Origin of the sequence: Allorhizobium sonneratiae, assembly GCF_023700755.1 — a bacterium.
In the GTDB taxonomy this organism is placed as follows: Bacteria; Pseudomonadota; Alphaproteobacteria; order Rhizobiales; family Rhizobiaceae; genus Allorhizobium; species Allorhizobium sonneratiae.
The window spans coordinates 57,672-171,043 of record NZ_JAMKOJ010000007.1; the positions used below are offsets into that span (position 1 = coordinate 57,672).

General features: G+C 58.8%; 107 protein-coding genes and 1 tRNA gene (2 of these 108 cut by a window edge). 40 read left to right on the forward strand and 68 right to left on the reverse strand.

Annotated elements, in window-relative coordinates:
- The 4 genes from NAC44_RS13535 to tesB form a co-directional block, all read right to left on the reverse strand.
- A protein-coding gene (locus NAC44_RS13535; RefSeq protein ID WP_250941574.1) for an FtsK/SpoIIIE family DNA translocase crosses the window boundary here: on the reverse strand, positions 1-929 show its beginning. 1,690 nt of this gene lie to the left of the window's left edge; only the first 929 of its 2,619 coding nucleotides appear in the window; the start codon lies at positions 927-929; its stop codon lies beyond the left edge, outside the window.
- 299 nt (positions 930-1,228) lie between these two features.
- On the reverse strand, positions 1,229-2,599 hold the full coding sequence (locus NAC44_RS13540; RefSeq protein WP_250941576.1) for an ammonium transporter: 1,371 nt from the start codon (positions 2,597-2,599) through the stop codon (positions 1,229-1,231).
- Between the two features lie 29 nt (positions 2,600-2,628).
- The gene (locus NAC44_RS13545; RefSeq protein ID WP_250941579.1) at positions 2,629-2,967 is read right to left on the reverse strand and encodes a P-II family nitrogen regulator; all 339 of its coding nucleotides are present in this window, start codon (positions 2,965-2,967) and stop codon (positions 2,629-2,631) included.
- Positions 2,968-3,196: 229 nt separating this feature from the next.
- A complete protein-coding gene (gene tesB / locus NAC44_RS13550; RefSeq protein ID WP_250941581.1) occupies positions 3,197-4,081 on the reverse strand; it encodes an acyl-CoA thioesterase II in 885 nt (294 codons plus the stop codon).
- Positions 4,082-4,271: 190 nt separating this feature from the next.
- Here tesB and NAC44_RS13555 point away from each other — a divergent pair, with 190 nt between their 5' ends.
- Positions 4,272-5,486 carry a ubiquinone biosynthesis hydroxylase gene (locus NAC44_RS13555; RefSeq protein ID WP_250941583.1) on the forward strand — a complete coding sequence of 405 codons (1,215 nt, stop codon included), beginning with the start codon at positions 4,272-4,274 and terminating at the stop codon, positions 5,484-5,486.
- A 68-nt stretch (positions 5,487-5,554) separates the two neighbouring features.
- Here NAC44_RS13555 and NAC44_RS13560 read toward each other — a convergent pair whose 3' ends face one another.
- The 3 genes from NAC44_RS13560 to trxA all read right to left on the reverse strand — a co-directional run bounded on the left by NAC44_RS13560 (position 5,555) and on the right by trxA (position 7,773).
- Positions 5,555-5,743, reverse strand: coding sequence for a Trm112 family protein (locus NAC44_RS13560; protein WP_250941586.1), 189 nt, complete (start codon positions 5,741-5,743; stop codon positions 5,555-5,557).
- Positions 5,744-5,753: 10 nt separating this feature from the next.
- The gene (locus NAC44_RS13565) at positions 5,754-6,428 is read right to left on the reverse strand and encodes an LON peptidase substrate-binding domain-containing protein (RefSeq protein ID WP_250941587.1); all 675 of its coding nucleotides are present in this window, start codon (positions 6,426-6,428) and stop codon (positions 5,754-5,756) included.
- A gap of 373 nt (positions 6,429-6,801) precedes the next feature.
- Positions 6,802-7,773: a thioredoxin gene (gene trxA / locus NAC44_RS13570; RefSeq protein ID WP_250941588.1), complete on the reverse strand. Its 972-nt coding sequence runs from the start codon at positions 7,771-7,773 to the stop codon at positions 6,802-6,804.
- 62 nt (positions 7,774-7,835) lie between these two features.
- Here trxA and NAC44_RS13575 point away from each other — a divergent pair, with 62 nt between their 5' ends.
- Positions 7,836-8,045: a hypothetical protein gene (locus NAC44_RS13575; protein WP_250941589.1), complete on the forward strand. Its 210-nt coding sequence runs from the start codon at positions 7,836-7,838 to the stop codon at positions 8,043-8,045.
- A gap of 8 nt (positions 8,046-8,053) precedes the next feature.
- Here the strand turns inward: NAC44_RS13575 and NAC44_RS13580 are convergent, their stop codons facing one another.
- On the reverse strand, positions 8,054-8,563 hold the full coding sequence (locus tag NAC44_RS13580; RefSeq protein ID WP_250941590.1) for a prolyl-tRNA synthetase associated domain-containing protein: 510 nt from the start codon (positions 8,561-8,563) through the stop codon (positions 8,054-8,056).
- Between the two features lie 281 nt (positions 8,564-8,844).
- Between NAC44_RS13580 and NAC44_RS13585 the strand changes: the two genes are divergently transcribed.
- Both NAC44_RS13585 and NAC44_RS13590 read left to right on the forward strand, forming a co-directional pair.
- Positions 8,845-8,919 (forward strand) — tRNA-Gly (locus NAC44_RS13585).
- A gap of 116 nt (positions 8,920-9,035) precedes the next feature.
- The gene (locus NAC44_RS13590; RefSeq protein ID WP_250941591.1) at positions 9,036-10,058 is read left to right on the forward strand and encodes a glycosyltransferase family protein; all 1,023 of its coding nucleotides are present in this window, start codon (positions 9,036-9,038) and stop codon (positions 10,056-10,058) included.
- Here NAC44_RS13590 and copD read toward each other — a convergent pair.
- Genes copD through NAC44_RS13605 form a run of 3 tightly spaced genes read right to left on the reverse strand, consistent with a single transcriptional unit; the run spans position 10,049 to position 11,748 of the window.
- Positions 10,049-10,945: a copper homeostasis membrane protein CopD gene (gene copD / locus NAC44_RS13595; protein WP_250941592.1), complete on the reverse strand. Its 897-nt coding sequence runs from the start codon at positions 10,943-10,945 to the stop codon at positions 10,049-10,051. The two genes, NAC44_RS13590 and copD, sit on opposite strands and share 10 nt — an antisense overlap.
- A complete protein-coding gene (gene copC / locus NAC44_RS13600; protein ID WP_250941593.1) occupies positions 10,942-11,313 on the reverse strand; it encodes a copper homeostasis periplasmic binding protein CopC in 372 nt (123 codons plus the stop codon). Before copC ends, copD begins: the two co-directional genes overlap by 4 nt.
- A 39-nt stretch (positions 11,314-11,352) precedes the next feature.
- Entirely contained in the window at positions 11,353-11,748 is a 396-nt protein-coding gene (locus NAC44_RS13605) for a hypothetical protein (RefSeq protein ID WP_250941595.1), read from the reverse strand.
- Between the two features lie 143 nt (positions 11,749-11,891).
- Here NAC44_RS13605 and NAC44_RS13610 point away from each other — a divergent pair, with 143 nt between their 5' ends.
- The 8 genes from NAC44_RS13610 (at position 11,892) to NAC44_RS13645 (ending at position 20,864) form a co-directional block, all read left to right on the forward strand.
- Positions 11,892-14,117 (forward strand): primosomal protein N', encoded by a 2,226-nt coding sequence (locus NAC44_RS13610; RefSeq protein ID WP_250941889.1) that lies wholly within the window; start codon positions 11,892-11,894, stop codon positions 14,115-14,117.
- 84 nt (positions 14,118-14,201) lie between these two features.
- Entirely contained in the window at positions 14,202-14,570 is a 369-nt protein-coding gene (locus tag NAC44_RS13615) for a DUF4345 domain-containing protein (RefSeq protein ID WP_250941597.1), read from the forward strand.
- 262 nt (positions 14,571-14,832) lie between these two features.
- Positions 14,833-15,870: an MBL fold metallo-hydrolase gene (locus NAC44_RS13620; RefSeq protein ID WP_250941599.1), complete on the forward strand. Its 1,038-nt coding sequence runs from the start codon at positions 14,833-14,835 to the stop codon at positions 15,868-15,870.
- Positions 15,871-15,954: 84 nt separating this feature from the next.
- Positions 15,955-16,866, forward strand: coding sequence for a diaminopimelate epimerase (dapF, locus tag NAC44_RS13625; protein ID WP_250941891.1), 912 nt, complete (start codon positions 15,955-15,957; stop codon positions 16,864-16,866).
- Positions 16,863-18,161: a tRNA (N(6)-L-threonylcarbamoyladenosine(37)-C(2))-methylthiotransferase MtaB gene (gene mtaB / locus NAC44_RS13630; RefSeq protein ID WP_420839938.1), complete on the forward strand. Its 1,299-nt coding sequence runs from the start codon at positions 16,863-16,865 to the stop codon at positions 18,159-18,161. Before dapF ends, mtaB begins: the two co-directional genes overlap by 4 nt.
- A 17-nt stretch (positions 18,162-18,178) precedes the next feature.
- The gene (gene ftsY, locus NAC44_RS13635; RefSeq protein WP_250941601.1) at positions 18,179-19,567 is read left to right on the forward strand and encodes a signal recognition particle-docking protein FtsY; all 1,389 of its coding nucleotides are present in this window, start codon (positions 18,179-18,181) and stop codon (positions 19,565-19,567) included.
- A gap of 59 nt (positions 19,568-19,626) precedes the next feature.
- A complete protein-coding gene (locus NAC44_RS13640) occupies positions 19,627-20,277 on the forward strand; it encodes a septation protein A (protein ID WP_250941602.1) in 651 nt (216 codons plus the stop codon).
- A gap of 47 nt (positions 20,278-20,324) precedes the next feature.
- The gene (locus NAC44_RS13645; RefSeq protein WP_274706910.1) at positions 20,325-20,864 is read left to right on the forward strand and encodes a DUF2585 domain-containing protein; all 540 of its coding nucleotides are present in this window, start codon (positions 20,325-20,327) and stop codon (positions 20,862-20,864) included.
- On the opposite strand, the gene NAC44_RS13650 is transcribed toward NAC44_RS13645, so the two are convergent.
- From NAC44_RS13650 to ccmA, 5 genes are all read right to left on the reverse strand, one after another.
- Complete coding sequence (locus NAC44_RS13650) at positions 20,839-21,432, reverse strand: DsbE family thiol:disulfide interchange protein (RefSeq protein WP_250941897.1); 594 nt, start codon at positions 21,430-21,432, stop codon at positions 20,839-20,841. The two genes, NAC44_RS13645 and NAC44_RS13650, sit on opposite strands and share 26 nt — an antisense overlap.
- Positions 21,433-21,467: 35 nt before the next feature.
- On the reverse strand, positions 21,468-21,641 hold the full coding sequence (gene ccmD, locus NAC44_RS13655) for a heme exporter protein CcmD (protein WP_250941603.1): 174 nt from the start codon (positions 21,639-21,641) through the stop codon (positions 21,468-21,470).
- Positions 21,638-22,408: a heme ABC transporter permease gene (locus NAC44_RS13660; protein WP_250941604.1), complete on the reverse strand. Its 771-nt coding sequence runs from the start codon at positions 22,406-22,408 to the stop codon at positions 21,638-21,640. The genes ccmD and NAC44_RS13660 overlap by 4 nt, the downstream gene beginning before the upstream one ends.
- 235 nt (positions 22,409-22,643) lie before the next feature.
- Positions 22,644-23,303: a heme exporter protein CcmB gene (ccmB, locus tag NAC44_RS13665; protein ID WP_250941605.1), complete on the reverse strand. Its 660-nt coding sequence runs from the start codon at positions 23,301-23,303 to the stop codon at positions 22,644-22,646.
- A complete protein-coding gene (ccmA, locus tag NAC44_RS13670) occupies positions 23,300-23,947 on the reverse strand; it encodes a heme ABC exporter ATP-binding protein CcmA (protein ID WP_250941606.1) in 648 nt (215 codons plus the stop codon). Before ccmA ends, ccmB begins: the two co-directional genes overlap by 4 nt.
- 272 nt (positions 23,948-24,219) lie before the next feature.
- Between ccmA and acnA the strand changes: the two genes are divergently transcribed.
- The 4 genes from acnA (at position 24,220) to NAC44_RS13690 (ending at position 29,693) form a co-directional block, all read left to right on the forward strand.
- The gene (acnA, locus tag NAC44_RS13675) at positions 24,220-26,919 is read left to right on the forward strand and encodes an aconitate hydratase AcnA (protein ID WP_250941607.1); all 2,700 of its coding nucleotides are present in this window, start codon (positions 24,220-24,222) and stop codon (positions 26,917-26,919) included.
- A 303-nt stretch (positions 26,920-27,222) separates the two neighbouring features.
- Positions 27,223-28,029: a DUF1223 domain-containing protein gene (locus NAC44_RS13680; protein ID WP_250941608.1), complete on the forward strand. Its 807-nt coding sequence runs from the start codon at positions 27,223-27,225 to the stop codon at positions 28,027-28,029.
- Positions 28,030-28,495: 466 nt separating this feature from the next.
- Positions 28,496-28,897, forward strand: a complete 402-nt coding sequence (locus NAC44_RS13685; RefSeq protein WP_250941609.1) for a DUF2794 domain-containing protein — start codon at positions 28,496-28,498, stop codon at positions 28,895-28,897.
- A 154-nt stretch (positions 28,898-29,051) separates the two neighbouring features.
- On the forward strand, positions 29,052-29,693 hold the full coding sequence (locus NAC44_RS13690; RefSeq protein ID WP_250941610.1) for a LysE family translocator: 642 nt from the start codon (positions 29,052-29,054) through the stop codon (positions 29,691-29,693).
- A gap of 21 nt (positions 29,694-29,714) precedes the next feature.
- Here NAC44_RS13690 and rlmN read toward each other — a convergent pair whose 3' ends face one another.
- From rlmN to NAC44_RS13710, 4 genes are all read right to left on the reverse strand, one after another.
- Positions 29,715-30,932 (reverse strand): dual-specificity RNA methyltransferase RlmN, encoded by a 1,218-nt coding sequence (rlmN, locus tag NAC44_RS13695; protein ID WP_250941899.1) that lies wholly within the window; start codon positions 30,930-30,932, stop codon positions 29,715-29,717.
- 504 nt (positions 30,933-31,436) lie between these two features.
- Positions 31,437-31,946: an invasion associated locus B family protein gene (locus tag NAC44_RS13700; protein ID WP_250941612.1), complete on the reverse strand. Its 510-nt coding sequence runs from the start codon at positions 31,944-31,946 to the stop codon at positions 31,437-31,439.
- A 416-nt stretch (positions 31,947-32,362) separates the two neighbouring features.
- Entirely contained in the window at positions 32,363-32,758 is a 396-nt protein-coding gene (locus NAC44_RS13705; protein WP_250941614.1) for a YkvA family protein, read from the reverse strand.
- 88 nt (positions 32,759-32,846) lie between these two features.
- Positions 32,847-33,146 carry a 4a-hydroxytetrahydrobiopterin dehydratase gene (locus tag NAC44_RS13710; protein ID WP_250941616.1) on the reverse strand — a complete coding sequence of 100 codons (300 nt, stop codon included), beginning with the start codon at positions 33,144-33,146 and terminating at the stop codon, positions 32,847-32,849.
- 33 nt (positions 33,147-33,179) lie between these two features.
- Between NAC44_RS13710 and NAC44_RS13715 the strand changes: the two genes are divergently transcribed.
- A complete protein-coding gene (locus NAC44_RS13715) occupies positions 33,180-33,656 on the forward strand; it encodes a low molecular weight protein-tyrosine-phosphatase (RefSeq protein WP_250941618.1) in 477 nt (158 codons plus the stop codon).
- Here NAC44_RS13715 and thpR read toward each other — a convergent pair.
- Together thpR and NAC44_RS13725 are read right to left on the reverse strand one after the other, a co-directional pair.
- A complete protein-coding gene (gene thpR, locus NAC44_RS13720; RefSeq protein WP_250941620.1) occupies positions 33,602-34,183 on the reverse strand; it encodes an RNA 2',3'-cyclic phosphodiesterase in 582 nt (193 codons plus the stop codon). The two genes, NAC44_RS13715 and thpR, sit on opposite strands and share 55 nt — an antisense overlap.
- A gap of 113 nt (positions 34,184-34,296) precedes the next feature.
- Positions 34,297-35,088 carry an arylesterase gene (locus NAC44_RS13725; protein ID WP_250941622.1) on the reverse strand — a complete coding sequence of 264 codons (792 nt, stop codon included), beginning with the start codon at positions 35,086-35,088 and terminating at the stop codon, positions 34,297-34,299.
- Positions 35,089-35,166: 78 nt separating this feature from the next.
- Here NAC44_RS13725 and NAC44_RS13730 point away from each other — a divergent pair, with 78 nt between their 5' ends.
- From NAC44_RS13730 to NAC44_RS13740, 3 genes are all read left to right on the forward strand, one after another.
- Positions 35,167-35,883 (forward strand): ABC transporter ATP-binding protein, encoded by a 717-nt coding sequence (locus NAC44_RS13730; RefSeq protein WP_250941624.1) that lies wholly within the window; start codon positions 35,167-35,169, stop codon positions 35,881-35,883.
- Positions 35,880-38,429, forward strand: coding sequence for an ABC transporter permease (locus NAC44_RS13735; protein ID WP_250941626.1), 2,550 nt, complete (start codon positions 35,880-35,882; stop codon positions 38,427-38,429). Before NAC44_RS13730 ends, NAC44_RS13735 begins: the two co-directional genes overlap by 4 nt.
- Positions 38,430-38,616: 187 nt before the next feature.
- On the forward strand, positions 38,617-39,351 hold the full coding sequence (locus NAC44_RS13740) for a Bax inhibitor-1/YccA family protein (protein WP_250941628.1): 735 nt from the start codon (positions 38,617-38,619) through the stop codon (positions 39,349-39,351).
- A gap of 103 nt (positions 39,352-39,454) precedes the next feature.
- Here NAC44_RS13740 and NAC44_RS13745 read toward each other — a convergent pair whose 3' ends face one another.
- Complete coding sequence (locus NAC44_RS13745; protein ID WP_250941630.1) at positions 39,455-40,309, reverse strand: SDR family NAD(P)-dependent oxidoreductase; 855 nt, start codon at positions 40,307-40,309, stop codon at positions 39,455-39,457.
- A gap of 251 nt (positions 40,310-40,560) precedes the next feature.
- Between NAC44_RS13745 and NAC44_RS13750 the strand changes: the two genes are divergently transcribed.
- From NAC44_RS13750 to typA, 3 genes are all read left to right on the forward strand, one after another.
- On the forward strand, positions 40,561-41,784 hold the full coding sequence (locus NAC44_RS13750; protein WP_250941632.1) for an argininosuccinate synthase: 1,224 nt from the start codon (positions 40,561-40,563) through the stop codon (positions 41,782-41,784).
- A gap of 288 nt (positions 41,785-42,072) precedes the next feature.
- Positions 42,073-44,139, forward strand: coding sequence for a M3 family metallopeptidase (locus NAC44_RS13755; RefSeq protein WP_250941635.1), 2,067 nt, complete (start codon positions 42,073-42,075; stop codon positions 44,137-44,139).
- Between the two features lie 199 nt (positions 44,140-44,338).
- Entirely contained in the window at positions 44,339-46,165 is a 1,827-nt protein-coding gene (gene typA / locus NAC44_RS13760; RefSeq protein WP_250941637.1) for a translational GTPase TypA, read from the forward strand.
- Between the two features lie 64 nt (positions 46,166-46,229).
- Here the strand turns inward: typA and NAC44_RS13765 are convergent, their stop codons facing one another.
- The 8 genes from NAC44_RS13765 to NAC44_RS13800 form a co-directional block, all read right to left on the reverse strand.
- Positions 46,230-47,279: an aldo/keto reductase gene (locus tag NAC44_RS13765; protein WP_250941639.1), complete on the reverse strand. Its 1,050-nt coding sequence runs from the start codon at positions 47,277-47,279 to the stop codon at positions 46,230-46,232.
- Positions 47,280-47,586: 307 nt separating this feature from the next.
- A complete protein-coding gene (locus NAC44_RS13770; protein WP_250941641.1) occupies positions 47,587-49,335 on the reverse strand; it encodes an OFA family MFS transporter in 1,749 nt (582 codons plus the stop codon).
- 219 nt (positions 49,336-49,554) lie between these two features.
- Entirely contained in the window at positions 49,555-49,809 is a 255-nt protein-coding gene (locus NAC44_RS13775; RefSeq protein WP_250941642.1) for a formate dehydrogenase subunit delta, read from the reverse strand.
- Between the two features lie 17 nt (positions 49,810-49,826).
- On the reverse strand, positions 49,827-50,690 hold the full coding sequence (gene fdhD / locus NAC44_RS13780) for a formate dehydrogenase accessory sulfurtransferase FdhD (protein WP_420839940.1): 864 nt from the start codon (positions 50,688-50,690) through the stop codon (positions 49,827-49,829).
- A gap of 2 nt (positions 50,691-50,692) precedes the next feature.
- On the reverse strand, positions 50,693-53,575 hold the full coding sequence (gene fdhF / locus NAC44_RS13785) for a formate dehydrogenase subunit alpha (RefSeq protein WP_250941643.1): 2,883 nt from the start codon (positions 53,573-53,575) through the stop codon (positions 50,693-50,695).
- A gap of 5 nt (positions 53,576-53,580) precedes the next feature.
- A complete protein-coding gene (locus NAC44_RS13790) occupies positions 53,581-55,137 on the reverse strand; it encodes a formate dehydrogenase beta subunit (protein WP_250941645.1) in 1,557 nt (518 codons plus the stop codon).
- The gene (locus tag NAC44_RS13795) at positions 55,134-55,613 is read right to left on the reverse strand and encodes a formate dehydrogenase subunit gamma (RefSeq protein ID WP_250941647.1); all 480 of its coding nucleotides are present in this window, start codon (positions 55,611-55,613) and stop codon (positions 55,134-55,136) included. Before NAC44_RS13795 ends, NAC44_RS13790 begins: the two co-directional genes overlap by 4 nt.
- A 176-nt stretch (positions 55,614-55,789) precedes the next feature.
- Positions 55,790-56,677, reverse strand: coding sequence for a LysR family transcriptional regulator (locus tag NAC44_RS13800; RefSeq protein ID WP_250941648.1), 888 nt, complete (start codon positions 56,675-56,677; stop codon positions 55,790-55,792).
- Positions 56,678-56,992: 315 nt separating this feature from the next.
- Between NAC44_RS13800 and NAC44_RS13805 the strand changes: the two genes are divergently transcribed.
- The 5 genes from NAC44_RS13805 (at position 56,993) to NAC44_RS13825 (ending at position 61,935) form a co-directional block, all read left to right on the forward strand.
- Complete coding sequence (locus tag NAC44_RS13805) at positions 56,993-57,553, forward strand: F0F1 ATP synthase subunit delta (protein WP_338022089.1); 561 nt, start codon at positions 56,993-56,995, stop codon at positions 57,551-57,553.
- Complete coding sequence (gene atpA, locus NAC44_RS13810) at positions 57,553-59,082, forward strand: F0F1 ATP synthase subunit alpha (RefSeq protein WP_250941650.1); 1,530 nt, start codon at positions 57,553-57,555, stop codon at positions 59,080-59,082. The genes NAC44_RS13805 and atpA overlap by 1 nt, the downstream gene beginning before the upstream one ends.
- 28 nt (positions 59,083-59,110) lie before the next feature.
- Complete coding sequence (locus tag NAC44_RS13815; RefSeq protein ID WP_250941652.1) at positions 59,111-59,995, forward strand: F0F1 ATP synthase subunit gamma; 885 nt, start codon at positions 59,111-59,113, stop codon at positions 59,993-59,995.
- Between the two features lie 20 nt (positions 59,996-60,015).
- Entirely contained in the window at positions 60,016-61,461 is a 1,446-nt protein-coding gene (gene atpD / locus NAC44_RS13820; RefSeq protein ID WP_250941654.1) for a F0F1 ATP synthase subunit beta, read from the forward strand.
- Between the two features lie 66 nt (positions 61,462-61,527).
- A complete protein-coding gene (locus NAC44_RS13825; RefSeq protein WP_250941656.1) occupies positions 61,528-61,935 on the forward strand; it encodes a F0F1 ATP synthase subunit epsilon in 408 nt (135 codons plus the stop codon).
- 172 nt (positions 61,936-62,107) lie between these two features.
- On the opposite strand, the gene NAC44_RS13830 is transcribed toward NAC44_RS13825, so the two are convergent.
- Both NAC44_RS13830 and NAC44_RS13835 read right to left on the reverse strand, forming a co-directional pair.
- Positions 62,108-63,208, reverse strand: coding sequence for a TraB/GumN family protein (locus NAC44_RS13830; RefSeq protein WP_250941658.1), 1,101 nt, complete (start codon positions 63,206-63,208; stop codon positions 62,108-62,110).
- Between the two features lie 260 nt (positions 63,209-63,468).
- A complete protein-coding gene (locus NAC44_RS13835; protein ID WP_274706911.1) occupies positions 63,469-64,404 on the reverse strand; it encodes a tyrosine recombinase XerC in 936 nt (311 codons plus the stop codon).
- A 141-nt stretch (positions 64,405-64,545) separates the two neighbouring features.
- Between NAC44_RS13835 and NAC44_RS13840 the strand changes: the two genes are divergently transcribed.
- Entirely contained in the window at positions 64,546-65,457 is a 912-nt protein-coding gene (locus NAC44_RS13840; protein ID WP_250941662.1) for a GNAT family N-acetyltransferase, read from the forward strand.
- A 49-nt stretch (positions 65,458-65,506) separates the two neighbouring features.
- Here the strand turns inward: NAC44_RS13840 and rplS are convergent, their stop codons facing one another.
- From rplS to sdhC, 21 genes are all read right to left on the reverse strand, one after another.
- The gene (gene rplS / locus NAC44_RS13845; protein ID WP_250941664.1) at positions 65,507-66,025 is read right to left on the reverse strand and encodes a 50S ribosomal protein L19; all 519 of its coding nucleotides are present in this window, start codon (positions 66,023-66,025) and stop codon (positions 65,507-65,509) included.
- 190 nt (positions 66,026-66,215) lie between these two features.
- Positions 66,216-66,905, reverse strand: a complete 690-nt coding sequence (gene trmD, locus NAC44_RS13850; RefSeq protein WP_250941666.1) for a tRNA (guanosine(37)-N1)-methyltransferase TrmD — start codon at positions 66,903-66,905, stop codon at positions 66,216-66,218.
- Entirely contained in the window at positions 66,902-67,510 is a 609-nt protein-coding gene (gene rimM, locus NAC44_RS13855; RefSeq protein WP_250941668.1) for a ribosome maturation factor RimM, read from the reverse strand. The genes trmD and rimM overlap by 4 nt, the downstream gene beginning before the upstream one ends.
- Before the next feature lie 253 nt (positions 67,511-67,763).
- A complete protein-coding gene (gene rpsP, locus NAC44_RS13860; RefSeq protein WP_250941670.1) occupies positions 67,764-68,123 on the reverse strand; it encodes a 30S ribosomal protein S16 in 360 nt (119 codons plus the stop codon).
- 59 nt (positions 68,124-68,182) lie between these two features.
- Positions 68,183-68,503, reverse strand: a complete 321-nt coding sequence (locus tag NAC44_RS13865) for a chorismate mutase (protein WP_250941672.1) — start codon at positions 68,501-68,503, stop codon at positions 68,183-68,185.
- Between the two features lie 12 nt (positions 68,504-68,515).
- Positions 68,516-70,072 (reverse strand): signal recognition particle protein, encoded by a 1,557-nt coding sequence (ffh, locus tag NAC44_RS13870; protein WP_250941673.1) that lies wholly within the window; start codon positions 70,070-70,072, stop codon positions 68,516-68,518.
- A gap of 481 nt (positions 70,073-70,553) precedes the next feature.
- Entirely contained in the window at positions 70,554-71,063 is a 510-nt protein-coding gene (locus NAC44_RS13880; RefSeq protein ID WP_250941674.1) for a cytochrome b, read from the reverse strand.
- A gap of 365 nt (positions 71,064-71,428) precedes the next feature.
- Positions 71,429-72,835 (reverse strand): dihydrolipoyl dehydrogenase, encoded by a 1,407-nt coding sequence (lpdA, locus tag NAC44_RS13885; protein WP_250941675.1) that lies wholly within the window; start codon positions 72,833-72,835, stop codon positions 71,429-71,431.
- Positions 72,836-72,923: 88 nt separating this feature from the next.
- Positions 72,924-73,565 carry a LysE family translocator gene (locus NAC44_RS13890; RefSeq protein WP_250941676.1) on the reverse strand — a complete coding sequence of 214 codons (642 nt, stop codon included), beginning with the start codon at positions 73,563-73,565 and terminating at the stop codon, positions 72,924-72,926.
- Between the two features lie 20 nt (positions 73,566-73,585).
- On the reverse strand, positions 73,586-73,999 hold the full coding sequence (locus NAC44_RS13895) for an MAPEG family protein (RefSeq protein WP_250941677.1): 414 nt from the start codon (positions 73,997-73,999) through the stop codon (positions 73,586-73,588).
- A gap of 68 nt (positions 74,000-74,067) precedes the next feature.
- Complete coding sequence (gene odhB / locus NAC44_RS13900) at positions 74,068-75,288, reverse strand: 2-oxoglutarate dehydrogenase complex dihydrolipoyllysine-residue succinyltransferase (protein ID WP_250941678.1); 1,221 nt, start codon at positions 75,286-75,288, stop codon at positions 74,068-74,070.
- 55 nt (positions 75,289-75,343) lie between these two features.
- Positions 75,344-78,340: a 2-oxoglutarate dehydrogenase E1 component gene (locus NAC44_RS13905; RefSeq protein ID WP_250941679.1), complete on the reverse strand. Its 2,997-nt coding sequence runs from the start codon at positions 78,338-78,340 to the stop codon at positions 75,344-75,346.
- Positions 78,341-78,551: 211 nt separating this feature from the next.
- A complete protein-coding gene (gene sucD / locus NAC44_RS13910) occupies positions 78,552-79,454 on the reverse strand; it encodes a succinate--CoA ligase subunit alpha (RefSeq protein WP_250941680.1) in 903 nt (300 codons plus the stop codon).
- A gap of 18 nt (positions 79,455-79,472) precedes the next feature.
- On the reverse strand, positions 79,473-80,666 hold the full coding sequence (sucC, locus tag NAC44_RS13915) for an ADP-forming succinate--CoA ligase subunit beta (protein WP_250941681.1): 1,194 nt from the start codon (positions 80,664-80,666) through the stop codon (positions 79,473-79,475).
- A gap of 93 nt (positions 80,667-80,759) precedes the next feature.
- Positions 80,760-81,722, reverse strand: coding sequence for a malate dehydrogenase (gene mdh / locus NAC44_RS13920; RefSeq protein WP_250941683.1), 963 nt, complete (start codon positions 81,720-81,722; stop codon positions 80,760-80,762).
- Between the two features lie 187 nt (positions 81,723-81,909).
- Positions 81,910-83,064 carry a cell division protein ZapE gene (gene zapE, locus NAC44_RS13925; protein ID WP_250941685.1) on the reverse strand — a complete coding sequence of 385 codons (1,155 nt, stop codon included), beginning with the start codon at positions 83,062-83,064 and terminating at the stop codon, positions 81,910-81,912.
- A gap of 157 nt (positions 83,065-83,221) precedes the next feature.
- A complete protein-coding gene (locus NAC44_RS13930) occupies positions 83,222-83,743 on the reverse strand; it encodes a protease inhibitor Inh/omp19 family protein (protein ID WP_250941687.1) in 522 nt (173 codons plus the stop codon).
- A 206-nt stretch (positions 83,744-83,949) separates the two neighbouring features.
- On the reverse strand, positions 83,950-84,729 hold the full coding sequence (locus tag NAC44_RS13935; protein ID WP_250941689.1) for a succinate dehydrogenase iron-sulfur subunit: 780 nt from the start codon (positions 84,727-84,729) through the stop codon (positions 83,950-83,952).
- Between the two features lie 15 nt (positions 84,730-84,744).
- A complete protein-coding gene (gene sdhA / locus NAC44_RS13940) occupies positions 84,745-86,601 on the reverse strand; it encodes a succinate dehydrogenase flavoprotein subunit (protein WP_250941691.1) in 1,857 nt (618 codons plus the stop codon).
- Positions 86,602-86,605: 4 nt separating this feature from the next.
- A complete protein-coding gene (gene sdhD, locus NAC44_RS13945) occupies positions 86,606-86,986 on the reverse strand; it encodes a succinate dehydrogenase, hydrophobic membrane anchor protein (protein ID WP_250941693.1) in 381 nt (126 codons plus the stop codon).
- Positions 86,987-86,996: 10 nt separating this feature from the next.
- On the reverse strand, positions 86,997-87,389 hold the full coding sequence (gene sdhC, locus NAC44_RS13950; RefSeq protein ID WP_250941695.1) for a succinate dehydrogenase, cytochrome b556 subunit: 393 nt from the start codon (positions 87,387-87,389) through the stop codon (positions 86,997-86,999).
- A 306-nt stretch (positions 87,390-87,695) separates the two neighbouring features.
- On the opposite strand from sdhC, the gene NAC44_RS13955 reads away from it, so the two are divergent.
- Positions 87,696-88,025, forward strand: a complete 330-nt coding sequence (locus NAC44_RS13955) for a hypothetical protein (RefSeq protein WP_250941697.1) — start codon at positions 87,696-87,698, stop codon at positions 88,023-88,025.
- Positions 88,026-88,037: 12 nt separating this feature from the next.
- On the opposite strand, the gene NAC44_RS13960 is transcribed toward NAC44_RS13955, so the two are convergent.
- From NAC44_RS13960 to tsaD, 5 genes are read right to left on the reverse strand one after another with little or no spacing between them, the layout of a single operon-like run.
- Entirely contained in the window at positions 88,038-88,691 is a 654-nt protein-coding gene (locus NAC44_RS13960) for a class I SAM-dependent methyltransferase (protein ID WP_250941699.1), read from the reverse strand.
- Between the two features lies 1 nt (position 88,692).
- Positions 88,693-89,121, reverse strand: a complete 429-nt coding sequence (locus tag NAC44_RS13965) for an EVE domain-containing protein (protein ID WP_250941700.1) — start codon at positions 89,119-89,121, stop codon at positions 88,693-88,695.
- 6 nt (positions 89,122-89,127) lie between these two features.
- On the reverse strand, positions 89,128-89,421 hold the full coding sequence (locus NAC44_RS13970; protein WP_250941702.1) for a YciI-like protein: 294 nt from the start codon (positions 89,419-89,421) through the stop codon (positions 89,128-89,130).
- Between the two features lie 11 nt (positions 89,422-89,432).
- A complete protein-coding gene (locus NAC44_RS13975) occupies positions 89,433-90,422 on the reverse strand; it encodes an NAD(P)H-dependent glycerol-3-phosphate dehydrogenase (protein ID WP_250941704.1) in 990 nt (329 codons plus the stop codon).
- Positions 90,419-91,516 carry a tRNA (adenosine(37)-N6)-threonylcarbamoyltransferase complex transferase subunit TsaD gene (tsaD, locus tag NAC44_RS13980; RefSeq protein WP_250941706.1) on the reverse strand — a complete coding sequence of 366 codons (1,098 nt, stop codon included), beginning with the start codon at positions 91,514-91,516 and terminating at the stop codon, positions 90,419-90,421. The genes NAC44_RS13975 and tsaD overlap by 4 nt, the downstream gene beginning before the upstream one ends.
- 85 nt (positions 91,517-91,601) lie before the next feature.
- Between tsaD and hemC the strand changes: the two genes are divergently transcribed.
- From hemC to NAC44_RS14010, 6 genes are all read left to right on the forward strand, one after another.
- Positions 91,602-92,528: a hydroxymethylbilane synthase gene (gene hemC / locus NAC44_RS13985; protein ID WP_250941708.1), complete on the forward strand. Its 927-nt coding sequence runs from the start codon at positions 91,602-91,604 to the stop codon at positions 92,526-92,528.
- Positions 92,529-92,546: 18 nt separating this feature from the next.
- The gene (locus NAC44_RS13990) at positions 92,547-93,263 is read left to right on the forward strand and encodes a uroporphyrinogen-III synthase (RefSeq protein WP_250941710.1); all 717 of its coding nucleotides are present in this window, start codon (positions 92,547-92,549) and stop codon (positions 93,261-93,263) included.
- A gap of 293 nt (positions 93,264-93,556) precedes the next feature.
- The gene (locus NAC44_RS13995; protein WP_250941711.1) at positions 93,557-94,906 is read left to right on the forward strand and encodes a mitofilin family membrane protein; all 1,350 of its coding nucleotides are present in this window, start codon (positions 93,557-93,559) and stop codon (positions 94,904-94,906) included.
- Between the two features lie 12 nt (positions 94,907-94,918).
- The gene (locus NAC44_RS14000) at positions 94,919-96,457 is read left to right on the forward strand and encodes a heme biosynthesis protein HemY (protein WP_250941712.1); all 1,539 of its coding nucleotides are present in this window, start codon (positions 94,919-94,921) and stop codon (positions 96,455-96,457) included.
- A gap of 68 nt (positions 96,458-96,525) precedes the next feature.
- Positions 96,526-97,005 (forward strand): tellurite resistance TerB family protein, encoded by a 480-nt coding sequence (locus tag NAC44_RS14005; RefSeq protein ID WP_250941713.1) that lies wholly within the window; start codon positions 96,526-96,528, stop codon positions 97,003-97,005.
- Positions 96,995-97,741 (forward strand): glutamine amidotransferase, encoded by a 747-nt coding sequence (locus NAC44_RS14010; RefSeq protein ID WP_250941714.1) that lies wholly within the window; start codon positions 96,995-96,997, stop codon positions 97,739-97,741. Before NAC44_RS14005 ends, NAC44_RS14010 begins: the two co-directional genes overlap by 11 nt.
- Here NAC44_RS14010 and NAC44_RS14015 read toward each other — a convergent pair.
- Positions 97,723-98,970 carry an MFS transporter gene (locus tag NAC44_RS14015; RefSeq protein WP_250941715.1) on the reverse strand — a complete coding sequence of 416 codons (1,248 nt, stop codon included), beginning with the start codon at positions 98,968-98,970 and terminating at the stop codon, positions 97,723-97,725. The genes NAC44_RS14010 and NAC44_RS14015 overlap by 19 nt on opposite strands.
- A 145-nt stretch (positions 98,971-99,115) precedes the next feature.
- Here NAC44_RS14015 and NAC44_RS14020 point away from each other — a divergent pair, with 145 nt between their 5' ends.
- Positions 99,116-99,409, forward strand: coding sequence for a YggT family protein (locus tag NAC44_RS14020; protein WP_250941716.1), 294 nt, complete (start codon positions 99,116-99,118; stop codon positions 99,407-99,409).
- Entirely contained in the window at positions 99,406-99,714 is a 309-nt protein-coding gene (locus tag NAC44_RS14025; RefSeq protein WP_250941717.1) for a DUF167 domain-containing protein, read from the forward strand. Before NAC44_RS14020 ends, NAC44_RS14025 begins: the two co-directional genes overlap by 4 nt.
- Before the next feature lie 3 nt (positions 99,715-99,717).
- On the opposite strand, the gene ppa is transcribed toward NAC44_RS14025, so the two are convergent.
- The 6 genes from ppa to NAC44_RS14055 form a co-directional block, all read right to left on the reverse strand.
- Positions 99,718-100,248 (reverse strand): inorganic diphosphatase, encoded by a 531-nt coding sequence (ppa, locus tag NAC44_RS14030; RefSeq protein WP_250941718.1) that lies wholly within the window; start codon positions 100,246-100,248, stop codon positions 99,718-99,720.
- Between the two features lie 104 nt (positions 100,249-100,352).
- Positions 100,353-100,859 (reverse strand): GNAT family N-acetyltransferase, encoded by a 507-nt coding sequence (locus NAC44_RS14035; protein ID WP_250941720.1) that lies wholly within the window; start codon positions 100,857-100,859, stop codon positions 100,353-100,355.
- A gap of 316 nt (positions 100,860-101,175) precedes the next feature.
- A complete protein-coding gene (locus NAC44_RS14040; protein ID WP_250941721.1) occupies positions 101,176-101,655 on the reverse strand; it encodes a chemotaxis protein CheW in 480 nt (159 codons plus the stop codon).
- Positions 101,656-101,873: 218 nt separating this feature from the next.
- Positions 101,874-106,061 (reverse strand): translocation/assembly module TamB domain-containing protein, encoded by a 4,188-nt coding sequence (locus NAC44_RS14045; protein WP_250941722.1) that lies wholly within the window; start codon positions 106,059-106,061, stop codon positions 101,874-101,876.
- A 200-nt stretch (positions 106,062-106,261) separates the two neighbouring features.
- Positions 106,262-108,169: an autotransporter assembly complex protein TamA gene (locus tag NAC44_RS14050; protein WP_476726965.1), complete on the reverse strand. Its 1,908-nt coding sequence runs from the start codon at positions 108,167-108,169 to the stop codon at positions 106,262-106,264.
- 72 nt (positions 108,170-108,241) lie between these two features.
- Positions 108,242-108,505, reverse strand: a complete 264-nt coding sequence (locus NAC44_RS14055) for a glycine zipper domain-containing protein (protein WP_250941723.1) — start codon at positions 108,503-108,505, stop codon at positions 108,242-108,244.
- Positions 108,506-109,120: 615 nt separating this feature from the next.
- On the opposite strand from NAC44_RS14055, the gene hemA reads away from it, so the two are divergent.
- Together hemA and NAC44_RS14065 are read left to right on the forward strand one after the other, a co-directional pair.
- A complete protein-coding gene (hemA, locus tag NAC44_RS14060) occupies positions 109,121-110,335 on the forward strand; it encodes a 5-aminolevulinate synthase (RefSeq protein ID WP_250941724.1) in 1,215 nt (404 codons plus the stop codon).
- Between the two features lie 76 nt (positions 110,336-110,411).
- A complete protein-coding gene (locus tag NAC44_RS14065; RefSeq protein ID WP_250941725.1) occupies positions 110,412-111,623 on the forward strand; it encodes a serine hydrolase domain-containing protein in 1,212 nt (403 codons plus the stop codon).
- Here the strand turns inward: NAC44_RS14065 and dxr are convergent, their stop codons facing one another.
- Both dxr and NAC44_RS14075 read right to left on the reverse strand, forming a co-directional pair.
- Positions 111,624-112,811: a 1-deoxy-D-xylulose-5-phosphate reductoisomerase gene (dxr, locus tag NAC44_RS14070; protein ID WP_250941726.1), complete on the reverse strand. Its 1,188-nt coding sequence runs from the start codon at positions 112,809-112,811 to the stop codon at positions 111,624-111,626. It lies immediately after the preceding gene.
- 83 nt (positions 112,812-112,894) lie between these two features.
- On the reverse strand, positions 112,895-113,372 hold the 3' portion of the coding sequence (locus NAC44_RS14075) for a TetR/AcrR family transcriptional regulator (protein ID WP_250941727.1). The gene runs 131 nt beyond the window's last position; 478 of the gene's 609 nt are visible here — the last part of the coding sequence; its start codon lies beyond the right edge, outside the window — the gene reads right to left on this strand; the stop codon is at positions 112,895-112,897.

Below are 113,372 nucleotides of genomic sequence, written 5' to 3' on the forward strand. Positions count from 1 at the left end.
TGTCGCATGCCATTTGCCGATTGTCCCGAGGTTGCTCTGCGTCCGGCGGCAAAATCGGGATCGGCGCGCAGGTCGCTCTGATCGTCATCATAGCCGTCATCGGCCATGCCCTCATTGAAGTCATAAGGTTGATCGGGGGTGTGCTGCTGACGCGGTTTCGGCCGGATGCCAAAGATGCGGCGCATACGTGCCTGGGCGGTATACCAGGCATGAACGCTGCCGCCGGCCATGACGGCGATGAAGCCGGGGCGGTCGGCATCCTCTTCTTCGTTGTCCTCCTGAGGCTGGCGTTTGCCAGCCTTGGCAGATGCTCTGGCGGTTTTCTGCATCAGTGCCTTAAGGTCGTCTTCCGTCTCGCGGCCGATCAGGCCTGCGGCAAACAGCATCAGCCACAACATGGGGATGGACAGCAGCGCCCCCAACACCATAGCAAAGGTGCCGGTTGGATAGGTGCCGATGAAAAGTGCCGGAAAGCGCAGGATCATGTCGCCGATCACCCCGCCAATGCCGCAGGGTAGCGGCCAGGTCCTGGGCGGAGGGAAGCAGCCAAAAACCGCCGAGGCGACGACAGCGCCAACGGCGGCGGCAGCCAGACGCCGGGGCAGGCGGGTAATGGCACGACCGGAGATCAGCGACAGCGACCAGGCCAGCACCGGCAGCAGCGCCGCAACCGATGCCAGTCCCAGAAACTGCATGGAAAGATCGGCATAGGCCGCACCTGAATAGCCGAGAAGGTTTGTCGGCAGACGGCTTGTCGCATAGGAAAAACTCGGATCGTCGACATTCCAGGTCGCAAGTGCTGCAACAGCCGCCATAAGCCCGGCAAACAGGGCAAAACCCACCAGCGTCATCAACTGGCGCAGAATAAATCCGGCGACGATCGCACGGGGCGATCGTTCCTCCATGAATGCTAGGGTGGTTTTACTCATTCCCGTCTCGCTGTCAGCCTTTCATGGCAGGTGAGGAAAGAGTCCGGTTTCATCGGCGCGCGAATCGGACATTGGATATCAGGATAAGCGTGATGAGGTTAATACTCCTTTAACCAATGTTTTTTCACGGTGGCGGATTGCAGGATCGCCGATATCGCAAGGCATGTGATCAACTCCATGATGGCGCATCAGGGACAACATCTCCGCTTGATTGCGGTCTGCCGGGGATGAAAAAAGCCCGGACGCTGGCGTCCGGGCCGGATTGATGGGCGAATGTTTGCCCCAAAGGGCCACAGTGCTCAGGAGTGGTAGGCGGCTTCGCCGTGGGAGGCGAGGTCGAGACCTTCGCGTTCGGCTTCGACGCTGACGCGCAGGCCGACGATGGCATCGACGATCTTGTAGAGGATGGCCGAACCGATGCCGGTCCACAGGATGGTGATGACGACAGCCTGGATCTGCACCATGACCTGACCGCCCATGGTCTGGCCGGCAGCATAGCCGACGCCGCCGAGCGAGGAGCTGGCGAAAATGCCGGTGGCGATGGCGCCGAACATACCGCCGATGCCGTGAACGCCGAAAACGTCTGCGGTATCGTCATAGCCGAACTTGTTCTTCACCACGGAGACGAAGAAGTAGCAGAGAGGCGAGACGATGATGCCGAGCACGATGGCACCCATCGGGCCGACAATACCGGCAGCCGGAGTGACGGCAACCAGACCGGCGACCATGCCGGATGCGGCACCCAGCATCGAGGCTTTGCCACGGGTGAAGGATTCGACCGCGCACCAGGAGAGTGTTGCCGCTGCGGTTGCGACGAAGGTGTTGACGGTGGCCAGCATCGCGCCGCCGGAGGCTTCCAGGTTGGAACCGGCGTTGAAACCGAACCAGCCGACCCACAGCATGGCGGCACCGACAAAGGTCAGCGTCATCGAGTGCGGTGCCATCATGTCCTTGCCGTAACCGGTGCGCTTGCCGATGATGAGTGCACCGACAAGGCCGGCAACACCGGCATTGATGTGGACGACGGTGCCGCCGGCAAAGTCAAGCGCGCCGAGACCGAAGAGATAGCCGTGCGAATCCCAGACCATATGAGCAACCGGGAAATAGACGAAGGTGGCCCAGAGAATGCAGAACAGCACTGAAGCGGAAAACTTGATGCGTTCGGCAAAGGCACCGATGATCAGCGCCGGTGTGATGGCGGCAAAGGTCATCTGGAACAGCATGAAGATCATTTCCGGGATGACAACGCCCTTGGTGAAGGTGTCTGCCGTGGTGTCGGTGGTCACGCCGGCAAGGAACATCTTGGCGAATCCGCCGAAGAAGGGGTTGGAGCCGCCGCCAAAAGCGAAGGAATAGCCGTAAAATACCCAGATGAGCATGACGGCGCAACCGATCACCGTGCACTGCATCAGGATCGACAGCATGTTCTTGGCGCGCATCAGCCCGCCGTAAAACAGCGCCAGACCCGGGACGATCATGAACAGCACGAGAATGGTGGAAATGAACATGAAGGCGGTGTCACCCTTGTTCGGCACAGCCGCAGCTGCGGTGGTGGCCGCTGCAGCAGCTGCAGGTGCCGCATCCTGGGCAAAGGCAATGGCCGGCGCCATCAGGGCCGCAGCGGCAGCCGCAAACCGCAGGGCATGAGACTTGAGGTTGGTGGATGTCATTTTCTGTAAACTCCCCTTGACGGCTCAACTTACAAGGCTTCGGTGTCGGTTTCGCCCGTGCGGATGCGCACGGCCTGATCGATCGAATAGACAAAAATCTTGCCGTCGCCGATCTGGCCGGTCTTGGCGGCGGAAGCGATCGCCTCGACGGCCTTGTCGGCGAGGTCGGAAGGAACGGCCACTTCGATCTTCAATTTCGGCAGGAAGCTGACGGCATATTCCGTCCCGCGATAGATTTCCGTATGTCCCTTCTGCCGCCCGTAGCCCTTGACTTCGGTGACGGTCAGGCCCTGGATACCGACAGCCGTGAGGGCTTCGCGCACCTCGTCCAGCTTGAACGGCTTGATGATGGCCATCACAATCTTCATCTGGTTTCCCATCCTCTGGTTTATCCTCGGCTTTTAGAGCCGCTCTCCGTGCCGAGCGCCAGCATGCGCCAGCTTCGACTGCCTCATGACATTCAAACGGCGTGCCAGATTGGGTTGAGAAATTAACCTATTGAAAATTATAGATGAATCTTTTCTCAATCAAGAAAAAGGCAAATGATTGAGCAAAAGGCACATGATTTTTGCGCAAACGCAATAATATGCCTAATAATTAATCATTTGCCTTTTTCCGGATCAGGCCTTCCTGGGCCACAGAGGCGATAAGCTGACCACTGCGTGTGTAGATTGCGCCACGGGACATGCCGCGCGCACCTGAGGCGCTTGGACTGTCCTGGGTGTAGAGCATCCAGTCGTCAAGCGGGGCGGATCTGTGAAACCACATGGCGTGATCAAGGCTTGCAGCCTGAATGCGCTGATCGAAAATCGACACGCCATGGGCATAAAGCGAGACGTCGAGGAGGGTCATGTCGGAGAGATAGGCAAGAACAGCACATTGCAGCCGCCGGTCATCCGGCATAGGGCCGGTGATGCGCACCCAGAAATCAGCTTTCGGCTCCAGTTTTTCCTTGCTGATGTAATGGCGGAAGGAGGTGGGGCGAAATTCCACCGGGCGGGGTCTGCTCCAGTACTCGCGGACATTGGCGGGAGCGTCGCCAAGGACCATGTCACGAATTTCCTTTTCCCCCATCAGTTGTTCCGGCGGGGTAATGTCGGCCATCGCAAACTGGTGGTCATAGCCCTCTTCCTCATGCTGAAACGACGCCAGCATGGAAAAGATCGCCTTGCCATGCTGAATGGCCAGAACCTGCCGGGTGGCGAAGCTGCCGCCGTCGCGCAGGCGTTCGACCTGATAGATGATCGGCACGGACGGATCGCCGGGACGCATGAAATAAGCATGCAGCGAGTGGACTGGGCGTTCTTCGTCCACTGTGCGCTGGGCGGCAACCAGCGCCTGGGCAATGACCTGTCCGCCGAAAACCCGCTGCCAGCCGACCTGAGGACTCGTGCCGCGAAACAGATTGACTTCCAGTGGCTCCAGGTCGAGCGTTTTCAACAGGAGGTCTACCGGGGTCTCGGTGACAGGGGGCTGCGTCATTTTGCAAGGGCTCCGATGGTAGGAAGACAGACAAAGCTGATCTATATAGACAAACAGAGCGTTACTAAAGCGCGGCGCGTTTTGCTGGATTGGGTTGAACCGCGCTTTAGCGATTATTTTTTCGCATGTCGGTTGTCGTTCCATTGAGGGCAATTTAACGCGACATGCTTGAGCGACAAGGGAGCAACGGATGACGGATATGATTGTGGTTGGTGGAGGCTATGTCGGTCTTGCCGCAGCCCTTGCCGTCAAGACGGCGGCCCCGCATCTTGAGATCACGGTGATCGAAGCTTCGCCGGAGAATGCATGGCAAAAGGATCCGCGCGCCTCCGCCATCATTGCCGCGGCCACGCGGATGCTTGATGTTTTCGGTGTCTGGAACGAGATCGAAACGCAGTCGCAGCCGATCCACAAGATGATCGTCACCGATTCGCGCGCAGCCGATCCGGTGCGTCCGGTTTTTCTCACCTTTGACGGGGCTGTCGAGGAAGGCAGGCCCTTTGCCTACATGGTGCCGAATGTCGCCATGGTCGGGGCGCTTCTGCGTGCCGCCAGAGAGGCGGGCATCGTCATCCGCAACGGGGTGAAGGCCGAAGCGCTTGCCGATCGCGGCGCGTCAGCCGAGGTGACGCTGAATGACGGCACGGTTCTTTCGGCGCGGCTTGTCGTTGCCTGTGACGGGGTGCGCTCGCATATGCGGGATCTGGCAGGGATCAAGACTGTGACCTGGTCCTATGGACAATCTGGGATCGTTGCGACCGTCGAGCATGAAAGGCCGCATCAGGGCGTGGCGGAAGAGCATTTCCTGCCGGCCGGCCCCTTTGCCATTCTGCCGTTGACGGGCAACCGCTCGTCGCTGGTCTGGACAGAGCGTAGCGCCGATGCAGACCGCCTTGTTGCCTCCGACGATCTGGTGTTTGAAACGGAACTGGAACGGCGTTTCGGCCATAAGCTCGGCGCGATCCGCAGTGTTGGCGATCGGCGCGCCTTCCCGCTGGGGCTGACCCTGTCACGCGCCTTCGTCAAGCAAAGGCTGGCACTGGCGGGTGACGCAGCCCATGGCATTCATCCGATTTCGGGCCAGGGCCTCAATCTTGGCTTCAAGGATGTTGCGGCGCTGGCCGAAACCGTGGTCGATGCCGACCGGCTTGGTCTCGATATCGGCGACCTGACGGTACTGGAACGCTATCAGACCTGGCGGCGCTTCGATACCTTCCGTATGGGGGTAACGACTGATGTGCTCAATCGGCTGTTTTCCAACGATATCACCCCGTTGCGCATTGCCCGCGATTTCGGTCTGGGGCTGGTGGATCGTCTGCCGAAGCTGAAGAGCTATTTCATTACGGAAGCGGCAGGAACGGCGATCAAGGATGGGCCGAAGCTTCTCGCCGGTCATGCTTTGTAACTTCAATGGTTACCGGTTGACGCTCTGCAACATCCTGTATTGGATAAAATACAGGATGTTGCAGATGTTCAATCCTCGATCTTGCGGGCTTCAGAGACCAGCATGATCGGTATGCCGTCGCGGATCGGATAGGCGAGCTTTGCCTTTTCCGAGACGAGTTCGTTGCGGTCACGATCCAGCGTCAGGCGGCCATAGGTGAGGGGGCAAACGAGAAGCTCCAGCATCTTGGGGTCTGCCCCATGCATACGATGATCCATGGTATCCCCTTTACTGCAGGGTCCGGTCGGACTCGCCCGATCCGCGCGCCAGATAGATTTCCGTAATGGCTATCAGGGTTTCAGCACGGCTTTTGAGATCCGGGGCTTCCAGAAGCGCTTGTTTTTCCGCTGGTCCGAAGGGGGACATCATCGAGAGCGAATTCACCAAAGTCAGGTTGCTGGCCCGCTGAACACTGTCCCAGTCGGCTTCCAGCGTGTTGGCTTCGAGATAGGCGCGAAAGGTTGCCAGAAGACGGCTGCGATCGACGCTCTCTTCTTCCTGGGCGGCGCTCAGGTCGGTAACAAAGGGCGATATCCTGATCTGCCGGAAAGGATGATGCGAGCGCACCTCGCTGATCACCCTGTACCGGCAAAGACCACTGAGCGAGACGATATAGCGTCCGTCCCCGGTTTCGGCAAAGGAGGTAATCCGGCCAAGGCAGCCAACCGGGGCAAGGGCCGCCTGACCGCCATCGGTTGGCGAAGGCTCTGTCAGAGAGGGTTGAACCATGCCAATCAGCCGGTTGCCACGCAGGGCGAAATCAAACAGTTCAAGATAGCGCGGCTCGAAAATGTTCAGCGGCAATTGTCCTGCCGGAAGCAGCAAAGCACCCGTCAGGGGAAAAACCGGCACGGTTTCGGGCAGATCCTCTGCTGTCAGATAACGGGCATTGCCGACTTGCATCTTATCCTCCACATAGTTTGTCCGGAAAAGTGGGAACCGGTTTTCCGATCAGACAAACGATCTTCTCTTCATCTCTTGTCCGGAAAAGTGGGAACCGGTTTTCCGATCAGACAAACGATCTTCTCTTCATTTCTTGTCCGGAAAAGTGGGAACCGGTTTTCCGACCCGCCACACGCTACCCACTCTATCTGCCTGACGGCAAAAACAGGAAACGCTTCCGACCGCGCACATGATTGTCATCTCCTGTGATCGTCTGGAAACCCGGGCCTTTCAGAGAAAACCTCTGCCGGACCGGTTCAGGCACTCGCTCTGCGGTCATGCCGTTTTACACGGCCGCGATGGCGGTTTGCCCCCTTGCCATCCTGATCGCGGTTCAGGAAAACAGCATGGCGGAAAGTCTGCGGCGTGCCTGTATCGTTGCCGGATCGGTGGGGCCCCAGACTTCAAAAAACTGCAGAAGCTGCCGGCGCGCACCGTCATCGTCATAGGCGCGGTCCTTTTTCATGATCGTCAGAAGATGCTCGGCTGCTTCCTGTCGCTTGCCCTCGACATTGCGGATCTTGGCAAGCTTCATCCGTGCATCATGGTCGTCCGGCGACAGCGTCAGCTGATGTTCAAGCGCCACCGGGTCTCCCAGTTTGCGCGCTTCTTCGATCTGGTCGAGCTTTTTCGTCACTGCCTGAATGTCGGCGGCCTTGGCCAGCGTCTCGGAGAGGCCGGACAGCACCTCGCGTGCCCGGGCAAGATGGTTGAGACCGATCAGGCATTCGACAATGCCGCAGACAGCCTTCGAATTGTCCGGATCGGCCTGATTGATGGCGGCATAAAGCTGGGCTGCCCCTTCATAGTCGCCCTGATCGAGGAGGCCTGCGGCCTCTTCCAGCACCATCTCGATTTCTTCGGCCTGATCGGCGCCGCCTTCCGGGCCGCCCAGACGATCGATGAACTGTTGTACCTGACTTTCCGGCAGGGCGCCCATGAAGCCGTCGGCAGGGCGACCGTTAACAAAGGCAATGACGGCGGGAATGGACTGAATGCCGAGCTGACCGGCAATGGAGGGATGGTCGTCGATATTCATCTTGACCAGCTTCACCCGTCCTTTGGCGCCATTCACAACCTTTTCAAGAACCGGGGTCAGTTGTCGGCAGGGCCCGCACCATGGCGCCCAGAAATCCACGAGCACCGGCTGTCTGCGCGATTCGTCCAGCACATCCTTGGTGAATGTCTGGGTGGTCGTATCCTTGATCAGACCACCGGCGGCCTGGGGTGGGGTGTCTGCGCCAAACTTGACCTGTCCGGTCATCTGCCCCGCAAAGCCACCATAAGGATTGCCTGTATTGCTCATTGCCGTCTCCCGACCCTGTTTTGTTGATGTCCATCCGGTTCTGAGCGAACGGCACGGACATCATGAATCCTGTGTTTCGTCTGTCTTCCGGCGAAAGTGAAAGCCTCGTTTCACTCCGGTCGGATTATGCTCTTCAATCCGGCCCGGCCCAGGCCCGGTTCGAGCAGACATTGGACGATGTGTTGGCTCTTGTCAGCGCATTCTGCGCAAGGATGATCTTCGAACCGGATGGAAACAGTCTCGCGCATACTGCACCATTCCTGATGGTATAAATCGTATGTCAGGACGTTACTTTCAAGACAAGCGGGTGATGTCCCGTCGCCTCAAGAAAATGCATGAGATCCTGGCTGCGGATCGAGGTCGTGGCATCGTTGGACAGGGGGTGGCAGTTGATGATCTCATGGGTCATCAACTCGCTGTCGAGCACGATGGTAACGGCCTTGTCCACATCGTTGATCGCGCCAAAGGCGGTGACAGACCCCGGCACGACGCCCAGAAATTCCATAAGCTGTTCAGGTTTGCCAAAAGAGAATTTGCTGGCTGCCCCAACCACCTGATGAACCGTTTTCAGATCGACTGTGGCGGTTTCCTCCACGACCAGAAGAAAATAGCGGTCTTTGCGGTCCTTGACGAACAGGTTTTTTGTGTGGGCGCCGGCAATTTCATCCCGCAGTGCCACCGCCTCCGCCACGGTAAAAACCGGTGCGTGGGTTTTCGTGGTGTGGAGAATGCCAAGGTTGTCGAGAAAGGCAAAAAGCTGGTCACGGGTCTTCGGGGTGTTGCTTGTCATGCTGGTCCTGCCTGGAACATGTCGCGATGATCGCATTCACGGCGACAGGTTTTCAATGTCGGCTGTCAGTCATAAGGGTTGGTGGCCCGCAAGGCAATCAGCCTGTGTCAGGATTGGAAATTTTCCAGTTTTCGCAATGACTTCACAAGGAGTTGGAAAAAATCTCCGACAAACTGTCATTTCCCTGTTGCATTCGCAAATCAGTTGGGTCATATAGCCCCCGTCGCCGCAAACAAGCGACCTTCGGTTCAGCGAACTACCCCGAACCGATGATCTAGTGAGCGGGTGTAGCTCAGGGGTAGAGCACAACCTTGCCAAGGTTGGGGTCGAGGGTTCGAATCCCTTCGCCCGCTCCAGATCCTCCTTAAACTTGGAGGATATTTATAAGGCATCTCCTTATTTTCTTGTCAGTATCGTTGAATAGATGTATTTCGCGATAAGCTCTCGCGGATTCACAAGGGTCTTTTCATTGATGCGTTTGCTGACGATTGTGTTGCCCAGCCGGCGCAGCCTGCCCGAATGCCGATTTTCGATTGAAACGACGCTGGTCTATGCCGAAAAAACGGATGCTCAGATCATTGTCGCGGATAATTCCGCCGATCCGCTGAAGGCTGACTGGCTCCAGAGTCTGGGCCCCCGGCTTCGGCGAATTGACACGGTTGGTTGCGATGCGATGGCCAATCTCGTCATGGCGCTGGAACAGGTGGAGACGCCGTTTCTGATGCCGATGGCCGATGACGATGCGGTCTTTTTGCTGGATGACATTGTCCCGCTCGATCTGGCCGAACTTGCCGCCGATGTGGTTGCCGTGCGACCGCAGACGCTGACGTGGCAGGACGCGACCGGTATCAGACATATCACTTGTGCTTCAATCGATGGGCAGGGGCCGCATGAGCGGTTCCGCCAATACAGCCATACCAATGGCGGCAACAATGCACTCTATTATAGCATTTATCGCAGTGCGGTGTTTGCCGCTATCGTCAAGCGGTTCGAGCGGCACCATCCGACCCGCGGTGCCTATGGCGACTGGAGCATGATATTTGCCCTTTTGGCCTGCGGCAAGGTGCTGGCCGATCCGGCACGGGTCTATCTCTATGATTTCGAGCAGTGGAGCGATCCTGTCAGGCAGGACGGTGCTGTTAAGCGGCTGATGCAGCAGGCGGGCTTGCCGGAAAATGCGGTAGATTATCTGTTCCTGTTGCAAGGTCTGGATTTGCATGGTCTGCTCGCCTGGGATGGTCTGCCGCTTTCGGCTGCGGTCCGACAGGAAGCATTGCTCGCCAATGCCCAGGAAATGTATTTCTATCACTTCCGTGAATATCTGGCATCGCAACCTGAGCGGTTTCCTGAGGCCGTTCATCGGGCCATGGCGGATTTCGACAAGCATGATCAGCCGGAGCAGGCCGTACTGGCCTGTCTGCCGCTGATCGAAGCGCTGAAACCCGGGTTGGGTGAGGCATATCGCCGGTATTGCAACCTTCCGGCTCAGGCATAAGGCGTTGGATCCATGATGCCGAAAGCCGCCACAAGAGCGATGGCGCCAAGCCCCAGCGCGATGGCCGCCAGCGTGGCCGAACGAATGGTGTGAAGCGCCTTGTCCGGGCTGGTTTTCAGCCGGGGAACGAAGCGATAGCGATTGAGGATGGCAAGGCCGGTCATGACCAGTGCCAGCAGGATTTTCACCGCTAGAAGCCGCTGATAGGGAACGTCCAGCCGCAGCCAGAGTGTGCCGACAATCAGCCAGCTGTTCAACGTTCCGGTGATCAGGGTCACGGCCACGGCGACATGACCCAGTGTCGAGAAGCGGATCAACCCCTCCATGCTCTCATCCCGGTCACGGGGAGAAGACGCCAGCTTTTCCAGCAGCACCACCACAGGCGGCAGAAAGCCGAGCCAGGCGCTGGCGGCCAGAATATGCAAAACCATGCTGGCCGACAGAAGCGTGCCGAGAAGCCCGTCATGCATGGCGGCGTGACCGCTGATGGCCATGCTGGCCAGCAGCAATGCCGCCAACAGGCTGACACTCTGAGGTCTGCGGGCTTTGGAAAGACCATAGGTCACCAGCAGAGCCAGAGTCAGCGCCATCTGTATGCCCAGTTGCAGGCCTGTGCGGGTGTCGAGGAGAATGTCGCGGATCAGGGAAACATGGCCGAGATCGCTCCAGCCATTGCCGATCAGGGCAATGGTGGCGGCCCATTTTCCGGCAAGACCCAGAATGAGCGCGGTGATCGCCAGATCGTAAAGGGGAGCAAGCCGCCTTTCCAGCCGGGCGCTGAGCGGGTCGGTCAGCACGATCCACAGGAAGACATGGCCCCCCCATAACAGGAGGGCCGCGCTGTCAAACGCAAAGCGGCTGACGATGAGGATTTGTTCCGGGCTCACGGCTTGACGGTGAAGCTGGTCATGCCGTGGGTCTTGTGGCCGTCCTCAGACAGGGCGTGCCAGTCAACCATGTAGGCGCCGGGTGCGAGCGTGCCCTCGAGCGGCACGGTCAGGGTTTTCTTGTCCTGGCTCAGGCTTTCCGTTCCGGTTTTGATTTTTTCATTCTTCGGACCCGTCAATTCAATGCCGGAGAATTTCAGGTTCAGCTCTTCGGTGAAGTTCAGGACCAGCTGTTTCGGTGCGGTCGCCACGGTGGCCTTGTCGGCCGGGACGATGGTTTTCAGATGCGCATGGGCAAAGGCCTGGGCCGTCAAGGCAAGGGTGGCGGCAAAGGCAAGGGCGCCAAGGCGAGCAAATGGAGTTTTCATGATGACGATCCTTCTGGATGCTGTTTGACAATGGGGTGTTCAGACAGTCATCAGGGTCGGTGGAGGGCGGGCCAGCGTCAGGAGGGCAAGCTCATGCACCAGAAGCAAAGGCTGCGCGCTCTCAGGAGCATCGATGAAAAACCAGTCCCGCACGGACATCGCCGTTGCGGGCGGGCTCGGCAGCAGGGTCGAAGCGTTGATGCGGCAGGCCGGACAGGGGCGATCCACCAGGTGGTGATGCTGTTTCTCTTGCGCTGTGCCCTCATTGTCCGTCACGCAAAGGCTTGGAAGAGAGCCGTCAGGCAGGCGATAGGCGGCAAGATCGGCAACATTGCCGGCATCGGCCACCATCGTCGGCATCACATGGGCAAAACCAATGGCGGCCAAAGCCAGCACGCAAAGCGCGTGCACAGCCATCCGTCCCATTCGCTTCATGCCGCCCATCTGTTTTCCCGCAACAAACATGGACTGGCTTAACAGGCGTCATGCCGCCATTCAATGCCAAGATCGGTTTTGACCTGTGCCCTGTCGTCGCAGCCGTCTTTTATTTTGGGCCGGAACACGGCATGGTCTTCGGGATGAAACGCGAATCGTCGGATCTGTTCGGCCCGCTGGTGCAAAAGCCGGCTGCGCAAAAAACTGTGTCTGTTCTGGTGCCCTTGCCGACGCCGGGACCCTATAGTTATGCCTTGCCGGAACCGTTGCGGGCTGAACCGGGCGCTGTCGTGCAGGTGCCACTTGGCCCGCGCAAGGTGATCGGCGTGGTCTGGGACGAGGATGGCAAAAACGCAGATGCGGTGATCGACAGCCGCAAGCTTCGCCCCATCGAACAGGTCTTCGATTGTCCGCCGCTCGATCCGACCATGCGCCGGTTTATCGATTGGGTCGCTTCCTACACGCTGTCGCCGCCGGGGCTGGTGGCGCGCATGGCCTTGCGCGCACCGGCAGCGCTCGATCCCGAGCCGATGGTTGAAGGTTTGCGCTTTTGCGGCCATGTACCGGAGCGGATGACACCGGCACGGCAAAAGGCGCTGGAACTGGCCCGCGACGGTTTGAGCTGGACGCGCAGCGGGCTTGCCCATGCTGCGGGTGTCTCGCTCTCGGTGATTGACGGTCTGGTCAAGCAGGGCGTGTTTGAAACGGTGTTCCTGCCGCCGCCGCCCTTGGTTGCCGCTCCTGATCCGGATTATACGCCGCATCGGCTGGCGGGCGTGCAGCAGGAGGCCGCCGAGATACTGATCGAGGATGTGCGCCAGGGCGGTTTTTCCGTCAGTCTCATTGATGGCGTTACGGGCTCCGGCAAAACGGAGGTGTATTTCGAGGCGATTGCCGAGACCCTGAGACAGGGACGTCAGGTGCTGATTCTTTTGCCGGAAATTGCCTTGACGACGGCATTTCTGCAGCGTTTCGAAGACCGGTTCGGCGCCAGACCGGCGGAATGGCATTCCGATCTGGCCACCCGCACCCGCGAAAAGGTCTGGCGGCAGACGGGCAGCGGCGATATCCGTGTCGTGGCAGGCGCGCGCTCGGCCCTGTTTCTGCCCTTTGCCGATCTGGGCCTGATCATCGTCGATGAGGAGCATGACCCGGCCTTCAAGCAGGAGGACCGGGTGTTCTACAATGCCCGGGACATGGCCGTGGTCCGGGCGCGTCTTGCCTCCATCCCCCTTGTGCTGGTCTCTGCAACGCCCTCGGTGGAAAGCCAGGTCAACAGTCTTGCAGGCCGTTACAAGCGCATTCATCTGCCGACCCGTTTTGCCGATGCCGCCATGCCGGACCTGCACCTCATCGATATGCGCCGACATCCGCCTGAACGCGGCGGTTTTCTCTCGCCCGTCATGTTGCGCGCCATTGGCAAGACAATTGCGCAAAAGCAGCAGGCGCTGCTGTTTCTCAATCGCCGCGGTTATGCGCCGCTGACGCTCTGCCGGGTCTGCGGCCATCGGTTTCAGTGTCCACATTGTTCAAGCTGGCTGGTGGAGCATCGGTTTCGCGGGCAAATCCAGTGTCATCAATGCGGCTATGCTGAAACAACCCCGCATGCCTGCCCGGAATGCGGCACGCTGGACCATCTCGTTGCCTGTGGGCCCGGGGTGGAGCGCATTGCCGAGGAGGCGGAAAAGCATTTTCCCGAGGCACGCATTCTGGTGCTGTCATCCGATCTCGGTGGTGTCAAACGTCTGAGGCTGGAACTGGAAGCCATTGCCAAGGGGGAAGCGGATATCGTCATCGGCACACAGCTCGTCGCCAAAGGGCATAACTTTCCGCTGATGACGCTGGTGGGGATTGTCGATGCGGATATTGGCCTCGCGAATGGCGATCCGCGCGCGGCAGAACGGACATTTCAGCTTTTGAGCCAGGTGACAGGCCGGGCCGGGCGAACCGGCCTCAAGAGCCATGGTTTGTTGCAGACCTATCAGCCGCAGCATCCGGTGATGCAGGCGATCGTTTCCGGGGATGCCGAGGCGTTTTACCAGCGTGAGATTGCCGAGCGTGAGCGGGCGCTTTTGCCGCCTTACGGGCGGTTGGTGTCCATCATCGTTTCGGCGGACAATCGGGCCGATGCGGAGGCCCATGCCCGGGCTTTGCGGCAGGCTGCTCCTCCAGCCAAGGGGATTGCCATCCTTGGACCGGCGGAGGCGCCCCTGGCGCTGATCAGAGGGCGTTATCGCTTTCGGCTGCTGATCCATGGGGCAAAATCTAGCGATATGCAGGGTTTTGTCCGCGTGATGCTGGAACAGGCGCCAAAAGAACGCCGCTCCTTGCAGATACAGGTGGATGTCGATCCGCAAAGCTTCTTATAAACCGCCATCGCTTCTGCCTGTTCTCAGGCAGAAAAGAGGACAAGAGATACAGTTGGCGGGCTGCGTACTGAACCGGGAGGTGACATGCAATTTTATTTTCCGACAGATCCTGGCGAGCAACTCGCCTATGCGGGATCGGTACTGTTGTCGCTGATTGGGCTCTTGATGATTGTCACTCCCGGGATGTTCCAGGCTTTCGTTGAAGGGCACCGTCAAGGAAAAGCCGTCTGGCGGCTTACGGGAGGCCTCATGGCAGGGGCGGGTGTCGCTGCTTTGCTGCTGGCCCAGCCGATGGTCTATCTGGCCTTGGGGCTGGCCTTGCTGGGAGGGGGGGGCGGTCTTGTCGTCTCTCTGGTTTTTGATGGTGCAAAGCCAAGGCGATGCCTGTTTCTGATCGGGGTCTTCGTTCTGGCAGCTCTGCCGCTCCTCTATGCCTTCGGTCTTGTGGACTGACCTTGCGTCGTTGAGGAAGGCATACGTTTCCCTGACAAACTCCCATGTCTCACCGACTCTGGTGGACTGAATGGAGTTTGACATTGATGTTCCGTGCATGACGACGCCCGACCAAGATATTGCATGCATTTCTTTGGATATCGGGCCGCAGTCACCACCTCTGCTGCGGCAAGGCCATGCCTGCGCCTGGTCAAGCCTGTCTGTACATAATCAAGATTGTGTGCCCCCCCCTTTTTATGAAGGCGAGTCGGGTTTACATATCATGCTCTATGAATCCTCTGAGACGTTCGGAACAAACGGAAACCGCGTGAAGAACCCTTATTATTCAGGCCCGGTGACAGATCATTTCGACGGAACCCGTTTTTTCAATCCGGGCGGCGTGCCGCCCTTGGGTGCTGCTGATATTCTGCGCTGGAAACTGAGGGGCAAGCCTGCCCGATGGCCACGTCGGGTCAGCCTGCCGGAGGGGCCGGTCAAGGCGCCGCCTCACGTCGCCGGAGCCGATCTCAGGGTCACCATGATCGGCCATGCCTCGATGCTGATCCAGACGGACGGGCTGAATGTGCTGACCGATCCGGTGTGGTCGAGGCGCGCCAGTCCGTTTACGAGCCTTGGGCCGCGCAGGGTGATCGAGCCCGGCATACGCTTTCAGGACCTGCCGCAAATTCATGCCGTTCTGGTCACCCATAATCATTATGACCATCTCGATCTCGAGACGCTGCAGCGTCTTCAGGATGAGTTTCACCCGATCATCATCACTCCTCTGGGCAATGAGACCCTGATCCGTCGGACCCTGTCTGCGGCCAAAATCGTCTCGCTCGACTGGGGTGAAGGTTTTTCCGAATGGGATGGCATCACCATCACCGCTGAACCCTGCCATCACTGGTCGGCGCGCGGTGTCGGAGACCGCTGCATGGCGCTATGGGCGGCCTTTGTCCTGACCACCTCCTCAGGGTCGATCTACCATGTTGGTGACACGGGATTTCACAACGGGATAAACTATCGCGCGGCGGCGGAAAAATATGGCGGATTCCGCCTTGCCATCCTGCCGATCGGCGCTTATCAACCGCGCTGGTTCATGCGCGGACAGCATCAGGACCCGAAGGAAGCGGTGGAAGGTTTTCGTCTCTGCCGGGCCTCTTACGCCATAGGCCACCATTTCGGCACCTTCCGTCTGACCGATGAACCGATGGGCGAGCCGCCGGAACAGTTGCAGCAGGCGCTGATCGCAGCCGACATCGAGCCGGATCGGTTTCGTGCGCTCAACGCGGGCGAGGTTTTCGACGTTCCGCAACCATGATAGGTTAGGCGAAGAAGATTTCGCATCGGTCGAATGCGCAGGCGGACGTCCGGCAAAGACACAGCAAACGGGATCGTGAAACATATGGACAGCAGGGTCGATTTTGCGCGGATGAACGGGCTTGGCAACAAGATCCTCGTCGTCGATATGCGCGGGCGGACCGACAGGGTGACGCCTGAGGCCGCCATTGCTCTTGCGGCCGATCCGGCCACCCGTTTTGACCAGATCATGGCGATCCACGATCCGAGACACCCTGCCACCTTCGCCTATATCGACATCATCAATTGCGATGGCACGCTGGCCCAGGCCTGCGGCAACGGCACACGCTGTGTCGTGCAGGCGCTGGCGGCAGAAACCGGGCAGAAGGCCTTCACCTTTCAGACCATGGCCGGAATTCTCAATGCCATCGAGCATGAGGACGGCACGATTTCCGTCGATATGGGACAGCCAGTCTTCGAGTGGAACCGCATCCCGCTTGCCGAGGAATTTCACGACACAGCCCGTATCGAATTGCAGATCGGGCCGATCGATCAGCCGGTGCTGCATTCACCCTCGACCATGTCCATGGGCAATCCCCATGCCGTCTTCTGGGTCGATCGCGACCCGATGACCTATGATCTCGAACGCTTCGGTCCGCTTCTGGAAAACCATCCGATATTTCCTGAAAAGGCCAATATCACCCTTGCCCAGGTGATCTCGAACACCGAAATGGTGACGCGCACCTGGGAGCGCGGTGCGGGGCTGACGCTGGCCTGTGGTTCTGCCGCCTGCGCCGCTGCCGTTTCCGGTGCGCGCACCGGGCGCACGGGGCGCAAGGTTGCCGTCACCGTCGCCTCCAGCCCGAACCGGCAGGCGCTCACCATCGATTGGCGCGAAAGCGACAACAAGGTGGTCATGACGGGCCCCGCCGAATGGGAATGGGCGGGCCGGCTTGATCCGGCAAGCGGTGCATGGGAGCGGCTCGACGATCCGGCAAACGGAGCAGCGGCCTCGTGACCAGTTCGGATCGGGAGCGGAACGCCATAATCGAGGTCATCACCTTTGGCTGTCGCCTCAACACCTATGAATCGGAAGTGATGAAGGCCGAAGCCGCCAAGGCCGGTCTGGAAAACGCCATTCTGGTCAATACCTGCGCCGTCACCTCCGAGGCGGTGCGCCAGGCACGCCAGGCCATTCGCCGTGCGCGGCGGGAAAATCCGCAAGCGCGCATCATCGTGACCGGCTGCGCCGCCCAGACCGACGCCGCAGGCTTTGCCAACATGGCCGAAGTCGACGCCGTTCTCGGCAATGAGGAAAAGCTCAAGGCAGAACATTACCGGCATCTGCCGGATTTCGGTGTTGCGGCGGAAGAAAAGATCCTCGTCAACGACATCATGAGCGTCACCGAAACCGCGCCACAGATGGTCAGCCATATCGATGGCCATGTGCGCGGCTTTTTGCAGGTGCAGAATGGCTGCGATCATCGCTGCACCTTCTGTATCATCCCCTTCGGGCGTGGCAATTCCCGCTCGGTGCCGATGGGGTCGGTGATCGAACAGGCCCGAAAACTCGCTGAAAGCGGCTACCGCGAAGTGGTGCTGACCGGGGTGGATGCGACGAGTTATGGCGCCGACCTGCCCGGCCAGCCGACGCTGGGGCTTCTGGCCAAGACCCTGCTGAAGCAGGTGCCGGAAATCCTGCGGCTGAGGCTCTCCTCCATCGACAGCATCGAGGCCGACACACATCTTTTCGATCTGATCGCTGAAGAACCGCGCTTCATGCCGCATCTGCATCTGTCGCTGCAACATGGCGACGACATGATCCTGAAGCGGATGAAGCGTCGCCACAGCCATGCCGATGCGCTGGCTTTTGCCCGGCAGGTGCGGGAGCTGCGCCCTGGATTCAGCTTCGGTGCCGATATGATCGCCGGCTTTCCGACGGAAACGGAAGACATGGCGGAAAATTCTGCAAGGCTGGCGGAAGAGATCGGCCTTGCCCATCTGCATGTCTTCCCCTATAGCCCGCGCCCCGGCACGCCTGCGGCGCGCATGCCGCAACTGGACAGGGGACTTGTGAAAGCCCGCGCCGCCCGCTTGCGCATCGTGGCCGAAAGCTTACATAAGGCCCATCTGCAAAGGCTGGTCGGTACAAGGCAGAAGCTGCTGGTCGAGCGCAATGAAATGGCGCATACGGAAGACTTCACCCTCGTTGCCGCGCCGGGCCTTGCCCCCGGCATGCTTGCCGAGGTCACCATTGCCGGCCACAATGACCGGCACCTGAATTTTGAACCGGCAGCGCATGTCGCCGCCTGAGACGATAAAGAAGACCCATGGCGCTCGGTTTCATCAAGAAAGTCTTTACCTTCGGCAAGGACGCCGCGAAAGACGGTGCACAAGACGCAAAGCCGGAGCCGCTCGAGGTCGCCGAACATCCTGTCGAGCCGGTCATCGAGACGCCGGTGGATCTGCCGCTTGCCGAAGACCCGGTTCTGCCGGAAGAGATGGAAACGGCAGGCGGCCCCGCCGATGACCTGACGTCGGAGACGGAACAGGAAGAGGCAATTGCCACCCCGCAACGGCAAGAGACTGAAGACGATCCTGCTGCCGCCGCCGAGGCCCAAGCCGTTGACCAACATGGCTTGGACGACACTTTGCCCAGCCCTGAGCCAGAAACATCTGTCGCGGGCGAAGACGATGGTGAGACGCAGAACGCCGAAGCGCAAAAGAGCGACATTGCCTTGCCGAAGGGCTTTGCCACCAACCTGCCGGTTGCAGATGAAACACCGCAGGCGCAGCCGAAACTCTCCTGGTTCCAGCGTCTCAAGGCCGGGCTTTTTCGCACATCCACGCAGCTGAGCGGACAGATTTCGGCGCTGTTTACCAAGCGCAAGCTGGATGAAGACACGCTGGAAGAGCTGGAAGACCTGCTCATCCAGGCCGATCTCGGGGTCGAGACCGCCATGCGCGTCACCGATGCACTCTCCTCCGAGCGCTATGGCAAGGATGTCAGCGGTGATGATGTGGCCCGCATCATGGCGGGGGAAATCACCAAGGTGCTGAAGCCGGTGGCCAAACCTTTGGCGCTCGATCTCAATCACAAGCCGCATGTCATTCTGGTGGTCGGTGTCAACGGCACCGGCAAGACCACCACCATCGGCAAGCTTGCGGCAAAACTCTCCGGCGCGGGCCTCAAGGTGATGCTGGCGGCGGGCGACACTTTCCGTGCCGCCGCCATCGAGCAGCTGAAAATCTGGGCGGATCGCACCGGCTCCACCTTTATCGGGACAAAACTTGGTGCCGACGCCGCAGGTCTTGCCTATGACGCTTTCGAGAAGGCAAAGGCGGAAAAATCCGATGTGCTGATCATCGATACCGCCGGTCGCCTGCAAAACAAGACCGAGTTGATGGCGGAGCTGGAAAAGATTGTCCGTGTGCTGGCCAAGCTCGATCCCGATGCGCCGCACACCGTGCTGCAAACACTCGACGCCACCACCGGCCAGAACGCCCTGCAACAGGTGGAGATTTTCCGCAATATCGCAGGTGTGAACGGGTTGGTGATGACCAAGCTCGACGGAACGGCCCGCGGTGGTATTCTGGTGGCGATTGCCGCCAAACACAGATTGCCGGTCTATTTCATCGGTGTCGGCGAAGGCATTGACGATCTCGAACCCTTCGAGGCCGAGGATTTTGCCCGTGCCATTGCCGGTGTCGCCCCCTGAACCCGGCTTTGCCCGTGAAACCGGCACTGTCAGTAATAACCTTTGACGATGGTAGGATGATGAACCAGCACCACCTCAGCCCAAATCCCAGCGAAACGGAAAAGCACAACCCGCTGCTCAAGCTGGCGCTGGAGCTTGGGCCGCTGATGGTGTTTTTCTTCGGCAACACCAAGGCCGAGTGGCTGGCGGCGAAATTTCCGGCACTCTCTGCAATCGGCGGACCGCTCTTCATCGCTACGGCCCTGTTCATGGCGGCAACGGTTCTGGCGCTGATCGTCTCGAAAATCGTCTTCAAGCACCTGCCGATCATGCCCTTCGTCTCCGGCGTCGTCGTCTTGATTTTCGGCTCGTTGTCGATCTGGCTGCAGGACGAAACCTTCATCAAGATGAAGCCGACCATCGTCAATGCGCTGTTCGGCGTGGTGCTGCTCGGCGGGCTTGCCTTTGGCCGTTCTCTGCTTGGTTATGTGTTCAATGCCGCTTTCCAGCTCGATGACGAGGGCTGGAAAAAACTGACCCTGCGCTGGGGCCTGTTCTTCCTGTTTCTCGCCGTGCTGAACGAGGCCGTCTGGCGCAATTTTTCCGATACGGTCTGGGTGAATTTCAAGGTCTGGGGCACAATGCCGATCACCATTGCCTTCACGCTCGCCCAGATGCCGCTGATCATGAAGCACTCGCTGGATAACAAGGCAAAGGAGGGCCAGAAGTGACGGCACAGGTGAAAAAGCCGCACAATACGCAGGCTCTTTCTTTCTGGCTGATCGTTCCTCTTATCATTCTCATCGCCCAGGTGGTGAGCGAACATGCCATGGGTCGCATCTGGATCTGCGCCTGCGGCTATGTCAAACTGTTCGAGCCCGGCGTCAACACGCCGGGAAATTCCCAGCATATCGCCGACTGGTATACGCCCTCTCATATCATTCACGGTTTTCTCTTCTACGGTCTTGGCTGGCTCGTGCTGCGCAGGGGCACATTCGGCCAGCGGCTGACGCTTGCCACCCTGATCGAAAGCCTCTGGGAAATTCTGGAAAATTCACCGATCATCATCGACCGTTATCGCGCCACCACCATGGCGGTCGGCTATGCCGGAGACAGCATTCTGAACTCGGCCATGGATACGCTGTTCATGGCGGCAGGTTTCCTCTTCGCCGCCCGCGCGCCGGTCTGGCTGACGGTTGCTATCGCCGTGTTTTTCGAGCTTTTGACCGGCTACCTCATCCGCGACAACCTGACCCTCAATGTGCTGATGCTGGTCTGGCCGGTGGAGGCAATCAAGGCGTGGCAGGGGGCGCTTTAACGGCTTTGTCCGGTTGAGCTGCCCCTTGATGCGCAAGTGCCTTTTCAATCGCCGGATAAAGCCCCTGCTCCACGGATTGGGCATCGAACGGCCCGACGCGCTTGTAAAGGATCGTGCCGTCAGGGGCGATCAGATAGCTTTCCGGCACGCCATAGACCCCCCAGTCGATGACCGCACGCCCCTGCGGATCGATGCCGATCGCCTTGTAGGGATTGCCGAGATCGCCAAGGAATCTCAGGGCATTGTCGCTCCTGTCCTTGTAATTGATGCCGACAATGGTCAGGCGCGGGTCCTTGCTCAGTTGCAGAAGAACGGGATGTTCATCCCGGCAGGGCACGCACCAGGAGGCAAAGACATTGACCAGCGCCAGCCTGCCGGAAATCGCAGCCGTGGTCAGCGCCGGAACATGCGCACCCGGCAGGGCTGGTAGATCGAGCGCCGGGGCTTTTTTACCGATCAGGGCAGAGGGAATTTCGCTGGCGCTCACACCCTCCACATCCTGCTCATAGAGCATTTTCCCGGCAATACCGGCAAAACCGGCAAAAACCGCAAGCGGAATGGCCGCCATGATAAAGCGGGAAAATGTCGGTCGGGTTTTTTCGCTCACCGCTCCAACTCCTGCGGCGGGCGGGCGGAACGGCGGCCATGACCGGCCTTTTCCAGCGCCGCCAGCTGTTTTTGCCGGATGCGGCCTTCAATCCAGATCCAGACAATGGTCACGATGATGGCGACAGCCGTCACGCCATAGGCGGTGTCAATATAAAAGGCATATTTCATTCCGCCTGCTCCCGCGCCGCCAGACGTGCAGCCATGCGGCGCTGGGCGATGATGCGTCTGCGCCAGATTTCATTGCGCATGGCCAGAAGATGCAGCGTGAAGAACAGCGCGGTAAAGGCCAAGGCCATGATCATCAACGGCCTGAGGAATTCCGGAGCAATCGTCGGTCCGCCCATGCGAAAGACGCTTTCCGGCTGATGCAGCGTGTTCCACCAGTCCACCGAGAATTTGATGATCGGAATATTGACGAAGCCGACCAGAATGAGAACCGCACTGACACGTGCTGCCCGCGCAGGATCGTCCATGGCGCGGTTGAGCGCAATCAGTCCGAGATACATCAGAAACAGGATGAAGACCGAGGTCAGCCGCGCATCGCCCCAGGCCCACCATGTGCCCCACATTGGCCTGCCCCAGAAAGAGCCGGTGACCAGCGCGGTGAAAGTGAAGACCGCCCCCAGCGGCGCTGCTGCGCGGTGGCTGACATCGGCCAGCGGATGGCGCCAGACCAGAGTGCCGATGGCCGACAGCGCCATGATCGTATAGCACATCATGGCAAGCCAGGCGGAAGGCACATGGATATACATGATCCGGACCGTATCGCCCTGCTGATAATCCGGCTCCGATGTCAGGCTGTAATAGAGGCCGATGACAAAAAGAACGGCGGTCAAAGCCGCCATCCACGGCACGATACGGGCAACCAGCGCCAGAAACCGGGTGGGATTGGCGAGATCGCTGATTTTGGAGATCGCAAGGCTCTGTTCGCTCATGCTGCCTTTTACCGTTATTCGGCCTCAGCCGCAATTCATGCTAGTGGAATGAATTTGACATTTGAGCCTCGGTTTCGTCATGCGCAGCACTCAAATGTCAAATTTCTTAAATTCCACTAGAATCATAAAGTTACTAGTGGTTTTTATGATTCTGACATTTGCTCTCGACCGGACCGCAAATGGAATGCAAATGTCAGAATCAAACCACTAGCGGGCCATCAAGCGCATAGTTTCGTCAATCACTGCTGTTTCTCAGCGCCATGGCCGCCGCCAGCGGCCCGATCACGGCGAAAAACAGGGTGAGCGCAACAAGATAGAAAAATGGCGTCAAAAACGAGCCGGGGCCGGAGACCGCCGCATAAGAGGCGCTGACACCGAAAATCAAGACCGGGATCGTCATCGGCAAGACCAGAATGGACACCAGCAGCCCCCCGCGCGGCAAGACCACCGCCACCGCGGCCCCTGCCGCTCCGATAAACGCAATGGCAGGCGAGCCGACGAAAAGCGTCAACATCACCGCCCCGATGGCCTTTTCGCTCATATTCATGAACAGGCCGAGAAGCGGCGAGGCCATCACCAGCGGCAGGCAGGTTGCCGTCCAGTGCGCCAGGCATTTGACCAGGATGGTCAAAACCAGCGGCGTCTCCTGCATCAAAAGCGGATCGAGCGCGCCATCGTCCCGATCGGCCTGAAACAGCCGATCAAGCCCGAGAAGCGCGGCCAGCAGCGCGCCGATCCAGACGATGGCCGGGCCAATGCGCGCCAGAAGCGCCATATCCGGCCCGACACCGAAAGGAATGACGGCAACGACGGTGAGAAAGAACAGCACCCCGATCAGGGCGCCCCCGCCTGCGCGAAGCGACAGTTTCAGGTCGCGAAGAAACAGCGCGATCATAAAACAGCCTCCAGCGCGCTGTCGTCAAAGCCCTTCATCTCCATGGTTCTGGCCGCCCCAAGGCCGAGCGGCTGATGGGTGGCGGCAAGGACGATGCCGCCCTTGTCGAGATGGTCACGCACCAGGGCGGAAAACAGCCGGTCGGCACGTGCATCAAGGGCTGCTGTCGGTTCATCCAGCAGCCAGACGGGCCGCCAGGCAATCAGCAGCCGCGCCATGGCGAAACGCCGCTGCTGACCCGCAGAGAGATAGCCATAGGGCAGATGGGTGATCGCCGAAAGGCCGACAGCATCGGCGGCCTCGTCAATCTCCATGCCATGTCCACCCTGAAAATCGCCGAGATAGCGCCGCCAGAAGTCGAGATTTTCATGCACGGTCAGTTCCGCCTTCATGCCGTTCTTATGGCCGAGATAGTGGCAGGCTTCGTAAGCGGGCAAGGGCTCTGCAGCTGATTCGGAAAAGAAAAGAACGCTGCCCACCTCAGGACGCAACAGGCCTGCAACCACCCTGAGCAGGGTGGATTTTCCCGAGCCGTTGCGCCCGGTCACAACCAGCGCTTCCCCGCTTTCAAGCCGGAAGGTGAGGCCGTGAAACAGGAAATCCCCGCCGCGTTTTGCGGCAAGTCCCTCGGCCAGAAGCTGCATTTCTCCCCGCTTTCCGGCGAAGCTTCGCCCTGAAAAAAATTTGTTCCGTTTGGCACTTAACCCGTCTGGAACAGTTCTTAGAAATTCTCTATAAGACCTGCAACCACGCCAGCGGCCGGCGTGTTCATCATCCTAGCGCCGAACTTGGAGATTGCGAGGAGCAGTTTTCACGGGCGGACAGCGGAAATGGTCGTACCCGCATCCTGATGTGCATGAAGTGCATAGGCGTCCGCACGTTTGTGTTGGCTATCAGAATAAGCGGGGTTTTTACCGTGACCAAATCGCTTGACAGTTTCAATTGCCGCTCGACGCTTTCCGTCGATGGCAAGGACTATGTCTATTACAGCATTCCGAAGGCTGAGGAAAACGGCCTCAAGGGCGTTTCCAAACTGCCCTATTCGATGAAGGTGCTGCTGGAAAACCTGCTCCGCAATGAAGACGGTCGTTCCGTCACCAAGGCCGATATCGAGGCCGTTGCCGCCTGGCTCGTCAACAAGGGCAAGACCGAAGCCGAGATTGCCTATCGCCCGGCCCGCGTGCTAATGCAGGACTTCACCGGCGTTCCCGCCGTCGTCGACCTTGCCGCCATGCGTGACGGTATCAAGGCGCTCGGTGGCGATCCGGAAAAGATCAACCCGCTGGTGCCCGTCGATCTCGTCATCGACCACTCGGTTATTGTTGACGAATTCGGCACACCGCAGGCTTTCGCCAAGAATGTCGAGCTGGAATACCAGCGCAATGGCGAACGCTACCGCTTCCTGAAATGGGGCCAGCAGGCGTTCAAGAATTTCCGCGTGGTTCCTCCGGGCACCGGCATCTGTCACCAGGTGAATTTCGAATATCTCGGCCAGACCGTCTGGACCAAGGAAGAAGGCGGCGAAACCATCGCCTATCCCGACACCTGCGTCGGCACCGACAGCCACACGACGATGATCAACGGTCTCGGCGTTCTCGGCTGGGGCGTGGGTGGCATCGAGGCGGAAGCGGCCATGCTCGGCCAGCCGGTCTCCATGCTGTTGCCGGAAGTCATCGGCTTCAAGCTGACCGGCAAGCTCAAGGAAGGCGTCACCGCCACCGACCTCGTTCTGACCGTCGTGCAGATGCTGCGCAAGAAGGGCGTCGTTTCCAAATTCGTTGAATTCTTCGGCCCGGGCATGGACAATATGCCGGTCGCCGACCGCGCCACCATCGGCAATATGGGCCCGGAATATGGCGCGACCTGCGGCTTCTTCCCCGTCGACAGCGCCACGCTCGGCTATCTCGACATGTCCGGCCGCGCCAAGGACCGCATCGCGCTGGTCGAAGCCTATTCCAAGGCACAGGGCATGTGGCGCGACAATGACGGTTCCGACCTCGTCTTCACCGACACGCTGGAACTCGATCTCGGCGACGTCGTGCCGTCCATGGCCGGTCCGAAGCGTCCCGAAGGCCGCCTGCCGCTGGAAACCATCGCGCCGAACTTCGCCACCGCGCTGGAAAGCGATTACAAGAAGCCCGGCCAGCTGACGAATCGCTATGCCGTCGACGGTGAAAACTTCGATCTCGGCCATGGCGATGTCTGCATTGCCGCCATCACGTCCTGCACCAACACCTCGAACCCGAGCGTTTTGATCGCCGCAGGCCTTCTGGCCCGCAACGCCGCCGCCAAGGGCCTGAAGTCCAAGCCGTGGGTCAAGACATCGCTGGCGCCCGGATCGCAGGTCGTGGCCGAATATCTGTCGAAGTCCGGTCTGCAGAAGGATCTCGATGCACTCGGCTTCAATCTGGTCGGTTTCGGCTGCACCACCTGCATTGGCAATTCCGGCCCGCTGCCCGGCCCGATCTCCAAGACCATCAACGACAAGGGTCTGATCACCGCTGGCGTTCTTTCCGGCAACCGTAACTTCGAAGGCCGTATTTCTCCGGACGTTCAGGCCAACTATCTGGCATCGCCGCCGCTCGTCGTCGCTTATGCGCTCGCCGGTTCGGTGCAGAAGGACCTGACGACGGAGCCGCTCGGCGAAGATCAGAACGGCAACCCCGTCTACCTCAAGGACATCTGGCCGAGCTCTGCCGAAGTGCAGGATTTCATCCAGAAATACGTCACCCGCGAACTCTTTGAAACCAAATATGCGGACGTGTTCAAGGGCGACGAAAACTGGCAGGCCGTGCAGGTGCCGGAAGGCCAGACCTATGCCTGGGACGACAAGTCCACCTATGTGCAGAACCCGCCTTACTTCGTCGGCATGGCGAAACAGGCTGGCAAGGGCGTGGACAACATCGTCAATGCCCGCGTTCTCGGCCTCTTCGGCGACAAGATCACCACCGACCACATTTCTCCGGCCGGTTCGATCAAGGCGCAGTCTCCGGCGGGTGCCTACCTGATGGAGAACGGCGTGACGGTCGCCGACTTCAACCAGTACGGCACGCGCCGCGGCAATCACGAAGTGATGATGCGCGGCACCTTCGCCAATATCCGCATCCGCAACCACATGCTCGGCCCGAACGGCAAGGAAGGTGGCTACACCATCCACTATCCGTCCAAGGAAGAGATGTCGATTTACGATGCTGCCATGAAGTACAAGGCAGAAGGCGTTCCGCTGGTCATCTTTGCAGGCGTGGAATACGGCAACGGCTCCTCGCGTGACTGGGCTGCCAAGGGCACCAACCTGCTCGGCGTGCGCGCTGTTGTTGCGCAGTCCTTCGAGCGTATCCACCGCTCGAACCTGGTCGGTATGGGCGTCGTTCCCTTCGTCTTCGAAGAAGGCACCACCTGGGCCTCGCTCAACCTCAAGGGCGACGAGACGGTGACGATCGAAGGTCTCGACGGCGAAATCAAGCCGCGCGAGAAGAAGATCGCCAAGATCACCTATGGCGACGGTTCGGTGAAGGAAGTGCCGCTGATCTGCCGCATCGATACGCTGGACGAAGTGACCTATGTCAACAATGGCGGCATCCTGCAGACGGTTCTGCGCGATCTCGCAGCCGCATAATCGGCCATATTTGCGAAACACAGGAAACCGCCGGAGTAATCCGGCGGTTTTTTCATGCGCAAAGCTAACCTTCTGACAAGGCGGCTTACTCTCGATACGCCTCACCCCAACGTGACTTGGTATTGATCGTTTCACCGCCTATTCTTGCCTTCACGATAGCCAATGGCCCGACGCTGTCCATCTCCCCGGTTGGATACATAACAGCATGACGTGCGGACTATTCCGGGTTCATCTTGAGAATTTGACTGTTCCCTGCTTAATTTACGATGGGACGATGTCCAGCAAAATGGAATCATGTCGATGATGGTGAAGAGACTTGTGACATTTCTGATCGTCCTGATGGCGGCGCTGCCAGCCATGGCCGAAGACATGTCACCTGCTGCCGGGACAACTCCATCCGGGGTCATCGAGTTGTTCACATCTCAAGGATGCATTTCCTGCCCTCCCGCAGACAAGGTATTTGAAAGCCTCGCGAAAAATCCGGCGCTCGTGGCCCTGTCCTATCATGTCGATTACTGGAATTATCGTGGCTGGCGCGACACGTTGGGCTCTTCCGGCAACACGGCCCGGCAATATGCCTATGCGCGCAGTTTTGGGCGCAGCGGGGTCTATACGCCGCAGGCTGTGGTCAATGGCCAGATGCAGATGAAGGGAACAGATGCAGCGCATCTTTCCGGCGAACTCAACACCCTCAAGCAGCAGGGCAATGGATTGACGGTGAAAGTCTCTGCCGCGATCAAGGGTGATGAGGTTCTGATCAATCTCGGTTCAGGCAGCGGCAAGGCCGATGTGGTGGTTGTCTATTTCACCCGCAAGAAGGATGTTGACGTCCTCAAGGGCGAAAACAAGGGCAAGCATCTCACCTACTGGAACAGCGTCAAGGATATTCAGTCTGTCGGTCTGTGGCGCGGTGCGGATATGCATCTGACCCTGCCATCCAAGGTGTTGCGCACGGAAGATTGCGATGGCTTTGCCGTATTGCTGCAAACTTCGGACGCAAATGGCGATCCCGGCAAGATTCTGGGCGCGACCATGGTCATGGCGCCACAGGCCAATCAGCCGCAAAACGGTCTGATCAATGCAAGCGCTACATCCGATACTGACGAATAAGGGAAAGACAGGCGATAACGGCCACGCAGAGGCGGCGCCAAGACACAGAATGTCATACAGATGAAAATCGCCTCTTCATGAGGTCCGGCCCGTACATTAGGGGGCTGGGGGTAAGGGTCAATGTACCAGACCGGACCCTGACGCCAACGCGTCAGCTGAAGAAGAGATATGCTTTAGAACCCAAAAATGGGACGCTGTTTTGACTGAAATGCGGCAAAACATAAAAACTATAGGGATTGAGGGGTTTTGCCGGATTGTTTTTTGAGTGCACGACTCAGGATTTGGCATCGTGACGCTGTCATCATCCCAAAATCTGTATAGGCGCGTTGTACTCCAGCGGGCAATGATATGGGTGCCGCCATAAAAGCTGCAGAGCGAGTAGAGGGAAACCGGCTCTGAGCTTGCATTTTTTTCCTCCTGAGGCACACTGTCATGCCAGTGTCACAAGGCCAGCGAAGGAGGTTTGATGACCGATCAGCAGCCGGAAAGACTGAAGGAAAACGGTGAGGAGAACGCCTCGCGTTCTGCCGCCGTTGTCGATCTGAAAGAGTACCGGCAAAATCTTGACCCGTTGCCGGTGACCTTCCACCGCAAGGAACTCGATGCCATTCTCTGGATTTATGGCCGCATGGTCGGCGAGGGAGAGTGGCGCGATTATGCGCTCGACCATCTCAAGGACAAGGCGGTCTTTTCCGTTTATAAGCGCTCCGGTGAAATGCCGCTTTACCGCATCGAGAAAAATCCCAAACTCGCCGCCAAGCAGGGTGCCTATAGCGTGGTGAACGCCAATGGCATGATCCTCAAACGCGGCCAGGACTTACGCCAGGTTCTGAAAATTTTCGACAAGGTGCTGAAACTGGTCGAATAAGGCTTGCGATAAAACCCGGCTCACGCTTATTCAGATTTATGAATAGACATCATGCGTTGAAAAGGCGCATGGGGACGCGTTGATGTTAAAAAGCTGCTGGGATGGCCTTCGATCAAGCCTGTTTGAAGGCGGAACCCAGCGGGCCGGAGCAGATATGGACTTCATTCCAAGCCTTCCGACGCTAGCCGCTTTCAGTGCCGCCTGCCTGCTTCTTGCGGCAACGCCCGGACCGGACATGACGCTTTCGATTAGCCGATCCCTTCGCGATGGTCGGCTTGCTGGTCTTGCTGTGCTGATTGGCACCAATCTCGGCATTACTGTGCACACCATGCTGGTCGCTTTCGGCGTTTCAGCCCTGATCATTGCTTCGCCCACGGCCTTTCTGGTGCTTAAAAGCGGCGGCGCGGCCTATCTCGGCTGGCTGGCCATTCAGGCGGTCCGCAAAGGTTCGAAATTCACTGCAAGACCCGAAGGCGGTAGCAAGGGCACCGCCAAGGCCGCATTCCTCAATGGCATATGGGTCAATCTGCTCAATCCCAAGGTCATTATTTTCTTCATGACCTTCCTGCCGCAGTTCGTGAGCGCCCATGACCCGCATGTGACCGGCAAGCTTTTGTTTTTAGGCTTCTGGTTCATGCTGATATCCCTGCCCATCACCATCGCCATCGTTCTGACGGCACACAGGTTGTCGGACTGGCTGCAACGCAATCCGCAGGTTTTGCGCGGCATCGATTATACCTTTGCCGGCGTCTTTTCACTGTTTGCCGTCAAGATCCTGATGACGCAGGCCCGATAATGTAAGTCAGTGGCGCAGTGATCAATCGTCCTCGCCGTGACCGACAATCATCATCGCCTCATAGGCGAGACGTTCGGTCTTGCGCATGCGTTCCGATTCCGATTTCAACTGCCCACAAGCCGCCAGAATATCGCGACCCCTCGGCGTGCGGATCGGCGAGGCATAGCCGGCCTGATTGATGAAATCGGCAAAGCGCTCGATCGTTGCCCAGTCAGAACACTGATAATTGGTGCCGGGCCAGGGATTGAAGGGAATGAGATTGATCTTGGCCGGAATGCCCTTGAGCAGTTGAACCAGCAGCTTGGCATCGTCAAGACTGTCATTCACATCCTTGAGCATCACATATTCGAAAGTGATGCGCCTTGCATTGGACAGGCCCGGATAGGCGCGACAGGCGTCGAGCAGTTCTTTCAACGGATATTTCTTGTTGATCGGCACCAGCATGTCGCGCAACTCGTCGCGCACGGCATGCAGCGATATCGCCAGCATGACGCCGATTTCCTCACCCGTGCGGAAAATTTCCGGCACGACACCTGAGGTGGAGAGCGTGATACGCCGCTTCGACAGCGACAGACCATCGCCATCGGATGCGATCAGCAAGGCTTTCTTGACATTGTCGAAATTGTAGAGCGGTTCGCCCATGCCCATCATGACGATATTGGTGATCTTGCGGCCTTCCGCCGGGATCATTGCACCGACAGGCACGTCGCGGTCGGGAAAATCGCCCAGTCGGTCGCGGGCGAGGAGAAGCTGGGAGAGAATTTCTTCCGCCGTGAGATTGCGCACCAGTTTTTGTGTGCCGGTATGACAGAAGGTGCAGGTCAGCGTGCAGCCGACCTGACTGGAAATGCACAGCGTGCCACGCCCTTCTTCGGGAATATAGACGCACTCCACCTCGACGGGCCGCCCCGCACCGCGCGGCGGGAACCGCAACAGCCATTTGCGGGTGCCATCATTGGAAACCTGCTCCTGAACGATCTCAGGCCGGGCAATGGAGAAATTCGCCTTCAGCTTTTCCCTGAGTTCCTTGGCAACATTGGTCATGTGATCGAAATCGGACACGCCACGCACATAAAGCCAGTTCCACAATTGTGAAACACGCATGCGGATCTGTCTGTCGGCCACCCCGATGGAGCGCAGCATCTCGCCCATCTCTTCGCGCGTTGCGCCAATGAGACAGGGTTTTTCGCTGCCTATAGCGCCAGCGGTCATGGGGGAACCGGACCGGTCGATGGCCATCTCCAGAGCTGCCATGGTTATCCTCGTCACAACAGCATCATGCCTTTTATCAAGCGAACATAAGATGCTGTAAGATTTTACTGCATAATTCCTTAAATCGGAATCGATTTAAGGAATTATGCAGCAGATTAAAAGTGTTACAGCGACCTTTGTGCGCCATATTTGGCGCACGGCGCTGTAAATGTGTTGTAGAATTTCTTAAGCCGAAGCCAATCCGGGCAATGATGCGGAAACCGGAACACCATTTCCTGACATCGGCAGGAAAGGGGGCAGGTCAATCTCTTCGCTTGCACAAAACAGGATTGGCGGATCGAGCATAAGGCACGATTGCCGAGCCCTTTATCATCAAAAAGGCCTCCCGTCACCCCTTGAAAGAGTGACAAAAACAAGAGCACGGTTTTCGCGACCGTCAACACAGTCGATCGGCCAGGGAGGATACAAACGGAAAAAGGGCCGTCACCGGCCCTTCATTCCAGAGGAATCATCACAATCCGATCAAAAAGCTTACTTGCACTTTTCGATGCGCTTCAAGGAATCGGAAATACCCTGAAGCGAGAAGGTATAGGACGTATTGGTGCCGCGTGAGGAAACGGCAGCGACCGACATGGTTTTGCCGGATTTCATCGCCGCCACCAATTCCGGCTCCTGCGCTGCATTTTCAACCCAGGCGGAATTGTCCTTGGTGAACATGATGAAGCTCTTGGTATCGACCTTCACCGTCACCTTGGAGCCTTCTTTCAGCGGATAGCCCACCATGGCCTGCGGCTCATAGGAGATATTCTGGCCTGGACGCTGCGAAACGATGAAGAACACATCGCCATGATTGACCGAAGCCGGTTGCTTGTCCGTCGGCACCGACAGCACATAGCAGACCGTGTTCTTGCCTTGTTTGTAAGAATAGGCGCCCCAGGCCTTGAACTGCTCGATACGTGTCGGGCTGGGCGCCTGCGCCATGGCCACGCCGCCAATGGCCACACTCAGTGCAAGGGCGGTTGCAATTCTTTTGATAAACATTTTTTTCCTGCCGCTTTTTTCGTCGATCATCAAAGACCGGAACGCATCTGCCCCGACTGACGTCACAGACACGCACCCTGTTTTGCTTGCCGCATATCATAGGCTCAGCCGGTTTTCCGCTTTGCCCTCATGCCAGTAAGATGCAAGATCCAGACGGATCCGTCGCCTGCACCAGCCACGTCATCCTCCTCAATGTGACTTAATTTAGGTTACCAAAGTGTCAACGCAGCTCCAATGAGAGACAGAAACCGGCTTTTACCGCGCTGACAGAGACCTGGAAACGAAAACAGGACACAGAATTGATACGGATTTCACAGTTGCCGGCTCACCAACACAAGGATTTCGGCAGGAATTGGACTGATAAGGTCCGGTCAGGAACATGACACTTCACAATGTGGCGAGGATAGGTGCTGAACCTATCGGTCAGCGCTCCTGTTCCCGTCGACACCATCGGCCAGGGCCTGATCGGCTGCAGCATAATGATGCTCGCGAATATGTCCGTCGATCAGCGATAGCGCCATGGTCAGAACGGCAATATCGTCGGTGAAACCGAGAAATCCCAAAAAATCCGGCACAGCATCGAAGGGCATGACGAAATAGGCCAGAGCAGCCAGAAGAATTCCTCTTACCCTGAGCGGCGTCTGCCGATCCGTAGCGCAATAAAAAGCGGCAATCACATCCCGGCTGAACGGGATATGCCGGACCGCTTTCTTCATCACCGGCCAGAAGCGGCTGCGAACGGTTTTTTCCTGACGGGCCTGCTCTTCCTCGCTGCCGGGCAGCAGGATCTCACCGATCTTCACATCATCCATGACGCATCTCTCTTGCCCGGCCATCCTTCACAGGTCATCGGCTATCGGGGCACTGGATTTATCTGGGATGCACCATCTGCAATTTCAATCATGCGTCTGCGATCAGGCCATTCATTGCTGCGGCCAGATCAAGATCATGCCGGGTCAGGCCACCCGTTGCATGGGTTGTCAGGCGGACCGTCACCGTCGCATAGACATTCATCCATTCCGGGTGATGGTTCATCTTTTCAGCCATCAGGGCGCATTGCGTCATGAAGCCGAAGGCCGCCTTGAAATCCTTGAACTGAAAGGTCTTGACAATCACCTTGCCGTTGTCGGTGAGCGACCAGCCGGAAAGATTTTTCAGTCCTGCCTCTATTGCATCTCTATTCAGCTGTTCATACTGCATCGTCAATCCACGTTCAGTCTCATGAGAGGGGTCATGCCGGTCACATCCGTGCTGTTTGTCTGTCTCGGCAATATCTGCCGTTCCCCCATGGCGGAAGGCATATTTCGCCATCTTGCCAGCCAATCGGGGCTGGAGCATGACATAGAGTGCGCGTCAGCTGGAACCGGCCCCTGGCATATCGGCGAAGCGCCGGATCGTCGCGCCATCGAAACGGCCGCCCGTCACGGCATTGACCTCTCTCGCCAGCGGGCTCAGCAGGTCACCGGCCCGCTCTTGCAGCGCCATGATCTCATTCTCGCCATGGATCAGAAGACACTTGCCGCCCTGACCGCGCATTCAGCCGACGTAAAAGGCGTCATCGACCTTTTCAGTCGTGCAACGCTTGAGCGGGACATGGATATTCCAGACCCCTATTATGGCGAAAAAAGCGGTTTCGATACCGTCTTTGGCCTGCTTCACCAGGGATGCTCAAGACTGGTGGCAAAATTGGCTTTGGCGCGCGACTCATAGAGTGGAAACGCCTCTTCCGTGAGATAAGGCCCGCCACCCACCGATTCGCGCGAGGACAAAAGAACGAAGCGCGAAACGAGAAAGGGCGCGGTCTGGAAATTGCCGCGCCCTGAAAGGTAGTGAATGACATCGTCAAGCCGTGCTGACTTCAACCGCGCCAGCGTCACATGCGGCGTGAATTTTCTGGGATCCGGCGGCAGGCCGATGCGCTGACAGATCCGCTCTATTTCACCTTGCAACGCGCTCATCTCGGCATTTTGCGTTACGCCAGCCCAGATGGAATGTGGCTTTTTCGAACCGAAAGAACCGATGCCGTTCAGGCTGAGGGAAAATTCGGGCCGGTCGATCCGGTCCAGACGGTCGACGATCTCGTCTGCCGTGCGGCCATCCACGTCTCCGATAAAGCGCAAGGTGATGTGATAGTTTTCCACATCGATCCACCGGGCTCCCGGAAGACCGCCGCGCAACAAAGACAGGCTCAACGCCGCATTGCGCGGAATTTCGAGGGCAGTAAACAATCTCGGCATGGCGAGCTCCCCGAATTGAATGCAAATGCTGTTCAGGCGCTTGCGAACCGGTAGCGGCACTTCACCAACGCCTGACCTGAATCGAATCATGCTTCTTAACGGTAAACAAGTCCCTAATTATGTTTATCCGCCAAAGCTTTTGCGAAGCTCAACACCGTGGGAAGCATATTGTGGACCATGACCTTCACCCCCTCGGCATTGGGATGCATGCCATCGGAGAGTTTGAGTTTCGGATTGGTCGCAACTCCTTGCAGAATGAAGGGATAGAAGGCCAGATGATATTTGTCCGCCAGACGCTTGTAGATCGGATTGAAGCGGCGACCATAATCCACGCCCATATTCGGCGGGGCAATCATGCCGACCAGCAGCACGGCGATCTTGCGCGCCTGCAGTTTCTGGATGATGGCGGCAAGATTGCGCTCGGTTTCCTCCGGGGCAATGCCACGCAGCGCATCATTGGCGCCCAGTTCGAGAATGACGCCATCGGTCCCGTCGGGAACAGACCAGTCTACCCGTGACAGACCGCCCTCGCTGGTGTCGCCCGATACGCCGGCATCGCCGATGCTGACATTGAGCCCCTTGTCCTGCAGCGCTTTTTCCAGCTGGCTGGTCAGGGATTGATCGCCGGGAAGCTGATAGCCAGCCATCAGACTGTCGCCGAGGCCGATGATCTGCACTTGCCGTTCGGTCACCGGGACATCGGTGATGGTGTCGTCATTGTTTTGTAACGGCGCAAGGGCAGACGCAGGTGGCTGGTCCTGCCCAGGATTTGCCACCGGCGCCTGAACGGCGACCGGGTTTGAGCTGGAATCCTGCGCCGTGGCTGCTGGCGAAAGCGCGCAAACGCCCAGCAGACCGGACACAAGAAAGATTGCGAAGTGGAGACGGCCTGCTTTAAGATGCATGAGAACTGTCCTAAGTTCATGGGAACCATAACCCCGCGGTGCGGATGTTCACTTTACTCTATATAGGGCCTAAAGCGCGTGAGCAAAACGATCATTCAGTTACGCAGAGCCGATCTTACACTCGGATCGGGAGCGGCCCGCGTGCATGTGCTGAAAAGCATCGATCTCGACATCGCCGAAGGCCTGTCAGTCGGCATTGTCGGCCCATCGGGATCGGGAAAATCCACACTTCTGATGGTCATGGCCGGTCTGGAGCGGCTTGATTCGGGGGAAATTCATGTGAAGGACACACCCCTCCATGCGATGAGCGAGGATGCGGTGGCCGATTTTCGCGGCCGCAATATCGGCATCGTCTTTCAGTCCTTTCATCTGATCGCCAATATGACGGCACTCGAAAATGTCGCCGTGCCGCTGGAGCTGGCCAATGTGCCCCATGCCTTCGATATTGCCCGCAAGGAATTGCAGGCCGTCGGCCTTGGTGAACGTCTCGGCCATTATCCAGGCCAGCTCTCCGGCGGAGAACAGCAGCGCGTAGCGATTGCCCGCGCGCTTGCCCCATCGCCTTCGGTGCTGATTGCCGACGAACCGACCGGCAATCTCGATGGCGCCACGGGCCGCCAGATCGCCGATCTTCTCTTTGCCAAACAGGTGGAGCGGCGCATGACGCTGGTGCTGGTCACCCATGACGTCAGCCTTGCCTCGCGTTGCGAAAGACAGATCAAGGTGCGATCCGGGCGCATCGAACAGACAGGCGACAGTATCCGGGAGGGCGACCGCAAGGCGCTTCCGGCATGAGTGCTCCGATGGTGCGCCGCCTGAAGACAGCTTTCCGGCTGGCCTTGCGCGAATTGCGCGGCGGGCTGAAAGGATTTTACATCTTTCTCGCCTGTATCGCCCTTGGCACGGGATCGATTGCGGCGGTCAATTCGGTGTCCACCGCCATCACCCGTTCCATCGAGAATCAGGGCCAGACTCTGCTGGGCGGCGATATCCGCTTCGAACTGACCAACCGCCCCGCCAGCCCTGAGGAGCTGGGCTATCTGCAAAGCCTGGGAAAACTGACGGTCACAACCAGTCTGCGCTCCATGGCCAGGCTGAGCGACGGCTCCGATCAGGCGCTGGTGGACATCAAGGCCGTGGATCAGGCCTATCCTCTTTATGGTCATTTTGTCGCCAGTCCTGACAAGCCTCTCTCCACACTTCTGGCGGAAACACCGGAAGGCTATGGTGCTGTGGTCGCTCCGCTGCTTCTCGACCGGCTGCGGTTGAAGCTCGGCGATACCCTGATGATCGGCGCTGCCCCTTTCGTCATTACCGGAACGGTGGCAACAGAGCCGGATGCCGCCTCCGATGGAATAGGGTTTGCCCCGCGCATTCTGGTCGCTGCCGCAGCCCTGAAGAACACGCATCTGATCCAGACCGGCAGCCTGGTGCAATATGCCTACAAGATCCGGCTCGGGCCTGGTGCTCTGCCGGTCAAAACCCTTGAAAAGGCAGCAAATGAGCGCTTCCCGGATGCCGGATGGGCAACCCGCACCCGTTACAATGCAGCGCCCGGCCTGACCGATAACATCACCCGCTTTTCGCAATTTCTCACGCTGGTCGGCCTGACCGCGCTGATTGTCGGTGGTGTGGGCGTGGCCAATGCGGTGCGCGCCTTTCTCGACAGCAAACGCAGCGTCATCGCCACGCTCAAATGTCTGGGCGCACCCGCCTTTACCGTGGTTGCAGTTTATCTGTTCCAGATCATGCTGGTCGCCAGTCTCGGCATAGCCGCCGGGCTTCTCCTGGGCGCGGTCTCGCCCTGGATCGCCTGTTACTATTTGGCACAATTCCTGCCGATCCACCCCGATCTTTCCCTGTATCCCGGCGCATTGCTGCTGGCACTCGTCTTCGGCGCGCTGACAACACTCGCCTTTGCGCTGATGCCGCTTGGACGGGCGCGGGAGGTTCCGGCCACCGCCCTGTTTCGCGAACAGGGATTTGAGGCGCGTCGCCTGCCGTCCTGGCCTTATGTTGTGGCCGCGGGGCTTGCCATCGGGGCGCTTGGCCTTCTGGCGGTGATCACAGCCTATGACCGGCGGCTGGCAATTTTCTTCCTCATTGCCATGGCAGCAAGCTTTGCCGTTTTGCGCGCCGTTGCCTGGGGCGTGGCCGCGCTGGCGCGCAAGAGCCCACGCCTGCCTTCTCCGGCGCTCAGGCTTGCCATCGGCAATATCTACCGACCCGGCGCCTTGACCTCCTCGGTCATTCTGTCGCTTGGCCTCGGGCTGGCGTTGCTGGTGTCGATCTCGATGATCGATGGCAATCTGCGCCGCAATCTGAGTGGTGAGCTGGCCGAAAAAGCCCCGAATTTCTTTTTCATCGACATTCAGCGCGATCAGCTTGAGGGGTTTCGTTCATTGGTGAAAAAGCTCGATCCCGCCGGACGGATCGAGGAGGTGCCGATGTTGCGGGGCCGGATCGTGGCGCTTGACGGAACGGAAGTGCACGCCAAAAATGTTCCCTCCGAAGGTCGTTGGGTGCTGCGCGGCGATCGCGGCATTACCTATGCCGCTGAACCGCCGAAAAATGCGACCGTCAGCGAAGGTGCATGGTGGGCGCCCGATTACAAGGGAGAGCCGCTTGTCTCCTTCTCTGAAACGGAAGGCAAGGCACTGGGGCTGAAGCTAGGCGACACTGTTACCGTGAATGTTCTGGGCCGGACCGTCACGGCGAAAATCGCCAATTTCCGCAAGGTGAACTGGCAATCCCTGTCGATCAACTTCGTCATGATCTTCTCGCCCAACACCTTTGCCGGTGCACCCCATGCCTGGATCGCGACATTGACCGATCCGGCAGCCGGTCCGCAGGAAGAAGCCGATATTGTCAGAACCGTGACCAGAACCTATCCGACGATCACCAGTGTACGGGTGAAGGAAGCGCTCAGCGTCGTCAACGACATTCTTGGCCAACTGGGCGAGGCAATCCGGGCGGCGGCCGCCATTGCGCTGTTTTCCTCGGTTCTGGTTCTGTCCGGGGCCCTTGCCGCCGGAAATCGCAGCCGCACCCATGATGCCGTCGTTTTGAAGACGCTCGGTGCAACCCGCATGATGCTGATCCGCGCTTTCACCTACGAATATCTGCTGCTTGGATTGTCAACCGGTTTGTTTGCGCTGATGGCGGGCAGTATCGCCGGCTGGTTTGTCGTCAACCAGATCATGAAACTGCCGGCGGTGTTTTTGCCAACCGTGGCTATTGCCACCGTGGCAGTGGCGCTGATTGCCACCATCGGCATCGGCCTGATCGGCACCTGGCGTGTTCTGGGCCAGAAAGCGGCCCCGGTGCTCAGGGAGTTATAGCGTAGAGGGGTGGGATAGATCCTGTCACGCGATCATGACAAGAGTTTAAGCTTTCGCCTCTTGTATCTTGATCCAAGGACTCACATATTATTACCGGCAAAGCTGAAGTTCCGCAGCCGCGCTCGGCCTTATCCGCACAGGAAAGCCCCGAAACGTGACAGAAACGGAACTTAATTGAGAGGAAACAATGTCTGACTTTCGCAACTATCAGGCTCGCAGCGGCGCTCGTTCCGCCGAGGTGATCGATCAGGGCCTGCGCGCTTACATGCTCAAGGTGTATAACCTGATGGCGCTCGGTCTGGCGATTACCGGCATCGCTGCTTTTCTGGCATTTCAGTTCGCGATCGACAACGGGCAGCTGACAGCCTTCGGTCAGGCGATTTACGTCAGCCCGTTGAAGTGGGTGGTCATTTTCGCTCCCGTGGCTCTGGTGTTCTTCCTGAGTTTCAGGATCAATTCCATGAGCGTTTCCGCAGCTCAAACCACCTTCTGGGCCTATGCCGCCCTTGTCGGTCTGTCGCTGTCGTCGCTGGCGCTGATTTATACCGGCCAGAGCATCGTCCAGACCTTCTTCGTCACCGCGGCCTCCTTCGGCGCGCTGTCGCTTTATGGCTACACGACGAAACGTGATCTGAGCGCCATCGGCTCCTTCATGATCATGGGCCTGTTCGGCGTGATCATTGCCTCGCTGGTCAATATTTTCCTGCAATCTTCTGCGGTGGCTTTTGCCATCTCGATCCTGGGCGTGGTGATTTTTGCCGGTCTGACCGCCTATGACACGCAGAAGATCAAGGAAATGTATTACGAGCGTGATGGCTATGAAGTCGCCTCCCGCAAGGCGATCATGGGTGCGCTGACGCTTTACCTCGACTTTATCAACCTGTTCATGTTCCTGCTGCGTTTCCTCGGCGACCGCCGTTAATCGACAGGATCAAGAATGACAAAAGGGCGGCTTTCGGGCCGCCCTTTCTGTTTGCCATAGGAGCATCATTGTCCGACGTTCCAGTGCGTCGGATCTGTCGGTATCATTTCGTCAGATGAACGCGAAAGGCATCGGCATAATCGGGATGCCAGCGCGACAGCGGCGGACGGTTTTCGATGATGTCGCCCATGGCCCAGGCCATGCGCTTTTCATCGGTTTTGCGATCGACATCATTGTCCGGGCAGAGAATATAGAAATCTCCGCGCTTCAGGCTTTCCAGCATGAAATCCACTGTTTCTTCCGGCGTCCAGGCCCCTGCCGGCCGTTCCGTGCGGCCATTGGCCGTCAGGCCGGTGAAGACGAAGCCCGGGATCAGCAGATGCGCCGACACGGTGCAGCCGGGCGTGTTGCGCAATTCATGCTCCAGCGCCTCGGTAAACACCTTCACCCCCGCCTTGGCGACATTATAGGCCGGATCGCCCGGCGGCGTGGTGATGCCCTGTTTCGAGCCGGTATTGATGATCATCGCCGCCTCCGCATGGCCGATCATGCCGGGGGCAAAAACCCGTGTGCCATGGATGACGCCCATCAGGTTGACGGAAAGCACATTGTCCCAGTTCATTTTCGGGCCAAACAGGCTCGACCCCGGCTGGATGCCGGCATTGTTCATCAGAAGATGCACCCGGCCAAACCGCTGCAAAACGGCCCGTTCCAGCGCCTCCAGCTCATCCAGTTTGCTGACATCGGTTTCGATGGCGACGATATCGTGATCCGGATCGGCGGAAAGACCGGCAACCTGCTTGCGGGCCTCCGCCAGTCTGTCGCCGGGAAGATCTGCAAGCACCACGCACATGCCAGCCTTGGCAAAAGCCTTTGCCGCGGCAAGGCCAATGCCGGAGGCAGCGCCCGTCACCACGGCAACCTTGTCCTTTGCAATCACCGAGGAATATTCCGTCATGCTTCATCCTCCTGTTTCGTTGATTGTCGAGTGAACCATATGGGACAGTTTTTGCGACATTCAAATGACCTGGATGAGAACCGGGCACAGGACCTGGCAATGGCTGGGCGAATGGGCTGGCTGATAGCATCGCGGCAAAACGCTCCTGCCCAAACACTGCTTATGCCTTGCACGACGATTGAAAGCGGATAAAAGAAGACATGACCGGGCCTGACCAAAGCCCTTTCCTTGCAACAGACGGACCTTCTCTCATGGCGCTTCCCAAAGACGTGAAAAAAGTCGTTCTCGCCTATTCCGGCGGTCTCGACACCTCGATCATCCTGAAATGGCTGCAAACCGAACTCGGAGCGGAGGTCGTGACCTTTACCGCCGATCTCGGCCAGGGCGAGGAACTGGAACCGGCGCGCAAGAAGGCCGAAATGCTCGGCATCAAGGAAATTTTCATCGAAGACGTGCGCGAGGAATTCGTCCGCGATTTCGTCTTCCCGATGTTCCGCGCCAATGCCGTCTATGAAGGCGTCTATCTGCTCGGCACCTCGATTGCCCGGCCGCTGATCTCCAAGCACCTCATCGAAATCGCCAAAAAGACCGGCGCCGACGCCATTGCCCACGGCGCAACCGGCAAGGGCAATGATCAGGTGCGTTTCGAAATGTCGGCCTATGCACTCAACCCCGACATCAAGATCATCGCGCCGTGGCGCGACTGGTCGTTCAAGAGCCGTACCGACCTTCTGAACTTTGCCGAAGAACATCAGATTCCTGTCGCCAAGGACAAGAAGGGCGAAGCCCCTTTCTCCGTTGACGCCAACCTGCTGCACTCCTCCTCCGAGGGCAAGGTTCTGGAAGATCCCTCCAAGGAAGCACCGGAATATGTGCATATGCGCACGATTTCGCCGGAGGCCGCTCCCGACAAGGCGACCGTCATCAAGATCGGCTTCCGCAAGGGCGATGCCTGCTCGATCAACGGCGTTGAAATGTCGCCCGCGACGCTTCTGGCCGAGCTGAACAATTATGGCCGCGACAACGGCATCGGCCGCCTCGATCTGGTTGAAAACCGCTTCGTCGGCATGAAGAGCCGCGGCGTCTACGAGACCCCCGGTGGCACCATCCTGCTTGCTGCCCACCGCGCCATTGAAAGCATCACGCTCGACCGGGGTGCCGCTCACCTCAAGGATGAGTTGATGCCGCGCTATGCCGAACTCATCTATTACGGTTTCTGGTTCTCGCCGGAGCGCGAAATGTTGCAGGCGCTGATCGACAAGAGCCAGGAACATGTCGAGGGCGAAGTGACGCTGAAGCTCTACAAGGGCAATGTCATGGTCATCGGCCGCGAGAGCGACAAGTCGCTCTATTCCGACACGCTCGTCACCTTCGAGGACGATCAGGGCGCTTACGACCAGAAGGACGCCGCCGGCTTCATCAAGCTCAATGCGCTGCGCCTGCGTACACTCGCCAAGCGCAATCTCGGCAAGTAAGGGCCTTCTTCCTGCAAACCGGTTCTGCCTTTCTCGACGTCATCCTCGCCCTTGTGGCGAGGATCTGCCTTGCTTGGCAGACATACTCGACCGGGACGACGTGGAGGGAGTTTCATACACGCGAAACGTCCTGCGCGCGGTAAATCCCGGCACATGCTCGGGTCAGGCCCGAGCATGAGGGAGAAAGGGCAACGTGCCCTTCCACATTGCCGCGAATTTCCAAATTCGGGTTCGCGTTTGCCGTGGAATGTCCTATATCTGATCTGAAAGACGAGAAGGATATGCCCCATGAGTTCTGCCGCAAACGCCTATGAAACCCTGACATCCTGGACCGGACAGCATGGATTGCCGCGTTTCGACGCCATCCGTGACGAGGATTTCGCCCCGGCTTTCGAGGCGGCCCTGCTCAACCATGCAGCGGAAATCGACGAGATCGCCGGAAATCCGCAAGCACCCACCTTCGACAACACCATTACCGCACTGGAAATCGCAGGCGACGGGTTGTCGCGCGTCTCAGCTCTCTTCTGGAACAAGGCGGGCGCTGACACCAACAGCACGATCCAGGCGCTGGAGCGTGACATTGCGCCGAAACTGTCGCGTCATTACTCGAAAATCAGCATGAATGCCGCTCTTTTTGCCCGCGTCGATGCGCTGTGGCAGGCGCGCGATACGCTGGGTCTGACGCTGGAACAGACCCGTGTGCTGGAGCGCCACTGGAAAGGCTTTGTCCGTTCGGGCGCAAAACTGGCCAAGGACCAGCAGGAACGGCTGGCGGCGATCAACGAGCGGCTGGCCAGCCTTGGCGCCAATTTCGGCCAGAATGTGCTGGGCGACGAATCGAGCTGGGCGTTGCCGCTTGAAAAAGAAGAGGAACTTGCCGGTCTGCCGGAATTTCTGCTCGACGCCATGGCCGCAGCCGCCAAGGCACGCGGCAAGGGCGAGGCCTATGCGGTGACCCTGTCGCGCTCGGTGATCGTACCCTTTCTGACCTTTTCCGAGCGCCGTGATCTGCGCGAAATCGCCTTCAAGGCCTGGGTGGCGCGGGGCGAAAATGGCGGCGAACGCGACAATCGCGCCATCGTCAAGGAAACGCTTTCGCTGCGCAAGGAGAAAGCCACTCTGCTCGGCTACGCCAATTTCGCCGCCTACAAGCTCGACAACACCATGGCCAAGACGCCGGAGGCGGTGAACACCCTCTTGATGCGGGTCTGGGACAAGGCCGTCAGCCAGGCGAAAAAGGAAGAGGCTGATCTCGAAACTCTGATTGCCGCCGAGGGCAAGAACCATGCGGTCGCCCCCTGGGACTGGCGCTATTATGCGGAAAAGCTGCGCAGTGAACGGTTCAATTTCTCCGAAGCTGAGCTCAAGCCCTATCTGCAACTGGAAAAGATCATCGAGGCCTGCTTCGCCGTTGCCGAAAAACTCTTCGCGATCAAGGCTGTTGCTCGCTCGGACATCACCGGCTATCACCCGGATGTCCGCGTTTATGAAATCCGCAATCTTGATGGCAGCCTGAAAGCGCTGTTCCTCGGCGATTATTTCGCCCGTTCGTCGAAGCGCTCGGGTGCCTGGATGAGTTCCTTCCAGTCACAGCACCGGCTGACCTTGAAAAATGGTGCGGCAGGCGAATTGCCGATCATCTATAATGTCTGCAATTTCGCCAAACCGGCAGAAGGCAAGCCGGCACTGCTTTCGCTCGATGACGCCCGCACGCTGTTTCACGAATTCGGTCATGCGCTGCACGGCATGTTGTCGGATGTCACCTATCCCTCCGTCTCCGGCACAGGCGTGTCGCGCGATTTCGTCGAGCTGCCCTCGCAGCTTTACGAACACTGGCTGACCGTGCCGGATGTTCTCAAAACCTATGCGGTTCATTATAAAACCGGCGAACCGATGCCTGAGGCCCTGCTCGACAAGGTTCTGGCGGCACAGACCTTCAATGCCGGTTTCGACACGGTGGAGTTCACCTCTTCCGCACTGGTGGATATGGCCTTCCACACCCATGAAGGCGAGGTGGACGATCCGATGGCGGTGCAGAAAGAGGTGCTTTCCAGGATCGGCATGCCGTCAGCCATCGTCATGCGCCATGCCACGCCGCATTTCCAGCATGTGTTTTCCGGTGACGGCTATTCAGCCGGCTATTATTCCTACATGTGGTCGGAAGTGCTCGACGCCGATGCTTTCGAAGCCTTTGAGGAAACCGGCAATGTCTTCGACCCTGCCATGGCGGAACGGCTGAAGACGCATGTCTATGCCATTGGCGGCGCTGTCGATCCGGAAGAGACCTACAAGGCCTTTCGTGGTCGTCTGCCGAGCCCGGACGCCATGCTGAAAAAGCGCGGACTTGCCGCCTGACCTTTGTGAAACTTTGATGAAGCCGGTCGGTTTTCTGCCGATTTACGCCGATTTCATTTATGGCAAAGCGGTGTCTTACTGCTTTGCCCCTTTCGCATTTGCAAAAAACAGGCTATGAGCGCGGCAAAATGAACAGGCGCTAGCCTTGGCCCATCGGCCTGTTGCGGCTTTTTCGCCAGAACCATCAGAGAAGCTGACTATGAACCTTCGCAATATTGCGATCATCGCGCACGTTGACCATGGCAAAACCACGCTTGTCGATGAGCTGTTGAAACAATCCGGCTCGTTCCGTGAAAACCAGCGCGTCATGGAACGCGTGATGGATTCAAACGACATCGAAAAAGAACGTGGCATCACCATTCTCGCCAAGGCGACCTCAATCGAATGGAAAGACACCCGCATCAACATCGTCGACACCCCCGGCCACGCCGATTTCGGCGGTGAGGTCGAGCGCATTCTCTCCATGGTGGACGGCGCCATCGTTCTGGTCGACGCCGCCGAAGGCCCGATGCCGCAGACGAAATTCGTTGTCGGCAAGGCGCTGAAAGTGGGCCTGCGCCCGATCGTTGCCATCAACAAGATCGACCGTCCCGACGCCCGCGCCGATGAAGTGGTCAATGAGGTTTTCGACCTCTTCGCCAATCTCGATGCCACCGATGAGCAGCTCGACTTCCCGATCCTGTATGGTTCGGGCCGCGCCGGCTGGATGAACCACAATCCGGAAGGCCCGACCGATGAAGGTCTGGCTCCTCTGCTCGACCTCGTGGTCAAGCATGTTCCGGCCCCGACCGTCGAGGAAGGTCCGTTCCGCATGATCGGCACGATACTCGAAGCCAACAACTTCCTCGGCCGCATCATCACCGGCCGTATCGCCTCCGGCTCGATCAAGCCGAACCAGGCTGTCAAGGTTTTGGGCCAGGACGGCAATCTGATCGAACAGGGCCGTATCTCGAAGATTCTCGCCTTCCGCGGCATCGAGCGTCAGCCGATCGAAGAAGCCCATGCGGGCGACATCGTCGCCATTGCCGGTCTTTCCAAGGGCACGGTTGCCGACACCTTCTGCGATCCTTCGATCTCCCAGGCCATGACGGCGCAGCCGATCGACCCGCCAACCGTCACCATGTCCTTCATCGTCAATGACAGCCCGCTGGCTGGCACCGAAGGCGACAAGGTGACGAGCCGTGTCATCCGTGACCGCCTGTTCAAGGAAGCCGAAGGCAATGTCGCGCTGAAGATCGAAGAATCGGCGGACAAGGATTCGTTCTTCGTTTCCGGCCGTGGCGAATTGCAGCTTGCCGTTCTGATCGAAAACATGCGCCGCGAAGGCTTTGAACTTGCCGTGTCGCGTCCCCGCGTCGTCATGCACAAGGACGAAGCCACCGGCCAGTTGATGGAGCCGGTCGAAGAAGTGGTGATCGACGTCGATGAAGAGCATTCCGGCGCGGTCGTGCAGAAAATGTCCGAGCGCAAGGCCGAAATGGTCGAGCTTCGCCCCTCCGGCGGCAATCGCGTGCGTCTGCGCTTCTATGCCCCGACCCGTGGCCTGATCGGCTATCAGTCGGAACTCCTGACTGACACGCGCGGCACGGCGGTGATGAACCGTCTGTTCCACGAATATCAGCCTTACAAGGGTGAGATCGGTGGCCGCGTCAACGGCGTGCTTCTGTCCAACGAAGCCGGGGAAGCCGTGGCTTACGCCCTGTTCAACCTGGAAGATCGCGGCCCGATGATCATCGATGCCGGTGAAAAGGTCTATGCTGGCATGATCATCGGCATTCACAGCCGTGACAACGACCTCGACGTCAACGTTCTGAAGGGCAAGAAGCTCACCAACATCCGCGCTGCCGGCAAGGATGAAGCCGTGAAGCTCACCCCGCCGATCAAGTTCACGCTGGAACGCGCGCTCTCCTGGATTCAGGACGACGAACTGGTTGAAGTCACGCCGAAGTCGATCCGTCTGCGCAAGCTCTATCTGGACCCGAATGACCGCAAGCGGTTCGAAAAGTCCAAGGCCGCTCAGGCCTGATCATTCTTTGATCATCCAATGATCCGCCGGTCAGGTTCCGGATGAACCTGACCGGCTTTTTTTATCAGCTTTCCGGCACAAAAGGCTGCGGTATACGGCCTGCCCCCTGCCGTTCCAGCATCCAGCCCGGATATTCCGGGGCAAGAGCGCTTGCCTCATCAAGGCGGCGCATATCCTCGTCTCCCAGTCTGAGTTTCACCGCATTGAGGTTCTGCTCCAGTTGATCGAGCCGTTTTGCCCCGATGATGACACTGGTGACGAAAGGCTTGGCGAGAATATAGGCAAGCGCCACTTCGGCAACGCTGGCGCCATGTTTTTCGGCAATCTCACGCATCACGGCAACGCAGGCCCAGGCACGATCCTTGTCCACCGGCGGAAAATCGAAGGCGGCACGGCGGCCCTCGCCATTGCCCGGTGCGCCCGGACCATATTTGCCCGACAACAGCCCGCCCGCCAGTGGCGACCATACCATCAGTCCCAGCTTTTCTTCCTGTAACAGCGGCACGATCTCGCGTTCCAGATCGCGGCCGGCAATCGAATAATAGGCCTGCACCGTCTCGAAGCGGGCAAAGCCCCGGCGTTCGGAAATGCCGAGCGCCTTGGCGATCCGCCAGGCCTGCCAGTTGGAAAGGCCGATATAGCGCACCAGCCCGCGCGAGACGAGATCGTCCAGCGCCCGCAAGGTTTCCTCGATCGGCGTCACCGTATCCGTGCCATGCACCTGATAGAGATCGATATGGTCGATCTGCATCCGCTCAAGACTTGCCTCTACCTGATCCATAATATGGCCGCGCGAGGCGCCGCGATCATTCGGCTTTGGCCCCATCATACCGTAGAATTTGGTGGCGATGACCACATCCTTACGAGGAATATTGAGGTTTTTCAGCGCCTGTCCCAGCAATTTTTCGGAGGTGCCGAAGGAATAGACATTGGCGGTATCGATGAAATTGATCCCGGCTGCGATGGAGCGCTCGACGATCTGGTCCGCCGCCTCCTGATCGACATCGGCAATCGCACCCCAGTTGCTGCCTTCGCCGGAAGGGCCGAAGGTCATGGTGCCAAGGCAGAGTTCCGAGACGAAAAGTCCCGTATGTCCCAGTTGATTGTAGCGCATGAGAAAGCTCCCGTCGGATAAACTCCCCGATAGACTTAGTCCTTTCAGGCATGGCTTCAACAGCAGATGCTGTCGTAAAACGGGTATCGGCAACAATGACCCAACACATTTGCGCGACAACCGTCTTTCACAACCGTCTTACAATGACAAAGGGCGGCTCAACGCCGCCCTTTGTTCGTTCAAAAGGTTACTGCATAATTCCTTAAATCGGAATCGAGTTAAGGATAAAATTATGCAGCAAATTTAATGTGCTACAGCGACCTTTGTGCGCCATATATGGCGCACGGCGCTGTAAAACCAAACCGTCTCAGGCCTTGCTGGCAGAACCGGCAACGCCACGCACGGGCTTGGCCGCTTCTCCAGTTTCGGACGAATCCATATAATGTTTTTCCGAGACCGGGCGCACCAGAGCATTGGCAATCAGGCCAACCAGCAGCAGACCGGCCATGGCATACATGGTGGTGTTGTAGACGCCCGGTGTGGGATCGGTCGTGCCTGCGGGTGCGATTTCCATCAGACGGGCAATGGTGACCGTTTTGCTGGCAACGAGCTGATTGAGCTGATCCATGCCGGCGCCGAACTTCTGCTGGAAGGCGACAGGATCGACCTTGGCGGCCAGCGCCTTGATCGAACCGGCAATCGAGCTTTCACGCAGCTGGGTGATGGCCAGCGGGCCGAGCACGCCCGCCGCACTCCAGGCGGTGAGCAGGCGGCCATGAATGCCGCCGACATATTTCGTACCGAAAATATCGGCAAGATAGGCCGGAATGGTGGAGAAGCCGCCGCCATACATGGTGAAGATGATCATGGTTGCGCCGTAGAACAGCACCAGCCACATCACTGCCGGATGCGCGCCAACCTGCGTTGCCGCATAAGGAACGGAGAGATAAAGCGCGATGCCCAGCACGAAGAAGACGAAATAGGTGTTCTTGCGGCCGATATAGTCGGAAATCGACGCCCAGAAGAAACGTCCCACCATGTTGAACACCGAAATCATGAAGACGTAAGTCGCGGCAAAGGCCGAATCCACCACCAGGGGCAGCGTCGTGCCGAAGATTTCCGTCATCATCGTCTTGGCGACGCTGAGGACGCCGATGCCTGCCGTAACGTTGAAGCAGAGCACGATCCAGAGCAGGTAGAATTGCGGTGTCTTCAGCGCCTGATCGATATCGACATGACGGCTGGTGATCATCCGCTTGGCGGCCGCATCCGCCGTCGGTGGCGTCCAGCCGGCCGGTTTCCAGCCCTCACGCGGCACGCGATAGGAGAAGGCGGCAATCATCATCACGATGAAATAGGCAATGCCGAGCGTGAAGAACGTCATGGCGGCACCGGTATTGCCGGTTCCGGCAACATAAACGCCGGGCTGCATGGCAACAGGTGCCGATGCCAGCTGCTTGGCCGTGGCGGTCACCACTTCCACCATATGGCCGTTGACTTCGGCCATGCGGCGCCCGCCTTCGGTTACCAGCTTGACCGCCGTTTCTGCGCCAAGATATTGCGGCGCATGATAATAAAGGCCGAGCAACCACTCATTGATCGGGGTTGCCACCATGGCACCGCCGCCAAAGCCCATGATCGCCAGACCCGTCGCCATGCCGCGACGGTCGGGGAACCAGCGGATCAGAGTGGAGACCGGCGAGACATAGCCGAGACCCAGACCGCAACCGCCCAGCACGCCGTAACCGAAATACAAGAGCCACAATTGGTGGGTGACAATGCCCAGCCCACCGATCAGAAAACCACCACCCCATAAAAAAGCCGCCGTCACGCCGACCATGCGCGGGCCGACCTCTTCCAGCCATTTGCCACCGAAAGCCGCCGCCAATCCAAGAAACACGATGGCAACGGAGAAAATCCAGACGACAGATTGCAGCGCCCAATCCGAAGAAGAGGCGGCCACGACGCCCATTTCCTTGGTCAGCGGCGGGTTGAAAATGCTCCATGCATAAACGGAGCCGATGCATAAATGAATGGCGATCGATGCTGGCGGAACCTTCCAGCGGTTAAAACCGTCTTCAGCGACGATATGTTGTTTTTTCAGTCGGTCGAACATTGCGTTTGAGTCCTCCCTCGGACCAGATATGCCCATACTCAAATCACTGCTTGCGCAGACATGAAAACAATCGCCATGAAACCCCCAGCGATTGTCCGTCTCACCCGCCCGTCAAGGATCGGGCGGTGTCAGATTCTTCTTCCCGATCCTTCCGGGAACTGTATTCCTGCCCCAGGTGATGCCGGGCAATGGCGGCACACCTGCCATAAATACGCCAGCTCAGGCTGAGGCTTTCACCTCCATCACTGCGGCAGGACGGTTGACCTTATCGGCTGCCAGGATGACAAGCGGATCAAATCCGTCATGCCCCTCTTCGATCATCGCAAAAAACTGGCGGCGCATTCTGGGTTCCCAGAACTTGTTGATGTGATTGGCTATGCCTTCCACCTGCGTCTCTTCCGGCTGCGAGCGAAAAAAACCGGCAATCTGATTGGCCATGCGGACAAGCTTTGCGGCGATTTCATCATGCGACATGGCGTTGCCTCCCTGTTCTATCCATTCATCTGTCTTTTCAGGACATCGAGACGATCTGCCGAACGATCGATGTCCAGCCGGTCGGGCCGAACAAAAACCTCGAAATCCCTGTCGCGGGCAATGCCGATCAGGGTGATGCCGGAAGCTTCCGCCACCTCGATGGCGAGCGCCGTCGGCGCGGAAATTGCCGCAAGCACCGGCGCACCGAGCAACGCGGTTTTCTGCACCATTTCCACCGACAACCGGCTGGTCACGACTACCATGCCATCCGCCCCCTTCCAGCCGCCGCGCAAGACAGCGCCGGAAAGCTTGTCGAGCGCATTGTGCCGCCCGACATCCTCACGCAGCGCCACCAGACCGGGTTCAACCCCCGCGAGATAGAATCCCGCCGCATGAACGGCACGGGTTTCATGGTTCAGCGCCTGGCGACTGGCCAGTTCCGCCATGGCCTCACGGATCATCTGCGGTGTCAAACGCCAGCCGGGGTCCGTCACGGCGGTCACCGGGCGCATGGCCTGATCGATGGATTCGATGCCGCACAGACCGCAGCCGACAGGCCCGGCCATGCGGCGACGACGGGCAACCAACGCATCCGCCGTCGCATCTTTCAGGCGGATCTGCACATCGATGCCCTTGTCGGTTTCGACCGGTTCAATGGCGACAATTTCGTCTGCCGAGCGGACAATGCCCTCGGCCAGCGAAAAGCCGAGTGCAAAATCCTCCAGATCGGCAGGACTAGCCATCATCACCGCGTGGGTCGAGCCGCCATAGGAGAAGGCAATCGGTACCTCTTCCGGCACGTTGCGGTGTGACGGCGTCAAAACGCCGTCCTGAAACCGCATGTCGCTCACCTGTCGGCTGGCCTTCTTGCCCTTGCCCATGCCTATTCCGCCGCTTCCAGCTTGCCGGCAATGCGGCGGGATTTGCGCGTCAGCTCCTCATAATCGCGCTGCCATTCGCTCGGCCCGTTCGAGGGCGAGACCTGCACTGCCGTCACCTTGTATTCCGGACAGTTGGTCGCCCAGTCAGAATAATCGGTGGTGATGACATTGGCCTGCGTATCCGGGTGGTGGAAGGTGGTATAGACCACGCCCGGGGCCACACGATCGGTGATCAGAGCGCGAAGCGTGGTTTCCCCCGCCCGGCTGGCAAGCTTGATCCAGTCTCCGGATTTGATGCCGCGCTGTTCGGCATCATGCGGATGGATTTCCAGCCGGTCCTCGTCATGCCAGACGACATTGTCCGTGCGCCGTGTCTGCGCCCCGACATTGTATTGGGACAGAATGCGACCCGTGGTGAGCAGCAGCGGGAAGCGCGGACCGGTGCGCTCGTCCGTCGCCACATATTCGGTGCGGATGAACTTGCCTTTGCCGCGGACGAAACCGTCGACATGCATGATCGGCGAGCCTTCTGGATGTTTTTCATTGCAGGGCCATTGTACCGAGCCTTTTTCCTCCAGCATGGCATAGGAAACGCTGGCAAAGCTTGGCGTGGTTGCAGCAATCTCATCCATGATCTCGGAGGGATGGCTGTAATTCCAGCTCAATCCCATGGCCTGCGCCATCTTCTGAGTGACTTCCCAGTCGGCATAGCCGTTTTTCGGCGTCATCACCTTGCGCACCCGGTTGATGCGGCGTTCGGCATTGGTGAAGGTGCCGTCTTTTTCCAGGAAGGTCGAGCCCGGCAGGAAGACATGGGCATAATTGGCGGTCTCGTTCAGGAAGAGATCGTGCACCACGACGCATTCCATCGCCGCCAGACCGGCAGACACATGCTTGGTATCCGGGTCGGACTGAAGAATGTCCTCGCCTTGAATGTAAAGCGCCTTGAACGTGCCTTCCACCGCCGCATCCAGCATGTTGGGAATGCGAAGCCCCGGCTCGTTGTTGAGCGTCACGCCCCAGAGTTTTTCAAAGGTCTCGCGGGTGGCGTCATCGGAAATATGGCGATAGCCCGGCAGTTCATGCGGGAAGGAGCCCATGTCGCAGGAGCCCTGGACATTGTTCTGCCCACGCAACGGGTTCACGCCGACGCCCTGACGACCGATATTGCCGGTGACCATGGCGAGATTGGCAATCGCCATCACCGTGGTCGAACCCTGACTGTGCTCGGTCACACCGAGACCGTAATAGATCGCACCATTGCCGCCGGTGGCGTAAAGCCGGGCAGCCCCGCGCAGATCGGCAGCCGGAACACCGGTAAACTTTTCCGTCTCTTCCGGGCTGTGCTGCGGATCGGCGACGAACGCGGCCCAGTCCTCGAATTCCGACCAGTCGCAGCGCTCGCGAATAAACGCCTCGTTGGCCAGCCCTTCGGTGACAATCACATGGGCCAGCGCCGTCAGCACCGCAACATTGGTGCCGGGCTTCAGCGGCAGATGGAAGGCGGCTTCCACATGCGGCGTCTTGACCAGATCGATGCGGCGCGGATCGATTACGATCAGCTTCGCCCCCTTGCGCAGCCGCTTTTTCAGCCGCGAACCGAAGACAGGATGACCGTCAGTCGGATTGGCGCCAATGACCAGCACCACGTCGGAATGTTCGACACTGTCGAAATCCTGCGTGCCCGCCGAGGTGCCGAAGGCCTGGCCGAGACCATAACCGGTCGGCGAATGGCAGACGCGGGCGCAGGTGTCGACATTGTTGTTGCCGAAACCGGCACGCACCAGCTTCTGCACCAGATAGGTCTCTTCATTGGTGCAGCGCGAGGAGGTGATACCACCCACGGCATCGCGGCCATATTGATACTGGATGCGCTTGAATTCGGAGGCGATGTGAGCAAGGGCCTCTTCCCAGCTCACCTCCCGCCAGGGGTCAGTGATTTTTTCGCGCACCATCGGGTTGAGGATACGGTCCTTGTGGCTGGCATAGCCATAGGCAAACCGGCCCTTGACGCAGGAATGGCCGCGATTGGCCTTGCCATCCTTCCACGGCACCATGCGCACCAGCTCTTCGCCGCGCATTTCCGCCTTGAAGGAACAGCCGACGCCGCAATAAGCGCAGGTCGTGACGAGCGAATGTTCCGGCTGACCGATGGCGATCACGGATTTCTCCGTCAGCGTCGCCGTCGGACAGGCCTGCACGCAGGCCCCGCAGGAGACGCATTCCGATTGAAGAAATGCTTCATGCGCGCCGGGTGACACCCGGCTGTCAAAGCCACGGCCTTCTATGGTCAGCGCAAACGTGCCCTGCACCTCTTCGCAGGCGCGCACGCAGCGCGAACAGACGATGCATTTCGATGGGTCATAGGTGAAATAGGGGTTCGACTCGTCTTTCGGCATGAAGCGGGCATTGATGTCGCCCGTCGCTTCCCGCGCCTTGACGTGATTGTCGCCTTCATAACCGTAGCGCACGTCGCGCAACCCGACCGCTCCTGCCATATCCTGCAATTCGCAATCGCCATTGGCGGCGCAGGTCAGACAGTCGAGCGGATGGTCAGAGATGTAAAGCTCCATCACCCCTTTGCGGATCTGTTTGAGCCGTTCCGTCTGGGTATGGACGACAAGGCCCGGCGCAACCGGCGTGGTGCAGGAGGCTGGCGTGCCGTTGCGCCCCTCAACCTCGATCAGACAGAGACGACAGGAGCCGAAAGCATCGACCATATCGGTGGCACAGAGTTTCGGCACCTGAATGCCCGCTTCCATCGAGGCGCGCATGATCGAAGTGCCGGAAGGAACCGTCACCTCACGCCCGTCAATGGTCAAGGTGACCATCTCGGTCGATCTGGAAGCAGGAGTGCCGTAGTCGATTTCATCAATGAGAGACATGGAGATTACTCCGCAGCTTCAATAAGGGGGGCCGGCTGAAAATCCTCCGGGAAATGTGTCAGAGCACTCATCACCGGATAGGGGGTGAAGCCGCCCAAGGCACAGAGCGAGCCGAATTTCATCGTATTGCACAGGTCTTCGAGCAGGGCCTTGTTCTTTTCCGGCTCGATGCCCTTGGCAATCCGGTCCACCGTTTCAACACCGCGTGTCGAGCCGATGCGGCAGGGCGTGCATTTTCCGCAGCTTTCCACCGCACAGAATTCCATGGCGAAACGGGCCTGTTTCAGCATATCCGCCGTATCGTCGAAGACGACAATACCCGCATGGCCGATCAATCCGCCTGCCGCAGCAAAGGCCTCGTAATCGAAGACGGTATCAAACAGCGAGGGCGGGAAATACGCCCCCAGAGGACCGCCGACCTGCACTGCCTTGACCGGACGACCGGATGCTGTGCCGCCGCCGATCTCGTTGACGATTTCGCCCAGCGTCAGGCCGAAAGCGGTCTCGTAAAGCCCGCCATATTTGACATTGCCGGCAATCTGGATCGGGATCGTGCCATGCGATTTGCCGACGCCGTAATCGCGGTAGAACTGCGCGCCCCGGTCGAGGATCACCGGAATGGAGGCGAGCGACATGACGTTGTTAACCACGGTTGGCCTGCCGAACAGGCCTTCCAGCGCCGGAAGCGGTGGCTTGGCCCGCACCACGCCGCGCTTGCCTTCGAGACTGTTCAAAAGCGAGGTTTCTTCTCCGCAGACATAGGCGCCAGCTCCCGCGCGCACTTCCATGTCGAAGGCATGGGGCGAACCCAGAACCGATGGTCCAAGAAGACCGTTTTTCCGAGCAATCTCGATGGCTGCCTGCATCGTGGCAATCGCATGCGGATATTCCGAACGGGTATAGACATAGCCCTTGGTGGCGCCAACCGCGATCCCGGCAATGATCATGCCTTCGATCAGCACGAAGGGATCGCCTTCCATGATCATGCGGTCGGCAAAGGTGCCGCTGTCGCCCTCATCGGCATTGCAGACGATATATTTCTGATCCGCTTTGGCGTCGGCCACGGTCTTCCATTTGATGCCTGTCGGGAAGCCCGCACCGCCGCGCCCGCGAAGACCGCTTTGCGTCACCAGGGTGACAATATCCGACGGGGTATAGGTGATGGCCTTTTCCAGGCCGGTCAGACCCTTGTAATGGCGGTAATCGTCAAGCGACAGCGGATCGGTAATGCCGCAGCGGGAAAAGGTGAGCCGCGTCTGGTTCTTGAGGAAGGGCATCTCCGCTGTCATGCCATGACAGAGTGGATGATTCGCGCCGGTCAGAAACCCGGCATCGAACAGTGATGGCACATCGGATGGCTTGACCGGGCCATAGGCGATACGGCCATGGCCTGTGCGCACTTCCACCAGCGTTTCCAGCCAGAGAAGACCGCGCGAGCCGTTGCGGACAATGGTCACGTCCAGCTTACGCTCTGCCGCCTCTTTCCGGATGGCAGCCGCCACCTTATCCGCGCCGACAGCGAGAGCGGCGGCATCACGGGGAATGAAAACAGTCACGCTCATTGCCGGGCCTCCGCAAGGAGACCGGTGAGACAGTGCTCGTCCAACCGGCCATGAACCTCATCATTCAGCATGGCCGCAGGAGCGCAGGCGCATAACCCGAGACAGAAAACCGGCTCCAGCGTCACTCTCCCATCCGCCGTTGTTTCATGCCAGTCGATGCCGAGAAGCGCCTTCACCCGTTCTGCCAGAGGCTCAGAGCCCATGGATTGACAGGCTTCCGCCCGACAGAGTTTCAGCACATGCCGCCCGGCAGGCTCAGCGCGAAAATCATGATAGAAGCTGACCACGCCATGCACTTCGGCGCGCGACAGGTTCAGTGCCTTGGCGATCACATCCTTGGCGCCTTCGGGAATATGGCCAAATTCTGCCTGAACCGCATGAAGGATCGGCAGCAAAGGCCCCTCCACCTGCTTCAGGCTTTCGATGATTGCGCTCAAACGGGCCGCCTCAGCGTCGGCGGCCACACGAATAGTCATTAAAAGAGCCTCCCTGCCTTCATTTTCCGACCGGCATCAATCATGCCGTGCATCTCTTATGAAAATCATAAACACATCGCAAACATTGCAATTGCCAATTCAACGACAGGATGAGCGGGAACTCAGAGGAAAATCAATATCGCGGTTCCGTTACGCGATAGAAAAAAACTATCAAACTATCTCGCTTCCGCGAACTGCTTTGCCTGGTGCAGCAACGCCGAAACCAGCGGCGTATGCGGCTCCCGATGGGTCGCCACAAGGCCGACCGTATGTTCAGCGACCGGCTCGACGATCGGGATCATCCGGATTTGCTCTGGAAAACCAAAGGATTCCGCGAGGTTTCTTGGCATGATCGAGGCCCATTGACCCGTGCGGATATGGGAAAAGAGCACGATCATCGAATTGGATTCCAGTGTGGGTTTCGGCTCGATGCCCGCCTCGGTGAAGTGTTGATTGATGATCCGGCGGTTCTGCATGTCTGGCGTCAATAGGCAAAGGCGAAGACCGGCGAGTTCCTCCCAGCGCACATTGTCTCTGTCCGCAAGCGGTGTGCCGGACGCAGTGATCAGATGATATCGCTCACTATAAAGAGAAACCGACGTGACCCGCCCCAGGGGCTCGTCATTCAAATAGGTGATCCCGGCATCCACTTCGAGATTTTCGATCAGGCTCAGCACCTGCAGAGAATTGCGCGAGAGGATCTGAAAGGTGACAGCCGGATGGCGCGCCTGAAATGGCTCCGTCAGCCGGTGCACCATGGATAGCGCCGTCGGTATGACGGCCAGACGAAGATGACCGGCAAGGCCGGTGCGTGTCGCGCGCATTTCCTCCCTGAGCGTGCGCGTATCGGCCACGATACGCCGCGCCCATTCGAGAACCCGCTGCCCTTCCGGGGTCAGACCCTGAAACCGGGAGCCGCGATTGATCAGGATGACCCCCAGCTGATCTTCCAGCTGGCGGATCGCCGCCGATAGCGTCGGCTGCGAAATGCCGCAATCTTCTGCAGCGCGGCCAAAATGCTGCTCCCTGGCCAGAACCAGAAAATATTCCAGCTTGTCGATCATTGGCGTCCCCTTTATGCCTCATACCTGTCGCCTGACGGATCATAGCCGTTGACGAGATTTGAAAAATGCCATGTCAATGGTATGAATTTGCGCAACCGGATCACAAAATCGTCAAAACTGGGTTGCTCCTGCCGCTCAATCGGGTAATAGGCGTGTTGCAGGTCCCGGTATCCTATGCTAGACGGACCGCGAATTTTGGACAACGCAAGCCTCACTGTTTGTGTTTCCGGGGGAAAACGTAAACGATATCAAACGGGTCTAGCGCCTTGCGCGCTTAATGATCCTTTTGGTTCCAGATCAGGGAATATTGCGCCCGTGGCAGATCATTTACAGCTCACGTCCGCCGTTGCCGAGCGTTACGCATCATCCTTGTTCGAGCTTGCGCTGGAAGAAGGTGCAATCGATGCCGTCGGTTCCGATCTCGATCGGTTTCAGGCGATGATCGATATGAGCGAGGATTTGCAGCGTCTGGTCAAAAGCCCTGTCTTCACCGCAGAAGATCAGGTGGCAGCCGTCGCCTCTCTGTGTGACAAGGCCGGCCTTGGCCGCCTCGTGACGAATTTTCTCAAAGTCGTGGCGGGCAATCGCCGCCTTTTTGCCGTTTCCGGCATGATCACCGCCTATCGCGCCGCTCTCGCGCGTCACCGCGGCGAAATCGCAGCCGAGGTCTCCTCGGCCCATGCGTTGAGCCCCGCACAGGAAACTGAATTGAAAGATGCGCTGAAGAGCATCACAGGAAAATCTGTCGCGCTCTCCCTGACGGTCGACCCTTCCCTTCTTGGAGGCATGATCGTCAAGATCGGTTCACGCCAGATCGACACGTCTCTTCGCACAAAACTTTCCACCCTTAAGCTTGCACTGAAAGAGGTTGGCTGATGGATATCCGCGCCGCGGAAATTTCCGCAATTCTGAAAAATCAAATCAAGAACTTTGGTCAGGAAGCCGAAGTTTCCGAAGTCGGCCAGGTTCTTTCCGTCGGCGACGGCATTGCCCGCGTCTATGGTCTGGACAATGTTCAGGCCGGTGAAATGGTCGAGTTCCCCGGCGGCATTCGCGGCATGGCCCTCAACCTCGAATCCGACAATGTCGGCGTGGTTATCTTCGGCTCCGACCGCGACATCAAGGAAGGCGACACCGTCAAGCGCACCGGCGCCATCGTTGACGTGCCGGTCGGTCCGGAACTGCTCGGCCGCGTCGTCGATGCGCTCGGCAACCCGATCGACGGCAAGGGTCCGATCAACACGTCCCGCCGCTCTCGCGTCGACGTCAAGGCTCCCGGCATCATTCCGCGCAAGTCGGTGCATGAGCCGATGTCCACCGGCCTCAAGGCTATCGACGCCCTGATCCCGGTCGGCCGTGGCCAGCGTGAGTTGGTGATCGGTGACCGCCAGACCGGCAAGACCGCGATCATTCTCGATACCTTCCTCAATCAGAAGCCGATCCATGACAACGGTCCGGACAACGACAAGCTTTATTGCGTCTACGTCGCTGTTGGCCAGAAGCGTTCGACCGTTGCCCAGTTCGTCAAGGTTCTCGAAGAGCGTGGCGCGCTGAAATATTCGATCGTGATCGCCGCAACGGCCTCCGATCCGGCGCCGATGCAGTATCTCGCACCCTTCGCCGGTTGCGCCATGGGCGAATATTTCCGTGACAATGGCCAGCACGCGCTGATCGCCTATGACGACCTGTCGAAACAGGCTGTTGCCTATCGTCAGATGTCGCTGCTCCTGCGCCGTCCGCCGGGCCGCGAAGCCTATCCGGGCGACGTTTTCTACCTGCATTCGCGTCTGCTCGAGCGCGCCGCCAAGCTCTCTGACGAGCGTGGCGCCGGTTCGCTGACGGCTCTGCCGGTTATCGAAACCCAGGGCAATGACGTCTCGGCCTTTATTCCGACGAACGTCATCTCGATCACCGATGGTCAGATCTTCCTGGAAACGGACCTGTTCTATCAGGGTATCCGCCCGGCTGTGAACGTCGGTCTTTCGGTTTCGCGCGTTGGCTCCTCTGCCCAGATCAAGGCGATGAAACAGGTTGCCGGTTCGATCAAGGGCGAGCTTGCCCAGTATCGTGAAATGGCCGCCTTCGCCCAGTTCGGTTCCGACCTTGACGCTGCAACCCAGCGCCTGTTGAACCGTGGCGCGCGTCTGACCGAACTTCTGAAGCAGCCGCAGTTCTCGCCGCTTAAAACCGAGGAACAGGTTGTCGTGATCTTTGCCGGCGTTAACGGCTATCTCGACAAGTTGAGCGTTGCCCAGGTCGGCAAGTTCGAGCAGGCTCTGCTCGGCTATATGCGCGGCGAAGGCAAGGCCATTCTGGACGCCATTCGCACCGAAAAAGCCATCAGCGACGACACCAAGGCCAAGCTCAAGTCTGCACTTGATGCCTTCGCCAAGACGTTTGCCTGATTGCTCTTAAGCCAAGGACGGATAACGGATGCCTTCACTTAAGGATCTGAAAAACCGGATCGCCTCCGTTAAGGCGACGCAGAAAATCACCAAGGCGATGAAAATGGTCGCCGCGGCGAAGCTGCGTCGCGCGCAGGAGGCGGCCGAGGCTGCCCGGCCCTATTCCGAACGCATGAATGCCGTTCTGGCCAATATTGCCCAGGCGGTTGGCAGCGGTGAAGGTGTGCCGAGACTGATGACCGGAACCGGCAAGGACGATGTGCATCTTCTCGTCGTCTGCACCGCCGAACGCGGTTTGTGCGGCGGCTTCAACTCGCAGATCGCCCGCTTTGCCCGCGATCATGCCCGTCGTCTTCTTGCTGAAGGCAAGACGGTCAAGATCTATTGCGTTGGCAAAAAGGGTTATGACAGTCTGCGTCGTGAATTTGCCGCACTGATCGTTGATCGTACCGAGTTGCGCGACGTCAAGCGCATCGGCTTTGAAAATGCCGATGCCATTGGCCGCAAGCTGATCGCCATGTTCGACAAGGGTGAGTTTGACGTTTGCACGCTGTTCTATTCGCAGTTCAAATCGGTGATCAGCCAGATTCCGACGGCACAGCAGCTCATTCCGGCTCAGGCTGGCGGCCAAGCCGATACCGATACCGGTGCCAACACGGCCATCTATGACTATGAACCCGATGCCGGTGCGATCCTCGCCGATCTCATTCCGCGCAACATCTCTGTCCAGATCTTCACTGCGCTTCTGGAAAATGTCGCTGGTGAAATGGGCGCCAAGATGAGCGCCATGGACAATGCGACGCGAAACGCCGGGGAAATGATCAACAAGCTGACGCTCTCCTACAACCGCCAGCGTCAGGCCAAGATCACCACAGAACTGATTGAAATCATTGCGGGCGCGGAAGCGCTCTGAGCTAGAAAGAGGGTAAGAACATGGCCCAGACATCTCCCGCCGCCGGCAAGGTGACCCAGGTTATCGGCGCTGTCGTCGATGTGGTCTTCGACGGCTCTCTGCCGCCGATCCTGAATGCCTTGGAAGTCGATAATGGCGGCAACCGCCTGGTTCTCGAAGTGGCCCAGCATCTCGGTGAAAACCAGGTCCGCACCATTGCCATGGACTCCACCGAAGGTCTGGTGCGCGGCCAGCCCGTATCCGACACCGGCGCACCGATTTCGGTTCCGGTCGGTGACGAAACGCTTGGTCGTATCCTGAACGTTATCGGTGAGCCGGTTGACGAGCTTGGCCCGGTTCCGACACAGGCCCGCCGCGCCATTCACCAGCCTGCTCCTGAATATATCGAGCAGTCGACGGAAGCCCAGATTCTGGTCACCGGCATCAAGGTCGTCGATCTTCTTGCGCCTTACGCCAAGGGCGGCAAAATCGGCCTCTTCGGTGGCGCAGGCGTCGGCAAGACCGTTCTGATCATGGAACTGATCAACAACGTCGCCAAGGCGCATGGTGGTTACTCGGTATTTGCCGGCGTGGGTGAACGCACCCGCGAAGGCAACGACCTTTACCACGAAATGATCGAATCCAAGGTCAATGTCGATCCGCATGAAAACGGCGGTTCTGCCGCTGGTTCCAAGTGCGCTCTGGTTTACGGCCAGATGAACGAGCCGCCGGGCGCACGCGCACGCGTTGCTTTGACCGGTCTGACGATTGCTGAAGATTTCCGCGACAAGGGGCAGGACGTTCTCTTCTTCGTCGACAACATCTTCCGCTTCACCCAGGCAGGCTCCGAAGTCTCGGCTCTGCTTGGCCGTATTCCGTCTGCCGTTGGTTATCAGCCGACGCTGGCAACCGACATGGGCGCCCTGCAGGAACGCATCACCACCACGACCAAGGGTTCGATTACCTCGGTTCAGGCGATTTATGTTCCTGCCGACGACCTGACCGACCCGGCTCCGGCAACGTCCTTCGCGCATCTGGATGCAACGACCGTTCTGTCGCGCTCCATCGCTGAAAAGGGCATCTACCCTGCCGTTGACCCGCTTGACTCCACCTCGCGTATGCTTGACCCGATGATCATCGGTGAAGAGCATTATGAAGTGGCCCGTAAGGTGCAGTCGACATTGCAGCGTTATAAGGCCCTGCAGGACATCATCGCCATCCTCGGCATGGACGAACTGTCTGAAGACGACAAGCAGACGGTTGCTCGCGCCCGTAAGATCGAGCGCTTCCTGTCGCAGCCCTTCCACGTTGCAGAAGTCTTCACCGGCTCGCCTGGTAAGCTGGTTTCGCTGGAAGACACGATCAAGGGATTCAAGGGCCTGGTCAATGGCGACTATGACCATCTGCCGGAAGCGGCTTTCTACATGGTTGGCTCCATGGATGAAGCCATTGAAAAGGCTAAAAAACTGGCAGCCGTCGCTGCCTGATTATGGAAAAGGGTGCAGTTTATTGTGACTGCGCCTTTTCTTGCCTCCTTAAAGAAGTGAATAGCCATGGCCGATAATTTCAATTTTGAACTCGTTTCGCCGGAGCGTCTCTTGGTCTCGGAGCAGGTCAAGCAGGTTGTCATTCCTGCAACCGATGGCGAGATGACCGTCATGGCTCACCACGCACCGACAATGACCACCATCAAGCCCGGTGTTGTCACGGTTGAGTTCTCTACAGGTCGCACGACAAAATATGTTGTCTTTGGCGGCTTTGCCGACATCACCCCGACAGGGTGCATTCTGCTTGCTGAGAGCGCTGTTTCGGTGGAAGATATGAACCGTGACACGCTGTTGAAGCGGATTGATGCAGCCAAGGCCGAACTGGACGATGCCGAGCATCATGAGCACCGGACAAAGCTCGAGCATTTTCTCATGGAGCTCACACACCTGAACGGTGTGTTGATGCACGGATAAGCATCCGGCGTCGTCACGACGAGAAAATTTTCATAAGAGCGCGGATTTGCACATGGCAAATTCGCGCTTTTTTACTGGATATGCCCTTTGAGCTTTTACGGACGGAAAACCGCTATGCACTTTCCCTGGAAATGCTCTCGCGAAAAAGCGCTGACCACTTTTTCGCTCGTTGCTATAGCGGGGTGAGTTTGAAGCCCTGTTTTTCCAGCAGAGCGACCACGCCGTCCGGCCCCGGCAGATGCATGGCGCCTACGGCCATGAATACATTGCCTTTGGCGAGATCAGGAGCCGCCCGCTCAGCCATAATCCTGTTACGGTCCAGCACAATGCGTTTTTCAAAAGCGGCATAGCCGTTTTCCTTGTCCGCTCCCTTGTCTGGGTCCACCGCCTCAAGCATCGGCATGATCATGCCAACATCACCCTTGAGATAGAGATCGGTCATGGTTTCCATGATATCGCTCATCCTGTCGCCCAGTTGTAGCGTCTCGATCAACGATGTCAGATGAAATTTCAAAGGCAGATCGTTCATCGCCTGCAACTGTTCGGCAAAGGTTTCAAGGCCGACAACTTTCTTGCCATCCTTGGCGGCATTTTCCGCCAGTCGCTTGTCGAGAAAATCAGCCCCCTTGGCCTTCCGGGCCAGTTCACAGGCCGGTAGCGAGACAAAGCTGGAAATGATCCACGGCTTCATCTTGTTGACGGCGGACAGGCTGAGGCCGCGTTTTTTCAATCCGGCATCCAGCTCTTCGGCCTGCTGTGGTGTCAGGTGGCTGGTCAAGGTTGAGCCGTCCGTAAACATTGTCAGATCGGGATGGGCCAGAAGTGCTGCAGCCGCCTTCTTGTCATCGAGAATTTCATCGGATTCGACGATGATCGTGTCGGTTTGCTGAAAAGCTGCCTCTGCCCCCTTTGGCATGGCCAGCACCCGCGGGTCAGTGACATGCATGGTGCCAAGCAGATAAGAGGGTTTGATGCCTGGTTTTTCTATTTTCCAGAAGATCGTCCTGCCATTTTCAACCTTGGCCGCCTGATCGACAATCGACTGATAGAGCTTCGGCTGCTCAGCCTCCATCTGAGGCAGGAGGTTATGGCCGGTACAGACCGTGGAGTTATCGGCCCGGGCGCTCGCAGCAAAGGCAAGCGTAAAGAGCAGTAGCAACAGGAGCATCAACGGAATGGCGGAGCAAACACCCTCCGCCAGCACCATGATACGACGCCAATGACGAGGCTCGGCTGTTTTATGCCCGTGCAGGCTCTGCATCATGTCCGCCATCCCTTGGCTATCCTCTGGCTTTAGATGATCCGGTTAAGCAGACCAGCTTTTAACAAAACCTTAAGCTAGTGGATTGAATTTGACATTAGATACCCATTTGCGGCACCCTCTGAGATCAAATGTCAAATTCTTAAAAATCCACTAGAAACATAGTGATAGCGAGTGGTCTTTATGATCGTAACATTTGCACTCAACGGTGCAGCAATCGGTAGCAAATGTTACGATCAGACCACTAGGTCAGTTCCTGACACGAAACCGCGTCACGCTTTTGCTGTGACTGCTCTTGGGTGGGTGCGGGCATAGACATCCATCAGACGCCTGGCATCGACGCCGGTATAGACCTGCGTGGTTGACAGGCTGGCATGGCCGAGCAATTCCTGAATGGAGCGCAAATCCCCGCCGCCGCTCAGCAAATGCGTGGCAAAGGAATGGCGCAGCGCATGAGGTGTAGCAGTGTCCGGCAAGCCGAGCGCAGAGCGCAGGCGCTGCATGTCGCGCTGGATGATGGCGGCATGCACAGGTCCTCCTCTGGCGCCGCGGAACATCGGCTCGCGGGGCGCGAGCGGGTAGGGGCAGAGGCTGCGATAGCGATTGATCTCTGTGAGCACGGCCGGCAGAAGCGGGACGATCCGCGTCTTTCCACCCTTGCCGTTGATCCTCAGCACCGTCGCTGTCTCTGGCAGATCGGCGGGTGTGAGCGAGAGCGCTTCACCGATACGTAATCCGCAGCCGTAAAGCAGCGCGAGAACGGCACTGTTGCGCGCGGCAATCCAGGCTTCCTCCTGCATCTGGCTGTCGGCGGCAACGGTTTTCAGCGCCTGCTCTGGCGACAGAGGTTTGGGCAACGACTTCGGCTGGCGAGGCGAACGAATGGCCGATGCGCTGGTGGCATTGACCAGCCCCTTGCGCTCCAGAAATTTCAACAGCGAACGCACCCCGGCAAGGTGACGGCCAAGTGAACGCGCGCCATCGCCATGCTTTCGCCGGAAGGCAAGAAAGGCGCGCAGATCGGCTGGGCGTAACGCAGAAATCTCCGAAATCGAGGGAGGCCCGCCCAAATGCCCGCTGAGAAAGTGAAGAAATTGTCTGGTATCGCGTTCGTAAGCATCAAGTGTATTGTCCGCAAGCCTGCGTTCTGCTCTTAAATTGGCAAGCCACTGCTGCCGTTCCATCAACAGATCGTCAGCGGCGATCATAACCAGGTCCGTCACAGAAACACCCCTTTGCTTTGCCAGTTAAAGCACCACATTGAGGAAGAGCCGTTAGGGAAGAATGAACGATTTCTCTTTCTTCGCCGCCGCTTTTCACATTCGTCTGCCTAAGGAGCGCCAGGTCCCGTGCCGCAAAAGTCATCCCACACCATGCTTGGCCAGATTGCCGAAACGCTCAGCCTCGTCTCCCATGGGAAACCCGGCCATATCGTTGATACGCTGATTGCCGAACGCGGAACGCGCATCGTCAATCATCCGCTCTGGCCAGTGCTGCGACCGTTTCTCTACACGCTACTGCGCTATGACCGCGCGATCGATTTCGCCAATGCGATCGAAGGTCTCTCCGGCTTTCAGTCCTTCGATTACATGAGCAAGCTGCTCAATCTCGATCTTCACGTCACCAACCGGGAACGTATTCCGGAAAAGGGCGGCTTTCTGCTGGTCAGCAATCATCCGACCGGCATTGCCGATGGTGTGGCCATGTTCGATCTGTTGAAGGACAGTCGGCCCGATATGGTGGTCTTCGCCAATCGTGACGCCGCCCGCGTCAATCCCCGCTTCGTTGAAATGATCATTCCGGTCGAGTGGCGCGAACAGTATAAATCCAAGCTGAAGACGCGTGAGACGCTTGTTCTGACCAATCAGGCCATCGAAGAAGGCAAGGTCGCCATTCTGTTTCCCTCAGGCCGCATCGCCTATTGGGCCGATGGAAGGTTGAATGAACGGCCGTGGAAAACCTCTGCCATCGGTCTTGCCCGCAAATACAATCTGCCGATCCTGCCGGTGCATATGAAGGCACGCAATTCCGGCCTGTTCTACTGGTTCGCCAACTGGTCAACCGAATTGCGCGACATGACCGTGTTCTATGAGTTGTTGAACAAGAAAGGCCGTCGCTTCGACTTCACCATCGGCAATCTGATTGCGCCGGATGCGTTGCAGGGCGATGTCAACCAGTTGACCAGAGCGCTTGAACAACACACGGTGCACCGGCTTTCAGAAAACGCCGATGCGGTCTTCGATCCCGCAATCAGCCTATAAAAAAGGCGGCCGTAAAGGCCGCCTTTTCATTTTGCCTGTTACATAAGGCTTATTCAGCCGAACCCTCGGCAGCCTTTGCAGCTTCGGCGGCTTCAGCAGCAGCCTTTTCAGCGGCCAAAGCCTGAGCGGCAGCCAGCTTTTCAGCTTCGATGCGAGCCTTTTCCTCGGCGATAGCGGCACGTTCTGCTTCGTTGAGCTTGCGGGCGCGGGTGCCGGTGTTTTCGACGATACGGGCAGATTTGCCGCGACGGTCGCGCAGGTAGTAGAGCTTGGCGCGGCGAACCTTACCGCGGCGAACCACTTCGACGCTTTCAACCAGCGGCGAATAGACCGGGAAAACGCGCTCGACGCCTTCGCCATAGGAGATCTTGCGGACGGTGAAGTTTTCGTTCAGGCCACCGCCGGAACGGGCAATGCATACGCCTTCATAGGCCTGTACGCGGGTACGGTTGCCTTCCGTAACCTTGACGTTGACGCGCAGCGTGTCGCCGGGAGAAAATTCGGGAAGCTTGCGCTGGGCTTCGATCTTGGCGGCCTGTTCGGCTTCCAGCTGCTGAATGATGTTCATGGTCTTACCTTTTCACGTTCTTCTGAAACAGCCAGAGCGCTCAACACTATCCCTTAAGTCCTTGCCGCAGGGATACGCCATCAGGCGGGAGCGGTTACGCGGTTCTTTGTTTTGGCAGACGGGAGAACATAAAGCTCACCCATTTCCGGGCGTGGCCATACACCAATTCTACCCGCTTGTCATCCCTTCGTCACGGATTTTTCCTGGAAACCAGCAAATCCGGGCGGCGTTCACGGGTCAGTCGCAAGGCTTCCTCCTGCCGCCAGAGGTCGATGGCCTTGTGATTGCCGGAGGTCAGCACGGCGGGGATCTCCCGTTCCTCGAAGGTCTGCGGCCTTGTATAATGCGGATGTTCAAGAAGACCGTCCTCGAAGCTTTCATGCAGGCCGGAGAGATCGTTGCCCATGACGCCGGGAAGAATGCGCACGACCGCATCGAGCAGGATCAGCGCCGCCGGTTCGCCGCCGGAGAGAATGTAGTCGCCGATCGAGACCTCTTCCAGTTGACGGGCATCGATGACGCGTTGATCCACGCCCTCAAACCGTCCGCAGACGATCACAGCCCCATCGCCGCTCGCCAGTTCGCGCACGCGGGCCTGGGTGAGCGGTCGTCCGCGCGGGCTCATCAACAGCCGCGGACGGCTGTCATCCGCGACAGAATCAATGGCGCGCGCCAGCACATCGGGTCGCAGAACCATGCCCGCGCCGCCGCCTGCGGGGGTGTCATCGACACTGCGATGCCTGTCGAGGGCAAAATCGCGGATCTGCACCGTCGTCATTCGCCAGTCGCCGCGCTCCAGCGCCCGTCCGGCAAGGGAATGGCCGAGATGACCGGGAAACATCTCCGGGTAGAGCGTCAGCACCGTCGCATGAAAGCTCATGCGCCGTCGCCTTTGCTGCCCGGATTTTTCTTCTGCGGTCCCTTCCTGTCGATGCGTCCTTCCGGATCGAAAGGGTCATCGGGATTTTCATCGACAAGGCCGGCGGCAATCGGATCGATCAGCAGCTTGCCGGCCTCGAGATCGATTTCCAGTACCGCCGCTTCGGAAAAGGGGATGAGAACGGGGCGCTTGCCCGGCCCTTTGACCTCCAGAAGATCGCCAGCGCCGAAATCGAAAACGGCGGTTACCGCGCCATAGCTTTTGCCGCTTGCGTCGAAAACATCCAGACCTTCGAGATCCGCATAGAAAAATTCGTCCTCATCGAGATCTTCATCGGGCAGCGCATTGCGGTCGATGAAAAGCTCCAGCCCATTCAGCGCCTCAGCGGCAGTGCGGTCATTGACGCCGCGAAAACGGACAATGACGACATTCTTGGCCTCGCGCAGATCGAGCACTTCGAAAACCCGACCATCGGCACTGTGTAAATGGCCATAATCGCCAAAGGCCAGTGGATCGGCGGTAAAGACCTTGACCCTGACTTCGCCGCGCAGCCCCTGCGCTGCACCGATCACACCCATCAATACGGGATTTTCAAGTTTGCTCATCAAAGCCCCTGCTTGGACAGAGAAGGTTTGAGCCTTTTAAGCAGGATTTCAGAAAACAGGCCATCGGTTTTCGGAGCAAACTGCAAAAGACTTTCAACGGCAAACGGGCGACATGATCCCATGCCGCCCGTCGATAAAAGCATTCTGGCACCATCAGCCTTCATCAAAATCATGAAAGATGCTGCATGATGCTGATTGTTTTCATGCTGTTCAACCTCAGGCCACGGTCTGCCCAAGGGTGCACAAAGCAAGATCAGGCAGCAGCTTCGGCAGCGTCAGCAGCCTTCTGAGCCTTCTCAGCAGCGCGTTCCTGAGCCTTCTTGCCCGGCTTTGCCTTTTCCGGGTTGCTGCGGGCGTCGCGCTTGGCAAGGCCGGCCTGATCAAGGAAACGCAGAACGCGGTCAGTCGGCTGTGCACCCTTGGCAAGCCATTCCTTGACGCGCTCGATGTCGAGTTCAACGCGCTTTTCACTGTCCTTGCCGAGCATCGGGTTCCAGGAACCGAGCTTTTCCAGGAAGCGGCCATCGCGCGGGCTGCGGGCGTCGGCAACGACGATGTGGTAATAAGGACGCTTCTTGGAACCGCCGCGAGCGAGACGAATCTTGAGGGACATGAGTTACTCCTTAGGGTCTTTGGCCCGCTTTGGCGGACCGGTTTTTGTTGAGGCCGCCGTCAGGCGGTCTGTTCGGTTTGACCGCCATGTTCGGCGGCAATGGCTTCATGATGCCGGATGACTTCCTTGATGATGAAGTTCAGGAACTTCTCAGCGAAATCCGGGTCCAGATCGGCATCGTGGGCAAGCCGCCGCAAACGCTCGATCTGGTATTCCTCGCGCGCCGGATCGGCAGGCGGAAGGTCGTGTAGGGCTTTGAGCACGCCAACCGCTTTGGTGCAGCGGAACCGTTCGGCAAGCATATGCACCAGAGCCGCATCGATATTATCGATCGATTGGCGGTAGCCAGCGAGTTCTTGCTTGATAGCTGGGTCAATCACAGGCGAACATCCTCACTTTTTTTTCGGTAGGCCGGGAAGGCCTGACAAACCTCCCCCAAGTCCTGGCAGTTTTCCACCACCCAAACCGGGAAGACCGCCGCCCATACCACCACCAAATCCCGAAGGCGGCTTGATGCCTGCTGCTTCCGCCTGCTTGGCCAGCGCTTCAAGCTGTTTCGGGTCCATATTGGTGAGATCCGGCATACCGCCGCCCAGCCCCATTTTTCCGGCAAGGCCGCCCATCATCTGCTTCATCATGCCGCCACCCTTCTTGCCGCCCATCATTTTCATCATGTCGGCCATCTGGCGGTGCATTTTCAAAAGCTTGTTGATGTCGCTGGCATCCGTGCCGGAGCCTGCGGCAATGCGCTTCTTGCGCGAATGTTTCAGAATGTCGGGATTGGCGCGCTCGGCCTTGGTCATCGAAGAAATGATGGCGAGCTGGCGCTTGAACAGGCGGTCGTCGAGGCCAGCGGCAGCCATCTTGTCCTTCATGCCAGCCATGCCCGGCATCAGGCCCATAATGCCACCCATGCCACCCATTTTCTGCATCTGCTTCAGCTGTTCGGCCAGATCGTCGAGGTCGAACTTGCCCTTGGCCATCTTCTCGGCCATGGCTTTGGCTTTTTCGGCATCGATGGTTTCGGCAGCCCTTTCGACCAGCGAAACGATATCACCCATGCCGAGAATGCGGTCTGCGATGCGGCGTGGATGAAATTCATCCAGCTCCGTCATCTTTTCGCCAACCCCGATCAGCTTGATCGGTTTGCCGGTGACGGCGCGCATGGAAAGTGCCGCACCACCACGGCCATCGCCATCCATACGGGTCAGAACAAGACCGGTAATGCCGACGCGCTCATCGAAATTGCGGGCAAGATTGACGGCGTCCTGACCGGTCAGCGCATCGGCGACCAGCAGGATTTCATGGGGATTGGCCTTTTTCCGGATGTCGGCCATTTCGACCATCAGCGGCTCGTCGATATGCGTGCGGCCAGCCGTATCGAGGATCACCACATCATGACCGCCGAGCTTTGCCGCCTGCACGGCGCGCGAAGCGATATCCGTCGGCGACTGCCCGGCAATGATCGGCAGCGTATCAATGCCGGTCTGCACACCAAGCTGGCGCAACTGCTCCTGCGCGGCGGGGCGGCGCGTGTCGAGTGAGGCCATCAGCACCTTTTTGCGCTCGCGCTCGCTCAGCCGCTTGGCGATTTTGCCGGTGGTGGTGGTTTTACCCGAGCCCTGCAGGCCGACCATCATGATCACGACCGGAGCCGGTGCATGAAGATCGATGGAAACGCCTTCGGCACCCAGCATCTCGACAAGCTCGTCATGGACGATCTTGACGACCATCTGGCCGGGCTTGATCGATTTGAGAACCGCAGCGCCAACCGCCTTTTCACGCACCCGGTCGGTGAAGCTGCGCACCACTTCCAGCGCGACATCGGCTTCCAGCAGGGCGCGACGAACCTCCCGCAGCGCCGCCGAGACATCCGCCTCCGACAGCGAGCCACGGCCGGTCAGTCCATTCAGAATGGAGCCAAGGCGGTCCTGGAGGTTTTCAAACATCTGATCTTCCTTCATCGATTTCAGCGGTGACACTGAAATCTCGTCTCTTGCGGCGGCAAAAACAAGATGCAAAGCCAAAAACCACCCGAGGGCGCATCGCGCTGTCGGGTGTTGACCTCCGGGATCTGTTTATACCACAAGGGGTCCCGGTCGGTGGCTCGGAGTCATGTCTCGTCGCAGATTGGCGCGATAAACAGCAAAATCCGGTCAAAGTCAAGAGATAGGCTGATCTTTGCGCAAAACAGGGCCGATCGGCCCTGGTGACGTGATGATAGCCTTTTCCTGTTTTGACAGAAAGGTTGAAATAAAATGACAGAACCTTGCGCCTTGAGAAGGAGGCTTTGGTTGTTGCCTCCTTCAGGCACAGGTTTCTGTCTTTGGATGATTTCCTTTATGCCCTTCAGCCAAGTTTCTCGGGGTTACCAAGCTGGCAAGCTTTATTCTCGTGATCAGATGAATGCACGATCACGACAGCCTTGGCTTACGATTTGACGCCGGTGGTCATGCGCGCCAGCACATTGGTCTTCCAGTAGAATTGATGGACCATGGCACCGAGGATGTGGGCGACGATCAGCGCCCAAAGCGCCACTTTGAAAATGCCGCCATGCAGTTCTCCCGGTAGCGACAAGCCGAAATAATATTTCGCGATGCCGGACAGCGGCATGATCAGGAACAGCAGATAAAGCGTGTAATGGGCGATCTTCGCACCGAGCTGGATCAGGGGCGGCTCTTCCTCAGGGGCGTCCGGTGCGCCGTAACTGAGACGCATGGCTAGACGCACAAAAAACAGCAGCAGAATGGCAATGCCGACATAGGCATGAATATTGGCACTGGCGATGTCATTGGCTGTAACCGTTTCGCCATGACGAACAAGCCTGTTCCAGTGTTCCATGCCGTCGGAAAAGAGCAGATTGAAGAAAATCAAAAGCGCCATCAGCCAATGTACGGCGCGCTGAGCAAATGTATAGCCTGTGACCGGCGTCGAAGCCATTTTGAAAAGTCCTTTTATCTGTTCTCGATCGGGCGACAGAAGAAGAAAAACCTGTCAACAGGCTGAATATGGGGGTCGATGAAGGTCCTGTCCCGAGCGAATGAAAATGAACCCGCCTGTGAAAACCAGTTCTGCGGCGATCCCATCCGGTTACCGGACTAGACGCTGCTTCACCTGCATTTTGCACAATTATACGTTTGGCGAAATGTGGAATTTCAATATTACGTAAATATAATACTTGTCTTTTTCAGTCCGGTTATCGTTGCCGTGTGCATAAAAAACGCGCCTGACATGATCAGGCGCGTTTTTAATCGTAGCGTGTATGGAAGGGCTGGCGCGATTTAAAGCCAGCCCCTTTGCTTTGCTTACATATGGATCGGCTTGAAGAAGGTGGCGAGTGCCGCTTCCTTCACCGCTTCCGACATGGTCGGATGGGCATGGCAGGTGCGGCCGAGATCTTCGGAAGACCCGCCGAATTCCATCAGCACGGCAGCTTCGTGGATCATTTCGCCAGCGCCGAAGCCAACGATATGCACGCCCAACACCCGGTCGGTCTCCTTGTCGGCCAGAACCTTGACGAAACCGTCCGTCACCTGCATGGCGCGAGCGCGGCCATTGGCGGTGAAGGGGAATTTACCAGCCTTGTAGGCAATGCCTGCGGCCTTGAGTTCCTCTTCCGTTTTGCCGACGGAGGCGACTTCCGGCTGGGTGTAAACAACGCCGGGAATGACGTCGTAATTCACATGCCCATGCTGACCGGCGAGGATTTCGGCAAGCGCCACGCCCTCATCCTCGGCCTTGTGTGCGAGCATCGGACCCTTGACCACGTCGCCGATGGCGTAGATGCCAGCGACATTGGTGCGGAAATGGCCGTCGATTTCGACACGACCGCGATTGTCGAGCGCAACACCCGCCTCTTCAAGGCCAAGGCCTGCGGTATAGGGTTTGCGGCCGGTGGCGACCAGCACGACATCGGCCTCCAGCGTCTGGGCTTCACCGCCCTTGACAGGCTCGAAGGTGACCTTGGCGCCAGCGCCTGCCTTTTCGACAGCCGTGACCTTGGCGCCGAGATTGAACTCCATGCCCTGCTTGGCCAGCATGCGCTGGAACTGCTTCGACACTTCGCCGTCCATGCCGCCGAGAATAGTGTCGAGATATTCGACCACCGTGACCTTGGCGCCAAGACGCGACCAGACCGAGCCGAGTTCGAGACCGATGACGCCGCCACCGACGACGATCATCTTGCCCGGCACCTTGTCGAGTGCAATGCCGCCGGTGGAGGAGACGATGACCTTTTCGTCGATATCGACGGCAACGCCCGGGATGCCTGCGACTTCGGAGCCGGTGGCAATGACGATGTTCTTCGTTTCGAGAACCTGTTCCTCGCCCTTGTCATTGGTGACGGAGACTTTGCCTGCGGCAAGGATCTTGCCGGTGCCCTGAATGCCGTCGATCTTGTTCTTCTTGAACAGGAAGGCGACGCCCTCGACATTGGCTTTCACCACGCTGTCCTTGTGGCCCATCATCTTTTCAAGGTTGAGCTTGGGGGCGGCAACCTCGACGCCGAGATCGGCCATGCCATGGGCGGCGTGGGCAAACATTTCCGAGGCATGCAGCAGCGCCTTGGACGGAATGCAGCCAACATTGAGGCAGGTGCCGCCATAGGTGGCGCGCTTTTCGACCACGGCCACCTTCATGCCCAGCTGCGCCGCCTTGATGGCGCAGACATAACCGCCGGGGCCGGAGCCGATTACCACAAGATCATAAGCCATTTCAGTCGTTCCTTTGTCTTGGTACCGCTGTCGCAGCGGACAGCGGCAAATTCAGCGGGCGCAAGACTGCGCCCGAATGGGAGAAAGCTCAGCTTGCCTTTTCCGTTGCCAGCTTCAGGCCAAGCAGAATGAAGACCGCGCCGCTTGCCCGATCGATCCACTGGCTGGCGCGGGAGAAGGCAGCGCGCATTTTCGGTGTGGTCATGAAGACGCTGACGCCGATGAACCAGGCGATCAGGCAGCTGGCCATGACCAGTCCATAGCCGAACTTCACCATCATCGGCGTATGAACGCTGACCACGGTGGAGAAGATCGACAGGAAGAAGAAGACCGGCTTGGGATTGAGCGCATTGGCGGCAAAACCGAGACCGAAGGCCTTGGCCGAAGACTGCACCTTGCGCGCTTCAGCCGGGCTTTCGGGCTTTACCGACATGTCCGCCTTGCCGGCGCGCAATGCCTTGATGCCGATATAGATCAGATAGGCCACACCGCACCATTTGACGATGTTGAACAGATAGATCGACTGGGAAATGATCAGTCCAAGGCCAAGAATGGTATAGGTGACATGAAACATCAGCGAGGTGCCGATGCCGAAACTGGTGATGATGGCAGACCGGCGGCCATGCAGGATCGACTGGCGCATGACCATGGCAAGGTCTGCGCCGGGTGACACGATGGCGAAGGAAAAAATCGCCATTAGCGAGGCAAGTTCGATCAGATAAGGATGCATGGCTCCGATTCCCCTTATGGTTAAAACATCAGCACAATAAACATCATGGCGAGGCCCAGCATAGAGGCGACCCAGACGAGTGAGCGAATATAAGGAATGCCGGTGAGATAAAGCGGGATATAGAGCAGACGGGCTGCCAGCCACAGCCAGGCGCCCATGCGGGCCAGACCTGAGGGATCGCCTGCCAGAATGACACCAAAGGCAAGGGCGAGAAAAGCAGGATAGGTTTCACGGAAATTCATCGAGGCGCGGGCAGCGCGGCCTGCGAGCTTTCCTTCCGGCTTGCGGTCGCCGTCACGGGGGCCGGCATTCCACGTCGTTCCCAGTTCCCGCGTGGCGGTCATGCCCTGCAGCAGAATATGAACGACGAGAAGAACGATGCTGATGCCAATCAGCGGCAGCATGGGCGAGGCGGCAAAAAAACTCGGCTGCATTGGAAGGCTCCCCGGTTGACGTCAGCGGCGGTGAATTGCACGCCGCTGACGAAAGACAAATAGCCGGATCAGAGATCGAGAACCAGACGTTCCGGATCTTCCAGGCTTTCCTTGACCCGCACGAGGAAGGTGACGGCTTCCTTGCCGTCAACGATGCGGTGGTCATAGGACAGCGCCAGATACATCATCGGACGGATGACGATCTGACCGCCAACCACGACCGGACGCTCCTGGATCTTGTGCATGCCGAGAATGCCGGACTGCGGTGCATTCAGGATCGGCGAGGACATCAGCGAGCCATAGACACCGCCATTGGTGATGGTGAAGGTGCCTCCCTGCATATCGGCCATGGAGAGGTTGCCGTCGCGGGCTGCCTTGGCAAGACGGCCGAGTTCCTTCTCGACGCCGGCAATCGACAGCTGGTCGGCATCGCGGATCACTGGAACCACGAGGCCCTTGTCCGTGCCGACAGCCATGCCGATATGGCAGTAGTTCTTGTAGATGATGTCCGTGCCGTCGATTTCAGCGTTGACGGCGGGCAGTTCCTTCAGCGCGTGGGTGACGGCCTTTGTGAAGAAGCCCATGAAGCCCATCTTCACGCCATGCTTCTTCTCGAAGATGTCCTTGTACTTGGTGCGCAGGTCCATCACTGCCTTCATGTCCACCTCGTTATAGGTGGTCAGCATGGCGGCGGTGTTCTGGGCGTCCTTCAGGCGCTTGGCGATGGTCTGGCGCAGGCGGGTCATCTTGACGCGCTCTTCACGCACCTGATCGTCGGCAGACGAGGCCGGACGGGCGGCGGCAGCCGGTGCCGGAGCGGCAGCGGTCGTGCCCTTGGAGATGGCGGCGAGAACGTCGCCCTTCAGCACCTGGCCGCGCTTGCCGGAGCCATCGACATCGGCAGTGTTGATGTTGTTGTCGGCGGCAAGTTTGGCAGCTGCCGGGGCGGCCGGCATGGAAGCCGATGCTGCGGGCTGAGCGGCGGGGGCAGCCGGAGCGGCAGCAGCAGGGGCAGGCGCTGCGGCGGCGGGAGCCGATGCACCGGCGGAAGCGCCTTCGGCGATCTGGCCGAGCAGGGCGCCGAGGCCGACGGTTTCACCGTTCTGGGCGACGATTTCGGTCAGAACACCGGAGGCGGGGCAGGGAACTTCCACCGTGACCTTGTCGGTTTCGAGTTCAACGAGCGGCTCGTCAGCCTTGACGACATCGCCTACCTTCTTGAACCAGGTGCCGACCGTGGCTTCGCTGACGGATTCTCCCAGGGTGGGGACGCGGATTTCAGTGGCCATAATGAGGATTCCATTGATCTTAGGGCGTTTCGGGCGAAGAGTGTGGCGGGCGGCATCAGCCGCCCAGGGCGTCTTCCAGGAAGGCTTCAAGCTGCGCGATGTGCTTGGACATCAGGCCGGTTGCCGGAGAGGCAGCGGCCGGACGGCCGGTATAGCGCACGCGCTGATACTTGGCGTCGATATGGGCGAGAACCCATTCCAGATAAGGATCGATGAAGGACCATGCCCCCATGTTCTTCGGCTCTTCCTGGCACCAGACCATCTCCGCATTGCGGAAGCGGGACAGTTCGTTGATCAGTGCCTTGGCCGGGAACGGATAGAGCTGTTCGATACGCAGCAGGTAGATGTCGTCGATGCCGCGCTTTTCGCGCTCTTCCAGCAGATCGTAATAGACCTTGCCGGTGCACATGACGACGCGGCGGATCTTGGCATCCTTCTGCAGCTTGATCGGGCCGTCCTTGATCATTTCCGCATCGTCCCACAGCAGACGGTGGAACGAGCTTTCGCCCGCCATGTCGGCCAGAGTGGACTGGGCGCGCTTGTGACGCAGCAGCGATTTCGGCGTCATCAGGATCAGCGGCTTGCGGAAATCGCGCTTCATCTGGCGACGCAGGATGTGGAAATAGTTGGCCGGCGTCGTGCAGTTGGCAACCTGCATATTGTCTTCGGCGCACATCTGCAGCCAGCGCTCCAGACGGGCGGAGGAATGTTCCGGGCCCTGACCTTCATAGCCATGCGGCAGAAGGCAGACGAGACCGGACATTCTGAGCCACTTGCGCTCACCCGAGGAGATGAACTGGTCGAAGACCACCTGAGCGCCGTTGGCGAAGTCGCCGAACTGGGCTTCCCACAGCGTCAGTGCATTCGGACGGGCCAGCGAATAGCCATATTCGAAGCCGAGCACGGCCTCTTCCGAGAGCATCGAATTGATGACCTCGTAGCGGGCCTGGTTCGGGGCGAGATTGGCAAGCGGAATGTAGCGCTCTTCGGTTTCCTGATCGTAGAGCACCGAATGGCGCTGCGAGAAGGTGCCGCGTTCGCAATCCTGACCGGAGAGACGGATTTTGTGGCCTTCGAGAACCAGCGAGCCGAAGGCGAAAGCTTCGGCCATGGCCCAGTCGATGCCTTCGCCGGTCTCGACCATCTGGGCACGGTTTTCCATGAAGCGCTGGATGGTGCGGTGTGCCTTGAAGCCTTCGGGAATAGTGGAGAGCTTGCGACCGATCTCCTTCAGCGTCTTCATCGGCACGGCAGTCTTGCCACGGCGCTGCTCATCGGCATTGTCAGCGGTGCGCAGACCGGACCATGCGCCGTCCAGCCAATCGGCCTTGTTCGGCTTGTATGCCTGACCGGCCTCGAATTCCTGCTCCAGATTTGCACGCCAGTCGGCCCGCATCTTTTCGAATTCGGCTTCGCTCAGCAGGCCTTCGGCGATCAGACGGTCGGCATAAAGCTGGACGACGGTCTTGTGCGCGCGGATTTCCTTGTACATCTTCGGCTGGGTGAAGGACGGTTCATCGCCTTCATTATGGCCGAAGCGGCGATAGCAGAACATGTCCACGACCACCGGCTTGTGGAATTTCATGCGGAATTCGGTAGCGACCTTGGCAGCATAGACCACGGCTTCCGGATCATCGCCATTGACGTGGAAGATTGGCGCTTCGATCATCTTGGCCACATCCGAGGGATAGGGCGAGGAGCGCGAGAAGGCCGGATTGGTGGTGAAACCGATCTGGTTGTTGATGATGAAATGCATGGTACCGGCCACGCGGTGGCCGCGCAGGCCGGAGAGGCCGAGAATTTCCGCCACGACGCCCTGACCGGCAAAGGCAGCATCGCCATGGATCAAGAGTGGCAGAACCTTGGCGCGTTCCTTCAGCGGGATCACGTCGCCTTCCCAGACCTTGGCGAGCTGGTCCTGCTTGGCGCGGGCCTTGCCCATGACCACCGGGTTGACGATTTCCAGATGTGACGGATTGGCCGTCAAAGACAGATGCACCTTGTTGCCATCAAACTCGCGGTCGGAAGAGGCGCCGAGGTGATATTTCACGTCGCCGGAGCCTTCGACTTCGTCGGGCTTGAAGGAGCCGCCCTTGAATTCGTGGAAGACGGCGCGATGCGGCTTGTGCATCACATTGGTCAAAACGTTGAGACGACCGCGATGGGCCATGCCGAGCACGACTTCTTCCAGCCCGTCCTGACCGCCGCGCTTGATGATCTGTTCAAGCGCCGGGATCAGCGATTCACCGCCATCGAGGCCGAAACGCTTGGTGCCCTTGTATTTCACATCGATGAACTGCTCGAAACCTTCGGCCTCGATCAGCTTGGAGAGGATGGCCTTCTTGCCTTCGGCGGTAAAATCGACGCCCTTGTCCGGGCCTTCGATGCGCTCCTGAATCCAGGCCTTTTCCTCCGGATTGGAGATATGCATGAATTCGACGCCGAGCGTGGTGCAATAGGTCCGCTCGAGAATGTCGATCATTTCCGGGATCGTGGCATATTCCAGACCCAGAACATTATCGATGAAGATCTTGCGGCCGTAATCGGCTTCGGTGAAGCCGTAATTGCTCGGCGACAGTTCGTTATAGTCTTCAACCGCCGTCGCAATGCCGAGGGGGTCGAGCTTGGCATGCAGATGGCCGCGCATGCGATAGGCGCGGATCATCATGATGGCGCGCACGCTGTCGCGGGTCGCCTGCAACACTTCCGTCTCGGAGACCGGCTTGCCGGTTGTGGCGGCCTGAGCCTCAGCCTTGTCCTTGACCTTCTTTTCGATGGCCTTTTCGACCTGACCCCAGTTTCCATCAAGCGCGGAAACGAGTTCACCGTTGGGCGTCATCGGCCAGTTTTTCTTTTTCCAGGAGGCGCCGCTTGCAGCCTTCTTTACATCGGCGGGATTGTCTCCCAGCGCCTTGAAGAAAGCCTGCCATTCAGCGGAGACCGAATTTGGATCTTCTTCGTAGCGCGCATAAAGCTGCTCGATATAGATCGCGTTCGATCCGTCGAGGAAGGACGTGATCTGAAACTGCTCGTTGGCTTCTTGCCTTGCCATGGTTTTCTGCGGGCTCCAAAGCCCGCCTCCCGACTTGTGGTCATACCGAATTTTCGGCTTTACGCATATTCCAGCCGAGGCTTGCGCGTCGCTGGTGGATGGAGATCTGTTCCATCATGTCATTTCGACGGTTGTGCGCCAAAGCGCGCCGGTGTCAAAATCGTCGTTACAGGCGGGCATTTTATACCCGCCTGTCTTTTCATCAGGTCGTTCAGCCCTTCAGGACTTCAACCAGCGTCTTGCCAAGACGGGCCGGGGACGGCGACACCTTGATGCCGGCGGCTTCCATGGCCGCGATCTTGGATTCGGCATCACCCTTGCCACCGGACACCACAGCACCGGCATGACCCATGGTGCGGCCCTTCGGCGCGGTTCGGCCTGCGATGAAGCCGGCCATCGGCTTCTTGCGGCCCTTCTTGGCTTCGTCGATCAGGAACTGGGCGGCGTCTTCTTCCGCCGAACCGCCGATTTCACCGATCATGATGATCGAGGTCGTGGCTTCGTCGGCGAGGAACATTTCCAGCACGTCGATGAATTCCGTGCCCTTGACCGGATCGCCGCCGATGCCGACAGCCGTGGTCTGGCCAAGACCTTCATTCGAGGTCTGGAACACGGCTTCATAGGTCAGCGTGCCGGAGCGCGAGACGATGCCGACCGAACCCTTGCGGAAGATGGAGCCCGGCATAATGCCGATCTTGCATTCTTCCGGTGTCAGGATGCCCGGGCAATTGGGGCCGAGCAGGCGCGACTTGGATTTTTCCAGCCTGGCCTTGACGCGGACCATGTCCATCACCGGAATGCCTTCGGTGATGCAGGTGATGAAGGGAATTTCCGCGTCAATCGCCTCAATGATGGCGTCTGCTGCACCCGCCGGCGGAACATAGATCACGGATGCGTCGGCACCGGTCTTTTCCTTGGCTTCTGCAACAGTTGCAAAGATCGGCAGGGTTTCGCCCTTGGAGCCGGTCCAGTTTTCGCCACCCTTCTTAGGGTGAATACCGCCGACCATCTGCGTGCCGTAATAGGCCAGCGCCTGTTCGGTGTGGAAAGTTCCGGTCTTGCCGGTCAGGCCCTGTACGAGGACCTTTGTGTTCTTGTTGACGAGAATCGACATATCTTGCGGTCCCTCAAATTAGCCGTTGATCGCCGCAACGATTTTCTTGGCAGCGTCGTCCAGATCGTCGGCAGCCGTGATGGCAAGGCCGGATTCGTTCAGAAGCTTCTTGCCCAGTTCGACATTGGTGCCTTCCAGACGCACGACCAGCGGAACCTTGAGGCCGACTTCCTTGACGGCTGCGATCACGCCTTCGGCGATAACGTCGCACTTCATGATGCCGCCGAAGATGTTGACGAGGATGCCCTCAACCTTCGGGTCGGCGGTGATGATCTTGAAGGCTGCCGCAACCTTCTCCTTGCCGGCGCCGCCGCCGACGTCGCAGAAGTTTGCCGGCTCCTTGCCGTAAAGCTTGATGATGTCCATCGTCGCCATGGCGAGACCGGCGCCGTTGACCATGCAGCCGATATTGCCGTCGAGGGCAACGTAGGCCAGATCCCACTTGGAGGCTTCGATTTCCTTGGAATCCTCTTCCGTCTCGTCGCGCAGGGCGCGGACGTCGTCGTGACGGAACAGCGCATTGCCGTCAAAGGAAACCTTGGCGTCGAGAACGCGCAGATGGCCATTGGTCATGACGATCAGCGGGTTGATTTCCAGAAGCGCCATGTCCTTCTCGTTGAAGGCCTTGTAGAGCGCCGGGAAAAGCGACTTGGCGTCTTCCAGAGCCACACCGTCGAGCGCGAGCGCGGCAGAGATCTTCGCCACATTTTCAGCGGTGACGCCGGTTTCCGGGTCGATCGCGATGGTGTGGATCTTTTCCGGTGTGTCATGGGCAACGGCTTCGATGTCCATGCCGCCTTCGGTGGAGACGACGAAAGCGACGCGGCCAACAGAACGGTCGACCAGCAGCGAGCAGTAGAGTTCGCGGGCAATATCGGCGCCGTCTTCGATGTAGAGACGGTTGACCTGCTTGCCGGCTTCACCGGTCTGGGCGGTCACGAGTGTGTTGCCGAGCATGTCCTTGGCGTGGGCCACGACTTCGTCGATGGATTTTGCCAGACGAACGCCACCCTTGGCATCGGGGCCGAGTTCCTTGAACTTGCCCTTGCCGCGACCGCCAGCATGGATCTGGCTCTTGACCACGTAAAGCGGGCCGGGCAGCTTTTTCGCCGCATCTGCAGCTTCATCAGCGGAGAGGATCGCGACACCTTCAGCGACCGGTGCGCCATAGCCCTTCAGAAGAGCCTTGGCCTGGTATTCATGGATATTCATCGTCTGGTCCTATCGTTGGGCCTTAGATTGAAACATAAACGTCAAACACTGGCGAAGGCCGTTTCCAGCCTTCGCCAGTGTGCGCGTGAGGAATTATTTCAGAGCCGGGGCAATGGTGGCGCAGGCTTCGCAGAGGCCGGCAACAGCGCCGACGGACTTCTCGAAGCCGGCTTTTTCATCGCCGTTCAGTTCGATTTCGATGATGCGTTCAACACCATCGGCACCAATCACGGTCGGCACGCCGACATACATGTTGTTGACGCCATACTGGCCGGTCAGATGTGCGGCGCAGGGCAGGACGCGCTTCTTGTCCTTGAGGTAGGACTCAGCCATCTCGATGGCGGAGGCGGCAGGCGCATAATAAGCAGAACCGGTCTTCAGGAGGCCGACGATTTCAGCACCGCCATCACGGGTACGCTGGATGATCTGGTCGAGCTTTTCCTGGGTGGTCCAGCCCATCTTGACCAGATCGGGCAACGGAATGCCGCCGACGGTGGAGTAACGGGCGAGCGGCACCATGGTGTCGCCGTGGCCGCCGAGAACGAACGCGGTGACATCCTGGACGGAAACGTTGAATTCCTCGGCGAGGAACAGGCGGAAACGGGCGCTATCGAGAACGCCGGCCATGCCGACAACCTTGTTGGCCGGAAGACCGGAAAACTTCTGCAAGGCCCAGACCATGGCGTCGAGCGGGTTGGTGATGCAGATGACGAAGGCGTTCGGGGCATATTGCTTGATGCCGGCACCCACCTGTTCCATGACCTTCAGGTTGATGCCGAGCAGGTCGTCGCGGCTCATGCCGGGCTTGCGCGGAACGCCTGCGGTGACGATGCACACGTCTGCGCCTTCAATGGCGGCGTAATCGGAAGCGCCGGACAGCTTCGCGTTGAAGCCTTCGACCGGCGATGACTGGGCGATGTCGAGACCTTTACCCTGCGGTACGCCGTCTGCGATGTCGAACAAGACGATGTCGCCCAGTTCCTTCAGGCCGGCGAGATGCGCCAGTGTGCCACCGATCATGCCAGAACCAATAAGTGCGATCTTTTTGCGCGCCATTGAAGTGCTTCCTTTTCGATCCAAACTCAAGGCACGCACTCGCTTAAGGAGGCCCGCCCTTGGGTCTCTCGCATAGCCTGATAGGCAAAAAAACGCAAACAATATTTGCGTTATTATATTTTTCAATCGGTTAGACTATAATTTTCTTACGTAAAGGTAAGAATTTAAGTCACGAATTCTTCACACTTCAGTGCTCCTGCATCTTTTCGCCGAGATAGTCGGCGCTGCGCATCTCGAAAAGGCGCGATGCCGTTCGGTCGAACTCGAAGCCTTCCGTACCCTTTTTCTCGGTGAGCAGGGCCTCCGGCTCAGCAGCGGCACTGGCATGCAGACGGATATGATGGTCGTAGAGCGTGTCGATCAAAATGATGAAGCGCTTGGTCTCATTGCGCTTTGCCGGGCCAAGCAGAGGAATGCGGTCAACGAACAGCGTGTCGAAACGATTGGCGATGGCGATGAAATCGCTGGCTCCAAGCGGCTGTTCGCACAGATCGCGAAAGCTGAACCGGGCGATACGGTCAACGCTGCGGGGAACGGTGATGGAGCGGCCTTTCATCGGTATGTCCATAGGCTGTTCCGGTTTGCCCTGGGTCAGAACCTGCCATGCATGATCCATCTCTCGTTCCGTTTGCGGCGTCAGCGGCGACAGATAGACCGGCAGGCGTTGCATTTTTTCCAGCCGATAGTCGCGAGGGGAATCGAGTGACAAAACCTCGACATGCTGTTTCAGCAACCCGATAAACGGCACGAACAGGCCTCGATTGAGTCCGTCCGGGTAAAGATTGTCCGGTTCGACATTGGAGGTTGCCACCAGAATGCAGCCGCGGGCAAACAGTTCCGTAAACAGTCGCGACAGGATCATCGCATCGGCAATATCGGTGACGGTAAACTCATCGAAACACAGAAGGGTGGCCTCATCGCAAAGTTGTTCGGCCACAGGGGGCACGGGATCGGCCTGTTTGGTCTCCCCGGCCTTGAGTTTTTGCCGATGGGCATGAATACGGCTATGCACATCCGCCATGAATTCGTGAAAATGCGCTCGTCGCTTTTTCTCGATCGGGGCGAGTTTGAAGAACAGGTCCATCAGCATGGTCTTGCCGCGCCCGACGCTGCCATGCACGTAAAGACCCTGAACAGGGGAGGTTTCAGAGCGGCGCTTGGCAAAAATCCAGCCAAGCGCCGACGACTTGCGCGCCGGTTTCTGAGCCTTGAGATCGAGCAGGATGCGGTCGAGATGATCGGCCACCATCATTTGCGCCGGATCGGACATCAATGCACCGGACTGTGTAAGAGCCTGCAATTCCTCGCGGACGCTTGAACCATAAGCAGGCACGATCGGCATTCTGTAACTCCGGCATGATCGACAGGTGAAAGGTCATTCTCAAAAGAAAAGCCAGACCTTTTTGGGGTTCTGGCATCTCTTTGCTTATTCCTGTTGCGTCTTTGCGTCCGCCGCCCCGTTGACGGGTAGCGACGGGATATACATCGGCATGAGTCGATTACCGGCTCAGGCTGATCGGCTGACCGGCGCTGGTCGTACCAGAAAAATTGTTATCGGCCATCTTGTAGAGCGTGCCGATGACATTTCCGTCACGATCTTTGAGCTGCAATTGCTTGTTGGCCACATCCCAAGCGCCCATTGTGGTCAGCGGGCCGACGCAGCCTCGTGTGCCGCCGCGCGAACCGCCACCGAGATTGGTCAGCGTCAGGAACATATCGCAGCTTGTCGCGCCGCTTGTCACATGCCAGCTACCGACCAGCTGATCCTTGGTGAAATCCTGAGCCGTGGCCGGGGCTCCGGCATTCGGTGTCAAGGCTGCAGATTGCTGCTGTGTGGCAGGTGCTGTGGGAAACTGCGATGATGAAGCGCCTGGAGGCGGCAACTGGCTGGACTGAACATTGGGAACAGGCTGCGCTGCCAGAGGCGGCAATGAAGATGAACCGTAATCGCTTGACGTCCGCTGGCAGCCGGTCAACGCCATGATGACAAACAAGCCCGTCGCCGCAAGTTTCAGTTTCATTTTCATACTCCCGGTTGCCTGATTTTTGAAAGCCTGTGCCGTGAACGGGAAAAAATTAGCGTCAAGACCAGGACCAAATCAAGGAAATAAGGCAAAAGCACTGCCTGAAACAGAAAAGACTGTATCAGGATGGTGCGCTTTTGCCTCAAAATTTTGTGAGCCGCCAGCCTTTTGATTTGCAACAGGGCTGGCGGCGACAGGGCCGATCAGAGGCGGCGCTCAACCATCATCTTCTTGATCTCGGCAATGGCCTTTGCCGGATTGAGACCCTTCGGACAGGCCTGCGCGCAGTTCATGATGGTGTGGCAACGGTAAAGCCGGAAGGGATCTTCCAGATTGTCGAGACGTTCACCCTTGGCCTCGTCTCTGGAATCGATCAGCCAGCGATAGGCCTGCAGCAGAACGGCGGGACCGAGATAACGGTCGCCGTTCCACCAGTAACTCGGACAGGAGGTCGAGCAGCAGGCGCAGAGAATGCATTCATAAAGACCGTCAAGCTTCAGGCGGTCCTCATGGCTCTGCTTCCATTCCTTGGCCGGTGTCGGCGAGACCGTTTTCAGCCAGGGCTCAATTGAACGGTGCTGGGCGTAGAAATTGGTCAGATCCGGCACAAGATCCTTGACCACCGGCATATGCGGCAGCGGATAGATCTTCACCGTGCCGTTGACCTCATCCATGCCCTTGGTGCAGGCCAGCGTGTTGGTGCCGTCGATATTCATGGCGCAGGAGCCGCAAATGCCTTCGCGGCAGGAACGACGGAAGGTCAGGGTCGGATCGATCTTGTTCTTGATGTAGAGCAGGGCGTCCAGCACCATCGGGCCGCAATCGTCCGTATCGACATAATAGGTGTCGATGCTGGGATTGTCGCCATCATCCGGGCTCCAGCGATAGATGCGGTATTCGCGCAGGTTCTTGGCGCCTGCCGGTTTCGGCCAGACCTTGCCGGGCTTGACCTGAGAATTCTTAGGTAGAGCGAGTTCAACCATGTTTTTATCCTCAAATCAGTAGACGCGGGCCTTGGGCGCGATCTTCTTCGGATCGATGCCGTCTGCGATCAGCTCGGTGTGAACCGGACGGTAATCCAGCTTCACTTCACCAGCCTCGCTGACCCAGGCGAGTGTATGCTTGCGCCAGTTTTCATCGTCGCGACCGGCGAAAGGACCGTCCTTGTAGTCTTCGCGGGCATGCGCGCCGCGGCTTTCCTTGCGGGCTTCCGCCCCGAAGACCGTAGTGATGGCGTTCGGCATCAGATTGTGCAGTTCCAGCGTTTCGACCAGATCGGAATTCCAGATCATCGAGCGGTCGGAGACCTTGATGTCCTTCATTTCACTCCAGATGGCCGAGAGCCGCTGGCAGCCGCTTTCGAGCGATTCCTGCGTACGGAAGACGGCTGCGTCTTCCTGCATGGCGCGCTGCATCTTGTCGCGCAGCACGGCGGTCGGCGTCGATCCCTTTGCATGGCGGATGGCGTCGAACCGGTCCATGATCCGGTCGCAGGCAGCCGTATTCAGGGCCGGGATCGGTGATGCACGGTCGATGACTTCGGCGGCGCGGATGGCGGCGGCGCGGCCAAAGACCACGAGGTCGATCAGCGAGTTGGAGCCAAGGCGGTTTGCCCCGTGCACCGAGGCGCAACCGGCTTCGCCCACAGCCATCAGGCCGGGGGCAATACGTTCCGGGTTCTGGCTGTCGGCATTGAGCACCTCACCCCAATAGTTGGTCGGGATGCCGCCCATATTGTAATGCACCGTCGGCAGAACCGGGATCGGCTCGCGGGTCACGTCGACGCCGGCAAAAATCCGCGCACTTTCGGAAATGCCCGGCAGGCGCTCATGCAGAACCGCCGGATCGAGATGGTCAAGATGCAGGAAGATGTGATCCTTGTTCTTGCCAACGCCGCGACCTTCGCGGATTTCCATGGTCATGCAGCGCGAGACGACGTCACGCGAGGCAAGATCCTTGGCGGAAGGCGCGTAACGCTCCATGAAGCGCTCGCCTTCGGAATTGACCAGATAGCCGCCTTCGCCGCGCGCGCCTTCGGTGATCAGACAGCCTGCGCCATAGATGCCGGTCGGGTGGAACTGAACGAATTCCATGTCCTGAAGCGGCAGTCCGGCGCGGGCAACCATGCCGCCACCGTCGCCGGTGCAGGTATGGGCCGAGGTGGCGGAGAAATAGGCGCGGCCATATCCGCCGGTTGCCAGCACCACCATCTTGGCGGTGAAGCGGTGAATGGTGCCGTCATCGAGGTTCCAGGCAACAACCCCGGTGCAGCGGCCATCATCCGACATGATCAGGTCGAGGGCGAAATATTCGATGAAGAATTCGGCATTGTGCTTCAGCGACTGACCATAGAGCGTGTGCAGAATGGCGTGGCCGGTTCGGTCGGCGGCAGCACAGGTGCGCTGTACCGGCGGGCCTTCGCCGTAATTCTGCATGTGACCGCCGAAGGGACGCTGATAGATCTTGCCTTCCTCATTGCGGGAGAAGGGCACGCCGTAATGTTCCAGCTCATAGACGGCCTTGGGCGCTTCCATGGCGAGATACTGCATGGCGTCGACGTCGCCGAGCCAGTCGGAGCCTTTGACGGTGTCGTAAAGATGCCACTGCCAGCAGTCAGGCGTCATGTTGGTCAGCGAGGCGGCAATGCCGCCCTGGGCTGCAACCGTGTGGGAGCGGGTGGGGAAAACCTTGGTGATGCAGGCGGTCTTGAAGCCCTGTTCGGCCATGCCGAGTGTGGCGCGCAGGCCTGCGCCGCCGGCCCCGACAACAACCACGTCATAGGCGTGGTCAACATAGGTATAGGCTTTGCCCGACTGGGCAGGACCGTTTTGTGCGGAAGAAGCTGTCGATGCCATGGTCTTATCCTACAAACGCGATCTTCAGGATGGCGAAAAGACAGAGCCCGCCAACCAGCGTCACGAAAAATGTGTTGAGCATCAGGACGATCATGCGCGGGATTTCCGCATGCACATAGTCCGAAATGATTTCCTGCATGCCGATCTTCATATGGATCAGCGATGAGATGACGACGAGGCCCATAATCACGGCAACAACCGGATGGGACAGCGCCGAGACGACGTCCTCATAGGGGGCGCCTGCATAGATCAGCATGAAGAAGATGAAGAACAGCAGAAGCGGCACATTGGCCACGGCTGTCAGGCGCTGACGCCAGAAATGTTCCGTGCCGTCCTTGGCGGAGCCGAGGCCGCGAACCTTGCCGAGAGGGGTGCGCATATCCATGAGGGCCTCCTTAGCGAATGATCAGCGCGACGATCCAGACCAGAACGGTCAGACCGGCGGAAACAACAATGAGCCCCTTGGCGAGACGGGTGTTGAAATGCTTTTCCAGCCCATAGCCAAGGTCCCACATGAAATGGCGCATTCCGCCCAGCATGTGATGGATCAGCGCCCAGCTGAAGCCGAACAGCACGATCCTGCCGATAAAAGTGCCCATGAACCAGGACACGTAATTGTAATAATCCGCCCCGACCGATGCTGCGATCAGCCACCAGGCGACCAGCAGCGTGCCGACATAAAGAGCGCCGCCGGTAATGCGGTGGATGATGGACATCGCCATCGTCGGGATGAATTTGTAGATTTGCAGATGCGGCGACAAAGGCCGTTGTTTTGTCACATTCGCCATCTCGTCCTCACGGCGTTTCTGTGCGGACCACTTTTGGGCCCCCACGCTGATATAGGGCGCAACTTTGCGCAGTGCAGTGCGTCATCTTGGACCTTTAATCGCCTCATTGATCAAGGACAAGGCAGTTTTGCCAACCAGTGTTATTTTAATCGATTGGCATTGTGCGGTGCGGCTCAAGAGCGTCCGGCTGGGAGGTTAGGGAGAATTCCTTAAGAAAAACGATAGGATAGGCGTCAGGCAGATTGATTTTCGCAAAAAAGAGGTTAATCTTTCATTAACCATACTCTTGTTGCGGGAAAAACCGTGATGTCCCTGCCGTTGTCTGCCGTCAAAAGAATTCTGGTTTTCGCCGCAGCAATCCTGCCGGGTTTTGCCGGTGCAGTTCCGGCATTTGCCGGCAATTCCGTGGTGAGAATTTCGTCTTCCCATCATGGTGCTGGCAATTCGATCATCGGATTTCGGGTGAAGGGCGGCACTTATGTCGTGCCGGTTTCAGCCTTTGGCTGTGACGAGCCTGCCGCTGCGGATCAGGCGGTTCTGGCGCCGAAAGCCACGGTGATTGATGTGGCAAGCCTGATGGAAGACCGCCACTGCGAAGACGCATATGGTGTGTGCGTCCTGCGCCCATCCCATTGAAAATACTTTGATTTAACCAGTGAATTGCCAGACGGTGGTGTGCTTGACCTCTGCGTCTTCCAGAACCCGTGTGACCGGCACGGCATAAGAGCCAAGCTCCGTCATCTGCTCTTTCGGGCAGTAGGAGCGGCCGGGGTCTCCGACGATCACCAAGATGTGATCGCGGGTCAGGGCCGTGAACCAGTCTTTCAGCCGGTCAGAAAAGCTCTTGTCATAGAAGACATCGCCTGCCAGCAGCAGATCGGCATCGGGTCTCTGGCCGATCAGGTCTTCTGAGCGGCAGTCGATCTCGACGCGGTTTGCCTGCGCATTCAGCCGTATGGCGGTTGCACTGAAGGGGTCGATATCGACAGCGGTGACATGGGCGGCACCCGCCATTTTCGCGGCAATACCCACCAGACCGGAGCCGCTGGCGAAATCGATCACCCGCTTGCCACGCACGAGATCGGGATGATTGAGAATGTGGCGGGCAAGACCCTGCCCGCCTGCCCAGGCAAAGGCCCAGAAGGGCGGCGGCAGGCCGATGTCTGCCAGTTCTTCTTCGGTCTTCAGCCATAGATCATGCACTTCGCTGGCCAGATGCAGCGAAATTTCCGGCACATGCGGCGGTGCGATCAGCGCGGTATTGGCGCGGATGAAGCCTTCCGGGTCGCGTGTCGCTGTCATCTTAACGCGGCGGATTATCAAGGCCGCCCATGCGGCAGACCTCGAGATATTCCTCTTCGGTCACCGGCTGCACCGAAAGCCGCATGGAGGTGACGAGCGACATATTGGCCAGTTTCGGATTGGCCTTCACATCTTTCAGGCTCACCGGTTTTGGCATGTCGCAGACGGCGCGGATATCGACACATTCCCAGCGCGGGTCGTCCGTGGTCGAATCGGGATGGGCGAGCGCTGCAACCTCGGTAATGCCGACCACTTCCAGACCCTCGTTCGAATGGTAGAAGAAGCCCTTGTCGCCGAGCTGCATCGCCCGCATATTGTTGCGGGCGAGGTAATTGCGCACCCCGTCCCATTGTTCGCCGGCTTCGCCTTTGGCCTTCAGCATCTCCCAGGAAAATTTGAAGGGTTCGGATTTATAGAGCCAGAATGCCATGAAGGATCACGCCTCGGGATTGTTGAAGACCCAGTTATAGGGCCGGATGTCCACGGTTTCAAACAGCCCGGCCTTGGCATAGGGGTCTTCAGCGGCAATTGCCTTTGCGTCTTCCAGCGTCTCGGCGGCAATCAGCAGCATGGAGCCGCAGGGCTTGCCGTTTGCATCGAGAAAAGGACCGCCGATTTTCAAGGTGCCATTGGCGTTCAGCCCGTTCAGCCATTCGACATGGGGTGGGCGGGTCGCCATCCTCAGATCGAGATGGTTGGGCTTGTCATTGCAGATAACGGCAAAAATCATGGAGACAACTCCTATTCCTTGGTGATCGGACGGGTCATGAGAGCCTGTACGGCGTGATCGATGTCAAGCACGCCGTCGATAATGTCGGCCACCGCCCGGGTGACCGGCATATCGATGTGGTGATGTTCGGCAAGGCGGGCGGCCACGGCAGCGGCAAAGGCCCCCTCCACCAGCGCCCCTTGCGTGGCTGCGGCGTCACCGCGGCCAAGGCCGATGCCGTAGCGCAGATTGCGCGATTGATGGCTGGTGCCGGTCAGCACCAGATCGCCGAGACCGGACAGGCCGCGCACCGTTTCCGCATGGCCGCCCATGGTCTCGACCAGGCGTGACATTTCGGCAAGCCCGCGTGAAATCAGCGCCGCGCGGGCCGATTCGCCCAGCCCCTTGCCCTCGACAATGCCGCAGGCAATGGCCAGCACGTTTTTCAGCGCGCCTCCCAGTTGCACGCCGATGCGATCGTCGCTGGCATAAAGCCGGAAGCTTCTGGTGGACAGTGCCCGCGCCAGATCTTCAGCCAGCGCCATCGACGGTGCGGCCAGCGCCATGGCTGTCGGCAGGCCAAGGGCAATATCCATGGCAAAACCGGGGCCGGATAAGACGGCAACCGGATGATGCGGCAGGGCCCGGTCGAGCAGATCCGTCAGAAGCCGGGCGCTTTGCCGGTCAATGCCTTTGGCACAGGTGACGATAATGGCCTCTGCGGCAAGAAAGGGACCATAGGTTTCGGCGGCCTCGGACTGCGCCTGCGAGGGCATGGCAAAGAGGACGGTATCGGCGCGTGCCAGCGCCTGCGGCGCGGCGGAAAACGTCAATGTTGCAGGCAAATTCACCCCGGGCAGCGCCCGCTCATGCTGACGCTTTTGCGCCAGATCGTGCATCAGAGCGGCATCGCGACCGATCAGGGTCACATGGTCGCGTCCCTCCTGCGCCAGAACTGCAGCCAGGGCGGTGCCGAAGGCGCCAGCGCCGATGACGGCGATGTGGCTGCTTGTTGTGCTCATGCCTTGGCGCCCCGTTTGCCGGAACCGAGCAGCGCGCCTGCTTTTTCATCGAGCGGCCAGCGAGAGCGCGGCGACACATCCAGCCCATCGGCCGGCAGGCCGAGCGCCATGCGTTCGAGCCCGGCCCAGGCAATCATCGCGGCATTGTCGGTGCACAGATGATGCGGCGGCGCGATGAAGCGAAAACCGTGCCGTGCACACAGGCCGGTCAGTGTCGATCTCAGCGCCTGATTGGCGGCAACGCCCCCGGCAACAATCAGGGCGGGTGTGCCGTCAAAATCGTGAAATTCCTCTGAAAACCGTTCCAGCCCACGGCTGATCCGGTCGTCCATGGTGCGGGCAATGGCGCGCTGGAAGGAGGCGCAGATATCGGCAATATCCTGATCGCTCACCGGCGCGGTTGCCTCGGCTGCCTGTCGGACAGCGGTTTTCAGCCCGGAAAAGGAAAAGTCGAGCCGTTTTTCGCCGACCAGCGGACGGGGAAAGCTGAATCGGCGCTCGTCACCCGTGGCTGCGGCCTTTTCTACGGCGGGACCGCCGGGATAGGGCAGGCCGAGCAGCTTGGCGGTCTTGTCGAAAGCCTCGCCCAGCGCATCGTCGATGGTGGTGCCCCAGCGCTGATAATCGCCCACCCCTTTGACCAGAACGAGCTGGGTATGGCCACCGGAAACGAGCAGCATCAGATAAGGAAAGGAGACGCCATCGGTCAGCCGCGCCGTTAGCGCATGGCCTTCCAGATGATTGACGGCATAAAGCGGTTTTTTCGCCACGCGGGCCAGCGCCTTGCCGGTCATCAGCCCGACCAGCAGTCCGCCGATCAGGCCAGGACCGGCGGTGGCGGCAATGGCATCGACATCGCCGAGACGCAGACCGGCCTTGGCGAGTGCTTCCTCCACCAGCGTATCGAGCGCCTCGACATGGGCGCGGGCGGCAATTTCCGGCACGACACCGCCATAGACGCTGTGTTCGTCGAGCTGGCTCAGCACAACGTCGGAAACAATCTCGCCGCGTCCGTCCGCATGGCGGGTGACGATGGCGGCGGCGGTTTCGTCGCAACTGGTTTCAATGCCGAGAATTGTCAAGGATAAGGTCATGGGGGCGCAGGAACGGGGCTCGGATCGGTTGCGGTTGGTGTCAAACATGGGTACGAGCAATGTCGGTAACAATGGAAGAGTTCAGATGCAAACGAAACCTTTCCGCATCGGCACGCGCGGCAGCCCGCTGGCGCTGGCCCAGGCCCATGAAACCCGTGACCGGCTGATGGCGGCGCATGGCCTGCCTGCCGAAATGTTTGAAATCGTGGTCCTGTCCACCACCGGTGACCGGGTCACGGATCGGGCGCTGGCGGAGATTGGCGGCAAGGGGCTGTTCACACTGGAACTGGAGCAGCAACTTGCCTCCGGTGACCTTGATCTTGCCGTGCATTCCTCCAAGGACATGCCGACGGCGCTGCCCGATGGTCTCGGTATCATCGCCTATCTGCCGCGTGAAGACATGCGCGATGCCTTGATCGGGCGGACCGCACCGAAACTGCTCGATTTGCCGGAGGGCGCGGTCGTCGGCTCGGCATCGCTCAGACGGCAGGCGCTGATCCGGCGGCTGCGGCCCGATCTTCAGGTCGTGACCTATCGTGGGGCGGTGGAAACACGTCTGCGCAAGCTTGCCGAGGGCGAGGTGGATGCAACGCTTCTGGCTGTCGCGGGATTGAAACGGCTCGACCGGGAGGCGGTGATCACGGAATATCTCGATCTCGAGCGGTTTCCGCCTGCGCCTGCACAAGGGGCGATCTGCATCGAGGCGCGGTTGGATGACCGGCGGGTGCGCGATCTGGTTTCTCCCGTCAATCACCGCCCGACTTTTGACGCGGTATCCTGCGAGCGTGCCTTTCTGGCAGCGCTGGACGGTTCCTGCCGAACGCCGATTGCCGGTTTTGCCGTTTCCGATGGCGAACGCCTGGGCTTTACCGGCACGATCCTGACACCGGATGGCACTGTCTTTCACGACATTGCCGCAGAAGGGGGTGTTGGTGACGCCTTTGCCCTTGGCTGGTCGGCGGGCGAGGCGATCCGGGAAAAGGCCGGGACAGGATTTTTCGACAGCTGGTGAGGATCGGCGGGAGACCAAATGCGCGTTCTGGTGACGAGAGCAGAAGAGGCAGGGCGCAAGACGGCGAAACGTCTTGCAGACCTGGGCCATTCTGCGGTTCTCTTGCCGCTTGCCAGCCCGGTGCATCAGCCGGATCAGGCTTTGGCCGCCCTTGCCAAGGGGCATTCCGCTCTTGCCTTCACCAGTGCCGAGGCCTGTCGCGCCTTGCTGCCGCTGCGGGAAACGCTTGTGGCGCATCAAGCCACGCCCGTCTTTTGTGTTGGAAAAAAGACGGCAGACGCGGCGGAAAAGCTCGGCTTCAAGCACATAATCACCGCCGAGGGCGATGGCGCCGTGCTGGCCGCGCGTGTGTCTGACGAACCCATCGATTGGCGCAGTCCGTTGCTTTATCTTGCAGGCCAGCCCCGTGCGCGCGGCTTTGAAAAGGGGCTTGACGCCCATGCTATTCCGTTTTGTGTGGCCGATGCCTATCGGATGGAAACGGTCTGCTATGACCAACAAGGTTTGCGCGAAAGGCTGCAGGATATTCCGGTCGACGCAGTTCTCATCTATTCGGCGGAAACGGCGCGGCGCTTCATGGCGCTGCCACTCGATGTGCTGGACGGGGCCGTTTTTGGCCGTTCGCGATTTTTGTGCCTGAGCGCAAAGGTGGCGGAGGCGCTGGCGCCAGGCTGGCGTGAACGCGCTGAAATCGCCTCCGCGCCGGATGAAGCAAGCCTGTTTACTCTTTTGTGAGCTGAGCAGACTTTCATTGGCAGGCCAAGGCTTTGCCAGCTTAGTTTTTGTTTTAATACAGGTTCTCTTTGGAAAGCGGCGGGACACTTTTCTGGACCCTGGTGAGATCATGGCAGGCAAAATGGCGGGAGCCTCTTTCCTTCCGCATCATCCCTGACTACTTTCACAAGCGAGCGGGATGGTTGACCAGCCGGCTTCCGGTTACGGATAAATCCCGCCCTGTTAAAATTCTCGGGAAGACATTTGTTGCAGAACCGGCGAATATCTGACGAGACAGTGAAAACGAGGTTGCCATGGTTTCCGGAAAACCCCCACGCCGTTCCAAATCGACCGCCGAACCGGTGACGATCGATCTCAAGGCAACCGAGGTGCCGAAGCCGGAGACTGAGCGCGTGCCTGCCGGAGACGCAGAGGCTGCTGCCGTATCGACCCCTTCGACAGAGCAGGGCGCATCCTCTTCGCATGCCGCGCCGGAAGAGGCTGTCAAAACCGGGGTTTCAGACACGTCGGAGACCGGTGAGGCCGCATCCACCGTGAAGGACGAAAAACTCGACAAGGACGACCAGGCTACGGGTGCTGCACAGGCAAAAACGCAGGAAGAACCCTCCGCCGCAGACGAGGTCCCGTCTGCTGCACAAGCGGACACGCCAGAAGACAAGGCTAATGAGGATGTCAGGGGCAAAAGCGCGGAAGCGTCTGCGACCAAGGGTCGCGGCCCGGCCATGTTGGCCGCCGGGATTGCCGGTGGGCTTGTGGCGTTGATCGGCATGGGCGGGCTGCAATATGCCGGCGTTCTGCCTGCCTTCGGTCCTCAGAGCGGGCAGGACAGGCTTGCCGCCTTGTCCGGTGAGGTTGAGGCGTTGAAGGCCGATCTTGGCAACATCAAGCCAACGGATACGTCGGCGCTGGCAGCACGGATCACCCGGCTGGAACAGGCGGCTCCGGCTGGAAACGGTGGTGATGCCGGCCCCGCGATCAGCGATTTGCAGGGAAAGCTTGCTGCCACCAATCAATCAATCGACACGCTGAAAGCTGGACTCGATGGGAGGCTTGACAGCCTGACCAAGGGGCAGGGCGATCTGGTGAACCGGGTTGAGGCACTGGAAACCAAGGTCAACCGGCCTGACGGCAATATTCAGATCGCCCGCGCCATTGCCGCTTCGGCCCTGAAAACCGCAGCCGACAGGGGTGGGCCTTTCCTCAGTGAATTGCAGACGCTGGCAACGGTGGTGCCGGATGATCCGGCGATTGCCGCGCTCAAACCCTATGCTGCGACGGGTGTCGCCTCGCGGTCCCAGTTGATCCGTGATTTCGATCCGGTGGCCAACCGCATTCTTGCCGCCATCGACCAGCCATCCGAAAGCGCCGATATCGGCGAGCGCCTCTGGGCCAGTGCCAAATCGCTGATCAAGGTGCGTCCGGTCGGCAATGTCGAGGGTACGAGCCCGGCGGCCATTGTCGCGCGCATGGGCGACAAGCTGCAAAATGGCGATCTGAAGGGGGCGGCCGAGGAATGGAACAGTCTGCCGCAGGCAGGTAAGGCGGCATCGCAGGCGTTCAAGACGGCGCTTGATGGCCGCATCGCCGTGGAAACCAACGTATCGGCTGCGGTGGCGCGCGCCATTGCCGCACGGCAGGGCTGAGGGAGCAAGCGCATGATCCGTATCATTTCCTATGTCCTGCTGATCCTTGTTCTCGGCTTTGGGTTTTCCTGGCTGGCCGATCGTCCGGGCGATGTTGAGATTGTCTTTCAGGGCCAGCAGATTGATATGAGCCTGACGGTGGCGGCGGCGATCGTTGCGGCCCTGATTGCTGTGGTGATGATCCTCTGGTGGCTGTTGCGCACGCTGTGGACCTCGCCGCATTCGGTGCGGCGCTATTTCCGTGCCCGCAAGCGTGACCGCGGCTACAAGGCGCTCTCCACCGGCCTGATTGCCGCAGGGGCTGGCAATGCGCAGATGGCGCGGCGGATGAGTTCTCGCGCCAAGGGTCTGATTTCGTCGAGCCGAGAACCGTTGATCCTGATGCTGGAGGCCGAAGCCGCGCTGATCGAAGGCAAGCATGACGAGGCACGCCGCCTGTTTGAGCAGATGGTGGGTGACAGTGAGACCCGTGAATACGGTTTGCGCGGCCTCTATCTTGAGGCAAGCCGCGCCGGTGCGCATGAAGCCGCCCGGCAATATGCGGAAAAGGCAGCGGAAGAAGCCCCCTATCTGCCCTGGGCGGCCAAGGCGACGCTGGAGCATCGATGCCGCAATGGCGAATGGGACGAGGCGATCCATCTGCTCGATCGCCAGCGCATTGCCCATGGCGTGCGCCGTGCCGAAGCCGACCGGCTGAAGGCCGTGTTGTTGACCGCCAAGGCTGTCGATCAGCTGGACGGCGACCCGGCGGGTGCGCGCGACAATGCGATAAATGCCCTCAAACTGGCCAAGGGGTTTGTTCCGGCAGCCGTAACGGCGGCCAGGGCGCTGATCCGCGAAGACAATCTGCGCAAGGCGGCTTCCGTGCTGGAAAGCGCCTGGAAACAGGAGCCGCATCCGGAAGTGGCACGGGTCTATGCCCGGGCGCGTCCGGGCGATGGCGCGCTCGACCGGTTGAAGCGTGCTGAACGGCTGGAACATCTGAAACCCAACAATGTCGAGTCTCTGCTGGTTGTTGCCGAAATGGCGCTTGAAGCTCATGACTTCAACAAGGCACGCAGCAAGGCGGAAGCGGCAGCCCGGCTTTCCCCGAGCGAGCGCGTTTTCCTGCTTCTGGCCGATATCGAGGATATCGAAACCGGCGATCAGGCCCGCATCCGCTACTGGATGGCGCAGGCGCTGAAAGCCCCGCGCGACCCGGCCTGGGTGGCCGATGGGCAGGTCTCGGAAAGCTGGCGCCCCTTCTCACCGGTCAGCGGCAGGATCGACGCTTTCGAATGGAAAGTGCCTTATGCGCAATTGAGCGGTCCGGTTGAGGACGGCCATGTCATCAGCGGTGCGGCGATGCTGGCCGACTTGCCGCCGCTTGCGCAAACGGCGGCGGCTCCGGCGGAAACAGTTGCGCAACAGCCCGTTACGACCGCGGGTGAGCCGGCGGCAAGACCCGCCACGGTTGACGGTGCCGGTCCCTTTCATGGCCGCCCGCCCGATGATCCGGGCGTCAAGGACCCCAACCGAACGGATGAAAAAGTCCGTCTCAACCTTTATTGACGGTGAGGCTGAGGGAGGGGAACTGGCCTGACCCTCAAGACGATCATGCAAACGAAGATGGACACCTTATGCTGGAAAGCCTCAATGCCTTTTTTCAGGGACTGCTGAACACGTCACCCTCGTCCCATTTCAGTCATGACGATACGAGGGTGTTGATTGCTGCCCTCTGTTTTCAGGTGATGGAAGCCGATGGCTCGATCAGCGAGGCGGAAAGGGAAAGTCTGCGGCAGAATCTGAAAGAGCATTACGGACTTGATGAGGAGAAGCTGGAATCCGTTCTGGAAACTGGTCTCGAGATCGAGAGTGAGGCGGTCGATTATTATCGTTTTACCTCGGAGTTGAAGCGGCGTCTGACGGCAGAGGAGCGGCTGGAACTGGTCGGTGTGCTCTGGGACATCGTCTATGCCGATGGCGTGCGCACGGAGATGGAGGATCATATTCTCTGGAGGGTTGCCGACCTTCTCGGGGTTTCCGACCGGGACCGGGTATTGTCACGCAAGGGGGCGGCTGCCCGCGCCGGACAGGTGGGAGAGACGGATGCTTCATGATCCCGCAAAAATACAGCGCCGCTTGCGCCCCGTTCTGGTGATCCTGCACCAGGAACGTTCCAGTGCCGGTCGTGTCGGGCAGATGTTGATCGAAAAGGGGTTTTCCCTCGATATCCGTCGTCCGGTTCTGGGTGATCCCCTGCCGGAGACCTTGGTTGGCCATAGCGGTGCGGTGGTGTTTGGCGGCCCGATGAGCGCCAATGACAACGAAGATTTCGTCCGTGATGAAATCGGCTGGCTCTCGGTACCGCTCAAGGAGAACCGTCCCTATCTTGGCATCTGTCTTGGTGCGCAGATGCTGGTGCGGCAACTGGGCGGGCGGGTTGGCCCGCGCGCGGATGAGCAGGTGGAAATCGGCTGGTATCCGGTTGAGGCGACCGAGGCAGGCAAGGCGCTTTTGCCGGATTGGCCAAGCATGGTCTATCACTTTCATCGCGAAGGTTTTGATCTACCGGCAGGCGCCACGTGTCTGGCCAGAGGCGATATCTACCCCAATCAGGCCTTTCGCTATGGCGATAAAGCCTATGGTGTGCAGTTTCACGCCGAACTCACCCGGGCGATGATGCAGCGCTGGGTGGTGCATGGTGCATCCCGCTTCACCTTGCCGAATGCGCAGAACGGGCGTGCACATCTTGCCGGACGCATGGTCTATGATGCACCGTTGCGCGACTGGCTCTGGCGTTTTCTCGATCTGGTGTTTGAGGAAGAACTACGGCTTTATCCAGCCTCGGCCTGATCCGGCGCTTCCAGCGTATCGATGGTGCGCAGTTTCGGAAAGCCGAGCGACCAGATGATCGAGACGGCCAGCGTACCGAGGCCACCGATGACCACGGCCGGAACAGGCCCCAGCCAATGGGCCATTGTGCCGGCGCGGAACTCGCCCAGTTCGTTCGATGCGCCGACAAAGACCGAATTGACCGCATTGACCCGGCCGCGCACGGCATCCGGCGTCCACAGTGCCAGAAGGGTCTCGCGCACATAGACGGAAATCATGTCGCCCGCGCCCATCACCGTCAGCGCCAGCGCCGAAACCCACCAGATTCTCGACAGCCCGAAAACCAGCGTCGACACGCCGAAGATGGCAACACCGATGAACATGACGACACCGGCGCGGTGGCGTATGGGAAAGCTGGCGAGATAGGCGGCCATCAAAATGGCGCCAATGCCTGGAGCAGAGCGCAAAATACCGAGGCCCATCGGCCCCATGGTCAGAATATCCGAGGCGTAAACCGGCATCAACGCCACGGCGCCGCCGAGCAACACAGCGAAAAGGTCGAGGGAAATGGCGCCGAGAACGACTTTTTCATGCCGGATGAATTTGAAGCCGGCCAGAAGATAGCTCAGGGTTTTCGGCTCGTTGACGGTGCGCTGCACCGGTTTCGGCACCAGAATAACCAGAAATGCACCCGCCACCATGCAGGCCAGTGCAACGCTATAGGCGGTGGCGGCACTGACACCATAAAGCAGGCCGCCGGCAACGGGGCCTAGAATGGAGGCTGTCTGCCAGGACGATGCGTTCCAGGCGAAGGAATTGGCCAGATCCTGCTCCGGCACCAGATTGGGCGAGAGCGATTGCACAGCCGGAGACATGAAAGCGCGTTCGATGCCGAAAATCGTCAGGATGACCAGCACCGGCAGCGGCGCGAAGGCATTGTTCAGCGTCATGACGAGAAACAGGCCGACACAGATGGAACTGACCGTCAGGCAGACGGCGATGATCATGCGGCGGTTGAGACGGTCTGCGGCAAAGCCGGTGACCAGAAACAGCAGAAGTGCGGGCAGGAACTGGACCAGCCCGATCAGACCGAGATAGAGCGCATTTTCCGTGACTTCATACATCTGCCAGCCGACGGAGACGCTGACGATCTGCGTGGCAAAAGCCGCCAGAAACCGGGCAGCGAAAAATTTGGTATAGGCAGAGTGACGAAAAGCGGCAAAACGATCACCGGAGGCGGATACGGACATGATCTTTCTTTCTGCGGCGGCTTTCTGGATTGCAAGCCCCGTTTCATCATCGCGTTAAACATGAATCATCAATGCTTGCAAGGCAGCCCTTGCCCCTTGCGGTCTCAATAGCTAAATCTTCGCCAAGATATGAATGGAGATGCATATGTTCGCCCTGCTGCAGACGATCGATCTGGCTTTGAACCTTTACACCTGGATTTTGATCGCCAGCGCGATTTATTCCTGGCTTTATGCTTTTAATGTGATCAATTCGGGCAATCGTTTCGTTAATCAGATCGGGCTGTTTCTTTACAACGTCACCGAACCGGTGCTGAAGCCCATCCGCCGCATTCTGCCGGATCTGGGCGGCATCGACCTGTCGCCGATTGTCGTGCTGCTCATCATCTTTTTCCTGCGCTCCTTCCTGTGGAACACGATTGCGCCGATGATCCTGCGGTGAAGCCTTACAAGGTCTTTTCCGATCATCTTCGGCTTGCCGTGCGGCTGACGCCAAACGGGGGGAGCGATGCGATTGAGGGAGTCGAGACGAATGGCGAAGGTGAGGCGCATCTGAGGGTACGTGTGACGGCTGTGCCGGAAAAGGGCAAGGCCAACAAGGCCTTGATCGTGTTTCTCGCCAAGCGGATCGGTGTGGCGAAATCCTCTTTCAGCTTTGTTTCCGGTGAAACGGCCAGACAAAAAATCCTCCGGCTCGATGGCGAACCGGAGGATCTCTCAGCGCGGATTGACGCGTTGACGAAATGACGATCAGGCCTTTTTGGCGCGTTCGATCGATTCCAGAATGAGGGTCTTGGCGACATCGACGTCACGGAAACCGTCGATACGGACCCATTTGCCGGGTTCCAGATCCTTGTAATGCTCAAAGAAGTGCTGGATCTGCTTCAGGCTGATTTCGGGAAGATCGGTGTAATTGGCGATCTTGTCATAGCGACGAGTCAGTTTTTGTACTGGGACTGCGAGGATTTTTTCATCCTTGCCGCCATCGTCTTCCATCAGCATGACACCGATCGGACGGACATTGATGACGCAGCCCGGCACCAGCGGGCGGGTGTTGCAGATCAGAACATCAAGCGGATCGCCGTCTTCGCACAGCGTGTGCGGTACGAAGCCGTAATTGCCCGGATAGGTCATCGGCGTATAAAGAAAGCGATCAACGAAGAGCGTGCCGGACTCCTTGTCCATCTCGTATTTGATCGGCTGGCCGCCGACCGGAACCTCGATGATCACATTCATGTCTTCCGGCGGATTCTTGCCGATCGAGATCGCATCAATACGCATATCTAAACCCCGTGGGATGGTTGAAATCCCCGGTTTGGTAAAGGTTTTTTTCCGGTAAAGCAACCGCTGACGACGGCTGAAAAGGCAAGGCTTTCGCCGTTTCGTCAGCCCCAGACGAAGCCAAGCTTTTTCAGCTTGACGTCATCGAAATCCTCCATGCCTTCAACGGCATCGGTGCCACCCTTGGAGCGGAAGAAACTGGCGGCCTGCTGGCATTCTTCCAGGCACCAGATGACAAGCCCGCGGCAGCCGAGCGATTTCAGCAGCCGTCGGCTTTCGGTAAACAACACATGGCCAAGACCCACGCCCTGATATTCCGGCTTGAGATAAATCTCATAGATCTCACCGTCATAGGGCAGGCCGCGCGCACGGTTGAGACCCATCGTGGCATAGCCGGCAATGTCGCCATTCATATCGGCGACCAGCACGGTGGCTGGACCGTTGATCGCCTTGCGCCACCAGCTAACGTCACGTCGCTCCAGCATCCGCGTCAGGGCCTTATGCGGAATGAGGCCGGAATAGGTATATTGCCAAGCCTGACGATGGGCATTCGACAAGGCAACCGCATCGGCGGCTGATGCCGGTCGCACTTCAATGGATAACGTCGTCATCTTCCGTCCCTACAGATTTTTTGCAGCAGCCGGTTCCCGACCGTGTTCCATCCGTGATGAGGGATACCGGTTTTGTCGCCGATTCGCGCCCTGATCACCGATGTGTCGCGGTATGCGGATGCGCTTTCCCACAGACCCGTTTCCCTCAGCCTGTAAACGAGCTTAACGCTTTCTTAAGCTTTGCGGCAAGGGTGGATTGATCTTGTCCGGTGGATATCTATTGGCTGGCATTCTGTCGGGTCGTCGTGACACCATAAAAAAACCCCGGTCGGAGCCGGGGCTGTGCAGGTGGAGGAGGAGGTTAAAGGTTGAGCGCTTACGCCGCCAGATCGTCGAAGTCGCTGCCCTTGAACATTTTGGAGAGATTGAGGAAGCAGATCATACCGTTTTCATTGGCGATAATGCCTTCTGAGAAGGACTTGTCGAAGGAGGCGGATACTTCCGGTACCGGCTGAACCTGACTTGAGGAAATGGTCAGAATGTCGGAGACGCGATCAACCAGCATGCCGATAACCATATTGTGCACTTCCGCCACGACAATGGCAGAACGTTCATTGGCCACGGTGCTGCGCATGCCAAGCTTGTAGGCGAGGTCAATGATCGGGATCACCGAACCGCGCAGGTTCATCACACCGATCACATCCGGCGGTGAATGCGGAATGGGCGTTGATGGCGCCCAGCCACGAATTTCGCGGATGGTGGTGGTTTTGACGCAAAATTCCTGATCGTGCAGACGAAATGCAATGATTTCAAGGTTTTCGCCACCGAAACTGGTGGAGTTCAAAGGAGTTGCCATGGCTTTCGTCCCACCTTTCACACACCCGATCCGGTTGCGCCCGGAGACTGGATGTTTCGCCTGTTACAATACTGTGCGCGCAGGGCAGGTTTAACGTCTGTCTCTGTTCACGCTTAGCAGAACCATAACGCCAGAATGTTTCTCAAATCTAAACTGCTGCGGGAAATCTGCGGTTTTATCAACGCATTCAGCCTTGGCAGGACCGTTCAACAGAGTGGTCAATATTCCTTTTCATAATAAATGCCACCGCCGGTCGAGCCGCTGGCACCGGCCTCTCCCTTGAGCTTGACGCCCTTGCCAACATCGAGATTGATGATCGCCTTGCTGCCTTCGCTGCTCTGCTGGAACTCAAGATAGGTCTTGTTGTTCAGATATTTCCCGACCCCGACCGAGGTGCCGCCCTTGGAATCGGTACTGATGTCGAGGTCGTCCACGCCGATGGCGCTGCGCAGGCTGGTGAACAGCGATGTCGAGCGGCCTCCTGCCAGTTGTGAAACCGCATCGGCAAGCTGCGCAATCTGCAAGGGTGACAGCTTTGACATGGATTGGCCGAAAATCAGCTGGGCCAGAACCTCGTCCTGCGGCAGGGCGGGGGAGGAACTGAAGCTGATGTCGGGATCGGTGGCGATGCCTTCCACATTGGCATTGAGCGTTGTACTGCCGGAGGTACTGGAGGCGACAAAATCGATGATCGGGATCAGTCCGCCGCCGAAGGTGATCTTGCCGCTGCTGAAATCCAGACGCTTGGTGAGGATGACAATCCGCCCGCGAGTCAGGTTGAAGGCTCCGGAGACCTGGGGGGCAGCCACGGTTCCGGTAATGGCCACGGTGCCGCCGAGCTCTGCATCGATGCCGCGACCGCGGACGAAAATCTGTGAGGGTGCGCTCAAAGTGAGGTCAAGTGCAAGTGGCGCGTTCTTGGCCGGACCGGCGCTGGCGCCGCTGTCCTGGTCGAGCGCCTTGATCTGTTGCCGCACGGCAGGCGGGGCATGGATATGCCGGATGTTCAGTTCGGCAATTGAGCCGGGCAGTTTCGAGGGAATGGTGATGGCAGTCTTGTCCAGCCTGAGCTTGCCCGAAAGAAGACCTCCGTTGGTGAGTGGCCCCTTGAGCGTCAGCTTGCCATCGGCTGTCGCCGTCACCAGAGAGCCGTCGACATAGACGGCATGGTCGAGGGTGATGGCCAGATCGGCTGGCAGACCCTCGCCCTTGAGGCCGATCGTGCCGGAGGCGGCCACCTTGCCGCCTGCCGAAATCGTGCCGGTCAGGCTGTTGACGGTGATCGTATCCTGGCTGAGGCCGATATCGGCTTTGATATTTTCCAGGGCAATATTGTGTTGCACATCGATCAGACGCGCCTTGTCGGCCGTGACGCTGCCGCTGATGGCAGGTGCTGCAAGCGTGCCGCTGAGGCTGACAGTGCCGTCCGCCTTGCCTTGCGCGACCAGCCCTTGCGGTGTGAGAAGGCCCTGGGCGGCATCCAGCGGAATGGCGGCCGTGAAGCGCATGTCCAGCGGTTTGGTGCCGCTCAGGCCGAGTGTTCCGCCGCCGGAGACAGAAACACCGGCGCCGGTAACGCTGGTTTTGGCCGTCAGCCGGTTGTCGGCGATATCGCCGGAGACATCCACCTTCAGCGGCGGCAGACCGGCGCTTTTCAAGGGTGCCACGCGCGCACCGTCCCAGGTCAGGCTGAAGGCCGCTTTGGGAGATTGACTGGTTCCGGTGGCTGTGAGCTTGCCGGAAATATCGCCTTCCGCATCGAGACCGGCGGAAAAGCCGTTGGCCAGAGAGGCCGGCAGGCTGGCCAGCGTTCCAGTTAGGTTCAGATCGTTTCCGGCCTTGCCAGCAAGAGTGATCGTTCCGCTTCCGGCTTTCAGCATCAAGGCATCGATGGTTGCACCGCCATCGGCCAGCGTGATGCGCGCCGGTTTCGATAGCGTCACGGCAATGCCGCGCGGCGCTGCGGCAAAGCTTTGCAGGGTAACGACCGTGACCTTGTCCTGGCTGGACAGTTGTGCTCTGGCGCTCAGCGGCGCACCTTCGAAACCGGCTTTGAGATCGATGGTGGTGGTCGCGTCTGCCTGGTTCAAGGTCACGACCGGGTTATCGACGCTGTTTGTGCCGCTTGCCACATGTGCGGCCTTCACCGTTCCCTGAAGTGCCAGAGCGGCAAGATCGGTGCTGGTGATGTTCACATCCGGCTTGTCGATGACGATGCCATTGGTCTTGATCGTTGTGCCGCTGGCGTTGAGGGTTGCAGCAATTTTTCCGTCTTTGGCGTCGAGATCAAGCGCACCGGCAATGTCGCCAGCGGCCGATTGCCCGGCAAGAGCGCTGAGCAGATCGAGATCGGGCAAGTGGAAGCTCAGCTTGCCGCTGGGCAAAAACGCCTTATCGAGCTGCAAGGAGCCATCCAGCCGGTTTTCTCCCACCGTCAGGTTAAGATCCGGCAGGCTGATCAGGCCATTCTGGCTGGTGAGATTGAGATTGGCAACGACATCCTTGCCGGAGAGTTTTCCCTTGGCGTTGAGCTTGCCATTTGGCGCAGTGCGGCTGAGATCGGCCGAGGCGGTCACCAGAAAATCGCTCAAAGGATGGCCGGCAAGCTTCGCTTTGGCAATCTCCACCCGTGCCTTGGCGGCAAGCGCATCAAGTGGTCCTGTTGCGCTCAGACTGAAATCGGCTGCGCCGCTGGCCGTGTTCTGAAGCGCACCAAGATCGTTCAGACGTCCGGCAAGATCGGCAGTCAGCTTTCCGTCTGCAAGACTTGCCGATCCCTTGGCCGAGAGAAGGTTCGAGGCAAGGTTCAGACCGGGCAGGTTCAGGCCGCGCTCGGAAGAATACTGCATTTTGCCTGAGAGGGTGATCTTGTCCTTGATCTTGTCTGACCAGGGCTTGGGCAGCGCCTCACCCTGAATGGCCAGCCGATAGATGGCATCGGCAGCCTTGGTCGTCAGATCATAGGTTCCGGTTGCGGTGCCGTCCACCGCGCCATTCGTCAGCCTGAGCGCCTCGACCGTCAGCCGTTTGCCATTGGTGATGGTCAGCGGAAGCGAAAGACGTGTCGGCCCCTGAAGAGCGCGGTTGAGATCGGGATTGGTGGAGGAGGCCTGCGCGATATCGAGTCTTGCATCGATGCTGCCGGACAGGCGAGTGAGGTCGAATTGTCCGGCACTGGCCGTGAGCGCGATGGTTCCGGCCTGAAATTCCGGCAAAGAGAGCGTTTTCAGTTTTGCCTCAGCCATGAGGCCAGCTTTTTGCGCCGGTCCCTTGAGGGCAAAGGTGAGTGCATCGATCTCGGTCTGAAGCTCACCCTTGTCCAATGGCCAGGTGATGGCGATGGGTCCCTTTTTCCCGGTCAGGCTGGCGGTGAGGTCATTCTGACCCTCGGGGTCATAGGTGCCGCTTGCCGTCAGCGTCATGCTGCCAGTGTCGATATGCCCCGTTTCGATGGCAATGGCGCCGTTCTTGCCGATATGGGCCGCGATGTTGAGATCGGTATCGCCGGACAGCAGGGAACGAAATGCAGGTGGCGCAAGGCTGGCAAACTGGCCGGCCCCCTTCAAAGTCACCATCCGTCCTGTGGCATCGCTCTTATGGGTCGCATCAATCGTGAGGCGCGGCGTTCCGTCCAGTGCCGCCTTCAATGTGCCGCGCCAGTCATTGAGCGGGCCGCTACCGGCGAGGTCGAGATCGAGTGCCGGTGAACCGGGCAGTTGCATCATCGTCACCAGAAGCCCGTCTTTCGCCTCCTTCAGATGGGCATCGATGACGAGCCGGTTTTCAGCCGGGGCATAGCCGATCTTTGCTGTCAGCGATGCTTTCGCCGCATCGATCCGATCCAGAGCGAGATCGGTATCGATGGTCTGGCTGTCAGCGGAAACGGTGCCTGTGAGCGAAAGGGTGGCCGCCTTGCCGAACAGGGGTTTTCCAAGTTCGATCCGCGCAACGGCAAGATGTTTCACATCGATGGCAACCGGCAGGGAAAAGCTGTTATCGGAGCCGGTGCTGCTGTTCGTGTCGGCGGATGTCGGCTCGGGCATGGGCTGCCGCATCAGGCTCAGCCGTCCAGCCGTTACCTCGGTCGCCTCGAAGCGCCGCGACAGGAGCGCCAGCGGCGACCAGGTGACGGTGAGATTGCTGAGAACAGCATAGGGGCCTTTGGCATCAGACAGGGTAGCGCTGTCGAGCTGGAGCCTGCCGCTCAAAAGGCCATGCAGCCCGTCAATCGTCACGATGCGGCCGGGATTGGATGCGAGCCTGCCAATCAGCCCGCCGACGAACCGGTTACCGGCATCGGTGGCGGTGATCAGCGTCACGCAAATCACCAGCAGGGCACAGACACCGGCAAGGCCATAGGCAAACAGCTGCAAAGCGCGGACGAGGGAGGATGAGGGCGAACTCATGGTTTGATTGTCCCTTTCCGCAGGCGGGGACTGCAAAATTCCTCAAGCCGGTCTGGTTTCAAGAAGAACATCATGCAGCTCATTAAAAGGATTACAGCGTCTTTTGTGTGATGATGACATGCCGGGCCCTGTAAATCTCTTGTCTGATAGCAGAGGCCGCTGGAAATGGAACCGGGTATTGCCGAGGATTGCAGCATGGCTCAGAAACTCTGCCCGATACCAATGTAAACGCCATATTTGTCACCATTGGGGTAAGGATTGAGCGGCACGGCGACATCGAGCCGGATCGGTCCGAAGGGTGTGGCATAGCGCAGGCCGAGACCTGTGCCTGCCTTGACGTCGGAAAAATCCGGCAGGCGGCTGTCGGAAACGCTGGCAGCGTCGAAAAACGGCACGAGACCGATTTCGTCGGTTATTTTGATGCGGGCTTCAAGCGAGGTCGTGACATAGGAAAGGCCACCGGTTTCGTCGCCATTGCTGTTTCTTGGCGAAATGCCGAGATAGGAATAGCCGCGCACCGAACCGCCGCCACCGGCAAAAAACCGCCGTGTCGCCGGAATGTCGGCAAGATCGCCGCTGCCGAGAAGGGTGCCCGCCGAAACTTTGCCCGCCAGCACCACGCGGTCATCGCTGAAGAGCCCGTAATAGCCTGAGATCGAGCCTTCAAAATTGCTGAAGGCTGCACCATGCAGGAATTCGTAGCTTGGGGCCGCACTCAGCGTCGCACGATATCCCGTCGTGGGGTTCATCTTGTCGTCGCGGGTGTCGCGCTCGTAATCGAGCGGGACCGAAAAGGTCAGGTATTTATTGGTGCCGAAAGCGTCTTCGATACGGGCGTAGTCCAATGCTGTGGCTGCCGAGACCTTATCGGTATCGTTCAGTTCATAGGAATAGCCCAGTTTTCCGGTGATGGTTTTGGCGTCATAGGGATCGGTGTTCAGCGTTGCCGCCTTGAGGCTCGCCTGAAGCGTGCCGGATGGGGTGAGGTAACCGGGTTTGGTGAAGGTGATGCCGGTGGTGTAGTTGAGATTGCCGAGACCGCCATTCTGCCCGAGGCCGCTGACTGAGCCTTCCAGTCGCAATTGTTCGGCGCTGCCAAACAGGTTTCGATGACCCCAATAACCTTCGAGACCGCCGCCATCCAGCGTCGAATAGGTGGCGCCGAAACCGAAATAGCGGAATTTTCCCTCAGAGACATTGATATCGACCGGCATGGCGCCATTCTGGTTCAGTCGCCCGGTCGGCTTGATTGTGACACTGGAAAAGGTACCGAGCTTGCGCAGCCGATCCGTGGCCTTGCGCATCGCCTCGGGAGAATAGGGCTCCCCCGGTTTGAGGCGGCTGTATTTTTCAATGAAACCGGCATTGACAGCTTTTGCGCCCGAAACCGTTACAGGACCGAGGGGAGCGACAGGACCGGCATCGATGGCGATCGTCACGTCCACCCTGTTGTTCTTATGGTCGGCCACCGCCTGACGGGTGACGATATGGGCAAGAGGCCGGCTTTGCGCCTTCAAATCCTCGACCATCTTGTCCGCGGCCTTGATGATGGTCAGTGAATCGGCCGGGTTGCCGGGGATCAGCCCATAATGAGCCGGATCGAGTTTTCCCGCATCGCCGGTCAGTCTGATCGTCCCGAACAGGAAAACCGGACCGGGCGTCACTGTGATGGCAACAGGCACAGGCCGATTGCGGGGAAAACTGGGATTGGGCGGGAGTGCATCGAGATCGACGCCATTGACGCGGAGGGTGACGATGCCGCCATAGCGGGCATGTTCGTAAAGGGCGGCCACCAGCCGGTCGCGGTCGTCCCGCGCTTTGATGACGACGCCAAGATCGCCGGAGACCGGTTTTTTCTTGTCCTGTAGCAGAAGAGAACTGTTCTCCAGCGCCTTTTTTAGCGCCTTGTCCGCGCCGCCTGCATCGAGCGTGACATCATAATGCACAGGATCGATGATATCGGTGGTCTTGTCGTCCTTACCCCAGAGGGTAATGCCGAACAGACTGAAGGCGTCGGCATGCAGCGGATAGGCAACCAGCGTTGCCGCAAGGCCAACCGCGCCAACCCATCGAATAAAGCCACAAGACGAAAAACTGACAATTGGCAATAGACCGCTATCCGGTTAGGCATCCCCAGGACGGGTCTGCGAAACGAGTGTCGCTCCGCAGACCGTTCGAGATCAGTATCCCTGCGGGCAGGCGCTGACATAACGGCGGCCATAACGGTCGCGATAGTAGCACTGGCCAGGCTGTTCGCTGACATGGCCGATTACCGCCCCGGCAACGCCGCCGATGGCAGCGCCGACGGCTGCGCCCCGAACATTGCCCGTGGCGATCCCGCCAATGACAGCACCGGAGGCAGCACCGATGCCTGCACCCTGTTCCGTCGGGGTGCAGCTTGCGACCGACAGGGCTGCAAGCGCCAGAATAATAGCCTTCTTCATCTTCATCTCCATGGTTGATCCCGGTTATCCGGGTCTTGTCCCTGCACGACAGCGCTTTTTTATCTGTCGCTCCCTCTCCAATCCGGCCGGCTGGAGCGAAATCATTTTGTCTCTTAACGTATCTTCACGTCGGACGACGATGGTAACATATCGTCCGATCAATGAAAGTCCACGGTAAAATAAGGCGTTTTTTAAGGACGTGCCGCAAGATTTCATGTCTTTCCGGCTTTCATCCTCACGGAAAAATGTGCGCCGCTCTTCATATTAGGGATTGTTGAAGAATCTTGTTGGATGATAATGCGCGCCAAGGGGCAAATGGAAGAAGAGATTGGGCAAGCAAAGCAGCGCGTCTTAAGTCCTGTTGGCAGATTTCTGTGGCTTTATCGGCTCTTCTTTATGTCACTTTTCTGAAATTGCCCCCGAGCCATGGGCAAACTTGATCGAGGTCAAATTCAGTCTGGTGGTTTTCTGACACAGATCGCTGATCAGGAAATGCTGGATGTCAGGCTGTGCGGATCGCGCAGATTGTCGCAGTTTAGAATGGTTTTACAAAAGAGCTTGACCGAGGGCGTGAAGGCTTTCAAAAGAGACTTTAGAACGATTGGAGCACAGGCAATGGATTTCGAGGCGTTTTTCAGAAGCGAACTTGGCGGTCTGCATGAAGAGGGCCGTTATCGCGTCTTCGCTGATCTGGAACGGCAGCAGGGGCAGTTTCCCCGTGCCACGCGCTATACGCCCTCCGGTGCTCATGACGTTACGGTCTGGTGTTCCAACGATTATCTCGGCATGGGCCAGAATGCCGAGGTGATTGCCGCCATGCATCAGGCCATTGATCACTGTGGTGCCGGTGCCGGCGGTACCCGCAATATTTCCGGCACCAACCACTATCACGTGCTGCTCGAACAGGAGCTTGCCGATCTGCACGGCAAGGAACAGGCGCTGATCTTCACCTCCGGCTATATTTCCAACTGGGCGACGCTTGGTACGCTCGGCCAGAAAATTCCAGGCCTGATCATTTTTTCCGATGCCCTCAACCATGCCTCGATGATTGAGGGCATCCGCTATGCCAAATGCGAAAAGGTGATCTGGAAGCACAATGATCTCAAGGATCTGGAAGCGAAGCTGAAGGCTGCCGATCCGAAGGCACCAAAGCTCATTGCTTTCGAATCGGTCTATTCCATGGATGGTGACATCGCCCCGATCAAGGAGATCTGCGATCTGGCAGACCGCTATGGCGCCATGACCTATCTCGATGAGGTGCATGCGGTTGGCATGTATGGCCCGCGCGGTGGCGGCGTGGCCGAACGTGACGGTCTGATGCACCGCCTGACCATCATCGAAGGCACGCTCGGCAAGGCCTTTGGCGTTATGGGCGGATATATCGCCGCCTCCAGCGCGCTGTGCGATTTCATTCGCTCCTTCGCCTCCGGGTTCATTTTTACAACGGCATTGCCGCCGTCGCTGGCTGCCGGTGCGATTGCCTCGATCCGCCATCTGAAGACGAGCCAGATCGAGCGCTTCGCCCACCAGGAGCGGGTGCGTCGCCTGCGCTCCATGCTGGATGCGCGCGGTATTCCGCATATGGACAATCCGAGCCATATCGTGCCGGTCATGGTTGGCGATGCGGCCAAGTGCAAATGGATTTCCGACATCCTTCTCGACAGTTTCAATATTTACGTTCAGCCGATCAATTATCCGACGGTGCCGAAAAAGACCGAACGGCTGCGCATCACGCCGACGCCGCTTCATTCGGATGCTGATCTTGACCATCTGGTCGGGGCGCTGCATCAGCTGTGGTCGCGCTGTGCGCTGGCGCGTGCTGTCGCCTGATTTTTGCTTTTGCCTCTTGCATCGATTGTGCGGGTCATGGTCACATGGCCCGCATTGTGTTTGAGGGAGGGTGGGCATGTCGATTGCCGAGCGGGTCAACCGCGTGCTGGACGAGGCTGTGGCCAGTGAAAAGCTCGTTGGCGCAGTTGTCATGGTGTTTCGCCACGGTCAGCCGGTTCTGCGCCGCGCCATAGGCTATGGCGACCGCGAGGCGCGCATTCCGGTGCAGCTCGATACGATTTTCCGCTTTGCCTCTGTCACCAAGCCTTTTGTCTCCGCAACGGCACTGAGCCAGATCGACAAAGGATTGCTGGGGCTGGACGATCTGGTGTCCGATCACCTGCCCTGGTTCCGGCCAAAGACCCCGGCTGGCAAGGTCGCCGCCATCACGGTTCGGCATCTTTTGACCCATACCTCCGGTCTGACCTATGATCCGGCGCTGCAACGGTTGCCGCGCGAGCGGGCGATCAATCTCGGCCTGCTCGACACCGATCTGACACTTGAGGAAAATTTCAGCCGGCACAATGCGATTCCGCTGGCCTTTGCGCCCGGCGAGCGCTGGGCTTATTCGGTGGCCACCGATATTCTTGGTGGCGTGGTTGCGAAGATCCACGCCGCCAGCAATGCGCAGGAGACGGCCGCCGTGAGCACGTCGGAGCCGGCCAATCCGCTGGCGCGCCATTTCATGTCGATCGAGAGCCGGACTCTGCTGGAAGCGGCAGTGGTCGAGCATGTCTGTCAGCCTTTGCGGCTCAAGGATGCGCGGTTTCACGTCACGGATATGGCTCGGTTAGCCGTGCCTTACGGCGATGGCGAGATGCGGGCCGAACGCATGGACGATCCATGGCAGGCAAAGGCGCCGTCGGGGGAGGGGCCAGCCTTTTCGCCTTCGCGGATTTTTAATCCGCGCGCCTTTCAGTCCGGCGGTGGCGGAATGGCGGGTACGGCGCTCGATGTGCTGACGCTTCTCGAAACCATCCGCACGGGCGGCGGTCCGCTGATGTCGGTGGAGATGGCAAATGCTGCGCTTGCCAACCAGATCGGTGATGTGCCGATGGATCGTCCCGGCAAGCGGTTCAGTTTTCTCGGTGCCGTGATCACCGATCCGGCAGCGGCCGAGACGGCCCTGCCGCCGGGGGCGGTGCAATGGGGCGGTGTCTATGGCAACACCTGGTTCATCGTGCCGCAGGCCGGGCTGACGGTGGTCAGCATGAGCAATACGGCGCTGGAAGGTTGCGACGGCGCGTATGTCGAGCGCCTGCGGGCCGCCGTCTGTGCCGAACTCTGATTATAAGGCTTTGCGGGACACACAGTCCTTTGCACGCCGGTGCGCCTCGGCATCGGCGGCGAAAATATCATCGAGACTGTTGGCCTTGGGCAGATGTTTCATATCGTCCATCACCTCTTCCACCACATCGGCCATGGCGAGAAAGCGGATGTGACCGGCAACGAAGGCGTCGAAGGCGGCTTCCTCGGCGGCACTGAAGACGGCGCCCTGCAGACCGCCGCGTTCCAGCACCTGCCGCGCCAGCCTGAGGGCTGGAAAACGCTTTTCATCGGGCGCTTCGAAATCCAGTCGTGACAGGCGGGCGAAATCGAGCCGATCGACATCGAGCGGCTGACGATGCGGATAACTCAAGGCATAGCCGATGGCTGTGCGCATATCCGGCACGCCAAGCTGGGCCAGGACGGAACCATCGGTGTAGCCAACCATGGAATGGATGATGGATTGCGGGTGAATGATAACCTCGACCTGTTCCGGGGCAAGATCGAAGAGGAATTTTGCCTCGATCATTTCCAGCGCCTTGTTGAACATCGAGGCGCTGCCGACCGACACTTTCAGCCCCATCGACCAGTTGGGGTGGGCGCGTGCCGTTTCCACATCGACATCGGCCATCTGTTCGCGGCTGAAGCTGCGGAACGGGCCGCCCGATGCCGTCAGCACGATGCGCTCCACCGCATCGCGATGCCGCTCGTCCAGACATTGGAAAATCGCCGAATGTTCGCTGTCCACCGGCAGAAGCCGTCCGCCGCTTTTGCGGATGGTCTCGATGAAGAGATCGCCTGCCGAAACCAGACATTCCTTGTTGGCAAGGGCAATATCGGCCCCACGCGCGGCAGCCGTCAGCGTCGGTTTCAGACCGGCCACGCCGACAATCGCCGCCATCACCCAGTCGGCTTCAAGGCTTGCCGCTTCCTGCAACCCGCTCGCGCCTGCGGCAACGGCAATGCCATGGCCTGAAAGAGCGTCCTGCAAGGCTTTGTATTGCGTCTCATCGGCAGTGACGGCAAGTTTTGCGCCGGTGGTGATCGCCTGTTCGGCCAAAAGGGCGATGTTGCTGTTGCCGGTGAGCGCCATGATTTCGAAGCAATCGCGCCCGCCCTGCTGGCGGATGACATCGAGCGTGCTGGTGCCGATGGAGCCGGTCGAGCCCATGATGGTGAGGCGGCGCGGCGGATCAAAGGATTGGGTCATGAAACAGTCCGGCATGGTGTGCAAACATCCCTGCCTCTACAGGGGTTTGACAGGAGCGGCAAGCCATTGCTGTTTTTTGCCGGTCATCGCACAGGCTCGGATGGCAAGGCAAGATAGCCCCATACGGCGCGTTTGAGGCGGGCGGCAAGATCGGCCCTGTCGGTTTCCCCGGCCCTGCCGGCACTGTCCACCATGCCATGGGCCATGGCAAAAATATCTTGCGCTGCTGTGTCTGGCCGGTCGATGTCATGATCTTTCAGCACGGATGCAATAAGCCGCGTGATGCTGACGTTCAGCTCCTGTGTTTCCGGATCGAGCGGCAGGGAGGTTTCTGCCAGTTCGAGATGGTTTGAGAGGGCGGGGCGTAGAAGCTGGTGGTTGACGGCGGCGTCAATGAAGCCCTCCAGCATGGCCTCCAGAGTGCCTTCCCCGGCGGCAAGCTTGTGCTTATGCAGTGCGTTCAGAAATGTCTGCCGCTCAGTGCGGATCAGCGCTGCGACCAGTGCCTGTTTTGAGGGGAAATACTGATAAAGGCTGCCGATGCTGACACCGGCCCTTTCC

Excerpts from the sequence above, each read along its gene's own strand:
- NAC44_RS13770 (WP_250941641.1), bottom strand. The coding sequence starts at position 49,335 with ATGTTCGACCGACTGAAAAAACAACATATCGTCGCTGAAGACGGTTTT.
- NAC44_RS13895 (WP_250941677.1), bottom strand. The coding sequence starts at position 73,999 with ATGCAGCCGAGTTTTTTTGCCGCCTCGCCCATGCTGCCGCTGATTGGC.
- ppa (WP_250941718.1), bottom strand. The coding sequence starts at position 100,248 with ATGCGTATTGATGCGATCTCGATCGGCAAGAATCCGCCGGAAGACATG.
- NAC44_RS13555 (WP_250941583.1), top strand. The coding sequence starts at position 4,272 with ATGACGGATATGATTGTGGTTGGTGGAGGCTATGTCGGTCTTGCCGCA.
- rimM (WP_250941668.1), bottom strand. The coding sequence starts at position 67,510 with ATGAGCAAACTTGAAAATCCCGTATTGATGGGTGTGATCGGTGCAGCG.
- sdhD (WP_250941693.1), bottom strand. The coding sequence starts at position 86,986 with ATGGATATGCGCACCCCTCTCGGCAAGGTTCGCGGCCTCGGCTCCGCC.
- lpdA (WP_250941675.1), bottom strand. The coding sequence starts at position 72,835 with ATGGCTTATGATCTTGTGGTAATCGGCTCCGGCCCCGGCGGTTATGTC.
- NAC44_RS14055 (WP_250941723.1), bottom strand. The coding sequence starts at position 108,505 with ATGAAGAAGGCTATTATTCTGGCGCTTGCAGCCCTGTCGGTCGCAAGC.
- NAC44_RS13790 (WP_250941645.1), bottom strand. The coding sequence starts at position 55,137 with ATGAGCGTGACTGTTTTCATTCCCCGTGATGCCGCCGCTCTCGCTGTC.
- dxr (WP_250941726.1), bottom strand. The coding sequence starts at position 112,811 with ATGACCCAATCCTTTGATCCGCCGCGCCGCCTCACCATCATGGGCTCG.
- ccmB (WP_250941605.1), bottom strand. The coding sequence starts at position 23,303 with ATGATCGCGCTGTTTCTTCGCGACCTGAAACTGTCGCTTCGCGCAGGC.
- copC (WP_250941593.1), bottom strand. The coding sequence starts at position 11,313 with ATGAAAACTCCATTTGCTCGCCTTGGCGCCCTTGCCTTTGCCGCCACC.
- NAC44_RS13615 (WP_250941597.1), top strand. The coding sequence starts at position 14,202 with ATGCAATTTTATTTTCCGACAGATCCTGGCGAGCAACTCGCCTATGCG.
- sdhA (WP_250941691.1), bottom strand. The coding sequence starts at position 86,601 with ATGGCATCGACAGCTTCTTCCGCACAAAACGGTCCTGCCCAGTCGGGC.
- NAC44_RS13970 (WP_250941702.1), bottom strand. The coding sequence starts at position 89,421 with ATGATTTTTGCCGTTATCTGCAATGACAAGCCCAACCATCTCGATCTG.
- NAC44_RS13965 (WP_250941700.1), bottom strand. The coding sequence starts at position 89,121 with ATGGCATTCTGGCTCTATAAATCCGAACCCTTCAAATTTTCCTGGGAG.
- NAC44_RS13930 (WP_250941687.1), bottom strand. The coding sequence starts at position 83,743 with ATGAAACTGAAACTTGCGGCGACGGGCTTGTTTGTCATCATGGCGTTG.
- NAC44_RS13825 (WP_250941656.1), top strand. The coding sequence starts at position 61,528 with ATGGCCGATAATTTCAATTTTGAACTCGTTTCGCCGGAGCGTCTCTTG.
- NAC44_RS13650 (WP_250941897.1), bottom strand. The coding sequence starts at position 21,432 with ATGGCGGCCATTCCGCTTGCGGTTTTTGCCGGTTTTGCCGGTATTGCC.
- NAC44_RS13590 (WP_250941591.1), top strand. The coding sequence starts at position 9,036 with ATGCGTTTGCTGACGATTGTGTTGCCCAGCCGGCGCAGCCTGCCCGAA.
- NAC44_RS13795 (WP_250941647.1), bottom strand. The coding sequence starts at position 55,613 with ATGACTATTCGTGTGGCCGCCGACGCTGAGGCGGCCCGTTTGAGCGCA.
- NAC44_RS13560 (WP_250941586.1), bottom strand. The coding sequence starts at position 5,743 with ATGGATCATCGTATGCATGGGGCAGACCCCAAGATGCTGGAGCTTCTC.
- zapE (WP_250941685.1), bottom strand. The coding sequence starts at position 83,064 with ATGCCGATCGTGCCTGCTTATGGTTCAAGCGTCCGCGAGGAATTGCAG.
- NAC44_RS13960 (WP_250941699.1), bottom strand. The coding sequence starts at position 88,691 with ATGACAGCGACACGCGACCCGGAAGGCTTCATCCGCGCCAATACCGCG.
- hemC (WP_250941708.1), top strand. The coding sequence starts at position 91,602 with ATGCAAACGAAACCTTTCCGCATCGGCACGCGCGGCAGCCCGCTGGCG.
- NAC44_RS13605 (WP_250941595.1), bottom strand. The coding sequence starts at position 11,748 with ATGAAGCGAATGGGACGGATGGCTGTGCACGCGCTTTGCGTGCTGGCT.
- NAC44_RS13580 (WP_250941590.1), bottom strand. The coding sequence starts at position 8,563 with ATGACAAGCAACACCCCGAAGACCCGTGACCAGCTTTTTGCCTTTCTC.
- NAC44_RS14035 (WP_250941720.1), bottom strand. The coding sequence starts at position 100,859 with ATGACGACGTTATCCATTGAAGTGCGACCGGCATCAGCCGCCGATGCG.
- NAC44_RS13835 (WP_274706911.1), bottom strand. The coding sequence starts at position 64,404 with ATGATCGCCGCTGACGATCTGTTGATGGAACGGCAGCAGTGGCTTGCC.
- sucC (WP_250941681.1), bottom strand. The coding sequence starts at position 80,666 with ATGAATATCCATGAATACCAGGCCAAGGCTCTTCTGAAGGGCTATGGC.
- mdh (WP_250941683.1), bottom strand. The coding sequence starts at position 81,722 with ATGGCGCGCAAAAAGATCGCACTTATTGGTTCTGGCATGATCGGTGGC.
- NAC44_RS13775 (WP_250941642.1), bottom strand. The coding sequence starts at position 49,809 with ATGTCGCATGATGAAATCGCCGCAAAGCTTGTCCGCATGGCCAATCAG.
- rpsP (WP_250941670.1), bottom strand. The coding sequence starts at position 68,123 with ATGTCCCTCAAGATTCGTCTCGCTCGCGGCGGTTCCAAGAAGCGTCCT.
- hemA (WP_250941724.1), top strand. The coding sequence starts at position 109,121 with ATGGATTTCGAGGCGTTTTTCAGAAGCGAACTTGGCGGTCTGCATGAA.
- NAC44_RS13880 (WP_250941674.1), bottom strand. The coding sequence starts at position 71,063 with ATGGCTTCGACGCCGGTCACAGGCTATACATTTGCTCAGCGCGCCGTA.
- NAC44_RS13975 (WP_250941704.1), bottom strand. The coding sequence starts at position 90,422 with ATGAGCACAACAAGCAGCCACATCGCCGTCATCGGCGCTGGCGCCTTC.
- NAC44_RS13740 (WP_250941628.1), top strand. The coding sequence starts at position 38,617 with ATGTCTGACTTTCGCAACTATCAGGCTCGCAGCGGCGCTCGTTCCGCC.
- NAC44_RS14045 (WP_250941722.1), bottom strand. The coding sequence starts at position 106,061 with ATGAGTTCGCCCTCATCCTCCCTCGTCCGCGCTTTGCAGCTGTTTGCC.
- NAC44_RS13705 (WP_250941614.1), bottom strand. The coding sequence starts at position 32,758 with ATGGATGATGTGAAGATCGGTGAGATCCTGCTGCCCGGCAGCGAGGAA.
- dapF (WP_250941891.1), top strand. The coding sequence starts at position 15,955 with ATGGACAGCAGGGTCGATTTTGCGCGGATGAACGGGCTTGGCAACAAG.
- NAC44_RS13565 (WP_250941587.1), bottom strand. The coding sequence starts at position 6,428 with ATGCAAGTCGGCAATGCCCGTTATCTGACAGCAGAGGATCTGCCCGAA.
- odhB (WP_250941678.1), bottom strand. The coding sequence starts at position 75,288 with ATGGCCACTGAAATCCGCGTCCCCACCCTGGGAGAATCCGTCAGCGAA.
- NAC44_RS14020 (WP_250941716.1), top strand. The coding sequence starts at position 99,116 with ATGTTCGCCCTGCTGCAGACGATCGATCTGGCTTTGAACCTTTACACC.
- NAC44_RS13815 (WP_250941652.1), top strand. The coding sequence starts at position 59,111 with ATGCCTTCACTTAAGGATCTGAAAAACCGGATCGCCTCCGTTAAGGCG.
- ccmA (WP_250941606.1), bottom strand. The coding sequence starts at position 23,947 with ATGCAGCTTCTGGCCGAGGGACTTGCCGCAAAACGCGGCGGGGATTTC.
- NAC44_RS13575 (WP_250941589.1), top strand. The coding sequence starts at position 7,836 with ATGAATCCTGTGTTTCGTCTGTCTTCCGGCGAAAGTGAAAGCCTCGTT.
- thpR (WP_250941620.1), bottom strand. The coding sequence starts at position 34,183 with ATGCCGAGATTGTTTACTGCCCTCGAAATTCCGCGCAATGCGGCGTTG.
- NAC44_RS13765 (WP_250941639.1), bottom strand. The coding sequence starts at position 47,279 with ATGCGCTACAATCAACTGGGACATACGGGACTTTTCGTCTCGGAACTC.
- NAC44_RS13755 (WP_250941635.1), top strand. The coding sequence starts at position 42,073 with ATGAGTTCTGCCGCAAACGCCTATGAAACCCTGACATCCTGGACCGGA.
- typA (WP_250941637.1), top strand. The coding sequence starts at position 44,339 with ATGAACCTTCGCAATATTGCGATCATCGCGCACGTTGACCATGGCAAA.
- trmD (WP_250941666.1), bottom strand. The coding sequence starts at position 66,905 with ATGAGCTTTCATGCGACGGTGCTGACGCTCTACCCGGAGATGTTTCCC.
- NAC44_RS13745 (WP_250941630.1), bottom strand. The coding sequence starts at position 40,309 with ATGACGGAATATTCCTCGGTGATTGCAAAGGACAAGGTTGCCGTGGTG.
- tsaD (WP_250941706.1), bottom strand. The coding sequence starts at position 91,516 with ATGACCTTATCCTTGACAATTCTCGGCATTGAAACCAGTTGCGACGAA.
- NAC44_RS14015 (WP_250941715.1), bottom strand. The coding sequence starts at position 98,970 with ATGTCCGTATCCGCCTCCGGTGATCGTTTTGCCGCTTTTCGTCACTCT.
- NAC44_RS13905 (WP_250941679.1), bottom strand. The coding sequence starts at position 78,340 with ATGGCAAGGCAAGAAGCCAACGAGCAGTTTCAGATCACGTCCTTCCTC.
- NAC44_RS13935 (WP_250941689.1), bottom strand. The coding sequence starts at position 84,729 with ATGGTTGAACTCGCTCTACCTAAGAATTCTCAGGTCAAGCCCGGCAAG.
- ffh (WP_250941673.1), bottom strand. The coding sequence starts at position 70,072 with ATGTTTGAAAACCTCCAGGACCGCCTTGGCTCCATTCTGAATGGACTG.
- sucD (WP_250941680.1), bottom strand. The coding sequence starts at position 79,454 with ATGTCGATTCTCGTCAACAAGAACACAAAGGTCCTCGTACAGGGCCTG.
- fdhD (WP_420839940.1), bottom strand. The coding sequence starts at position 50,690 with ATGGGCAAGGGCAAGAAGGCCAGCCGACAGGTGAGCGACATGCGGTTT.
- trxA (WP_250941588.1), bottom strand. The coding sequence starts at position 7,773 with ATGAGCAATACAGGCAATCCTTATGGTGGCTTTGCGGGGCAGATGACC.
- ccmD (WP_250941603.1), bottom strand. The coding sequence starts at position 21,641 with ATGAAATATGCCTTTTATATTGACACCGCCTATGGCGTGACGGCTGTC.
- NAC44_RS13830 (WP_250941658.1), bottom strand. The coding sequence starts at position 63,208 with ATGGCGGACATGATGCAGAGCCTGCACGGGCATAAAACAGCCGAGCCT.
- sdhC (WP_250941695.1), bottom strand. The coding sequence starts at position 87,389 with ATGGCGAATGTGACAAAACAACGGCCTTTGTCGCCGCATCTGCAAATC.
- NAC44_RS13725 (WP_250941622.1), bottom strand. The coding sequence starts at position 35,088 with ATGCATCTTAAAGCAGGCCGTCTCCACTTCGCAATCTTTCTTGTGTCC.
- NAC44_RS13660 (WP_250941604.1), bottom strand. The coding sequence starts at position 22,408 with ATGAGCGAACAGAGCCTTGCGATCTCCAAAATCAGCGATCTCGCCAAT.
- atpA (WP_250941650.1), top strand. The coding sequence starts at position 57,553 with ATGGATATCCGCGCCGCGGAAATTTCCGCAATTCTGAAAAATCAAATC.
- NAC44_RS13995 (WP_250941711.1), top strand. The coding sequence starts at position 93,557 with ATGGTTTCCGGAAAACCCCCACGCCGTTCCAAATCGACCGCCGAACCG.
- ftsY (WP_250941601.1), top strand. The coding sequence starts at position 18,179 with ATGGCGCTCGGTTTCATCAAGAAAGTCTTTACCTTCGGCAAGGACGCC.
- NAC44_RS13735 (WP_250941626.1), top strand. The coding sequence starts at position 35,880 with ATGAGTGCTCCGATGGTGCGCCGCCTGAAGACAGCTTTCCGGCTGGCC.
- NAC44_RS13680 (WP_250941608.1), top strand. The coding sequence starts at position 27,223 with ATGGTGAAGAGACTTGTGACATTTCTGATCGTCCTGATGGCGGCGCTG.
- NAC44_RS13700 (WP_250941612.1), bottom strand. The coding sequence starts at position 31,946 with ATGTTTATCAAAAGAATTGCAACCGCCCTTGCACTGAGTGTGGCCATT.
- NAC44_RS13685 (WP_250941609.1), top strand. The coding sequence starts at position 28,496 with ATGACCGATCAGCAGCCGGAAAGACTGAAGGAAAACGGTGAGGAGAAC.
- rplS (WP_250941664.1), bottom strand. The coding sequence starts at position 66,025 with ATGAACATCATTCAGCAGCTGGAAGCCGAACAGGCCGCCAAGATCGAA.
- NAC44_RS13955 (WP_250941697.1), top strand. The coding sequence starts at position 87,696 with ATGTCCCTGCCGTTGTCTGCCGTCAAAAGAATTCTGGTTTTCGCCGCA.
- tesB (WP_250941581.1), bottom strand. The coding sequence starts at position 4,081 with ATGACGCAGCCCCCTGTCACCGAGACCCCGGTAGACCTCCTGTTGAAA.
- NAC44_RS13540 (WP_250941576.1), bottom strand. The coding sequence starts at position 2,599 with ATGACATCCACCAACCTCAAGTCTCATGCCCTGCGGTTTGCGGCTGCC.
- NAC44_RS14040 (WP_250941721.1), bottom strand. The coding sequence starts at position 101,655 with ATGGCAACTCCTTTGAACTCCACCAGTTTCGGTGGCGAAAACCTTGAA.
- NAC44_RS13610 (WP_250941889.1), top strand. The coding sequence starts at position 11,892 with ATGAAACGCGAATCGTCGGATCTGTTCGGCCCGCTGGTGCAAAAGCCG.
- NAC44_RS13715 (WP_250941618.1), top strand. The coding sequence starts at position 33,180 with ATGCCGGTCACATCCGTGCTGTTTGTCTGTCTCGGCAATATCTGCCGT.
- NAC44_RS13620 (WP_250941599.1), top strand. The coding sequence starts at position 14,833 with ATGCTCTATGAATCCTCTGAGACGTTCGGAACAAACGGAAACCGCGTG.
- NAC44_RS13990 (WP_250941710.1), top strand. The coding sequence starts at position 92,547 with ATGCGCGTTCTGGTGACGAGAGCAGAAGAGGCAGGGCGCAAGACGGCG.
- NAC44_RS14010 (WP_250941714.1), top strand. The coding sequence starts at position 96,995 with ATGCTTCATGATCCCGCAAAAATACAGCGCCGCTTGCGCCCCGTTCTG.
- rlmN (WP_250941899.1), bottom strand. The coding sequence starts at position 30,932 with ATGGCCATCGACCGGTCCGGTTCCCCCATGACCGCTGGCGCTATAGGC.
- NAC44_RS14005 (WP_250941713.1), top strand. The coding sequence starts at position 96,526 with ATGCTGGAAAGCCTCAATGCCTTTTTTCAGGGACTGCTGAACACGTCA.
- NAC44_RS13710 (WP_250941616.1), bottom strand. The coding sequence starts at position 33,146 with ATGCAGTATGAACAGCTGAATAGAGATGCAATAGAGGCAGGACTGAAA.
- NAC44_RS13690 (WP_250941610.1), top strand. The coding sequence starts at position 29,052 with ATGGACTTCATTCCAAGCCTTCCGACGCTAGCCGCTTTCAGTGCCGCC.
- NAC44_RS13750 (WP_250941632.1), top strand. The coding sequence starts at position 40,561 with ATGGCGCTTCCCAAAGACGTGAAAAAAGTCGTTCTCGCCTATTCCGGC.
- fdhF (WP_250941643.1), bottom strand. The coding sequence starts at position 53,575 with ATGTCTCTCATTGATGAAATCGACTACGGCACTCCTGCTTCCAGATCG.
- NAC44_RS14000 (WP_250941712.1), top strand. The coding sequence starts at position 94,919 with ATGATCCGTATCATTTCCTATGTCCTGCTGATCCTTGTTCTCGGCTTT.
- NAC44_RS13800 (WP_250941648.1), bottom strand. The coding sequence starts at position 56,677 with ATGATCGACAAGCTGGAATATTTTCTGGTTCTGGCCAGGGAGCAGCAT.
- NAC44_RS13890 (WP_250941676.1), bottom strand. The coding sequence starts at position 73,565 with ATGCATCCTTATCTGATCGAACTTGCCTCGCTAATGGCGATTTTTTCC.
- NAC44_RS13545 (WP_250941579.1), bottom strand. The coding sequence starts at position 2,967 with ATGAAGATTGTGATGGCCATCATCAAGCCGTTCAAGCTGGACGAGGTG.
- atpD (WP_250941654.1), top strand. The coding sequence starts at position 60,016 with ATGGCCCAGACATCTCCCGCCGCCGGCAAGGTGACCCAGGTTATCGGC.
- NAC44_RS14065 (WP_250941725.1), top strand. The coding sequence starts at position 110,412 with ATGTCGATTGCCGAGCGGGTCAACCGCGTGCTGGACGAGGCTGTGGCC.
- NAC44_RS13640 (WP_250941602.1), top strand. The coding sequence starts at position 19,627 with ATGAACCAGCACCACCTCAGCCCAAATCCCAGCGAAACGGAAAAGCAC.